This window comes from Pantoea sp. paga, assembly GCF_007558755.1.
GTDB classification, from domain to species: domain Bacteria; phylum Pseudomonadota; class Gammaproteobacteria; order Enterobacterales; family Enterobacteriaceae; genus Pantoea; species Pantoea agglomerans.
Genome location: NZ_VLTF01000006.1, coordinates 1 through 115,343 on the forward strand (window position 1 = coordinate 1; position 115,343 = coordinate 115,343).

Below are 115,343 nucleotides of genomic sequence, written 5' to 3' on the forward strand. Positions count from 1 at the left end.
TTTTCCGTTTCCGGTTTGCCGTGTCAGTGGAGGCGCATTATAGGGAACGGCTCAGATAGCGCAAGTGCAAATTAAGACTTTTTTTCTGTTCGTCTGAAATTTGCACAAAAGCGCCGTTTTTACCCCTTTTTAATGCGCGCCGGAAGCTCTGCCAGGCTATTAATCACCCAATCTGCTGCTGCTTCACCTTCAGCGGTGACCGGTTTGCCGCTGCGCACCAGTACTTTCATGCCGACACCGGCAGCCTGCCCTGCCAGCATATCTTCCAGCTTGTCACCCACCATATAAGAAGCGGCCATATCAATATTCAGTTCTTCCTGTGCCGTCAGCAGCATACCCGGCTGAGGCTTACGGCAGTCACAGGCCTGACGGAACTCTGCTACTGTTGCTTCAGGATGGTGAGGACAGAAATAGATGCCATCCAGATCAACATCACGATCGGCCAGCGACCAGTCCATCCATTCTGTCAGCCGCATAAAGGTATCTTCAGTAAACATACCGCGCGCGATGCCAGACTGATTGGTCACGACCACCAGCGCAAAACCCATTGCCTTTAGTTGTTGCAGCGCTTCAATCGTGCCGTCAATAAACTGGAAGTCATCGATCTCATGGACATAGCCATTGTCGACATTAAGGGTGCCATCACGATCAAGAAAAATAGCGGGGACTTTATTCGCCACGTAGAAACTCCTGCTGTAAAAATTGCCGATCAGTATCGCATGATTGCTATAAAAGGGAGAATGTCAGATTGAATCACTTCCATTGATTTAGACGTCTGGATGCCTTAACATCCATCCAGCTTTTATACCGAATAAAAGCGACGAGGCTTCCCACACCACGGACAACGCAACACGATAATAAATAACATAATGATTAAACTAGAAAATATCACGAAGGTGTTTCAGCAAGGCACGCGGTCTATCCCGGCGTTAACGGATGTCAGCCTGCACGTGCCTGCCGGACAGATTTATGGCGTTATCGGCGCTTCCGGTGCCGGTAAAAGTACGTTGATTCGTTGCGTTAACCTGCTGGAGCGCCCTACTTCGGGCCGCGTACTGGTAGACGGCGCTGATTTAACCGCACTCAACGAACGTCAGTTAACCCAGGCGCGCCGCCAGATCGGCATGATCTTCCAGCACTTTAATCTGATGAACTCCCGTACCGTCGCGGGCAACGTTTCTCTTCCACTGGAACTCGGTAATCTCTCCCGCGCTCAGATCAATGCTCGCGTAACTGAGCTGCTGGAACTGGTGGGATTATCAGACAAGCATGATGCGTGGCCCGCGAATCTGTCGGGCGGACAGAAGCAGCGTGTCGCGATTGCCCGCGCCCTGGCCAGCAATCCCAAAGTTCTGCTGTGTGATGAAGCCACCAGCGCACTGGATCCCGCGACGACCCGCTCTATTCTGGAATTGCTTAAAGACATTAACCGCCGGCTTGGGCTGACGATTCTGCTGATCACCCATGAAATGGATGTAGTAAAACGCATCTGCGATCAGGTTGCGGTCATCAGTCACGGTGAGCTGATTGAGAAAGATAGCGTCAGTGAGGTCTTCTCTCATCCTAAGACACCTCTGGCGCAGCAGTTTATTCAGTCTACGCTGCATCTGGATATTCCGGATGATTACCAGCAGCGTCTTTCTGCCACCGCCGCTGAAGGCACCGTGCCCCTGCTGCGACTGGAATTCACCGGTAAATCAGTTGATGCGCCGCTGCTGTCTGAAGCCGCGCGCCGTTACAACGTGAATAACAACATTATCAGTGCCCAGATGGATTACGCCGGTGGCGTGAAGTTCGGCATTATGCTGGCCGAAATGCACGGCACAGAAAGCGATACCCGCGAGGCGATTGCCTGGCTGAAGGAGAATCATGTGAAAGTAGAGGTGTTAGGTTATGTCTGAAGCGATGATGTGGTTGCTGGGACGGGGCGTGTGGGAAACGCTGATGATGACCTTCGTCTCTGGATTTTTCGGTTTTGTGCTGGGTCTGCCGGTCGGCGTTTTACTCTATGTCACCCGTCCGGGCCAGATTCTGCAGAATCAGGGACTTTATCGCGTGCTCTCCGCGCTGGTGAATATCTTCCGCTCCATTCCTTTCATTATCTTACTGGTCTGGATGATTCCTTTTACTCGCGTAATCGTCGGCACCTCAATCGGACTGCAGGCGGCCATCGTGCCGTTGACCGTAGGCGCGGCACCGTTTATCGCGCGTATGGTTGAAAATGCCTTGCTGGAACTGCCAACCGGACTGATTGAAGCGTCACGTGCCATGGGCGCTACGCCAATGCAGATCATCCGTAAGGTTCTGCTGCCGGAAGCGATGCCTGGCCTGGTGAATGCTGCGACCATCACCCTGATTACCCTGGTTGGTTACTCCGCCATGGGTGGCGCTGTGGGTGCCGGTGGTCTGGGCCAGATCGGTTATCAGTATGGTTATATCGGATATAACGCCACTGTGATGAATACGGTATTGGTGTTGTTAGTGGTTTTGGTGTATCTCATTCAATTCTGTGGCGACCGCATCGTGCGTGCGGTGTCCCATAAATAAGCCAGCAATATCACATTATTAAGAAGGAAAGGATATGTCTTTCAGATTCAAGAAAATTGCCGCTGTGGGTGCACTGATTGGCGCGATTGCGCTGGCAGGATGCGATCAAAAAGAGAAAGACCCTAACCACATCAAAGTGGGCGTGATTGTCGGTGCTGAGCAGCAGGTTGCTGAAGCAGCGCAGAAAGTTGCCAAAGAGAAATATGGTCTGGACGTTGAGCTGGTCACCTTTAACGATTACGTACTGCCGAATGAAGCGCTGAGCAAAGGCGATATCGACGTCAACGCCTTCCAGCACAAACCGTATCTGGATCAGCAGATCAAAGATCGTGGCTACAAGCTGGTTTCAGTGGGTAACTCCTTCGTCTACCCAATTGCGGGCTATTCGAAAAAGATTAAGTCACTGGATGAGCTGCAGGATGGCGCTCAGGTTGCCATTCCAAACGACCCGACCAACCTGGGCCGTACGCTGCTGCTGCTGCAGAAAGTAGGTCTGATCAAACTGAAAGATGGCGTGGGCCTGCTGCCAACCTCACTGGATATCACTGAAAACCCTAAGCATCTGAAAATTGTTGAGCTGGAAGCGCCGCAGCTGCCTCGCTCACTGGACGATCAGCAGATCGCGCTGGCGGTTATCAACACCACTTACGCCAGCCAGATTGGCCTGACACCAGCCAAAGATGGCATTTTCGTTGAAGATAAAGACTCACCGTACGTGAACCTGATTGTCGCGCGCGAAGATAATAAAGATGCGGAAAACGTGAAGAAATTCGTCAAGGCTTACCAGTCTGACGAAGTCTACGATGCCGCTAACAAAGTCTTTAACGGCGGCGCGGTTAAAGGCTGGTAATTCAGCTGTTCATCTCCTTAAGGGCGGCGCTATGCCGCCCTTTCTGTTATTGGGTGCCCTGCCCGACTTGTTATTTATTCTTGTCCTTGTTTCAATAACGCCACTTTTTGAAACCTGAGGATGTTGCCATGCGTTTTTTACCGCTCTGCTTGTTAGCATTGATGCTGACAGGGTGTGTTCATGAGTATCACCCGATAAGCAGCGCACCGTCCCGGCCGCAGCAATCCAGTGAACCCACCCGCAAGCCTGTGTCACGGCCGGCACCGGTTAAACTCTATACCGATGCCGCCGATCTGGTCAGCAAGCCGTTCCGCGATCTGGGTGAAGTCTCCGCTGAAGATTGCCAGATCAGTAATCAGAACTCCCCGGCCAACATCGCTACTGCACGTAAACGTCTGCAGATCAAAGCGTCACAGATGAAAGCTAATGCGGTGCTGCTGCATCAGTGTGAAATCGTCACCGGCACGCCAGGCTGCTATCGTCAGGCGGTGTGTCAGGGTTCGGCACTGAAAGTCAGCAATCAATGAGTGAATTCGCCTTTGCGCAAATTGGGGTAATCCGCTCACCGTGGAAGGAGAAGTTTGCCGTGCCGCGCCAGCCAGGGCTGGTGCAGGATGGCGGCGGCGAACTGCACCTGCAGCCACCTTACAATCAGCCGGAAGCGGTGCGTGGACTGGAAGCGTTCAGCCACCTCTGGCTGCTGTTTGTCTTCCATCAGACGATGGAGGGCGGCTGGCGTCCCACGGTTCGTCCTCCCCGGCTGGGCGGCAATGCGCGCATGGGTGTATTTGCGACACGTTCAACGTTCCGTCCGAATCCCATTGGCATGTCGCTGGTTGAGCTAAAAGGTATCAGGATTGAAAAACAGCAGGTGATCCTGCAGCTTGGCAGTCTGGATCTGGTCGATGGCACCCCGGTGGTGGATATCAAACCTTATCTGCCCTTTGCCGAAGCATTGCCCCATGCCCAGGCGGGTTTTGCTCAGGCGGCACCTGCGGCTGATATGCCGGTTCGCTTCTCCGAGCTGGCACAACAGCAGCTCCACCAGCAGTCGTGCTACCCCAATCTGGCTCGCTTTATCAGTGAAGTGCTGGCACAGGATCCCCGTCCCGCTTACCGTCAGGGCGAGACACAGACGCGGGAATATGCGGCCTGGCTGATGGATTTTAATGTACGCTGGCGCATTGACGATGCCGGTACTGAAGTGATCGCCATCGACCCACGTTAAAACCCGCTTTTGAGCCGGTGATCTCACTGGTACACTAGCCGCCAGCAAAATTCTGTCTGTGACTTTCCGATCAACTGGAACCGTAATCAATGCGTACTACTCAATATCTGCTCTCTACTCAGAAAGAGACGCCTTCCGACGCTGAAGTGATCAGCCACCAGCTGATGCTGCGCGCCGGTATGATCCGCAAACTGGCTTCTGGCTTGTACACCTGGTTACCGACCGGGGTTCGCGTGCTGAAAAAAGTCGAAAACATCGTGCGCGAAGAGATGAACAACGCGGGCGCGGTTGAGATTTTAATGCCAGTTGTGCAGCCCGCCGACCTGTGGCAGGAGAGCGGTCGCTGGGAGGAGTATGGCCCGGAACTGTTACGTATTGCAGATCGCCACGAGCGTCCGTTCGTGCTGGGTCCGACGCATGAAGAGGTGGTCACTGACCTGATCCGCAATGAGCTGAGCTCTTATAAGCAACTGCCGCTCAACCTCTATCAGATCCAGACCAAATTCCGTGATGAAGTCCGTCCGCGCTTTGGCGTGATGCGTTCACGTGAATTCATCATGAAAGATGCTTACTCGTTCCACGTTTCGCAGGAGTCGCTGCAGGAAACGTATGACGCGATGTACCGCGCCTATAGCCAGATCTTCAGCCGTATGGGTCTGGATTTCCGCGCCGTGCAGGCCGACACCGGCTCGATTGGCGGCAGCGCCTCCCATGAGTTCCAGGTTCTGGCGCAGAGCGGTGAAGATGATGTGATCTTCTCTACCGATTCTGATTACGCGGCCAACATTGAGCTGGCCGAAGCCGTCGCACCCGCTGGTGAGCGCGCAGCGCCGTCGCAGGAGATGCAACTGGTCGAGACGCCAGACGCAAAAACTATCGCGGAACTGGTTGAGCAATTCAGTGTGCCTGTTGAAAAAACAGTGAAAACGCTGATTGTTAAAGGTGCCGAAGAGAGCGGCCACGCGCTGGTTGCCCTGCTGGTACGCGGCGATCATCAGCTTAATGAGATCAAAGCGGAGAAGTCAGAGATCGTTGCGTCACCGCTGGTGTTCGCGACCGAAGAAGAGATTCGCGCTGCAGTGGGTGCCGGACCGGGTTCAATCGGCCCGGTTGGTCTGCAGATGCCTGTTATTGCTGATCGTACCGTGGCGAAGATGAGCGACTTCAGCGCCGGTGCCAACGTCGATGGTAAGCACTACTTCGGCATTAACTGGGAGCGCGATCTGCCGCTGGCCAGCGTTGCGGATATCCGTAACGTGGTCGAAGGTGATTTAAGCCCGGATGGTAAAGGCACGCTGCAGATTAAGCGCGGCATCGAAGTCGGTCATATTTTCCAGCTCGGCACCAAGTATTCTGACGCGCTGAAAGCGTCTGTTCAGGGCGAAGATGGCCGCAATCAGGTGATGAGCATGGGCTGCTACGGCATCGGCATCACCCGCGTTGTTGCAGCAGCCATTGAGCAGAACCATGACGATCGCGGCATCATCTGGCCCGCCGCACTGGCACCTTTCGAAGTTGCGATTCTGCCAATGAATATGCAGAAATCGTTCCGGGTTAAAGAGCTGGCGGAAGAGCTGTATGCCACCCTGCGTGCTAAAGGCGTTGAGGTTATTCTGGATGACCGTAAAGAGCGTCCGGGCGTGATGTTCGCTGATATGGAACTGATTGGTGTGCCACACACCATCGTCATTGGTGATCGCAATCTCGATAATCAGGAGATTGAGTACAAATCACGTCGTGCCGGTGAGAAGCAGATGATTAAGCAGGATGAAATTGTTGAATTCCTGCTGAAGGCTCTGAATAAGTAAGTTCTTAGCGTTAATCATAGCGGGCTGAATCTGGCCGCAGCAGATGAGCTCAACGCGAAGGGAACCGGGTCAGGAGAGGAAAGCGTCCCGCGCCAGGGACGGTGCGGGCCGAGCGGCCATGGATGGCTTTAGCGACTTTCCGATCTGACCCCGTTCCCTGAGCAGGCTCGATCTCTTCGCCGCTCGCCCCTGACGTTGTAAGTACTCAAACGCCCCGCCTGCGGGGCGTTTTTTATTGCACCTTGCCGCGCATCGATTTAGTTGAACTGCGGCGGGCTTTTCCTTCCAGACGGCGCTCTTTTGAGGCGCGGGTCGGCCGCGTGGCGCGCCGGGCTTTTTCCACGGTACTCAGCTCCTGGATCAGATTAACCAGACGTTGCAGCGCCGCTTCACGATTCATCTCCTGACTGCGATACTCCTGCGCCTTGATCACCACAACGCCATCACCGGTAATCAAATGATGAGTGGCGGTGAGCAGCCGCTCTTTATAAAACGCGGGCAGTGAAGAGGCAGCAATATCGAAGCGCAGATGAATGGCGGTGCTGGCTTTATTGACATGTTGTCCGCCTGCGCCCTGAGCACGAATCGCCGTCAGCTCAATCTCACTCTCCGGAATCTCAACCGAACGGGATAGCATAATCATAAGCTCGCTCCCCACACCTTAACCACGTTGACCTCCGATAACCTGTTCATCAAATTAACCTTTTGTGCTCTGATTCAGACCGCCTCAGACAGCGGAATCTGTCACTTTAGCAGTGATTCGCACACTGTTCCTGCTTTACGCAGGCTGATTTCCTCTAAATGGCTATGATATAGTCGCCAGTTAACCAGAGTATTTACGCTCTGCCGAGGAGGGCCACGTGCAAAATTATTGTGAGTTAGTTCGCCGGAAGTATGCCGAAATCGGCAGCGGGGATTTAGGTTACATACCGGATGCGATTGGCTGCGCATTGAAGGCACTTAATGATGTTGCCGCAAATACTGAGCTAAACTCTTCTGTCAGGGAACAGGCGGCCTACGCCGCTGCTAACTTATTGGTGAGCGACTATGTTGATAAATGAAGCGTACCAACCTATCAATTGCGATGATTACGATAATCTGGAACTCGCCTGCCAGAACAACTGGATGCTGTCGCTGGAAATGAAAGATGGCGAGCAGCTTAAGGCAAAAGCCAAAGAGATCTTTTCACGTAAGAACGTTGAATATCTGGCTATCGATCTTTCCGGTGAACATCGCGAATTACGTCTCGACCATATCGCCAGCTTCACCCATCCCGAGTTGGGTACGGTGGTTGTCAGCGCAGAGTAACCTACGCATTCAGGGCGGGACCTTTCCGCCCTGTTAAACTTCAGGGCTGTAACGAACCGTAGTACGCCGCTAAATCCGCCATATCGCTGTCACTCAATCCCGCCACAAACGCCTTCATCACTTCAGCCTGACCGCCACTGCGTTCGCCCTTTTTATAGGCCTGCAGGGCATGTTCCAGATAAGGTGCGTGCTGCCCGGCCAGGTCAGGATAGAGCGGCACCGCCGCTTTTCCCGCTGCGCCATGACAGGCCATGCAACTGCCCGCTTTCTGTGCGCCGCGTTGCGCATCACCCGCTGCCCATGCCGGTAACACGGTGAACGCTAAACAGGCGATAAGCCACTGTTTCATTATTGTTGTTCTCCTGCGCCGGATACCCCGTCCCAGACTATCTGCCAGCCCTGCTGATCAGTGGCCGCGCCATCACGAGTGATAAAGATAGTCGGAACGCAGACCAGCGTCTGGTTATAAAAAATTAACGGCAACCGTTCACGCTGCCACGGCGGTATCTGTAACTCCTGCCACAGTTTTTTCATTTCCCTTCCGCCACGACGGCCCATCAGATGGACATGACCCTGTGCGTGAAACCGCACGCTGACCTGCTCATCCGGCTCAGGATAGCGCAACAGGCCCTCTGACTGGCTGGCACGCAGCGTGCCAAGGTTCTGCGGTAACGCCAGCGGCTGGCAGAGATCGGGCCATGCCAGCACGGTATCGCGCAGCGAACTGAACAACGGCAGCCAGTAGAGCTGCTGACGATAACGACGGAGTTCAGCCTGACCGAATCGCAGCCGGGGCTGCGCATCCTCCCGGCTCGCCATCACTTCGTCGTGGATGCGTTTCAGCGCTTCACGGGACGGCATCGCCCCCCCCTGTCCGGCGATCCAGCGCCGCAATAAGGCATTAGCACGCTGCTCACTCATGGCCATTAAGGGTGGAAAGTGCAGGCTGCCATCAGGCTGGATAAGCTGTGCCAGTTGTCCGGCGAGCAGTTCATCCAGCAACTGCTCCTGCTCACTGCACAACGCCGCACTTCGGGCCGTTGCCTCGGCAAAATGGGGCCAGCGCTGGTAAAGCTCAGGCAGCAGCCGCTGCCGCAGAAAATTGCGGTCGTAGCGAAGATCCTGATTGCTCTCATCTTCAATCCATACCAGCTGATGCGCGTCGGCATAGGCTTCAAGCGACTGTCGCGTCTGATTCAGCAACGGACGCACCAGCTGATGAGAGCCCAGCGTGCGTGTAGCGGGCATCGCTGCCAGCCCGGCGGGGCCACTGCCGCGCTTCAGCGCCAGCAGGAATGTTTCGCACTGATCGTCGAGGTGCTGCGCAGTAAGTAACACTTCGCCCGGCTGCAGTGCCGCACTCAGCGCCTGATAACGGGCGGTGCGGGCAGCCGCTTCAATGCCGTTTTCCCTGCCATCAACGTTAACGCGGAGCACTTCACAGGGCAGCTGCCACTGCGCGCAAATCGTCTGGCAATGTGTTGCCCAGCGATCGGCATTCGGGCTAAGCCCATGGTGAACATGCAGTGCCCGCAGGCGCAACTGAGGATGCTGCTGCTGCCAGCCGCGAAGCTGATGCAGCAGCACGGTTGAATCCAGTCCACCGCTGAATGCGACCACCAGGGCGGCATCAGGTTGCAACAGGGTGTCAAAAGCGGGCAAAGACATGGCAGAATCCAGAAAGTCGGGCCACTGAATGTCGCCCGCTGAGCACGCTATTTTACGCCTGATAAAGCTCCAGCGGCAAACCATCCGGATCGGCAAAGAAAGTGCATTGTTTACCGGTCAGGTCATCAATGCGAATCGGCTCGCAGATAACGCCTTTATCGGCCAGCGTCGCGACGGCAGCGGCAACATCCGGCACGGTAAAGGCCAGATGACGCAGGCCACACGCTTCAGGATGACTGACCCGCGCCGGCGGCTCAGGGAAAGAGAACAGCTCAATGGTATAGCGATCCTGTAGGGCAAGGTCGCCTTTCCAGGAATCCCGCGCTTCGCGGTAATATTCGCCCATCAGACGGAAACCCAGTACGTCACAATAGAATGCTTTGCTGCGCTGATAGTCAGAGGCGATGATGGCGATGTGGTGAATAGCGGTTAACTGCAACATGTTCAATTCCCTGATTCGGGCAGGCTGTCCACAGACACCCTGCCGCTGATAGTTGTTTAAAGGTTTATGCGAGGTCGTTTTTCAGCACGCGGACGCGATACTCGCCCTCTTCGGTCAGGCTGGCGCCGTGAATATCCGTTTCGAAGCCCGGATAATGCCGTCCAATGCTGCACAGCATCAGCAGAAAATCGAGCACCGCGCGGCTCTTCTCAGTAATCATCTCGCCAGGCATCACCAGTGGAACGCCTGGCGGATAAGGCAGAATCATATTGGCCGACACCCGCCCGACCAGTTCGCTGAGATCCACCGTTTCGATGTTGCCCTTCACCTGCTGCTGAAACGCCTGGTGCGGCGTCATCTTCATTTCGGGCAGGACATCAAATGCCTGCAGCATCAGACGCGGCAGATCGTGATGGCGGATCAGCTGATGGATCCCCTGCGCCAGTGTCTGAATGCGCATATTGCGATAGAAGTCAGGATCTTCGGCATAGAGATCCGGCAGCATGTTTTTCACCCGCAGATTGAGATCGTAGGCGCGTTTGAACTCGGTCAGCCCGCGCAGCACGCTCATCGCTTTGGTTTTGTCGATGCCGATGCTGAACAGGAACAGCAGGTTATAGGGACCGGTTTTCTCCACCACGATGCCGCGCTCATCAAGAAATTTCGCCACCAGCGCCGCCGGGATCCCCTCTTCCGCCATCTTCCCCAGTTCGCTCATACCCGGCGTCAGAATGGTGACCTTGATCGGATCGAGGTACATGTGATCGCGATCGGCCTGAGTAAATCCGTGCCACTCTTCGTCGCCGGGCTGAATCGGCCAGCATTGCGCTTCGTCAACCTCTTCCGGCTGCCAGATATCAAAGAACCAGCTGTCAGACTCTTCGCGCAGGCGCTGGATCTCCCGGCGGAAGTGCAGCGCGCGCTCCACCGAGCGATTGATCAGTCGTTTACCGGGATTGCCACGCAGCATGGCAGCAGCAGTTTCAATAGAGGAGACGATGGCGTAATTGGGCGAGGTGGTGGTGTGCATCATGTAGGCTTCGTTAAACGTCTGTTCGTCGTAGTCGCCCTTAATGTGAATCATTGATGCCTGCGAAAACGCCGCCAGCAGTTTGTGGGTCGATTGCGTTTCATACACCACTTTTCCCGGGATGCGGTCGCCACTCATACCACTTTTACCGGCATAGATCGGATGGAAATTAGTGTAAGGCACCCAGGCTGAATCGAAATGAATCGACGGTACATCCAGAGTCTCTTTGATGTACTGGGTATTGTAGAGCAGCCCATCATAGGTGGAGTTGGTGATCACCGCATGAACCGGCCAGGTGGCACGGTCGGTGGCAGCCACCTTGAGCGAAATGCTCTCGCGGGTGAACTCCTGCTTCGGGATACCGCCGAGAATACCCAACGCATTGCGGGTCGGCTTCAGCCAGATGGGGATAAGATCGCTCATCATCAGCAGATGGGTCAGTGACTTGTGGCAGTTGCGATCGATCAGCACGGTACTGCCCGCCGGTGCGGCATACATGCCGACAATTTTGTTCGACGTTGAGGTACCGTTGGTCACCATGTAACTCTGCTCGGCGCCAAAAGTGCGTGCGATGTACTCCTCCGCTTCAAGGTGCGGACCGGTGTGATCAAGCAGCGAACCCAGTTCGGTAACGGAAATTGAGATGTCCGATTTCAGGGTATTGGCCCCGAAGAAATCGTAAAACAGGCAGCCCACCGGGCTCTTCTGAAACGCGGTGCCCGCCATATGGCCCGGCGTGCAGAAGGTGTACTTGCCCTCTTTCACATAGGTGAACAGCGCTTTAGTCAGTGGTGGCGTAATGTGGTCGAGATAGTCATCGGTATATTGCCGGATGTGCAGCGCGATATCGTCGGCGGCATTCAGCGCGTACTCAAAAAAGTGCAGCGGCATGCGCATCTCATTGACGCTGATGTCCATCTGCGAGTGGGTATTGATAAAGGCGTACAGCGGCAGGTATTCGTTGAGCTGATTAATCTCACCGCAGAGTTCCGGACTGTTGTGCGCGTCCCAGTCGAAGATGACGCCGCTGATACGCGGATTATGCTCGATCAGTTTCAGCAGATCGTCACTGTTTTTCGGGTAAAGCAGCCTGAAGCCTTGCAGATTTAACGCCGCGTCGAGTTCGCGTAACGGTTCATCTTTATAAAACACGCCGTGCGCGCCCATGATCGCCAGAATATTCAATGCCCATCTCCCTGATTATTGTGGAACCGGACAAGCATAACCGCTAACCCGCGGAAGGTGTAGCGAGGCGGCTATCGGATGGCGCTGAAAGAGAGGGGAATAGCGTGCGGAGATAAACCGGCGGCATAAAAAAAGCGGACCGGAGTCCGCTTTTATGGATGGGGCTAAATCAGGCGTAGCCGTAGCTCATCAGGCGCTGATAACGACGATCCAGCAGCTCTTCAGTGCTAAATCCATCGAGATCGGCCAGATCGGCCAGTAGCTGCTGCTTCAGTGACTGCGCCATATCAACCGGACGGCGATGCGCGCCACCCAGTGGCTCAGGGATCACGGAGTCAATCAGCTTCAACTCTTTCAGACGGTGAGCGGTAATGCCCATCGCTTCAGCGGCCAGCGGCGCTTTGTCAGCGCTTTTCCACAGAATGGATGCACAGCCTTCCGGCGAGATCACTGAATAGGTGCTGTACTGCAGCATATTCACTTTGTCGCCCACGCCAATCGCCAGCGCACCACCTGAACCACCCTCACCGATGACCGTACAGATCACCGGCACTTTCAGGCCAGACATTTCACGCAGGTTGCGGGCAATCGCTTCAGACTGCCCACGCTCTTCCGCGCCCACACCCGGATAGGCACCCGGTGTGTCGATGAAGGTGATGATTGGCATTTTGAAACGCTCAGCCATCTCCATCAGGCGCAGCGCTTTGCGATAGCCTTCCGGTGCTGGCATGCCGAAGTTACGGCGAATTTTCTCTTTGGTTTCACGGCCTTTCTGGTGCCCGATGATCATCACCGGACGTCCATCAAGACGTGCAATCCCGCCCACAATCGCTTTGTCATCGGCATAAGCACGGTCGCCCGCCAGCTCATCGAAATCGTCGAAGGCGTTGCGCACATAGTCAAAGGTATAAGGACGCAAAGGATGACGCGCCAGCTGAGCGATTTGCCATGCGCCCAAATCGGCGAAGATTTTACGGGTCAGCTCAACGCTTTTCTCACGCAGACGCTGAACTTCTTCATCCAGATTAACGTGTTTATCATCCTGACGACCAATTGAGGTCAGCGAATCGATCTTCGCCTCCAGTTCTGCAATTGGCTGTTCAAAATCCAGGTAATTAAGACTCATAATGTTCCTGTTCTAGTCAAACTCCAGTTCCACCTGCTCCGATCCAATCAACGAGCGCAGATCGTTAAGTAAACGATCGCTGGGCGAAATTCGCCACGCTGCACCAAAGCGCAGCTTCGCTCGCGCGTCGGCTCTCTGATAGTAGAGATGCACCGGAATAGTCCCTGATCGATGAGGTTCCAGAGACTGACGGAGTCGGTTTAATAGCTGGTCATCAATTTGCCTGTCCGTCAGCGAGATAGCAAGTCCGCGCGCGTATTTTTCGCGAGCTTCGTCGATGTCCATGACTTCACGAGCGGTCATTTTAAGGCCACCACTGAAGTCATCAAAGCTGACCTGTCCGCTGACGATCAGAATTCGGTCTTTCTCCAGCAACTGCTGGTATTTATCTAACGCATCGGTAAATAACATCACCTCAAGACGACCGGAGCGATCGTCCAGAGTACAGATACCAATTCGGTTGCCGCGTTTGGTGACCATTACCCGTGCAGCGATCACCAGACCGGCCGCCACGGTAATTTTACCCCGATCGGTAGGATGCATATCTTTCAGCCGCACCCCGCCAACGTAACGCTCAATTTCTTTCAGGTACTGATTAATCGGGTGGCCGGTAAGGTAAAGCCCCAGCGTTTCCCGTTCGCCATCCAGCTGCACCTGCTCAGGCCACGGCGTGACGCTGGCATACGATTTCTCAACCTGTTCCGGCTCTTCCGCCAGTACGCCAAACATATCAGCCTGGCCAATCGCTTCCGCCTTCGCGTGCTGATCGGCCGCTTTTAACGCGTCACTGAGTGAACTCATCAGCGCAGCACGATGCGGTCCAAGGCGATCAAAGGCCCCGGACATGATCAATTTTTCCATTACCCGACGGTTGATCTTTTTGGTGTCGGTACGGGCGCAGAGATCAAACAACTCGCGGAAATAACCGCCTTCGTTACGGGCGTCGATGATCGCTTCGATCGGGCCTTCACCGACACCTTTGATCGCGCCGATACCGTAAACGATCTCGCCCGCGTCATTAACATGGAACTGATAAAGACCGGAGTTGATATCAGGCGGCAGGACTTTCAGTCCCATCCGCCAGCACTCATCGACCAGGCCAACCACTTTCTCGGTGTTATCCATATCGGCGGTCATAACCGCAGCCATAAACTCAGCCGGATAGTGCGCCTTCAGCCACAGCGTCTGGTAGGAGACGAGTGCGTAGGCCGCAGAGTGTGACTTGTTAAAGCCATAACCTGCAAATTTTTCTACCAGATCGAAGATCTTCATCGACAGTTCCCCGTCGATACCCATGCTTTCGGCACCGTCGCGGAATACAGAACGCTGTTTGGCCATCTCCTCGGGTTTCTTTTTACCCATGGCGCGACGCAGCATATCTGCACCGCCCAGCGTGTAACCGGAGAGAACCTGGGCGATCTGCATCACCTGTTCCTGATAGAGAATGATGCCGTAGGTCGGTTCCAGCACCGGTTTCAGGCTTTCGTGCTGCCACTGAATGTCGGGATAGGAGATCGCTTCACGGCCATGCTTACGGTCAATGAAGTTATCCACCATGCCGGACTGCAGTGGGCCAGGACGGAACAGCGCCACCAGTGCGATCATATCTTCGAAGCAGTCGGGCTTCAGACGCTTAATCAGATCTTTCATGCCGCGCGATTCAAGCTGGAACACCGCGGTGGTTTCCGAGCGCTGCAGCATATCGAAGCTTTTCTTATCATCCAGCGGGATAGAGGCGATATCGATCGGCTCCAGCCCCTGCTTTTCCCGGCGCGGGTTGATCATCTTCAGCGCCCAGTCGATGATGGTCAGCGTACGCAGACCCAGGAAGTCGAACTTCACCAGGCCGGCATATTCCACATCATTTTTATCGAACTGAGTTACCGGGAACTGCCCATGCTCATCGCAATAGAGCGGCGCAAAATCGGTAATCTTCGTTGGCGCAATGACCACGCCGCCCGCATGTTTACCGGCGTTACGCGTGACCCCTTCCAGCTTGCGCGCCATGTCGATCAGCGCTTTAACCTCTTCGTCCGCGTCATACATGGCGGGAAGCTGCGGTTCAGCAATAAAGGCTTTTTCCAGCGTCATGCCGGGATCGGGCGGGATCAGTTTTGAAATGCGGTCAACGAAGCCGTAAGGATGTCCCAGCACGCGGCCCACATCGCGAATGACCGCTTTCGCCGCCATGGTGCCGAAGGTAATAATCTGGGAAACCGCTTCACGTCCGTACATATCTGCAACGTGTTCGATCACCTGATCGCGCTTCTCCATGCAGAAGTCGACGTCGAAGTCGGGCATTGAGACACGTTCCGGGTTCAGGAAGCGTTCAAACAGCAGGTCAAATTCCAGCGGATCGATATCGGTGATTTTCAGCGCATAGGCCACCAGCGAACCGGCACCGGAGCCACGACCCGGCCCGACCGGCACGCCGTTGTCCTTGGACCACTGGATGAACTCCATTACGATCAGGAAGTAGCCGGGGAAGCCCATCTGGTTAATAACGGTGAGTTCAATCTCCAGACGCTCATCATATTCCGGACGTTTTTCCAGACGTTCGGCTTCGTCCGGGAACAGAAACTCGAGACGCTCTTCCAGACCCTCACGGGATTTCACCACCAGATAATCTTCGGTGGTCATGTCACCGGTCGGGAACTGCGGCAGGAAGTACTCGCCCAGCCGGACCGTGACGTTACAACGCTTAGCAATCTCTACGCTGTTTTCCAGCGCTTCCGGGATGTCCGAGAAGAGCTCGCACATCTCCTCTTCGCTGCGCATATATTGCTGAGGACTGTAGTTGCGTGGACGCTTGGGATCATCCAGCGTATAGCCGTCGTGAATGGCGACGCGAATTTCGTGCGCATCGAAATCTTCTGCATTAATAAAGCAGACTTCATTGGTGGCAACCACCGGTATTCCCTCTGCAATCGCCAGTTCAACTGCCGCATGCAGATAGCTCTCTTCGTCCTGACGGCCGGTACGAATCAGCTCCAGGTAGTAGCGATCGGGGAAATGTTGCTGATAAAAGGACAGGCATTGCGAAACCAGGGCATTGTTGCCGCGCAACAGGCTGCGACCCACATCGCCGCGCCGTCCGCCCGACAGCAGGATTAATCCTTCCTGCAATTCAATCAGCCAGTCGCGATCGATAATTGGTCCGTCCACGCCATAACCACGCTGATAGGCGCGGGAGATCAGCAGCGTCAGGTTCTGGTATCCGGTATTACTGGACGCCAGCACGGTAAGCTGAGTCAGTTCATCCCCCATCAGCTCACTGGCAACGTTGAAATCAGCACCAATGACCGGCTTTATCCCTGCGCTGTGTGCGCCACCGTAGAATTTCACCAGACCACAGAGGTTAGTAAAGTCGGTAATCGCGATAGCCGGCATGCCAAGGGCAGCCGCCTTCTTGATTAACGGCCCGGTTTTCGCCAGGCCATCAATCATCGAATAGTCACTGTGGACACGCAGATGTATAAAACGGGGTTCAGCCATATCAGTTTCCGGTTAAAACAGCGTCAGGCTATTAAAGCGTAAGGGTCTGGCGTGCAGCCAGTACTTCAGCATCGAGCAGCGCATTGCGTACGGGCGCAAAACTGCGACGGTGGTGCGGCGTGACGCCATACTGCGTCAGTTTTTCCATATGCAGCGCCGTCGGATAACCTTTGTGCTGCGCAAAACCATACTGCGGGAACAGCAGATCGAGTTCGGTCATCTCCTGGTCACGCGACACTTTGGCGATGATCGATGCCGCACTGATTTCGGCAACCAGGCTATCCCCTTTGACCACCGCCTGTGAAGGCATTGGCAGTGCCGGGCAACGATTGCCATCAATCAGCACATAATCGGGCTGAATGCCGAGGCCAGCTACGGCGCGTTGCATTGCCAGCATAGTGGCATGCAGAATGTTGAGCTGATCGATCTCTTCAGGCTCTGCGCGTCCCAGGCTCCATGCCAGCGCCTTCTCTTTGATTTCGTCATACAACGCCAGGCGGCGCTTTTCAGACAGTTTCTTCGAGTCGGCCAGGCCGGTAATCGGGTTTGCCGGATCGAGGATCACCGCGGCAGTAACGACCGCGCCAACCAGCGGGCCGCGCCCCACTTCGTCCACACCGGCAATCAGTCTGGCGACAGGATAGATAAAATCAGGCATTCACCAGCTCCAGTACCGCATCCGCTGCCTGCTCATCGGCGTTCCAGCGGATCTGTTGATGTAATTCATGGAACGTCTGCAGGAGGGTTTCACGCTCAGGTCCGGCATGCAGCAGCGGATCTAACGCTGCGGCCAGGGCTTCAGGCTGACACTCATCCTGCAATAACTCTTTGACCAGCTCACGTCCTGCCAGCAGGTTTGGCAGCGAGACGTAAGGGGTCTTGACCAGCCGTTTCGCCAGCCAGAAGGTAGCCGGCTTCATGCGATAACCGACGACCATTGGGCATTTTGCCAGCATGCACTCCAGTGCGGCAGTGCCTGACGCCAGGAGTGCGGCATCGCTCGCAATCATCGCCTCACGTCCCTGACCATCAAGCAGATGCATCGGCAGTTCGGGGGCGGTTTCGGCTTTAATCTTCTCAAACTGTTCGCGGCGACGGGCGTTGACCAGCGGCACCACGATTTCCAGCGCCGGATAGTGACGACGCAACAACTGAGCGGTTTTCAGAAAATCGGCGCTGAGCATTTCCACTTCCGCACCCCGGCTGCCGGGCAGCAAGGCCAGACAGAGCGCATCATCGGCAATGCCCAGATGACGGCGTGCAGCCAGCTTATCGGGTTGCAGCGGCATGGCATCCGCCATAGTGTGACCGATAAAACGACAGGGAACGTTATAGCGATCGTAGAAAGCTTTTTCAAACGGCAGGAACGCCAGCACCAGATCGGTGTTACGACCAATCTTAAAGACACGCTTTTGCCGCCATGCCCACACAGAGGGGCTGACATAGTGGATAGTGCGAATGCCAGCGCGTTTAAGATTGCCTTCCAGCGTGATATTGAAATCGGGCGCATCAATCCCGACAAAGACATCGGGTCGGAGTTCGGTAAAACGCCGGGTGAGATCGCGACGGATTGTCAGCAGGCGTCGCAGGCGACCGAGCACCTCGACAATGCCCATCACCGCCAGCTCTTCCATTTCATACCAGGCTTCACATCCTTCTGCCTGCATCAGGGGACCCGCTACGCCGACAAAGCGTGCATCCGGATGACGGGCTTTCAGGGCACGGATCAGACCTGCACCAAGAATATCGCCGGAGGTTTCTCCGGCGACCAGGGCAATCGTTAAGGGACGCGCTGACATGGATTAACGAATTAATCCACGGGTTGAACGGGTGAAGAAATCGTAGAAAGGCTGCACTTCGCTGTGCTGCTGTGCGATGGCTTCAATCTCCGGCTTCACTTCCTCCAGCGTTCTGCCGCTGCGATAGAGCAACTTATAGGCGTTGCGGATAGCGTGCAACGACTCTTTGCTGAAGCCACGACGCTTGAGACCTTCGATATTGATCCCGAACGGCGTAGCGTGGTTGCCCTGCGCAATAACGTAAGGCGGCACATCCTGCGCCACGCCGGAACAGCCGCCAACCATCACGTGAGCACCGATGATGCACCACTGATGTACCGCTGTCATGCCGCCAATAATGGCGAAATCATCGACCGTCACGTGACCACCCAGGGTGGCGTTGTTGGCGAAGATACAGCGGTTGCCAATCACGCAGTCATGCGCGATGTGAGCATTCACCATCAGCAGATTATCGCTGCCCACTGTGGTGACCTGGCCACCCTGCGTGGTGCCGCGATGAATCGTCACGCTTTCACGGATGCGGTTACGATCACCGATCTCAACCCGTGTTGGCTCACCGGCATATTTCAGATCCTGATTCACTTCGCCAATTGAGGCGAACTGATAAATCTGATTATCTTTACCGATGCGCGTGTGGCCGTTCACCACAACATGTGACTTCAGTACCGTTCCTTCACCGATCTCAACATTCGCACCAACAAAGCAAAACGGGCCAATGTGAACGCGGGCGCCAATAATAGCGCCCTCTTCAATGACTGAACTGGGATGGATAGTGGCTGTTGGATCAATCACGAATTATGCCTCCCGGCTGCGGGCACACATCATGGTCGCTTCACAAACGATTTTACCGTCGACAGTCGCCACGCCTTTAAAGCGGGTCAGACCACGGCGGGTTTTCTCGAAAGTGACTTCCATGATCATTTGGTCGCCAGGTACCACAGGGCGCTTGAAACGGGCACTGTCGATACCGGCAAAGTAGTAGAGTTCGCCTGGCTCCAGTTTACCTACGCTTTTAAACGCCAGAATACCGGTAGCCTGCGCCATCGCTTCCAGGATCAGAACGCCAGGAAAAATCGGTTTACCAGGGAAATGCCCCTGGAAAAACGGTTCATTAACAGAAACGTTCTTCACTGCACGCAGGTATTTGTGCTCTTCAAATTCCAGCACGCGGTCTACCAGCAGAAACGGATAGCGGTGCGGCAGCAGCTCTAAAATCTCTTCAATTTTCAGAGTATGAGTTTCAGTAGTCAAAATACTCTTCCTGTCCTAAAAATCTGATGACATCAATAACACGGCCTGCACAGATCAAAATGATCTTCCGCAGGCCGCAAATAGGTTCTGTGGCGCCGGGCTTCCCTGCTTAACATTTTTATTATGAAAGCCGGTCAGTTTTGGGATGGCGGTTAGTCGTCTTTACCGACCTTGCGCTCGATGGCTTTTAAGCGTTTGCTCATGTCATCGATGTTCATCACCAGCGCTGCAGTTTTGCGCCAGGTTTTGTTGGGTTGCAGCGGAATGCCTGATGAATAGACACCAGGCTCTGTGATAGGACGCATGACCATACCCATACCGGTCACCGTTACTTTGTCACAGATTTCCATATGGCCGTTAATGACGCTGGCACCGCCAATCATACAGTAACGCCCAATTTTCAAACTACCCGCCATGATCACACCGCCTGCAACCGCAGTATTGTCGCCAATAACTACGTTGTGAGCGATCTGGCACTGGTTGTCTATGATAACACCATTGCCGATCAGAGTGTTATCCAGCGCACCGCGATCGATAGTGGTGCAGGCACCTATTTCTACGCGATCGCCGATTATCACCGCGCCTAACTGCGGGATTTTCACCCAGTTACCGCGATCGTTGGCATAACCGAAACCATCAGAACCGATGACAGTACCTGACTGAATCAGGCAATCCTGACCGATTTCAATTTCGTGATAAACAGAGACGTTGGCCCAGAGACGGGTACCGCTGCCGATACGGGTTTTTTTGCCAACAAAACATCCTGCACCAATGACCACGTTATCGCCCAGCTCAACATCCGCTTCGATCACCGCATTGGCGCCAATAGCGACGTTGCTACCGAGTCGGGCTGAGGGATCGATCACTGCACTGGGAGCGATATTTTGCGCTGGCTGTGGCGTGGTATCGAGTATTTGTGCCATACGCGCATAGGTCAGGTAGGGATCTTTCACCACCAGCGCTGCGGTATTGCACCACTCCAGATCCGCTTCCGTCAGCACCACGGCTGAGGCCTTAATCAGGGCGAGTTGCTCGCGGTAACGGCTGTTTGCAAGAAAAGTGATTTGGCCAGTTGTGGCGGATTGCATAGAAGCAATGCCGGAGATGACGATATCGCCATCTCCGTGCAATTCTGCATCCAACTGCTGGGCTAAATCAGCCAGTCGAATAGATGACATGAATTATTTAACCTGTTTCAGCACGTCAGCAGTGATGTCTTTTGCGTTTGACGCATAAGCCACCGCGTTAGCGTCGATCACGACGTCGTAACCATCGCTGTCAGCGACTTTCTTCACGGCATCCTGAATACGGCTCAGCAGCTTGTTACGCTCTTCCATCTGACGACGGCGATTATCCTGCTCAAAAGACTGAGCTTTTGTAGAGAAAGCTTCACGCTGAGACATGACATCTTTTTCCATACGGCTGCGTTCGCTCGCCTTCATGGTAGAACCGTCACGCTGCAGACGCTGCATTTTGGTTTGCAGATCGCGCTCCTGACTCTGCAACTCAGTTGCACGGCCTTTGAACTCGTTTTCCAGCTGTTTAGCAACAGTCGCACGTTGCGGTAACTGTTGGAAAATGCTGGACACGTTTACCACTGCAATTTTGTCGGCAGCCTGAACACCAGCGGAAACCGCTAAAGCAAGACCCAGACCTGCGGCACACAACAACTTTTTCACTATAAACTCCTTACCATCAACGTTTGTGTCAGCGACACAGTGTTTGCCCCGAACAGCAACAGGTGCTGTCCGGCAGCAATACTTCAGCTATGCATCCATGCTCAGAACATTACCAGGTTTTACCAATGTTAAACTGGAACTGCTCTGACTTGTCTCCATCGACTTTCTTCATCGGCTGGGCGTAAGAGAACACCAGCGGGCCGAGCGGTGACATCCACTGCAGCGCAACACCGCTGGATACACGGATATTGTTTGGATCGCTGTAGTCAGGAATGCCGGCCGCACGCGTTTCCGCGGTATTTTCCCAATGGGTATCCCACGCTGTACCGGCATCGACAAACACCGAGGTACGAACCGAGTTAGCATACTTCTCGCTCAGGAACGGCGTTGGCGTAATCAGCTCAAGGCTGGCAATCGCCATGGCGTTACCGCCCACCGCATCGTCAGACTTACATACGCCATTTGGATCGGCGATTCGGCAGTTCGACGAGTTGTTATTAAAGTAGGCTGCTTTCGGTCCAATGGTGTTGGACTGGAAGCCGCGCACGGTGCTTGAACCACCGGCGTAGAAGTTCTCATAGAACGGCATCTCTTTGCCGTCGAGACCATCGCCATAACCTACGCGACCACGGCCTAACAGCACCCAGGTACGATCCTGGTTAATCGGCACATACTGCTGGGTATCCAGCGTGGCCTTATAGAAGCTGTTATCCGAGCCTGGAATCGTCACCTTACCGTTCAGGTTGGTACGGTTACCGGACGTCGGGAAGAAACCGCGGTCCAGAGTGTTATAAGTCCAGCCGTAGTTAAAGGTGAAGTCATCTGCTGAGAAATCACCTTCATCATTGAGCTGCTGCGGCTTGCCGACTGAGTCAAGATAACGCCACATCGCCACCTGCGGCTGCATGTTTGACAGGTCATTGTGGACATAGCCCAGACCGACACGCAGGGTGTTGTTTTCGTTAATCGGGAAGCCAAGCGTGCCATCCAGACCATAACTTTTGTTGGTATAGTCAGAAAGGTCCGCGTTATCTGCTTTAAAGTCGTTGTAGAACAGACGACCACCCAGACTGACACCATCAACGGTAAAGTAAGGGTCAGTCAGCGAGAATTCAGCATAGGTCTGGTAATCGTTCTTGGTCCCGCTGATGCCCACGGTATTACCGGTGCCCAGCCAGTTATCCTGCGTGACGCCGACCTGGAAACTCACACCACTTTCGGTGCCGTAGCCGACGCCGAAGTTAAAGGTACCGGTGTTACGCTCTTTAACCTTGTAGACCACGTCAACCTGGTCCGGCGAACCTGGCACACGCTGAGTATCCACATCAACGGTTTCAAAGTAACCGGTACGGTTCAGACGCTCTTTACCCTGTTCAACCAGATCGCTGCCCAGCCACGCGCCTTCCATCTGACGCATTTCGCGACGTAACACGGAGTCTTTCGACGTGTCATTGCCTTCGAAACGGACGTTACGGACATAATAACGGTTACCCGCATCCACATTGATATGCAGTTTTACGGTTTTATCGGCGTCGTTGATTTCTGGCTGTGTTGCCACGCGCGGATAGGCATAGCCGTAGCGGCCCAGCAGTTTCTTGATGTCATCTTCCATTTTCGTGACTTTGGCGCCGTTATAAAGCTCGCCTGCCGGAATCTTGGTCAGATGTTCAATTTCTGCTGAATGGCCCGCCATGCTGCCATTAACGATCACGCCTGCGATTTTGTACTGGTCACCTTCGGTGATGTTCACCGTGATGTAGATGCCTTTTTTATCAGGCGTCAGGCTGACCTGCGTCGAATCGATGTTAAAGCGTGCATAGCCACGATCCAGATAGAAGCTGCGCAGGGTCTCGAGGTCACCCGCCAGTTTCTGTTTCTGGTATTTACGATCGCCGACCACGTTCCACCATGGCACTTCATCGCGCAGCTGGAAGCGGGAAATCAGCTCATCGGAGCTGAAGGCTTTATTACCGACGATGTTGATCTGCTGAATTTTTGCAGAGACACCTTCAGTAAAGACCAGCTTCAGATCTACACGGTTACGCGGCAGTGGCGTGACCACGGCTTTTACGTTGGCGGTATATTTACCTACGCTGTAGTAGAAATCCTCAAGTCCCTTCTCGATAGAGGAGATGGTGGTACGGTCCAGCGCTTCGCCGACACGGACACCTGAGGCTTCCAGATTTTGTTTGAGCTGATCCTCTTTCACCGCTTTGTTACCGGTGAAGGTAATGCTGGCAATGGTAGGACGTTCTTTGACCTGGACAATCAGCGTTGTACCGTCTCGCAGGACCTGAACATCCTCAAAGTTGCCAGTAGCGAACAGCGAGCGAATGGTATTTCTGACATCATCGTCATTCACCGTATCGCCAACCCGTACTGGCATGCTCAGCAGAGCCGCGCCGACGGCGACTCGCTGCAGCCCTTCGAAATGAATATCCTTCACTACGAAATCGTCTGCACCGTAAACGGTGGCGCTGCTAAACAGCAGCGACGCTATGAGCAACTTTTTCATCGCCATCGTTGTTATGCGTTTTCCTAACACATCCCTCGAATGTTCGCGTTCCAGCGGTTACAAACGTGAGAAATCATTGAAAAGTGCAAGCCCCATTAACAGCACCAGTAAAATTGAACCGATGCGATAACTAAAGTCCTGAACTCGCTCGGACACCGGTCCACCCTTGATCTTTTCGATCGCCAGGAAGAGCAAGTGCCCACCATCTAAAACCGGCAGAGGGAACAGGTTGATGATGCCCAGGTTGACGCTAATCAACGCCAGGAACATCAGGTAGTAAATCAACCCATACTCTGCTGACAACCCTGCACCCTGCGCAATGGAAATTGGCCCGCTCAGGTTGTTCAGCTTCACATCACCGGTTATTAACTTGCCCAGCATGGAGACGGTGAGCTTCATCAGTTGCCAGGTTTTTACACTAGCCTCACCGATAGCCGCAAACGCGCCATACTGTCTTACCGTCTTGTACTCTTCTGGCAGAGGAACAATGCGCGGAATGACACCCGCAAATCCCGCTTTACTGCCAGATTTCGCTTCTGGCGTCATCGTCAGCGCAATAGACTCACCGCCGCGATCCACTTCAAGCGCCATGCTTTTGCCGGGGTTATCCCGGACCTGCGTGACAAAAGTCTGCCACTGCGATAATGGCTGACCATCGACTTTAACGATCCTGTCGCCTGCTTGCAAACCGGCTTCACTGGCTGGCGAGTTCGCCTGCACTTCTGCCAGCGTGGTCTCAATCTGCGGACCACGTGGCTGAATCCCTAACGCGACGACCGGATCCTGCTTATCAGGCTCAAACTGCCAGTTACGCAAATCCAGCTGTTTCTGCTGGGTCGCGTCCTCGCCAAATCGAGCCACCGTTAAGGTGGTGCTGCTGTCGCCGATTTTACCCACCAGCGCCATACGCACAGCATCCCAATCAGGCGTTTCGATACCGTCAACAGCCTTAAGTTCCATGCCGGGCGTAATTTGAGCTTCCGCAGCCACCGAACCGTTTAAAATTTCACCGATTACCGGGCGCACACCGGGCACGCCGTGAATAAACACAACCCAGTATGCAAAGATGGCAAAGATGAAATTAGCGACAGGACCTGCCGCAATGATGGAGGCGCGTTGCCAGACGGCTTTGTTGTTAAAAGCCTGATGACGAAATTCGGCTGGCACGCTTTCAACACGCTCGTCGAGCATTTTAACGTAGCCGCCGAGGGGAATCAGCGCGATGACAAATTCGGTGCCGTGGCGATCGCGGCGCTGCCAGAGCGACTTACCAAAACCAATGGAAAAGCGCTCAACTTTGACGCCACAGCGACGAGCGACCCAGAAATGGCCAAACTCATGAACGGTAATTAATACGCCCAGCGCAACGATAAAGGCGACGAAACTCCAGAGTATGCTCAACATCTTTGCCTGTCCTTAAAGGGTGCGAAACACCAGCAGCAATAAACAGGCAAACACCGGCACCGCCGCAGTCAGACTATCAATACGATCAAGAATGCCGCCGTGACCAGGAATCAGATTACCACTGTCTTTGATGCCCGCTTCACGTTTAAACATGCTCTCAGTGAGGTCGCCCAGTACGGAGGCCAGCGTCGCGATAATCGCGCAAATCACCAGCGTACCGGTGGAAACCGTCAGTGGCGCCAGCGTCGCAAACAGCACGGCAATCAGCGCCGAGGTGACCAGACCGCCCAGGAAGCCTTCCCAGGTTTTGCCTGGTGAGACCTTTGGCGCCAGCTTGTGCTTGCCAAACATTTTGCCAAACATATAAGCACCTGAATCCGCTCCCCATACCAGCAGCAACACAAACAGCAGCCACCAGGCACCGGCGAAGTGGTCGGTGTCATAGTGATACTGGCGCAGCGCCACCATGCCCCAGAAAAAAGGGACAAGCGTTAATACGCCAAACAGTAAGCGAAGTGGACGCGAATGGCGCCAGAAGGCCGCAGAAGCGGGATAGGAGAGCACCAGCAGCAGTGCAACGACCCACCACACCAGCGACGCCCAAAGCGATGTCGCGATCTGTGGCAGATGCACTGTGTGTTGATAAGGTGGCAGCGTAAACTGCATCAGCGCCAGCAGCAGACCACAAAGTACAGCCAGCCAGACGCGCTGTTGCCGTGATGCCATCCCTGCAAACTGACCCCATTCCCAGGCTGCCAGCATGCAGATAACGATAGTTGTCAGGGCGAAGCCAACAGGCGGTAACCAGAACAGTGCAGCTATTACCAGCGGAATTAATATCAACGCGGTAATCAGACGAGACTTCAGCAAAGGTTACCCCCAGATTGCTCAGGCGCCGCCTGGTGCAGCGCCGCCAAAACGACGCTCCCGCAGAGAGAATGCATTCAGTGCACCTTCAAAAACGTGTTCATCGAAATCCGGCCAGAGCACATCGGTAAAATAGAATTCAGCATAGGCAATCTGCCACAGCAGGAAGTTGCTAATCCGATGCTCTCCCCCGGTCCTTATCACTAAATCCACTGGCGCCAGCTCCTGCATACAGAGCTGCGACGTCAGGCTCTCTTCGGTAATCTGGTCAGGTCGCAGTAATCCTTCCTGAACCTGTTCAGCCAGTTTTTTCACGCCTTCGATAATATCCCAACGGCCGCCATAGTTGGCAGCAATGTTGAGCGTCAGGCCACTATTATTTGCGGTCAGCGTCTCAGAACGGCGAATACGTTCCTGAATACGCGGGCTGAAACGGCTGGTATCGCCAATGACGCGTAAGCGAACATTGTGTTTGTGCAGGCTCTTCACTTCACTATCAAGCGCCCAGACAAAGAGTTCCATTAATGCGGTGACTTCCTGCGGTGGACGACTCCAGTTTTCACTGCTGAAGGCGTAAAGCGTCAGGGCTTCAAGATTGTTACTGACCGCAAAGCTGACGGCACGGCGTACCGATTTAACGCCAGCTTTATGGCCTGAAATACGCAATTTACCCTGATTTTTGGCCCAGCGGCCATTGCCATCCATGATGATAGCGACGTGGCGCGGACCGTTTCCCTGCTGGTCATCAGTGTTGTTGTGATTGTTAGACGACATAACGCTTAACCAATTCCTTTCATCAGAAATGCTGTGGTTTCTGAATACATTGCGCCCGATTCAAATCCCGACACACTCTCAGTGCCGGGCCACACCGAATTCGGTGACAGACCGTGAAACGCGAGCCAGCGACTATATCATTTTCACCTGAAGCGAACAAATGGCCTCATAACGATCGGCATCACGACGTGAAACGCGGCAACATTTCTGTCGCCAGCGCGCGTGCAGTGCGATCGATTTCAAGGACAGCGTCCACCGAATCCGGCTCCGGACACACTTGTGCCGCCATCACCTCACTATTAAGCGCGGCAATGTCGGTGAAGCGGATCTGGTGATTCAGGAAAGCCGCGACGGCAACCTCGTTGGCTGCATTCAGCGTGGTGGTCGCCGCCTGCCCCGCATCACAGGCATCAATGGCCAGTTTCAGACAGGGATAGCGACTAAAATCAGGTTCTGCAAAGGAGAGCGCCGACATGCGGGTAAAATCCAGCGGCGTCACGCCTGCATTGATGCGCGAAGGCCAGGCCATGCTGTGGGCAATTGGCGTACGCATATCAGGAGAACCTAATTGAGCCAGCACGCTGCCATCGCAGTATCGCACCATGGAGTGAATCACCGACTGTGGGTGGAGTATCACTTCCATCTGCGCTGCGCTGGCATTAAACAGCCAACGGGCTTCAATGTACTCAAGACCTTTATTCATCATGGTGGCCGAATCGACAGAGATTTTTCTCCCCATCGACCAGTTCGGATGTGCACAGGCCTGATCTGGCGACATGGCGCTGAGATCCGCTAAATCTGTGTCACGAAAAGGACCACCCGATCCCGTAAGGATAATCGACTCAATGCCATTATCCCGCAGGTCAGCGTAACCTAACTGATGCTGGATGGTAGCCGGTAAACTCTGAAAAATGGCGTTATGCTCGCTGTCGACCGGTAGTAACTGTGCGTTATGATGAAGCACGGCCTCCATAAACAAACGGCCGCAGGTGACAAGCGATTCTTTGTTGGCCAGCAGCACCGTTTTGCCGGCGCGAATGGCCGCCAGCGTCGGCAGCAAACCCGATGCGCCGACGATCGCCGCCATCACCTGATCCACCTCATCCAGCGCGGCCAGCTCACAGGCTGCCTGAACGCCGGAGAGCACTTCAGTATTGACCCTGATTGCTCTCAGTCGCTCACGCAACGCAGCGGCGGATGCCTCGTCTGCCATGCAGGCGTAGCGCGGTGTAAAGGCCGCACACTGCTCGGCCATCAGCGCCACGTTATGGCCGGCAACCAGCGCCGTAATCTGATAAAGCGCCGGGTTGGCGCGCACCACCGCCAGCGTACTGGTGCCGATTGAGCCGGTGGATCCCAGCATAGTTAATCGCTTCATGAAGCTATCCGTGTGAAGTCAGCGTGCCCACAGGCACAATGTAAAACGCCGCCAGATGTCGCATTCATACGAATACCTCTCTGTACGGCGTTTTGTCCGGCAGTGATGGGATTAGAAATCCATCAGCTCCGTCTCTTTTTCTGACAGTGCAGCATCAACTTTCTTGATGTACGCATCGGTCATTTTTTGCACTTCATCCTGCGCACGACGTTCGTCGTCTTCGCTGATCTCTTTATCTTTCAGCAGCGCTTTGATTTTATCGTTGGCATCGCGACGGACGTTACGTACCGACACACGGCCCTGCTCGGCTTCGCCGCGCACGATTTTAATCAGATCTTTACGACGCTCTTCTGTCAGCGCAGGCAGCGGAACACGGATGTCGGTACCGGCTGAACTTGGGTTCAGACCGAGATCGGACTTCATGATCGCTTTTTCGACTGCCGGACTCAGTGAACGATCAAACACGTTGATTTTCAGCGTGCGTGAATCTTCCACAGTGACAGAAGCCAGCTGACGCAGTGGCGTCGGCGTGCCGTAATATTCGACGACGATGCCGTCGAGCAGCGAAGGTGAAGCACGACCGGTGCGCACTTTGCTGATGGTGGTTTTGAATGCTTCAACGCATTTTTCCATGCGCGTGTCAGCATCTTTTTTGATGTCGTTAATCACGTTGAAACCCTTGGATTCGGTTTGACCTGGCCAGTTCCGGCGTAACCGGAAGCGGGATCGATAATCATCGATAATCCTGACTGGTGCGCGATGCATTCTCATCGCGCTGACAGAATATACCTTATTTTATCTCGCCTCGGGTATTAATGCGTAATCAGGGTGCCTTCTTTTTCACCCATCACTACGCGACGCAGTGCGCCAGGCTTATTCATGTTGAAAACACGGATAGGTAATTTGTGGTCACGCGCCAGGGTAAAGGCCGCAAGATCCATCACTTTCAGCTCCTGATCCAGCACTTCAGCATAGGTCAGTTGCTCATACAGCGTTGCGTCCGGGCTTTTCACCGGATCCGCAGAGTAAACGCCGTCCACTTTGGTCGCTTTCAGCACGACGTCCGCTTCAATCTCAATGCCGCGCAGGCACGCTGCAGAGTCAGTGGTGAAGAACGGGTTACCGGTACCGGCGGAGAAGATCACCACGCGGTTGTTACGCAGCAGGCTGATCGCTTCTGCCCAGCTGTAGTTGTCACAGACGCCATTCAGTGGAATCGCTGACATCAGGCGTGCATTCACATAGGCGCGGTGCAGTGCATCACGCATCGCCAGGCCATTCATTACGGTTGCCAGCATACCCATGTGGTCACCCACAACGCGGTTCATGCCAGCCTGCTGCAGGCTCGCTCCACGGAACAGGTTCCCTCCGCCAATCACCACGCCAACCTGGATGCCCAGTTCAACCAGCTCTTTTACCTCTTGTGCCATGCGGTCAAGCACACTCGCGTCGATACCAAAACCTTCAGCGCCTTGCAGGGCTTCGCCGCTGAGTTTAAGCAGGATACGTTGATAAACAGGTTTTGCGTTGGTCGCCATGGTCAGTTCTTCCTGGAAGATAGGGTGTAAAGGAGAAGTAAATTCTGATCGATCATCCGCTTACCGCAATGAAATTGCTATTGGGATGAAACTGAAAATGTATCTGTTGCGATTCACAGACAAAAAAGAACCGCCATCTGGCGGTTCTTTCAGAGCATTAAGACTGTTTGGACATTGCTGCAACTTCTGCAGCGAAGTCAGACTCAACTTTCTCGATGCCTTCACCGACTTCGAAGCGGATGAAGTTGATAACGTCAGCGCCCTGCTCTTTCAGAGCCTGGCCAACGGTTTTGCTTGGGTCGATAACGAAAGCCTGACCAGTCAGAGAGACTTCGCCGGTGAATTTCTTCATACGGCCTTCAACCATCTTCTCTGCGATCTCTTTTGGCTTGCCAGACTGCATCGCGATGTCCAGCTGAACCTGGTACTCTTTATCAACCACGTCAGCAGAAACATCTTCTGGCTTAACGAATTCAGGCTTGCTTGCCGCAACGTGCATCGCGACCTGTTTGATCAGATCTTCGTTAGCGCCTTTGGTTGAAACCAGAACGCCGATACGTGCGCCGTGCAGGTAGCTGCCCAGCTCTGCGCCTTCCAGGATAGCAACGCGACGGATGTTGATGTTCTCACCGATTTTAGCAACCAGTGCAACGCGCTCTTCTTCGAACTGCGCTTTCAGAACTTCAACGTCGGTAACGCGATCAGCTGCAGCCGCATCCAGAACTTTGTCTGCGAACGCCTGGAAACCGCCATCTTTTGCAACGAAGTCAGTCTGGCAGTTTACTTCCAGAATTACGCCGTAGTCGCCAACGATCTTGGTTTTGATTACGCCATCAGCAGCAACGTTGCCTGCTTTTTTCGCTGCTTTGATTGCGCCAGACTTACGCATGTTCTCAATCGCCAGCTCAATGTCGCCGTTCGCTTCAGTCAGCGCTTTTTTGCAATCCATCATGCCAGCGCCAGTACGCTCACGCAGTTCTTTTACCAATGCAGCGGTAATGTCAGCCATTCCAGAATCCTCGGTTCGTGCCTGTGTACGTTTGCACCAGCAGACACTTATTTGCGGAAAATTTACTCTGTCCCGCCGTCCGGTTGGGGGCGTGACAGACTTAGATAAAATAAAGGGGCCAGTATAGGCCCCTTACAGATCACATCTGAATGCTAAGGGCTCTTATGCAGAGCAAACCTTATTAAGCGTTTTCTAAAGACGCTTCTTCAGCTTGCTCAGCCAGGTCCTGAGAGCGGCCTTCGCGAACGGTGGTCGCAACGGCAGTCAGGTACAGGTTTACAGCACGGATTGCATCGTCGTTACCTGGGATAACGAAATCAACGCCATCTGGATCTGAGTTGGTATCAACGATAGCAAATACCGGGATACCCAGGTTGTTTGCTTCTTTGATTGCGATGTGTTCGTGGTCAGCATCGACAACAAACAGCGCGTCTGGCAGACCGCCCATATCTTTGATACCGCCCAGGCTGTTTTCCAGCTTGGCCAGCTCACGCGCACGCATCAGCGCTTCTTTTTTGGTCAGTTTGTCGAAAGTACCATCCTGAGACTGAATCTCCAGATCTTTCAGACGCTTGATTGACTGACGCACGGTTTTCCAGTTAGTCAGCATGCCACCCAACCAGCGGTGGTTTACGAAGAACTGGTCGCAGCTCAGTGCAGACTCTTTTACCGCCTGAGCAGCTGCACGCTTAGTACCTACGATCAGGATCTTACCTTTACGGGAAGAGATCTTGTTCAGTTCAGCCAGAGCTTCGTTGAACATAGGTACAGTTTTTTCCAGGTTGATGATGTGAACCTTGTTACGAGCACCAAAGATGAATGGCTTCATTTTTGGGTTCCAGTAACGGGTCTGGTGACCGAAGTGAACACCAGCCTGGAGCATGTCGCGCATGGAAACAGTTGCCATGATAAAACCTCTAAAGTTTGATTGGGGTTGGGCCTCCATGTATCCCATACGACCGACCTCTTTCAAGGCACCCCGGCGTATGTGTCGATACATGTGTGTTTTATTACACATAATGAGAGTTATGCGTTTCCTGCTGACCGAAACGGCCATACAGAGAATCGTCGGCGCGCTTTATACCACAACCAGCCCAGGGACGCCAATAAATGATCGCTGACGGAGGTCAGCGCGTTCTCTATTTGGCAGCCCATTTGCTGGCTGCTAACATGACAGCACAGAACTTATTATTGTCGAAAATTTCGACAACTGCGGATTAATTTAATGGCAATTTCAATTAAAACCCCTGAAGAAATCGAAAAAATGCGCGTCGCGGGCCGACTGGCCGCCGAAGTGCTGGAGATGATCGAGCCTTACGTAAAACCGGGTGTGACCACCGGTGAACTGGACCGCATCTGCCACGATCACATTACTCAAAAGCAACAGGCTGTCTCCGCCTGCCTCGGCTATCACGGCTTTCCGAAGTCGGTCTGCATCTCGGTGAATGAAGTGGTGTGCCACGGAATCCCCAGCGATGATCGTCCGTTAAAAGATGGCGATGTGGTGAACATCGATGTCACCGTAATTAAAGATGAATACCACGGCGATACCTCAAAGATGTTTATCGTTGGTAAGCCGACTATTCAGGGCGAACGCCTGTGCCGTGTCACGCAGGAGAGCCTCTACCTCTCACTGCGTCTGATCAAGCCCGGCATCCGCCTGCGCGAACTGGGCCGCGCCATCCAGAAATATGTCGAAGCCAACGACTTCTCTGTGGTGCGCGAATATTGTGGCCACGGTATCGGCAAGGGTTTCCATGAAGAGCCTCAGGTGCTGCATTACGATGCCGATGATGGCGGCGTGGTACTCCAGGCAGGCATGACCTTTACGGTAGAACCGATGGTCAATGCTGGGGATTACCGCATCCGCACCATGAAAGATGGCTGGACGGTAAAAACCAAAGATCGCAGCTTGTCCGCGCAGTATGAGCATACTATTGTGGTGACGGAGAACGGCTGTGAGATTTTAACCCTGCGCAAAGACGACACGCTGCCCGCTGTGCTCGTCGCCGAAGGGTAATTCCCCCATTACAGATCAAGCCGGCGCTGAGCCGGCTTTTTTTTGGCTAAAAAAGAGAAGAGCTGCATGAGCGTGAGTCTGTCAGAAGATGTGAAAAACGGTCTGGTCGATTCGCCAGCCGAATGGGGTGACGACCAGCTGACGCGCGACATTCTGAAGCCGCGGCTGGAACTGTTTCAGCAACATCTGGCCGCCGCTTTTGATGCCGGTGAACCCGTTGAGCCGCTGATTGATGCCCGCACGCTGTTTATCGATCGGCTGCTGCGTCGCCTGTGGCGCTTCTTTGGTTTTGATGAGATGCCGGCTATCGCGCTGGTCGCCGTTGGCGGCTATGGCCGTGCCGAACTGCATCCGCTCTCTGATATAGATGTCCTGATCCTGAGCCGCCAGCCGCTGGATGAACAGGCTGCGCAGCGCACCAGCGACCTGTTAACGCTGATGTGGGACCTTAAGCTGGAAGTGGGCCACAGCGTGCGCACGCTGGAAGAGTGTCTGCTGGAGGGATTATCTGACCTGACCGTTGCCACCAATCTGATTGAGTCACGCATGCTGACCGGTGATGTGGCGCTGTTTCTGGAATTACAGAAAAACATCTTCAGCGACGGTTTCTGGCCCTCATCCTGCTTTTTCGCCGCCAAAATTGAAGAGCAGCAGGAGCGCCACAAGCGTTACCACGGCACCAGCTATAACCTTGAACCGGACATTAAAAGCAGCCCTGGTGGCCTGCGGGATATTCATACGCTGCAGTGGGTCGCCCGACGCCATTTTGGCGCCACCACGCTGGATGAGATGGTGGGCTTTGGTTTCCTCACCGACGCGGAGCGCAGCGAACTCAACGAATGTCAGGCATTTCTCTGGCGCATCCGCTTTGCCCTGCACCTCTCCCTGCCCCGCTACGATAACCGCCTGCTGTTTGATCGCCAGCTCAGCGTGGCACAACGCCTGAATTACCAGGGCGAGGGCAATGAGCCGGTCGAGCGGATGATGAAAGATTTCTATCGGGTCACGCGGCGTATCGGCGAACTGAATCAGATGCTGCTGCAGCTGTTTGATGAGGCGATTCTGGCGCTCTCCACCAGCGAAAAGCCCAGGCCTATTGATGACGATTTCCAGCTGCGTGGCGATTTGATCGACCTGCGCGACGAAACGCTGTTCCGACGAGAGCCGCAGGCGATTCTGCGCATGTTCTACGTCATGGTGCGTAACGACAGCATCAAAGGGATCTACTCCACCACCCTGCGTCACCTGCGCCATGCGCGTCGTCATCTTAAACAGCCGCTGTGTCAGATCCCGGAAGCGCGCCGCACCTTTATGTCGATTCTGCGCCATCCCGGCGCGGTAAGCCGGGCGCTGGTGCCGATGCATCGCTACAGCGTGTTGTGGGCTTATACGCCGCTGTGGGGCCATATCGTCGGACAGATGCAGTTCGATCTGTTTCACGCCTACACCGTGGATGAGCACACCATTCGGGTGCTGCAGAAGCTGGAAAGTTTTGCCAATGAAAGTACCCGTCCGCAGCATCCACTGTGCGTCGAGCTATGGCCGCGTCTGCCGCAGCAGGAGCTGTTGCTGATGGCCGCGCTGCTGCATGATATTGCCAAAGGGCGCGGCGGCGATCACTCCATTCTCGGCGCGCAGGATGCGCTCGATTTTGCTGAAATGCATGGTCTCAACTCACGTGAGACCCAGCTGGTGGCCTGGCTGGTGCGTCATCATCTGCTGATGTCGGTGACAGCACAGCGGCGCGATATTCAGGACCCGACGGTGATACAGCAGTTCGCCGAGGTGATGCAGAATGAGAACCGGCTGCGCTATCTGGTTTGCCTGACCGTAGCCGATATCTGCGCCACCAATGAAAGTCTGTGGAACAGCTGGAAGCAGAGCCTGTTACGTGAGCTCTTTTTCGCCACCGAGAAGCAGTTGCGACGCGGCATGGAAAACAGTCCGGATCTGCGTGAGCGGGTGCGTCATCATCGCCTGCAGGCGCTGGCGCTGCTGCGGATGGACAACATCAATGAAGAGCGTCTGCACCAGATCTGGAATCGCTGCCGCGCTGACTACTTCCTGCGCCATACGCCGAATCAGATCGCCTGGCATGCCCGCCACTTACTGGTTCACGACCTGAAAAAACCGCTGGTGCTGGTCAGTCCGCAGGCCACGCGCGGCGGGACCGAAATCTTTATCTGGAGTCCCGATCGCCCGCACCTGTTTGCCGCCGTAGCGGGTGAACTCGATCGCCGTAATCTCAGCGTGCACGATGCGCAAATCTTTACCAGCCGCGACGGCATGGCGATGGATACCTTTATTGTGCTGGAGCCGGATGGCAGCCCGCTCTCTCCGGATCGCCATCCAATGATCATTCAGGCGCTGGATCAGGCGATAACCCAGTCAGAGTGGGCGCCGCCGCGTACCCGCCGTCCGTCGGCCAAACTCAGGCATTTCAGCGTCGATACCGAGGTCAATTTCCTGCCGACGCATACCGATCGTCGCAGCTATCTGGAACTGGTGGCGCTGGATCAGCCAGGCCTGCTGGCGCGGGTCGGTGAAGTCTTTGCCGATCTCGGGGTCTCACTGCATGGCGCACGCATCAGCACCATCGGCGAGCGGGTCGAAGATTTGTTTATTCTGGCCAACAGTGAACGTCAGGCGCTGGACGAAGAAATGCGAAAAGCGTTGCGACAACGGTTGACAGAGGCCCTTAATCCAAACGATAAAGTGTGACCAGACTCGATTTGTAAACATTAATCTCTTTACTTGTGTCGGGATATTGCCCGGCATCGCACATGACAGATCAGGAAAAAAATATGCAACAGTTACAGAGCGTTATTGAATCCGCCTTCGAACGTCGCGCTGACATCACACCCGCCAGCGTCGACAGCGAAACCCGTGATGCCATCAACCAGGTAATCGCCCTGCTGGACAGCGGTGCACTGCGCGTTTCTGAGAAGATCGACGGCGAGTGGGTAACGCATCAGTGGCTGAAGAAAGCCGTACTGCTCTCTTTCCGCATCAATGACAATCAGGTAATGGAAGGTGCAGAAACCCGCTTCTACGACAAAGTGCCGATGAAGTTTGCAGGCTGGGATGAAGCGCGTTTCAAAGAAGCCGGTTTCCGCGTCGTGCCGCCTGCGGCTGTGCGTCAGGGTGCCTATATCGCCCGCAACACAGTGCTGATGCCTTCTTACGTCAACATTGGCGCCTTTGTGGATGAAGGCACCATGGTGGACACCTGGGCGACCGTTGGCTCCTGTGCGCAGATTGGTAAAAACGTTCACCTCTCTGGCGGCGTGGGTATCGGTGGCGTGCTGGAGCCGCTGCAGGCGAACCCGACCATCATCGAAGATAACTGCTTCATTGGCGCGCGCTCTGAAATCGTTGAAGGCGTGATTGTTGAAGAAGGTTCAGTGATCTCAATGGGCGTTTACATCGGCCAGAGCACCAAAATCTATGACCGCGAGACCGGTGAAGTGCATTACGGCCGTGTTCCTGCGGGGTCCGTAGTGGTTTCAGGTAACCTGCCCTCTAAAGATGGCAGCTACAGCCTCTACTGTGCCGTGATCGTGAAGAAAGTGGATGCGAAAACGCTGGGCAAAACAGGCATCAACGAACTGCTGCGCACCATCGACTGATTTAAGTGACGGGCTGGTTTCCAGCCCGTCATCTTTTCTTTACAGTGATTCCCAAATAACATGCTTCGCGTCGCGAATTAACTGGTGCGTTTAGTTTTTATCCAGGTCATAATCCGCGCCAGTTAAATCCTGTCGCGCAATGTTCATCCCGCTTATTTATGTCTACAGTTGACGGACGTCATGAACAAATCTGCGCGCTTCTCACTTTTGATGGAAACAACGCTATGTATGACAATCTGAAAAGCTTAGGTATCAGTAACCCGGACGACATTGACCGCTATAGCCTGCGTCAGGAAGCCAATAACGACATTCTGAAAATCTACTTCCGCAAAGATAAAGGTGAGTTTTTCGCGAAGAGCGTCAAATTCAAATATCCGCGCCAGCGCAAAACGGTTGTTGCCGATCACGCGACCCAGGGCTACAAAGAAGTTCAGGAAATCAGCCCGAATCTGCGTTATGTCATCGATGAGCTGGACCAGATTTGCCAGCGCGATCAGGTTGAAGTGGATCTGAAACGCAAAATTCTGGATGACCTGCGTCACCTGGAAAGCGTGGTTTCCCACAAGATCACTGAAATTGAATCGGATCTGGAAAAATTAACCCGTAACGGGCGTTAATTTCCTGCCCGACCAGAGAGGCCAGCATTGCTGGCCTTTTTTATGCCGCAAATCTGCACTTCAGCCCTGCTCATCCAGTTGCAAAGCGACATAGAGCAACAGCCTGTCATCAAAATGGCCAAGATTCAGTCCGGTCAGTTCAGAAATCCGGTTCAGCCGGTATTCCAGCGTATTACGATGAATGAACAGCGCACGCGCGGTGGCGCTCGGCTGAACGTTGTGGGTGAACCAGGCGATCAGCGTGCGGCGCAGCAAGCCGTTATTATCCATGCTCTTGAGCTTCGCCAGTGGCCGGGCGAGCTCATTGGCCTGCCAGCCACCCCGCAGGCTGTCGAGCAGCACGGGCAGCACCAGATCCTGATAAAAATAGCTGCGTACCTCGGGCATACGTTGTTTACCCACCATCATGGTGGTGCGCGCTGTCCGGTAAGAGCGTGCGATGCTGCCGGGTCCGGTAAAGAAGTTGCCCAGCGCGATACGCATCCGAAGATGACCGCTCTCTTTCATCCGCTGTAGTAACTGCTCTACGCGGCGGCGATGATCTTCCTGATCGTAACGCCCATGCCCATTCAGAGCCGGTTTCAGCACCACCATTTCGGTCAGTGACACAATCGCGATCAGATTGTCCCGCTCCGGCGTGGTCAGCAGCGTTTGCAGCTGTTGTAACTCTGACATCGCGCTGTCGACGCCGAGCTGACCACTATCCACTTCCACCACGGCGACCACACGCGGCTGATTGAGATCGATCCCGAGCCGCTGCGCCCATTCGGTCAGCTGTGGCGACAGGGTATCGCTGCGGATCAGGTTCAGCACCAGCTCTTCACGCAGACGGCTGTCCTGCGCCAGCATATGCAGCAGCCGGGCCTGCTCCAGCATCATCTCCGCGGTCATGCAGACCAGCTCGCCATAATGCCGCAACGCCAGCGGCTCGCCGGTCAGACCGATTACCCCGACGATGTCACCATCAATGCGCAGCGGCAGGTTAATGCCAGGCCGCACGCCATGAAGATGTTTAGCCACGGCCTCATCGATGTCGACAACGCGCCCCTGAGAGAGCACCAGCAGTGCACCTTCGTGCAACTCCCCAATACGTTCCCGGTCACCGCTGCCGATAATCCGGCCCCGCGCATCCATCACATTGACATTGCTGTCAATAATTTTCATGGTGCGCGCCACGATATCCTGTGCCAGCCGGGCATCAAGGTGATAGGTAGCCATCCATTACTCCTGAAAAAGAGGGGGAGAAACAGAATACGCATGCACAGCACGCAGAACATTGTGCAATTGCACAGAGCCAGGCCGTCATTTGCCGAATTTGCGGCGAGCATCACACTCTGATGAGGCAGAAAGTGGACATAAAAAAGGCGGACCGCAGTCCGCCTCTTCATCCGTTGCTGTTCTGTTACTGCATCAGCAGATAGATACTGCTGTCGCCGCGCTTTATATTCAGCGCCAGAACGGACGGCTTGCTGTCGAGAACTTTGCGCAGCTCACCCAGGTTGGTCACTACCTGCTGGTTAACGCCCTGGATCACATCGCCCTTTTTCAGGCCGATACGCGCCGCGGCACTGCCCGGTTTCACGTTATCAACCCGGACACCTTTGGTACCCGCTTCGATATTGCTGAGATCGGCGCCTTCAATGCCAGTGTAGATGGTCGCGGACTGCACTTTTGACTGGCTGCTCTGCTGCAACTTAACAGAGACATCGACCGGTTTGCCATCACGCAGCAGCCCCAGTTTCAGGGTGGTGCCAACCGGCAATGAGCCCACTTCCGCACGCAGCGAAGCAAAGCTGCTCAGCGGTTTACCGTTCATCGAGACAATGACGTCACCCGCCTTAATACCGGCTTTGGCGGCAGCTGAGTCTGGCAGCACCTGGCTGACAAAGGCACCACGCTGCGCATCGACCTTCATCGCTTTTGCCAGCTCAGAGTTCAGCTCAGTCCCCTGCACGCCCAGCTCGCCGCGTTTCACCTGACCAAACTCGACCATCTGTGCCGTCAGGTTTTTCACCATGTTGCTGGGGATAGCAAAGCCGATACCGATGTTACCGCCATCGGGCGCCAGAATGGCGGTGTTAATCCCGATGAGTTCACCGTTGAGGTTAACCAGCGCACCACCAGAGTTGCCCCGGTTAATGGCCGCATCCGTCTGGATAAAGTTTTCGTAGTTTTCCACGTTCAGGCCACTGCGTCCCAGCGCGGAGACGATACCTGAGGTGACCGTTTCACCCAGACCATAAGGGTTGCCGATCGCCACGGTATAATCGCCGACGCGCAGGTTGTCAGAGTCAGCGATTTTGACTGCGGTAAGATTTTTGGCTTCCTGCAGCTGAATCAGGGCAATGTCAGAGCTGGGATCTTTACCGATGACTTTTGCGTCATAGCGGCGACCGTCGCTGAGCTGTACCTGAATTTTGGTGGCATTATTCACTACGTGGTTATTGGTCACCACATAGCCTTTGTCAGCGTTAATGATGACGCCCGATCCCAGAGCACGGAATTTTTCCTGCTGGGTATCAGGCACTGGCGCGCCGCCGTTACTGCCTGCACCGTCGCCGTTCTGGCACATCGGTGAACCCTGGAACGGGGAACCATCCTGGCAGAATGGCGAATTGTCGCCAAAGAATTGCTGAAACTGCTGCGGCATACGCGGGGTTTTCACCGTGGTGGTTCCCTCGACGCTGATACTGACCACAGACGGCATCACCTTCTCCAGCATCGGTGCCAGACTTGGCTGTTGCAGGCTATCGGAAGAGGCCGTTTGCGCAGCAGAAACAGTAACAGGGGCGAGCGCCATGCTCAGGCTCAACGCCAGCGCACTTAACATTAAGGTCTTTTTTTTCATTTTTCGTTTCTCAATAAGATTACTGTTCAGACCATTGCTGTGGTCGAAAGGTGAGATAAATGTTTTAGCGCGAAGTTCCTTTAAAAGTTTAAGGCAAAAGTAAAAATTTATTCGCGCTCTTTACAATTGGCGGCTTATTCTACCGCCATCAGTCGCCGGTACTCATCCCAAGCATAGAGATCGGTCATACCACTGATATAATCCTGAATGAGCCGGAAGCGATAATAACGCTCCCACAACAGACGCTGATATTTATGTTCGACAACCAGATTACGCATCTTATGCAAATAGGCTTTACGGTGTTTACCCGAGAGCTTATGAAAAAGCCGGGTTTCAATCGGATGCTGACGCAGGAAATCTTCATTTATCAGCGTGGTAAAGGCTTCGTAATTGAGGCGCATCAGCGGCTGATAGATCTCCAGCAGCCCTTTAATCACCCGGTAACCCTGTAACTCCAGCTGCTCGACTTCAGAATGATTAAAGACCTGCTGGCGCGCAACGGTTTTAAACAATTGCAGCAAGCGGCCCTCTTCACCCTCATCTTCCAGTAGCGCATGGTTAAAACTTCCATCGAATATTGCAGGAAGATTATCCACAAAACGTTTCACAGCATAGCTTACCAGCACGCTCTGAACATTTACGCGAAGTGACATAAAAAATTGATCGCTGCGGCTTCGGCGTTTTTTACTGCAGGCTTCACGCCAGGCTTCACCAATAGTCCGGCTGAAAGCGTCATTATTTTTAACCGGCCCCCAGGCTTTATTGAGAAATTCATACAAACTCTCAACATTAAAGATATCTTTTTCTACAGCGTCGTCCAAATCGGCAATACAATAGGAGATATCATCCGCAGCTTCCATTATATAAGTCAGCGGAAAACGGTGGTGCTCTTCCATATTGGTGGCAGCACGCAGGTCGGCAATATAATCCTGCTCAGAGAGATAAAAACCAGGCTTCTTCATGAGTACGCTAAATTCGGCGGGCTTTTCCCCCTGCCACCAGGCCGGCGCCGTATATTTCAGGATGCAGGCGACCTGAGAATAACTGAGATTCAGTTGCAGCAGCGTATGCACCATCCGGATCGCCTGCGCGTTGCCTTCAAAGTGACAGAGATCCTGGCGGATCATGGCGTTGAGTTGATCAAAGGCTTTACGCTGTGCTTCTCCTTCCACGCCGGCCACCAGCGGATCCACCAGCTCGGCTGAGAGGTTCTCTTCAAACCAGTCATTAATCGCCGCCTCGCCAAAATGGCCAAAAGGCGGATTACCGACATCATGCATCAGACAGGCCATCTCAATCAGACTTTCAAACGCGCCTTCCAGTTCATCAAGACCATACTGCGCCAGCCCGCCCTGCATCTTCAGGGTTTGCAGGATCTCTTTGGTGATGTAACGCCCGGTCTGCTGCACCTCCAGCGAGTGCGTCAGGCGGGAACGAACGGCAGCGTTGCGCTCCAGCGGAAACACCTGCGTTTTTTGCTGCAAACGCCGGATGGCGGCGGAGTTTATAATCCGTCCGCGATCGCTCTCAAAATGGCGCGTAATGTAATATTCGCCTTCCGGTTCCTTGCGGCTGTTATAAGGGCGCGAGAAGCTGATCTTCTTCCTGAAATTGATCGCTGACATGGATTACCCCTTATTTTTTCGTGAATTAATCCCCTGAATGCCATGGTAGACTATGCCCTAAATTTTGATTCTTTACATTAGCGGAACTCACTATGAAAGCAGGCATTATTGGCGCGATGGAGCAGGAAGTCACACTGCTGCGCGACAAAATTGAAAACCGTCAAACGCTGTCGCTGGCGGGTTGTGAAATTTATACCGGCACCCTGCAGGGCGTTGAGGTGGCTCTGCTGAAATCGGGCATTGGTAAAACCTCTGCCGCGCTGGGTACCACACTGCTGCTGCAGCTCTGCAAGCCGGATGTGGTGATCAACACCGGTTCGGCTGGCGGTTTAGCGCCCTCGCTCAGCGTCGGCGATATCGTGGTGTCAGAAGAAGTGCGTTATCACGATGCTGACGTCACCGCTTTTGGTTATGAGCCGGGTCAGATGGCAGGTTGTCCGGCCGCGTTTGTGGCAGACAGCAAGCTTATCGCCGCTGCAGAAGCCTGTATTCAGCAGCTGGATCTGAATGCCGTACGCGGTCTGGTGGTCAGCGGTGATGCCTTTATCAATGGTGCCGAACCGCTGGCACGCATTCGTAATCTGTTCCCGCAGGCGATTGCCGTTGAGATGGAAGCCACCGCTATCGGCCATGTCTGTCATCAGTTCCAGGTGCCTTTTGTGGTGGTCCGCGCCATTTCCGACGTGGCCGATAAGCAATCTCACCTCAGCTTTGATGAGTTCTTAAGCGTTGCGGCGAAGCAATCTTCGCTGATGGTAGAGAACCTGCTGGCGCAACTGGCGCGTGGCTAAAACGCTACTCCTCTGCTGGCTGCTGCTGTTAAGCGGCAGCCTGCTGGCTTCCCCGCCACGCGTGATTACCCTCTCCCCTCACCTTACCGAACTCGCCTTTGCTGCCGGGATTACCCCGATTGCGGTCAGCGCCTGGTCCGACTATCCGCCGCAGGCCAAACAGATTGAGCAGGTCGCAAACTGGCAGGGCATCAAGGCTGAACGTATTCTGCAGCTTAAGCCGGATCTGGTATTAGCCTGGCGAGGCGGTAATCCGCAGCGGCAGATTGACCAGCTACAGGAGCTCGGCGTGCCGGTTAAATGGATTGATCCGCTGACGCTGGATGAGATGTTCACGGCGCTGGCCGATCTGGGCCACTGGAGTCCCAGACCGGAACAGGCAACTCGCGCTGCCCGCCAGTTACGTCAGCAGGAAGCCGCGCTGCGTCAGCGCTATGCTCATCTGACTGCGGTTCCGCTTTTTTTGCAGTTTGGTCAGCAGCCCCTGTTTACCGCCGCCAGAGCCACGCTGCAGAATGAAATTATTACGTTATGTGGCGGCAGGAACATCTTTGCTGACAGCCGCGTCAGCTGGCCGCAGGTCAGCCGTGAGCAGGTGCTGATGCGCCATCCTCAGGCCGTTGTGACGGGTGGCAGTGCGCAGCAGGTGGAAAACATCCGGGTGTTCTGGCGACCGCAGCTGGATGTACCGGTGATTGCCATCAACGAGGACTGGCTTAGCCGGCCAGGCCCGCGACTGCTGCTGGCCGCGCAGCAACTCTGTACGGCCCTGCATCCCGATGAATAAATCGGCGAATTGATTAAAGTCGCTGCGATTTTTGCCGTTGATCAATACCAGAGACGAACGCGCCACGTATGCTCGCCGTCCTTTTAGCGCCCCGGCGCTTTTTTAAAACACCAGGAACCTTATATGACCAGAGCACTGCTGCTGGCCATAGGGCTGTCGATCGCCGGTTCTGCCTTTGCAGGATCGATAAATGGCTCTATTGGCGCCAGGCTTGTCATCTATTCACGCTGTGAAATCAACACGGCTAACGGTCAGCCCGCACCGCAGATCAACTGCGGCAGACAGGCAAGCGCGCAGCCGCGCGTAACAAACGGCCAGATTCAATCGCAGGGAAGTGTGAAGCAAAGTAACCGGCTGGTCACAATAGAATGGTAAACGAGGCCGTCTGTATGACGGCCTGCATTATCAGATACTGAAGGAAGAGCCACAGCCACAGGTGGTTTTGGCATTCGGGTTGGTCACGATAAAGCGTGAGCCTTCCAGACCTTCCGTGTAATCCACTGAACCGCCCACCAGATATTGCAGGCTCATCGGATCAACCACCAGTGAGACGCCCTGCTTTTCAATGGTCATGTCGCCATCATTCATCTGATCGTCAAAGGTGAAGCCGTACTGGAAACCACTGCAACCGCCACCGGTGATATAGACGCGAAGTTTCAGCGCCGGGTTTTCTTCGTCGGCAATCAGGTTCTTCACCTTGGTGGCTGCGGCGTCGGTAAACTGCAACGGCAGTGCTACTACTTCATCACTCATGTTTTACTCCGGTAAACGCCCAGGTCAGAAAACGACCTTAATTACGCTATTATCAGCCAGCACCTCAGCGCAATCAAGCTCTGCCCTTCGCACTCTGTGCCGCATTCACTCCTGTTAAGGGCACAGGGGGCGAATCCACCTTTCGTCTGCTGCCCCTCTTCCGTAGAATGGCGCAATATTTTTCTGAACCGCTGGAGCCGAAAATGAGTAAGTCCGAACAACTGTTTGCCGAGGCACAACGCCTGATCCCGGGTGGGGTAAACTCGCCAGTACGCGCATTTACCGGTGTGGGCGGCGTTCCGCTGTTTATTGAACACGCTGATGGCGCCTATCTCTATGACGCTGACGGCAAAGCCTATATCGATTATGTCGGCTCATGGGGTCCGATGGTGCTGGGTCATAACAACGCGGCGATCCGTAACGCCGTGATTGAAGCGGCACAGCGCGGCTTAAGTTTTGGCGCACCGACCGAAATGGAAGTGACCATGGCCCAGCTGGTGTGTGAGCTGGTGCCGAGCATGGAGATGGTGCGGATGGTCAACTCCGGCACCGAAGCGACTATGAGCGCTATCCGTCTGGCGCGTGGCTTTACCGGCCGCGATAAAATCATCAAATTTGAAGGCTGCTACCACGGCCACGCCGATCATCTGCTGGTGAAAGCTGGCTCAGGTGCGTTAACACTGGGTCAGCCAAACTCGCCGGGCGTACCGGCCGATTTCGCTAAACATACCCTGACCTGCACCTTTAACGATCTCGATTCAGTGCGCAGCGCTTTTGAGCAATATCCTGAGTCGATTGCTGCCATCATCGTTGAGCCGGTCGCTGGCAACATGAACTGCATCCCACCGCTGCCGGAGTTCCTGCCGGGTCTGCGTTCACTGTGTGATGAGTTCGGCGCACTGCTGATTATCGATGAAGTGATGACCGGTTTTCGTGTCGCGCTGGGTGGCGCGCAGGCTCATTACAATGTGCGCCCTGATTTGACCTGTCTTGGGAAAATCATTGGTGGCGGCATGCCGGTCGGTGCGTTCGGTGGCCGTCGCGAAGTGATGGCGGCGCTGGCTCCGACCGGTCCGGTTTATCAGGCAGGTACACTCTCCGGCAACCCGATCGCCATGGCGGCGGGTTTCGCCTGCCTGACGCAGATCGCGCAGCCGGGCACCCATGAGAAGCTGGATGCCCTGACCCGCAAGCTGGCAGAGGGTCTGCGCGAAGCAGCACAACAGCAAAATATCCCGCTGGTGATTAACCATGTTGGCGGGATGTTCGGCCTCTTCTTCACCGATGCTGACAGTGTAACCTGTTACGCCGATGTGACCCGCTGCGATGTGGAGCGCTTTAAAACCTTCTTCCACCTGATGCTTGAGGAGGGCGTTTACTTTGCGCCTTCAGCCTATGAAGCGGGCTTTATGTCGCTGGCGCACAGCGAAGAGGATATTCAGCGCACTGTGGACGCCGCGCGTCGTTGTTTCGCGAAGCTGTAATTGCGGCAGCGTTAAAGATGAAGACCGGCAGCAGCACCCGGTCCGGGATCTCACAGCAACATAAAACTCAACGCGCAGGGAACACGGGCAGAGGAGGAAAGCGTCCCGCGCCAGGGACGGCGCGGGCCGAGCGTGTCAGGGATGACGGCTTTTGCGTCTTTCCGATCTGACCGTGTTCCCTTCGCAGGCTCAGTCTCACAGCCAATCGGGCCAGACTTTGTTAATAATCTCAGATCGGTTTGCGCCGGTCTTTTTTTAACCTGAACGCCGCAGCAGCCAGATAAAGTAAGGCGCGCCTAAAAAGGTCGCCATCAGCCCGGCTGGGATCTGATCCGGGAATGCCAGCATCCGTCCGCACCAGTCAGCCAGCACCATCAATCCCGCCCCCAGTAATCCTGACAGCAGCAGTTGCGGCAACGCTCGCCGGAATCCCAGCATACGCGCCATATGGGGCGCCATTAGTCCGACAAAACTCAGCGGACCAATAGTCAGTGTCGCACTGGCGGTCAGCGCGGCCGCCAGCAGCAGCAGACTCAGCCGCGCAGGGGTCAACGCCATACCGGCCGAGCGTGCGGTAGCACTTCCCAGCGGCAGCAGCGTCAGCCAGCGACTGGCCAGCGGTGCCAGCGACACCAGCACCAGCGCGCAGACTGCGCTCTGAACCGCCTGAGTGCCGCTGATGTTATAGGTCGAGCCGGAAATCCAGCTCAGCAGCCCGCCCATACGCGGATCGCCACTCGCCAGCAGTAGCATCAACAGGGTGACAAAGGCGCTGTTCAGCGCCATGCCCGCCAGCAGCATTCGTTCCGGCGAAAAGCCGCCCCGACTGGCTACTGCCATGATCACCAGCAGCGTCAGCGCCGCGCCCAGCGCACCGGCGGGCAGCAGCCAGGCCAGCGCATCGCCCGGCACAAAGAACATCATCATCACCACGCCAAAAGCGGCACCCGAACTGATGCCCAGCACTTCCGGGCTGGCCATGGGATTGCCGGTCAGCCGCTGAATCAGACTCCCCGCCACGCCCAGCATCAGGCCGGTTACCAGCGCGGCCAGCACGCGCGGTGCGCGCCACGGCAGCAGCGATTGCAGCATCTCACCCGCAGACCAGACCCAGCCCTGCGCATCACGGCCAAACGCCAGACCACCCCACCCCAGCAGCGCCAGGATGACAAGTCCGGTCAGCGCCCAGCGCAGCAGGTTCTGTCGCTCGGCGGGCACCTTATCACCCTGATTCAGCGCGGGCGGCACCGAACCGGTGCGCAGTCGCGGCAGCAGCCACAGCAGAATCGGTACGCCGAGCAGCGCCGTGGCGGTGCCGGTCGGGATATCGCGCCAGTGGGTGCTGAGCCACAACACGCAACTGTCCGCCAGCCATAGCAGCAGCGCGCCAGTCAGCGGAGCCAGCAGCATCCGGGTGATGAGCCGTCGTCCACCCAGCATCTTCGCCAGCAGCGGCGCAAACAGCCCGATAAAGCCGATGATACCGGCGACATTGACCAGCTGTGCGCTGAGCAGGATCGCCAGTCCAAGGCCACCGACACGCGCCACAGAGAGCGCAAGGCCAAGGTTTTTCGCAACCCCATCATCCAGCCCCATCAGCGTCAGCGGACGCAGCAGCGCCAGCGCCAGCACAAACGCCAGCAGCAGGCGCGGCCAGAGCTGCTGCACATTTTCCCAGCTCATCTGATTCAGCGCACCGGTGCTCCACAGAAACATGTTCTGCAGCTGATCGTGATTGAAGATAGCGAAGATTTGATTCACCGCGCCGCTGTAAAGGCTCAGCACCAGCCCGGCCAGAATCAGCGTCACCGGCGACAGACGTTTGCCCCAGGCTACACCAAACACCAGCGCCCCCACCAGCAGCGCGCCACTGAGCGCGGCAAACTGCTGTGTCAGCGCCCCGCCCGGCAGATGCCACAGCGTTGCCACGGTAATGCCCAGCTGTGCGCCGGAAGAGACACCGAGCGTGGTTGGCTCCGCCAGAGGATTACGCAATATCTGCTGAAACAGCAGACCGGCTAAGCCCAGCCCGGCACCCACCAGCAGCGCCAGTACCGTGCGCGGCAGCAGGCTGTAGTGAAATACCATCTGCGACAGGCTATCGACCGCCGGTGACCAGAGTGCCTGCCACCATTCAGCCTGTGGCAACGCCTGATGCAGATTAACCAGCGTCAGGCTGAGCGCCAGCAGAAACAGCAGGCTGAGGAGGCCTGCGGGAAACAAAGCATGGCGCATCAGTGCGTCTCCAGCGCGCGTTCCAGCACGCGAACAAAGTGCAGCGCCGAGAGCGTCGCACCGTAATACCAGACGGCCGGGACGCGCTGAAAGCGTCCGGTGCGAACAAACGGCAGCGACTGCCACAGCGGGCTGCGCATCAGTTGCTGCATCTCCGCATCGTTGTCATGATCAAAGCAGATGACATCCACATCCCCGACCTGCGCCAGCTTTTCAATGCCGATCACCGCGCTGCCCCAAAAATTCGTTTCGCCCTGCCAGCCATTTTTCAGGCCCAGCAGAGTCATCACTTCCAGAAACAGACTGTTTTTGCCGAAGGTAATGGCGTGACGACTGTCGAGCAGCGACATCAGCAGGATAGTGCGTCCGGCATAGGGCGCCAGCCGCTGGCGCGCCGCCGCCAGCTGATCATCGACCTCGCGCAGATGCTGTTCCGCTCGCGCGCTTAATCCAATGCGCGCCGCCAGCTGACGCAGCGATGCGCGCGCGGCAGTGAGGGGTTTCCCGTCGCCGCTGTGGAGGTCGAAGCCCATAATGGGCGCAATGCGCGTCAGTTTCTCTTTAGGCGGGCCGTAGCCGTTGGAGCAGAGGATCAGTGACGGCTGCATTTGCGCCATCAGCTCAAGATTGGGTTCGGTGCGCAGACCTACATCGATCACACCCTGAGGAAGCGGCGGCTCCCCTACCCAGATGTTGTAGTTGTGCAGATCGGCCACGCCCCAGGGCGTGACGCCTAGTGCTATCAGCAGTTCGGTGGGTAACCACTCCAGTGCAATAATCCGACCCGGATTTGGCGTGGCGGCACGCAGGGGAAGCGCACAAAACAGCGGAGAGACTGCCAGCGCCAGCATCAGTCGGCGGCGATTAAGATCGGGCATCATCCTCTCCTTAACAGACAAAACTGACCGGCGCGCCGCCCTGCGGGTGCGGTAAAATGCCCATCGGAATGCCATAAATCGCACCGAGCACCTCAGCCTGCATAATCGCCTCTGCGTCACCTTCGGCAATCATCGCGCCCTGACGCAGCGCCACCAGATGATCGCAGTAGCGTGCTGCCATATTGATATCGTGCAGCACCGCAATCACGGTTAAGCCGCGCTGCTGGCTCAGTGCTTTTATCAGCGCCAGCACCTCAACCTGATGGGCAATATCCAGCGCCGACGTCGGTTCATCCAGCAGCAGACAGCGGCTGTTCTGCGCCACCATCATCGCCAGCCAGGCGCGCTGACGCTCGCCGCCCGACAGGCTATCTACCAGCCGTCCGGCAAAGGCATTAAGCCCGACCTGGGCAATCGCATCCTCTACCCGGTCGCGATCTTCCTGACCAAAGCGCCCCAGCGCGCCGTGCCAGGGATAGCGGCCAATCGCCACCAGTTCACGCACCGTCATCCCTTCGGCTGCCGGTAACTGCTGCGGCAGATAGGCCACCTGACGGGCAAAGGCTTTGCTGTTCCAGCGCCCGACGGGTTGCTGATTCAACAGCACCTCTCCGCAGCTGGCCGCGTGGTGACGACCCAGCATTTTTAACAGTGTTGATTTGCCCGAGCCGTTGTGACCGATTAGCCCGGTCACTTTTCCCGGCGGAAAGGTCAGCGACAGTGGCTGAAGGAGAGTCCGGCCCGGCACTTCAAAACTGGCGTTTTTCAGCGTAAAGGTCGCCTCTTCTGCGTGCGGATGCGGCATGGTTATCCCTGTGAACGGGCGCCGAAGCGCCCGGTTAAATCAGAATCTGAAGGTCGCGGTGCCGACAATCTGGCGCTCCGCACCCCAGTAGCAGGCGTATTCACGGTAGCAGCTGGCGACGTAGTCGCGGTCAAACAGATTGTTAACGTTGACGCCCACAGTTGAACCTGGCAAACCGAAACGACCCAGATCATATTTCAGCGCCGCATCCACCGTGGTGTAACCGGCAACTTTAAAGTTCTGGTTCTGCTCAGTGCCAGTGCTGTAAAGGCCCTGGCTCTCACCGACATAACGCACACCCGCGCCCAGCGTTACGCCCGAAAGGGCTGTCTCGTGGAAGGTGTAGTCGCTCCACAGTGAAGCCATATGCTTCGGCACCTGCACCGGCGTTTTGCCTTTGAGCTGGGTGTCTTCGGTATATTCCGCATCGGTGTAGGTGTAGGACGCCGTCAGGTTAACGTTGGCATTCAGCGCCGCTTTAGCTTCCAGCTCTACGCCGCGCGAGCGGATTTCACCGCTTTGCACGCTGGAGTTTGGGTGATTCTTCGTATCGGGATCGGCAGTCAGGTTCTTGGTTTTGGTCAGCTGATAAAGCGCGGCGGTGAGCACCACCGGACGATCTTTCGGCACATACTTCACGCCCGCTTCATACTGCTTAGCGCGTGACGGATCAAATGCCTGACCCTCATAGGTCGAACCTGCATTCGGAATAAAGGCTTCGCTGTAGCTGAAGTAAGGCGCGATGCCATTATCAAACACATAGTTCAGGCCGCCGCGCCACGTAAAGGCCTGATCGTTCTGCCGATCAACGCTATCCGCTACCCGATCGTAAACCGAGTTCATGGCATAGTCGTAGCGGCCACCCAGCGTCAGCACCCAGCGGTTCCACTCCATCTGGTCCTGAGCATAGAGGCCGGTCTGACGTTGCTTGTTGAGATGCTGATAGGGATCGGCAAATGGCGTTACGCTGTTATCACCATATTGCGGATTAACCGCGTTCAGGCTGGAGGCAGTGCCAAACTGTGCGTCGATATCATTGCGGGTACGCTGGAAGTCCACGCCCAGCAGCAGCGTATGATCAACCTGGCCGGTGGCGAATTTCGCCTGCGCCTGGGTATCGACCGCCAGTTGGTTGAGTTTCTCTTCTGAAACCGCCGAACCGCGCGTGATTTCCTGAGTCGCCGGCAGGAAACCATTGCCGTAAATACTGCGGTAATCGGTGCGCAGGTCGGCATAACGCAGGTTCTGGCGCAGCGTCCAGGTGTCGTTAAAGCTGTGTTCGGCATTATAACCGACCATTTTGGTGTTGCGTGAAATCTTGTTGCTCTGCTCGCCTTCATCGAAGTTGGTCGGCAGTTTGTACTGGCTGCCATCGGCGCGGGTGATCGGCACCACCGTGCCCTGACGCGGCAGCCAGCCGTAATAACCGGTTTCTGGCTCGTTCTGGAAATAGGTGAGCAGGTCAATGCGGGTGCGATCGTCGGGACGCCAGCTGAAAGCCGGTGCGATGGTGTAGCGCTTCTCTTTGTTCATCGCCTGCTGCGCATCCTGACTGCGCGCCTGGCCGGTCAGGCGATAGCTGTAGACGCCGTCGTCGTCCAGCGCGCCGCCAAAGTCAAAGCCGGTCGAGAAGAGGTTGTCGTTGCCCATCTGGAACTGCACTTCGCGCAGGGTTTCCTGGGTCGGACGCTTACTCACCAGCGAGACCACGCCGCCGGGATTGCTCTTACCGTAGAGCACCGAAACCGGGCCGCGCAGCAGTTCAGCGCGTTCCAGGAAGTAAGGATCGATGGCAAACTCAGAGTAGTTATCACCCTGCAGTTTCAGACCATCCAGATACTGATTGGTGTTGGTTTCGCTGAAACCGCGAATCGACAGCGCATCAATCACGTCTGAGCTGCCCCGGTTACCGGTCAGCACGCCAGGCGTGTAGTTAAACGCCCCTTTCACGCTGGTTACGTTACGCATCTCCATCTCTTCACGGGTGACCACGGAGATGGACTGCGGATTTTTTTCAATGGGGGTATCAGTTTTGGTCCCGGTGGCGCTGCGTTTCGCTGCCACGGTGGGTGCCGGTCCCCAGGCGCTTTCCGCCTCGACGCCGCTGCCGCCATCAGCCGAGACGACCATCGTCTCCGCCTGCGCGGCGTAAAGAGAGGAGCTCAGGCTCAGTGAGATCATGATGCCCAGAAGCGGTCGGGAAAATGTTTTTTTGGTGTTGTCAGAAAAAGTCGTTCGCGCATTCATAAAAGTGTCTCTTAACAATAGGCTCAGGCAGGCGAATCGAAACGATAATGATTATTATAACGCTTAGATAATATGCGAAATTCAGCAGGCACTGCAAGAAGAAATCCCAGTAGTGACGCCGTTTGCAGGCCGATTGACGCGTATTGATCAGGAACAAAAAAAGGGCGCCGAAGCGCCCTTTTTAACCTGTCTGACTGATTTATTTGCCAAACATATCTTTTATCCACCCTGCTACGCCGTCGCTATCTTTCTGCTCCTGCTGTTGCTGGGTAGGTTGTTGCGGCTGCTGCTGCTGTTGTTGTTGCTGCTGCTGATCGAAGAGCTGTTGTTGCTGCTGAACCTGCTGCTGCTGTTGCTGACACAGTGCATTCGGATCCAGCGCCCACACCGGCAGAGAACGCCATGTGCTGCTGCCCGTGCCGCAGACAAAGTTACCGGCAGAATCCACATTCATCAGCGACACATCTTCCGGCGGCGTCAGCTGCAACGGCATCGGGGCCTGAATATCCAGGTAGCGACGGTAGAGCTGCATCGCGCCGCTGGCACCATAGAGTTTGGTCGGCTGATTGTTATCGCGTCCCACCCAGGTGATCGCCACTTCTTTGCCATCAATACCGGCAAACCAGCTGTCCACCAGATCGTTGGTGGTACCGGTTTTGCCCGCCAGATGCGCATTCGGAAAACGCGCGCCCAGCGCACGGGCGGTACCGTGGTCAGCTACCTGTTGCATGGTGTAGAGCGTCAGATAAGCGGCCTGCGCTGGTTCAACACGCTGCGCCTGCGGATAGCTCTGATAGAGCACGCTGCCATCTTCCGCAATCACCGAACGCACTGCTGACAGCGACGCGCGGTTGCCGCCGCTGGCGATCGACTGGAACGCCTGAGCCACTTCAACCGGCGTCAGGTTTAAGGCGCCCAGCAGCATCGATGGCACCGGATGCAGCTGCTCTTTCGGCACGCCCAGCTTGTTCCAGGTATCCACCACCGCATCCAGCCCCAGCGTCATGCCGAGGTTTACGGTCGGCACGTTCATTGAGTTGGTCAGCGCATCCACCAGCATCACTTTGCCGCTGAAGCGACGATCGTCGTTCATCGGTTTCCAGATGCTGCCGTTTGGCTGCTTCAGCGCAATCGGCTCATCGGCGATCCAGCTGTTCAGCCGGTAGCTGTTTGGCTGACTCAGCGCGGTCAGGTAAGTCGCCGGTTTCGCCAGGGAGCCGATTGAGCGGCGTGCCTGCAGCGCACGGTTGTAACCCGCATACTGTGGATCGGCACCGCCGACCATAGCGCGGACTTCGCCGCTGAAACGGTCAACCACCACCATCGCGGTTTCCAGATCTTTCAGGCCACGCTGTTTTTTCAGCGTCGGAATGCCATCGATCACCGCCTTTTCGGCCGCATCCTGCGACACCGGATCCAGCGTGGTGAAGATTTTCACCCCGGAGAGATCTTTCACCTTGTCGCCCAGTTTTGCCTGAAGCTCGTTACGCACCATCTGCATAAAGGCCGGCTGCGGCGTAATCACGCCGCCTTTCGGTTGCACGCCCAGCGGACGGGCCGACAGCATGTCATACAGCTCCTGGTCAATCACTTTCTGCTGCTGCAACAGGCGCAGTACGAGGTTGCGTCGTTCCAGCGCCAGTTTCGGGTTACGCCACGGATTATAGAGCGACGCACCTTTCACCATGCCGACCAGCATCGCCTGCTGATCCAGACTCAGTTCATCAACCGGACGGCCAAAGTAGTAGAGGCTGGCCAGCGGGAAACCGCGGATCTGATCGCTGCCAGCCTGACCGAGATAGACCTCGTTCAGGTAGAGCTCCAGGATGCGATCTTTGCTGTAGCGCGCATCCATGATCACCGCCATATAGGCTTCACGCGCTTTACGCCACAGCGAACGCTCGTTGGTGAGGAACAGGTTCTTCACCAGCTGCTGCGTCAGCGTACTGCCGCCCTGCACCGCTTTACCGGCCGTGATGTTCGCCAGGAAGGCGCGGCCGATGGAATAAGGGCTGATGCCATCATGCTCATAGAAATGGCGATCTTCGGTGGCGATCAGCGTATCGACCAGCAGATCCGGGAAACCGGCGCGCGGTACGAAGAGTCGCTGTTCACCATTCGGCGACTGCAGCATGGTGATCAGGCGCGGATCGAGGCGGAAAAAGCCAAAATCACGGCCGGTTTCGAGGTTTTTAATCTCGCTCAGCTCATCTTTACTGAAGCTCATGCGCGCGTGGATCTGCCCCTCTTTACTGTCGGGGAAATCAAACGGGCGACGCAGCAGATCGATGGTGTTGCCCTTCACCGAAAACTCGCCAGGGCGGGTAATACGGGAGACTTCGCGATACTGAGTGCCTTCCAGCAGCGCTACCATTTCACTTTTGTTGTAGGCCATGCCGGGTTCCAGGCTGACCATGCGGCCATAGACGGTGGCGGGCAGTTGCCACACTTTACCGTCAATCCGGCTGCGAATTTCCGAGTCGAGGTAGATGCCCCACGCGGCCATGACCACCACAAACACCAGGAACAGTTTGATTACCCATCCCAGCCAACGGCGTTTGCCGCGCGGCGGTTTTCCACCTTTACCTTTACGTGGCACCGGCGCTTCCTCCTCGTCATCATTAAAATCGTCCTGATCGATATCCTGTTCGATATCCCTGCGTCGTCCCCGGCCCGCACTGCTGCGCGGCGGCAACGGTTTACCTTTGCGCCCTATTGGTTCGCGATCGTTCCCAGACATTACTTTTCTTCTCCAGGCAGTGCTTACGGCAGCGCCGCTACTCTAACTGCTTTCTCGCGTGCCGCATGGCAGAACCCTCTGAATTCGAACCAGCGGACTCAACCCTGCGGGGACATTTTTTTGGTTCGCCTTGTTGGCAAAGCAGTGGCCGGATCCTCGGGCCAGGGATGTTTAGGATAACGTCCCTTCATCTCTTTCCTGACCTCCGGCCAGGCACCGCGCCAGAACGCCGCCAGATCGCGGGTGATCTGCAACGGCCGCTGGGCGGGCGATAACAGCTCCAGCACCAGCGGAATACGTCCTTCCGCTACGGTGGGATTCTGCGCCTCGCCAAACATCTCCTGAATCCTGACCGCCAGCGCGGGCGGCTTCTCCGCATCGTAGCGGATTGGCAGCCGGCTTCCGGTGGGCACAGTGTAATGAGTTGGCAGCACAGTATCCAGCCGCTGACGCTGTGACCATGTGAGTAAATGTAAGAGCGCCGTGGTCAGGTTCACTGCCTGCAGGCTGCGGAGATCGCGCACCGCTGACATCTGCGGCAACAGCCACTGCGACAGGCTCTCAAGCAGCGTTTCATCATCGGTCGCGGGCCAGCTCTCTTCCGGCAGCCACCGGGCCGCACACTGGATGCGCAGACGCAGCTGTTCGGCGTCCGGCGTCCAGCCCAGTACCGACAGACCTTTTTCGGCGATCCAGCGCAGCATGGCCGCGTGCAGCACCTCCGGTTCCGGGCGCGCCATCGGCTGAGTTTTCAGTATCAGCGCGCCAATCTGCTCACGTCTGAACGCACGCAGCGTGCCTTTCTCTTCGTCCCATTCCACTTCGGTCCGTCGCTCAATCAGCGCAGGCTGCTGCTGGCACAGCGTTTCAATATTCACCGGCAGTGCCAGCAACATCCGGGCATCTGGTGTGGCACTGCCCTGCAACAGAGCAGGCGCAATCAGCCATTCATTGCGCGTCAGGCCATCCTGCTCATCGAGTCTGGCGCCCAGCCCGTTGGCCAGCTGATAGCGACCACTCTGATCGCGTCGCCGCGCCAGCCGATCGCCAAAGCCCACCGCCAGCAATCCGGCGAAACGATCTTCATCGATGCGCCCGCCACGGATCTTAAGCCGCTGCTGCCACTGCTGCGCCCGCCGCTGCCATTGCGCCTGCGGCCGATGCAGCGCATCACGCAGGTCGGCGCTGCCGCTGCGGGGAGGATCTTCCAGAATCGCCACCAGCAGCGCGGCGCTGGCGACCGCATCCGGCTCATCGCCTGCGGCACACAGTATGGCGGCGAGTCGGGGATCGCATCCCAGCTGCGCCATGCGCCGTCCCAGCGTGTTGAGCAGGCCGTTGTTGTCCAGTGCTCCCAGTCGGGTCAGCTGCTTCTGCGCCGCATCCAGATTTCTGGCGGGCGGCTGATCCAGCCACTGCAGCTGTTGCGGCTGGGTACAGCCCCACTGCAGCAGATCCAGCCACAGTGACGAGAGATCGCTGTTAACGATTTCTGGTTCACTCTGCGCCGCCGCTCGTGATGCCTGCTCCTGCGGCACCAGATGCAGGCAGAGCCCCGGCATCAGTCGCCCGGCGCGACCCGCTCGCTGGATCATCGATGCCTGGCTGACTCGCTGGGTCTGCAGACGCGTCACGCCGCTGCGGGCGTCAAACAGTGCGCTGCGTTCCAGCGCACTGTCGACCACCAGCCGAATCCCCTCAATGGTCAGGCTGGTTTCGGCGATATTGGTGGCAAGCACCACTTTGCGGCGGCCGGCGGCGGCAGGCAGAATTGCCCGGCGCTGCGCCGCCAGCGGCAGTGCGCCATAGAGCGGCGTCAGATCAACGTCGTCACTGATGCGTGATTCCAGCTCGCGCTTCACCCGTTCGATCTCCGCCACACCCGGCAGAAACAGCAGCAGCGAACCGCTCTCATCCCGCAGCAGCTGGGCAACTTCACGCGCGACCGCCTCTTCAAAACGCACATTCTGATTCAGTGACTCGTAACGCCGCTCAACCGGATAGCTGCGCCCCTCTGAGACGATCAGTGGCGCATCCGGCAGCAGCGCCGCCAGCCGGGCATTGTCCAGCGTGGCGGACATCAGCATGATTTTAAGGTCGTCGCGCAGCCCCTGCTGTACATCAAGCAGCAGCGCCAGCGCCAGATCGGCATGCAGGCTGCGCTCGTGAAATTCATCAAGGATCACCAGCGACACGCCCTCCAGCATCGGGTCGTGCTGAAGCATGCGCGTGAGCATCCCTTCGGTCACCACCTCCAGCCGGGTCTGTGGCCCGACGCAGCTTTCGCCACGCATCCGGAATCCCACCGTGCCACCCGGCTGCTCGCCGAGTTGCTCCGCCAGCCGCTGCGCCACATTACGCGCCGCCAGCCGACGTGGCTCCAGCATGATGATCCGTCCCGGCAGCGCCGCCTGCTGTAACAACTGCAGCGGCAGCCAGGTCGATTTGCCCGCCCCCGTGGGTGCGGCCAGCAGGATTTGAGAGGCGTCACTCAGCGCCGCCAGAATGTCAGGCAGCACCGCGCTGACCGGTAAATCGCTCACAGCAAACTCCGCTTCTGCCTGTGCTAAGATGGCGCGCATTGTAGCATCCATCCGTGATATTTGCCGGAGAGCGCCATGGCGACACAACGCTTATTTTTTGCCATCAGCCTGCCTGACGAGATGCAGCAAGAGCTGGTGCGCTGGCGGGCCGATACCTTTCCTGCGGAGGCGGGCCAGCCGGTGGTCGCGGCGAATCTGCACCTGACGCTGGCGTTTCTGGGTGAAGTTGCGCCGGAAATCTCACAGCGCCTGCAGACGCTGGCCTCGCGTATTGTACAGCCCGGTTTTGATCTCGACCTTGATGATGCCGGACACTGGCCGCGCCCCGGCGTGGTCTGGCTCGGCTGCCAGCGCGCGCCACGCGGTCTGTTGCAGCTCGCCAGCCTGCTGCGGGCCCAGGCCGCCCGGCATGGCTGTTACCAGAGCCCCCAGCCGTTTCATCCGCACATCACGCTGTTACGCCACGCCACGCAGCCGGTGACGTTACCGCCGCGCGGCTTTCACTGGCGTTTTCGCGTCTCTACCTTTTCTCTGTTCGCCTCTGAATATGCCCGGGGCCGCACCCGCTATCGCGCCCTGGCAAGCTGGCCATTACATTCTCAGGATCCACATGCACTTCTCTCCGCCCCTTAAACCCGCCCGTCTGATCGCCCGATACAAACGTTTTTTGGCCGATGTGGTGACGCCAGAGGGCGACGTTCTGACGATTCACTGCGCCAATACCGGCGCCATGACCGGCTGCGCCACGCCGGGCGATCGGGTCTGGTATTCGACGTCCGACAGCCTGACGCGCAAATACCCCCACAGCTGGGAGCTGACCGAAACCCAACAGGGCCACTGGATCTGCGTGAATACGCTGCGCGCCAACCAACTGGTGGCTGAGGCGCTGGAGCACGATCGGCTGCCGGCGCTGGCTGGTTATACGCATCGTCAGGCGGAAGTGAGATATGGCACTGAAAAAAGCAGAATTGATTTCCTGCTCAAAGCAGAGGCCCGGCGCAACTGCTATATTGAGGTGAAATCCGTAACCCTTCTACATGAAGGAAAAGGTTATTTTCCGGATGCGGTGACGATTCGAGGACAGAAACACCTGCGTGAACTGGCGACAGTTGCGGCAGAGGGTCATCGGGCCGTTTTGTTGTTTGCCGTTTTGCACTCGGGGATTGAGGACGTTTCCCCGGCACGGCACATTGATGTGGCGTATGCAGAACAACTGGCTCAGGCGCAGCAGGAGGGCGTAGAGGTTTTAGCGTATCAGGCAGACTTATCGGCGGAGGGAATGTTTCTTAAATCGCCGATCAACGTAACCTTGTAATATCTTTTGCAATTTTATGTGTTAAGAATGTTCTGAGCTAAGGGCCAATTACGCTGTTCCTCACAGGCTTGTCAAGGTGTGTTCATGAAGAATTGCCAACCCTGACTGCTTCTGTTATTTATAGCGGCCTGTTTTTTTCCCCAATGGGGGATCGATGTACCCCGCAGACGTCAAATGCAGGCTGGCAGCAAGGCCCCTGCGAGACGAAATTCGAAGGGTATAGTGCGTGTTATCCAGGAGAAGCAACATGCAAGAAGGTCAAAACCGTAAAACATCGTCCCTGAGTATTCTCTCTATTGCTGGCGTTGAACCTTATCAGGTGAAGCCTGGCGAAGAGTATATGAATGATGCGCAGCTGACCCATTTTCGCAAGATTCTGGAAGCCTGGCGTAATCAATTACGGGACGAAGTCGATCGTACCGTTTCTCATATGCAGGATGAAGCCGCTAACTTCCCGGACCCGGTTGACCGTGCCGCGCAGGAAGAGGAGTTCAGCCTGGAGCTACGTAACCGCGATCGCGAACGTAAACTGATCAAAAAGATCGAGAAGACGCTGAAGAAAGTTGAAGATGACGACTTCGGCTATTGCGATTCCTGTGGCGTTGAGATTGGTATCCGCCGTCTCGAAGCCCGTCCTACTGCCGATCTCTGCATCGACTGTAAGACGTTAGCAGAAATTCGTGAGAAGCAAATGGCCGGCTGATGCCGCGTCCAGCCTGTTACCACGCAGTGGAACAACTGCTGTTTTGTCCGCTGCGTGGTCACTTCTGAAACCTATGTCATCCTCCTGTATCGGTCGCTTCGCCCCTTCTCCCTCTGGTGAACTCCACTTCGGATCGCTGATTGCTGCCCTGGGCAGTTACCTGAGCGCTCGTGCGCAAAACGGCGTCTGGCGGGTGAGGATTGAAGATATCGATCCGCCACGGGAAGTGCCGGGTGCCGCCAGCCGTATCCTGCATCAGCTGGAGCACTACGGTTTAAAGTGGGATGGCGAGGTGCTGTGGCAGTCACAACGTCATAAGGCCTACCGTGACGCGCTGGCCTGGCTGCAGCAGCATCGTCAGAGCTATTACTGCACCTGCCCCCGGCGTCGCATTCAGCAGATTGGCGGTTTCTATGATGGTTACTGCCGTGAACGGCAACGCGGACCGGAGAATGCCGCGCTGCGTTTACGCCAGCATGCGCCGGTCTTTGCGTTTGACGATCGGCTGCGTGGCCGTGTGGAGGCGGACAGACGTCTGGCACAGGAAGATTTTATTATTCACCGCCGTGATGGCCTGTTTGCCTATAACCTGGCGGTCGTCGTCGATGATCATTTTCAGGGCATTACCGAAGTGGTTCGCGGCGCAGATTTGATTGAGCCGACGGTGCGACAGATTGCGCTTTACCAGCAATTTGGCTGGCCGGTGCCTGACTGGCTGCATCTGCCGCTGGCGCTTAACCACGATGGCCATAAGTTGTCGAAGCAGAATCATGCTCCTGCGCTGCCGGATGGCGATGCCAGACCCCTGTTGGTAGCGGCGTTACGCTTCCTCGGACAGCCGGTTTCAGGCGGCTGGCAGGACTTAACGCAGGACAAACTGCTGTCTGATGCGGTGTCGCAGTGGAATATCGCTTTGATGCCGCAAGAGAACGCCCTGAAACCGGATGCATAGACAACAGCATTCTCAAACGGTTCTCAACAGGCTATGATTAGCCGCTGATTTTACCTACACCCTAATTGCCACTGTCGAGGTGTCCCATTTTTACCCGAGTAGCTAATTTTTGCCGGAAAGTCCTGAAGCGTGATGAAGAGGAAGCCCCAGCAGAGGTTGAACCAGAGCGTCTGATGACCATCATTCCTCGTGAAAGCCATACCATCTCACGTAAAGACATCAGCGAAAATGCCCTCAAAGTGCTCTATCGCCTGAACAAAGCCGGTTATGAAGCCTATCTGGTAGGCGGTGGCGTGCGCGATTTGCTACTGGGGCAAAAACCCAAAGATTTCGACGTGACCACCAATGCCACGCCTGAGCAGATGCGTAAGCTGTTCCGCAACTGTCGCCTGGTTGGCCGTCGTTTCCGTCTGGCGCACGTGATGTTTGGCCCGGAAGTGATCGAAGTCGCCACCTTCCGTGGACATCATCAGGCGGAAGAGCCGGAAGAGGATCGCAACAGCTCGCAGCGCGCCCAGAGCGGCATGCTGCTGCGCGACAACATCTTCGGCTCTATCGAAGATGATGCCCAGCGACGCGATCTCACCATTAACAGCCTCTACTACAGCGTGGCTGATTTCAGCGTGCGTGACTATGTCGGCGGCATCAGCGATCTCGAACAGGGCATCATTCGCCTGATTGGCGATCCGGAAACCCGCTACCGCGAAGATCCGGTCCGCATGCTGCGCGTCGCACGTTTTGCCGCCAAACTCAATATGAGCATTGCGCCGGAAACCGCCGAGCCGATTCCACGTCTGGCCTCGCTGTTGCGTGATATTCCGCCTGCTCGCCTGTTTGAAGAGTCGCTGAAGATGTTGCAGGCTGGCTACGGCTACAGCACATATCTCAAGCTGTGTGAATATCAGCTGTTCCAGCCCCTGTTCCCGACGCTGGCGCGCAACTTCACAGAAAACAGCGACAGTCACATGGAGCGGATGCTGGCGCAGGTGCTGAAAAACACCGATAACCGCATTCACAACGACATGCGCGTTAACCCGGCGTTCCTGTTTGCCGCAATGTTCTGGTATCCGCAACTTGAAACGGCAGAACGCATTGCGCAGGAGAGTGGCCTGACCTACTTCGAAGCTTTTGCGATGGCGATGAACGATACGCTGGACGAAGCCTGCCGTGCGCTGGCGATTCCGAAACGTATTACGTCGCTAATTCGCGATATCTGGCTGCTGCAGTTACGCATGTCCCGCCGTCACGGTAAACGCGCCTGGAAACTGATGGAGCATCCGAAATTCCGCGCCGCTTACGATCTGCTGGCGCTGCGGGCGGAAGTGGAAAATAACCCGGAACTGCTGCGCCTGAGCCAGTGGTGGGGTGAATTCCAGGTGGCTGCGCCGCCGCATCAGAAAAACATGCTCAATAACCTGGGTGACGATCCGGTGCCGCGTAATAAATCGCGTCGTCCGCGCCGCCGCCCTTCCGCGCCGCGTCGTGACAACCAGAACGTCTCATGACACGGGTTTACCTCGCGTTAGGCAGTAACCTGGCCGATCCGCTGCATCAGGTTGATGCAGCGCTGACCGCACTGGATGCGTTGCCGCAGACGCAACGCATCGCTACCTCGCCGTTCTACCGCACGCCGCCATATGGCCCGCCCGATCAGCCCGATTTTCTCAATGCCGCCGTGGCGCTGGAGACCGATCTCAGTGCAGAAGCGCTGCTCGACCATACCCAGCGGATCGAGCGGGAGCATGGCCGGGTGCGCAAGGCAGAACGCTGGGGTCCGCGCACGCTGGATATCGATTTGATGCTGTTTGGCGAGACGCAAATCAACACGGAGCGGCTGATTGTGCCGCACTATGATCTGCTGAATCGCGCGTTTATGCTGGTGCCCCTGCTGGCGATTGCGCCAGACGCCCGCCTGCCCGACGGCCGCGCACTCAGTACAATCCTGGCAACCCTCGACAGCAGCAGCATCGTGCTGTGGCACGGCTGAGCAGACAAACGCACATCTCTGATTCCGCTCTTTCACGCTATCCAGTAAACTGCGCCCATCAGAATTCCTGAGTTGAGAGCGCCATGAAACCCACCACGATTTCACATCTGCGTCAGGCGAAAGCCAGCGGTAAAAAATTCGCGACCCTGACCGCCTACGATTTCAGTTTTGCCCGCTTGTTTGCCGATGAAGGTATTCAGGTGCTGCTGGTTGGTGATTCTTTAGGGATGACGGTGCAGGGGCATGATTCCACCCTGCCAGTCACGGTCAGCGACATCGCCTATCACACCGCCGCCGTGCGCCGTGGCGCACCTCAGGCACTGCTGCTCGCCGACCTGCCGTTTATGAGTTATGCCACGCCACAGCAGACCTTTGACAACGCCGCGCAGCTGATGCGTGCCGGTGCTAACATGGTGAAACTGGAAGGCGGGAGCTGGCTGGCTGAGACCGTGCAGATGCTGACCGAGCGGGCCGTTCCGGTGTGTGGTCATCTGGGCCTGACACCGCAGTCGGTCAATATCTTTGGCGGCTATAAAGTGCAGGGCCGGGATGAAGCCGGTGCAGAGCAGCTGCTGGCCGATGCGCTGGCGCTGGAAGCCGCTGGCGCGCAGCTGATGGTGCTGGAGTGCGTGCCGGTGTCGGTAGCGCAGCGGATTACCGACGCGCTCACCATCCCGGTGATCGGCATCGGTGCCGGCAATGTCACCGATGGTCAGATTCTGGTGATGCATGACGCGCTGGGCGTGACCGGCGGCCACATTCCCAAATTTGCCAAAAATTTCCTGGCGGAGACCGGCGATGTTCGCGCGGCGATTCGCCACTATATCGCCGAAGTCGAGGCCGGAACCTATCCGGCGGCAGAGCACAGTTTCCAGTAATCCAGGAGAGTCACCGTGTTGATCATTGAAACGCTGCTGATGCTGCGCCAGGAAGTCCGTCGCTGGCGTCTGCAGGGTAAACGCATTGCGCTGGTGCCGACCATGGGCAACCTGCATGAAGGCCATCTGACGCTGGTAGATGAAGCACGGGCGCGCGGCGACATCGTGATTGTCTCGATCTTTGTCAATCCGATGCAGTTCGATCGCGCCGATGATTTAGCGCGCTACCCGCGCACGCTGCAGGAAGATTGTGAAAAGCTGAATCGCCACCAGGTTGATGTCGTCTTCGCCCCCTCACCTGCTGAAGTCTATCCGCAGGGCGCGCAGAATCAGACCTTTGTTGAGGTGCCGGTGCTCTCTTCCCTGCTGGAAGGGGCCACCCGTCCAGGCCATTTTCGCGGTGTAGCCACTATCGTCAGCAAACTGTTTAATCTGGTACAGCCCGATATTGCCTGTTTCGGTGAAAAGGATTTTCAGCAGCTGGCTATCATTCGTAAGATGGTGGCCGATATGGGCTTCGACATTGAGATTGTTGGTGTGCCTACGGTGCGCGCTGAAGATGGTTTGGCGCTGAGTTCGCGCAACGGCTACCTGACGGCAGATGAGCGTAAGCTGGCACCGGCCCTGAGCCAGGTGATGCATCAGATGGCAACGCAGCTGGAGAATGGCGAGCGTCATATTGACGAGATCATTGAGGCAGCCGGTGAGGCACTGCTGGCGCAGGGATTGCGTCCTGATGGCCTGGCGATCTGTGATGCGGAAACGCTGCAACCGCTGACGGTGGACAGCCAGCGCGCGGTGGTATTGATGGCCGCCTGGCTGGGCAAGGCCCGCCTGATTGATAATCAAACCGTTGACCTGACGCAGTAATTCATCCCGCTGCAGGTTATTTTATTTCTCTGACAAGGTTTCTGGCTATGATTCGCACAGTTCTGCAAGGCAAATTGCACCGCGTGAAGGTGACGCAGGCGGACCTCAATTATGAAGGTTCCTGCGCTATCGATCAGGATTTCCTGGATGCTTCCGGCATTCTGCAATATGAAGCGATCGATATTTATAACGTCACCAACGGTCAGCGCTTTTCCACTTACGCTATCGCGGCTGAGCGTGGCTCGAAAATTATCTCGGTCAACGGTGCGGCCGCCCGCTGCGCCTGCGAAGGCGATATTTTAATTATCTGCTCCTATGTGCAGGTAGACGATGCCGAAGCGCGTCAGTGGCAGCCTAAGGTCGCCTATTTTGAAGGTGACAACCAGATGAAGCGTCTGGCGAAAGCGCTGCCGGTGCAGATCGCCTGATTAAAACCTGATTAAAAAAGGGCCGCCGGTAAAACGGGCGGCCCTTTTCATTTCTGCTGCAGTAATTAAACCGGTTTGGTTGTCATCGGCTTCGATGACTTTTTCATCGTAAAGAGGAAATTAAACCAGCCGCGTTTTCTCATCAGACATAATGTCCACGGTAACGCCAGCGCCACCAGAAACGCCGAAATAAACTTCAGGTCATTTACCCAGGCTGACGGGCTTTCAAACTTCACAATCTTACTGAAGAACTGAATCGCCAGATAATGCGACAGGTAGAAGACGATAGAATTGACGCCTATGTAGTAGACCAGTTCAGACTTCAGTTTCAGCGCAATCCAGACAAAGAACGGAACCGATAATAGTGCCAGCGGTGACAATAACGCCTGGGAATGACGATCCAGTACAAAGATATTCAGGCAGGAGAGCAGCACAAAACTAATTACTGAGATAAACAGCGTCGGGCCATGCTGCACTTTCTCCGCGATATCCACCTGCTTCCTCACGACGTAATCGCCGAGATAGAAGAATACAAACAGATAAAGCGATTTATTGATGTGGGTATTGTCGAAGCTGGCAAACACGCCATCCGCCTCAATCGCCGGCAGCGCCCAACTCAGCGTCATACAGATGGCAAACACCAGCAGGAACGGCAAGTGACGGGCAAAGATAATCACAATAAAGAAGATAAACAGCGAATGCAGGAACCAGGTCATATCACCGCCACCGGTCAGGTGGGAGAGAATAATATTCATCGGTGATTGCGGCGTATTAGCCATCGAGCTGAACAGGATTTTCAACCCGCCGTAGACGGCAACCCAGACCACAAATGGATAGAGAATACTGCGCACCTTGTTATTAAAAAAAGGACCCAGGCCTTTTCTTAACCCGGCATCGACAAATAAACCTGAAACAAAGAACATCAGCCCCAGCCTTACCGGTGCCAGCATCTCATTTAACAGGCCGCTGAAGGCGGTAAAATGTCCGGCGTTATTATGTACGGCAATAGTGCTGTGCAAAAAAATGATTGCGAGAATACTCAATCCCCGCAGATTATCGATCCACGTTATACGATTCATCTTTTCCTGCCTTTGATTAAAAACTGGCCCTGATTCGGTTGCCATTTTTCTTATTAAGAAGACTCTTAGCCTACTCATTCGTCCCTGAGCAGAGGAATAACCTTATTCCGGCGCTATTCTGATAATTCATAATCAAATAAACAACAGCCAGACTTTAAGGCTATTCTTAAAAAATATTTAATAGTTAAGAATCATTCAGATAGCGAAAGATGTCAGAGTATTATCAGATAATACTTAGGGTTATTTTTTGTGAGTAAGGATGTAAGCGAGGCGTCGGGCGGCTTCAGAGGCAAAATATAACGAATGAGGCGGGTTTTAAGGTGATTTTTAAGGCCAGGCAGAACCGTAGTCAGCGTGATTTGCACTCCACCCAAAAAAAAGCCACGCCCTTATCGCAGCGTGGCCCTTACCATTCAGCTTAACGTCAGGTGCGTAATCCGCGTCCGCGCTGTATCAGCGCATAGACCAGCCAGTAGAACACCAGAATAAAGGCCACGAGCACCGAGAGGGTAAACACCAGCGGCACATCATTAATGCCGAGGAAGCCATAACGGAATCCGCTAATCATATAAACGATTGGATTGAGTTTAGAAACAGCCTGCCAGATCGGCGGCAACAGACTCAGCGAATAGAATACGCCGCCCAGATAAGTCAGTGGCGTCAGCACAAAGGTCGGTATCAGGCTGATATCGTCAAACGTGCGCGCGAAGACAGCGTTCAGCAGACCTGCCAGTGAAAACAGAATCGCGGTCAGCAGCAGCGTGACCGCCACCATTGTCCAGGAATGCACGTGGAACGGCACAAAGAACAGCGAAATGGCCGTCACCAGAATACCCACGCAGACACCACGCGCCACGCCGCCGCCAACATAGCCGGCAATAATGATGTGGGTCGGCACCGGCGCGACCAGCAGCTCTTCAATGTTGCGCTGGAACTTGGCGCTGAAGAACGACGACGCCACGTTGGCATAGGCGTTAGTGATGACCGCCATCATGATCAATCCCGGCACGATGAACTGCATATAGCTGAAGCCGTGCATCTCACCGATGCGCGACCCGATCAGGTTGCCAAAAATGATGAAATAGAGCGTCATGGTGATGACCGGCGGTACCAGCGTCTGGATCCAGATGCGGGCGAAACGGTTAACCTCTTTGGCCCAGATGCTCTTCAGCGCCACCCAGTAGAGATGTGTCATGCTTTTGCTCCTGTTTTTCCCTGCGTCGTCAGACCCACAAACAGCTCTTCAAGACGGTTGGCTTTATTGCGCATACTCAGCACCTGCACACCCTGCGCGCTAAGCTGGCTGAAGACGCTGTTGAGCCCCTGCTCACGCAGCACTTCCACTTCGAGCGTTGAGGTATCGGTCAGCCGGTACTGGAACCCTTCCAGCGTGGGCAGCGGACTGCGTGGTGCCAGATCCAGGATAAAGGTTTCTGATTTGAGCTTGGAGAGCAGCCCTTTCATCGAGGTGTTCTCCACCAGCTCACCGCTCTGGATGATGCCGATGTTGCGGCACAGCATCTCCGCCTCTTCCAGATAGTGGGTAGTGAGAATAATTGTCGTGCCTTTGGCATTGAGATCTTTCAGGAACACCCACATCGAGCGTCGCAGTTCGATATCCACGCCAGCAGTGGGCTCATCCAGAATCAGCAGCTTAGGCTCATGCATCAGCGCACGGGCGATCATCAGGCGACGCTTCATCCCGCCGGAAAGCATGCGCGCACGTTCAGCGCGTTTTCCCCACAGATCGAGCTGCTTCAGATACTTTTCTGCCCGCTCATTGGCTTCACGACGCTCAACGCCGTAGTAACCCGCCTGATTAACGACGATTTGCATCACCGTCTCAAACGGGTTGAAGTTAAACTCCTGCGGCACCAGGCCGAGCTGGCGCTTGGCATTCACCACATCTTTTTCGAGATCGTAGCCAAACACCCGCACGCTGCCCTCGGATTTGTTAACCAGCGAACTGATAATTCCGATGGTGGTCGATTTACCGGCACCGTTTGGCCCCAGCAGCGCATAAAAGTCACCCGCTTCAACGTTAAGATCGATGCCCTTCAGCGCCTGCACGCCGCCGGGATAGGTCTTGGTCAGCCGGGAAAGTTCCAGTGCATAAGTCATTCTGCATCCATACCCTGTTTTGATGGCATTGCAATGCCGTTTAAATTTATCAGGCCCTGTCATATAGTACGCGCGCGCACTCTGCGCAGTAACCGGTCGCTCAACACCATGACAGACATCAACACCCTGATCAGAAACAACCGCGAATGGTCAAAATTACTGGTTGAAGAAGATCCCAGCTTTTTTGAGCGGCTCGCCCAGGCACAAAAACCGCGCTTCCTGTGGATTGGCTGTTCTGACAGCCGTGTTCCTGCCGAACGTCTGACCGGACTGGAACCCGGCGAACTCTTTGTTCACCGCAACGTGGCCAATCTGGTTATCCACACCGACCTGAACTGTCTGTCCGTGGTGCAGTACGCTATCGAAGTGCTGGAAGTGGAACACGTTATCGTCTGCGGCCATTACGGCTGCGGCGGCGTGCAGGCGGCGATGGATAACCCGGAGCTGGGATTAATCGACAACTGGCTGCTGCACATCCGCGACCTCTGGTACAAGCATAGCGTGTTGCTGGGGGAACTCCCGCCGGATAAGCGCCTGGACAAACTGTGCGAAATCAACGTTATTGAACAAGTCTACAACCTGGGGCACTCGACCGTACTGCAATCTGCCTGGAAACGCGGTAAGGATGTCTCCCTGCACGGCTGGGTATACGGCATTCAGGACGGCTGTCTGCGTAACCTTGATGTGACAGCAAACAGCCGGGAGATCCTCGAACAGCGCTACCGCCACGGCATTGCTAATCTGCGGAAGAACGGCGAGGCCTGAGCCTGTCGCAGCGTAAAGCGCGGCATAGCCTACACCAGGCAACCGGTGCAGGCCTTGGAAGAATGTGCGGTAGAGCGGTATCAGGATTCCAGCGGCACCACTTTGCCGATATAAGGCAGATGGCGATAGTGCTGAGCATAGTCGATACCAAAGCCCACCACGAACTCATCCGGAATCGCAAAGCCGACATATTCGACGTTCACTTCGACTTCACGGCGCTCTGGCTTATCGAGCAGGGTACAGATCGCCAGGGATTTTGGCTGACGCAGCTGCAGAATCTCACGCACTTTGCTCAGGGTGTTACCGGAGTCGATGATATCTTCGACAATCAGCACATCCTTGCCACGGATGTCTTCATCCAGATCTTTCAGGATTTTCACATCACGCGTGCTGGACATACCGCTGCCGTAACTGGAAGCCGTCATAAAGTCGACTTCATGCGGCACATCGATGGCGCGACAGAGATCAGCCATAAACATAAAGGAGCCGCGCAGCAGCCCCACCAGCACCATATCGCTGCCGCTGTCGCGGTAGTGGTCGTTAATCTCTTTGCCCAGTTCAGCGATGCGCGTGGCGATTGCCTGTTCAGGGATCATCACTTCAACAGTGTGTTTCATTGCGTTCAGCCCGGTTACGTCAGAAAAGCCCCGGAGTCTATCACAGACGCAGCAGCGACGGCTGTGCGGCACCATAAGCAAACGATTACGTCGCGAAAATTATTACCCGCCGCCTGCGGCTCGCTGAAATGCGCATTACCTTAGAACATTCTGGCATTTACCAGCATGATTCGCTACATGGTAGCCTTTATCCAACAGATCGTTACCCTACTCGCGCCGCTGGCCGGAGATCACAATGACTTCATCTTCAAGCAAAAAAACGCATATCGGCGACAGGCCGCTGCACCCTGAAACCCAGATGCTGAACTATGGCTATGATCCCCGCCTCTCTGAGGGTGCGGTGAAGCCGCCGGTCTTTCTGACATCAACCTTTGTCTTTGACAGCGCCGAAGAGGGACGGGATTTCTTTGATTACGTCTCTGGCCGACGTGAGCCGCCGGAAGGCAAATCGGGTGGGCTGGTCTATTCCCGCTTTAACCACCCTAACAGCGAAATTGTGGAAGATCGGCTGGCGGTCTATGAGCAGGCGGAGAGCTGTTCGCTCTTCTCTTCCGGCATGGCCGCCATCTCCACTGCCCTGCTGACGTTTGCCCGTCCGGGTGAGGTGATCCTGCATTCCCAGCCGCTGTATGGCGGCACCGAAACCCTGCTTAGCAAGACGCTGCACAATCTGGACATCAAAGCGGTGGGTTTCAGCGACGGCAATGATGAAGTCAGAGTGCGTGAAGCCGCTCAGCAGGCGATGGCCCAGGGCAGGGTAGCGGTGATCCTGATTGAAACGCCAGCGAATCCTACCAACAGCCTGGTTAATATCCGTCTGATGGCGCGTATCGCTGATGAGATTGACCAGCAGCAGGGGTCACGACCGATTATCGCCTGTGACAACACGCTGCTCGGCCCGCTGTTCCAGCAGCCGCTGACGCTGGGCGCTGACCTGTCGCTCTACTCGCTGACCAAGTATGTTGGCGGTCACTCTGACCTGATTGCAGGCGCGGCGATGGGCAGTAAAGCGCTGATGGCGAAAGTGCGCGCCCTGCGCAGCGCAATCGGCACGCAGCTGGATCCGCACTCAAGCTGGATGCTCAGCCGCTCGCTGGAAACGCTGTCGCTACGCATGGAGAAAGCCTGGCAGAATGCGGAAGCGGTCGCGGCGTTTCTGCGCGATCACCCGAAAGTGGCGAAGCTGCACTGGCTGCCCTATCTGGATGCGGAGAGCGCCGAAGGGAAAACTTATCGCGAGCAGTGCAGCGGTGCCGGTTCGACCTTCTCATTTGATATCGTCGGCGATCAGCCCGCTGCGTTCCGTTTTCTTAATGCGCTGTCGCTGTTTAAGCAGGCGGTAAGCCTGGGCGGAACCGAGTCGCTGGCCAGCCATCCTGGCAGCACCACCCACTCCGGCGTGCCGCAGGCGGTGCGTCAGCGTATTGGGATCACTGACGCCACGGTGCGGCTGTCGATTGGCATCGAAAACGCCGGCGACCTGATCGAAGATGTGAAGCTGGCGCTGGATCAGGCGTAATCAGCTGACGGTAAAGCCCAGCATCATGCCGGTGTCTTCATGCTCCAGCAGATGGCAGTGGGCCATGTAAGCGTGTTCTGCGGCGGCGACATAGTTGAAGCGTACCAGCACTTCGCTGCGCCAGCCGTCGACATTCACCATATCTTTCCAGCCCTGCCGGTGCGGGGCTGGCGGTTTGCCGTTTTCTGAAAGAATACGGAACTGGGTACCGTGAATGTGGAACGGGTGCAGCATCGCGTCACCCTCACCTGAAATCGTCCACTTCTCGTAATCACCCAGCTTCACCGCAAACGACGGCTTCGTCATATCAAAGGCCTGGCCATTAATCTTATTGCCGTTGCGGAAATCGTAACCGGCGGGCGGCGTATTGCCGTGCATACTGTGATCCATATTTTCCATTGGTGGCATCGGCTCGGCAGCCGTTTTTTCCGGCATCGTGTGATGACCGCCCTTGCCCATCGCTTTCTCGCCGTAGCGCTGCATCAGCGCCTGCATGCCCTGCTGGTCCAGCTGCGGGTCCATCATCAGCTGCAGCCAGCGTGTCGTCAGGCCGTCGGTTGAGGGCAGCGCTGGCAGCGTCGCCAGCTGATCCGGCAGCGTGGCGCTGGCCATCACCCGCAGCGGCAGGATCTGCACCAGGGGCAGCGGCTGGTCAAACGGCGGCAGCGTCATGCCCATCTGCTCTGTCGGCAGCGTCACCAGATCGAAGCTGTTACCGTCAGAAGTATCGATCATCACCTCAAAACGCTCGCCCGGCAGGATTGGCAGCGAGTCGAGCTTTACCGGCTCGGCCAGCAGGCCACCATCGCTGGCGATCACGTAGAGAGGACGTTTATCACTGGCGGCAACATGCAGCGAACGGGCATTGCAGCCGTTGAGCAGACGCAGACGCAGCCAGCCGCGCGGCACCGCATGCTGCGGATAGTGCACGCCGTTGGTCAGCATCATGTCGCCAAACCAGCCCACCGCGGCGCGCATCACGTCGAGCTGATAATCAATGCGGCTGCCATCTTTGGTCAGTTGCTTATCCTGAAAAATCAGCGGCACATCATCCACACCCCACTGCGAGGGCAATCGCAGCGTTCCGCTCTCTTTATCTTCCAGCAGGATCAGTCCCGCCAACCCCTGAGCCACCTGATGCCCGGTCTTGCCATGCAGATGCGGGTGATACCAGCAGGTCGCGGCGGGTTGATCGGGCGTAAAAGAGACCTGACGCGAGCCGCCAGGCGCAATCACCGCCTGCGGGCCGCCATCCACTGCACCAGGGATTTCCAGCCCGTGCCAGTGCAGGGTGGTCGCTTCGCTGAGCCGGTTATGAATGTTCACCGTCACCGGTTTGCCACTCTGCATTTTCAGCACCGGCCCCAGCAGGCTGCCGTTATAGCCCCAGGTCGGCACCGCTTTGCCGTTCCACTGGGTGGTACCCTGCATCGCGGTGAGGCTGTAGCTGCCCCTGGCATCGGGTTCCAGCAGAGACGGAATCGGCAGCAGCGGACGGGTGGCTGCCATCAGCGAACGGCTCCAGAGCGGCAATGCTCCGGCTGCACTCAGTGCGGCAGTAAGTTTCAGGAAATGGCGACGTTGCATGGTGATCATCCTTGTGGCATCAGAGCGCACAGCCTAAACCCTGACCTTATGGGAAGGTCAAGTCCTGACCGTGCGAATCTGACGAAAAAAAGGCGGTGCAGTAGCCCACAGCGGCAAATTAATCGAAAACCTGAGAGCAACTGTGCTAACGTCATTAACAATATCCATTGAAGAGAACGACTATGAAGCAAAGTATCAGGATCCTGCTGCTGACGGGACTCCTTGGCTTCTCCTCCACCAGTTTTGCCCTGAGCGAATCCGAAGCGGAAGATCTGGCCGATCTCACGGCGGTTTTCGTCTATCTGAAAAATGATTGTGGCTATCAGGATTTACCGGACGCGCAGATTCGCAAAGCGCTGGTCTTTTTTGCTCAGCAGAACCGCTGGGATTTAAGCAACTACAGCAACTACAACATGAAAGCGCTGGGTGAAGATAGCTATCGCGATCTCAGCGGCATCGCCATCACCAACGACAAAAAGTGCAAGTCACTGGCCCGCGATTCGCTGAGCCTGCTGGCCTACGTCAGGTAACGATTCTTTCCTCTGCAGCCGGACATTGACCGTGCAACCACGGTCAGTGTTAGCTATCATATGCCGCCCATCTTCATGGCGATGTCATCAGAGGAGAGCACCATGGCCCACAATGAAACGTGGTATGAAACCCTTCATGCCGGTTTTGGCCAGTATTTCACGGTTGATAAAGAGCTGTACCGTGAGAAGACTGCGCATCAGGATTTAATCATTTTCGAAAATGCCGCGATGGGCCGCGTAATGGCGCTGGACGGCGTCGTTCAGACCACCGAACGCGACGAATTTATCTACCATGAAATGATGACCCACGTTCCGCTGCTGGCGCACGGCGCGGCGAAGAGCGTTCTGATCATTGGCGGCGGTGACGGCGCCATGCTGCGTGAAGTGTCACGTCATCCCGGGATCGAAAAGATTACCATGGTGGAGATCGATGCGGGCGTGGTGACCTTTTGCCGCCAGTATCTGCCGAACCACAGCGCGGGTGCCTATGACGATCCGCGCTTTACGCTGGTAATTGATGACGGGGTGAACTTCGTTAATCAGACGCAGGAAAAGTTTGATGTCATTATCTCCGACTGCACCGATCCGATTGGTCCGGGCGAGAGTCTGTTTACCTCGGAATTTTATGCCGGATGCAAAGCGGCCCTTAATGAAAATGGCATCTTTGTGGCGCAAAATGGCGTCTGTTTCCTGCAGCAGGAGGAGGCCGTTAACAGCCATCGCAAACTGGGACATTACTTTGCGGACGTCAGTTTCTATCAGGCGGCGATTCCGACCTACTACGGCGGCATTATGACCTTTGCCTGGGCGAGTGATAATCCGGCGCTGCGCCAGCTCGACACCGCGACCTTAAAGGCGCGTTTCGAGGCCGCTGGCCTGACCTGCCGTTATTACACGCCAGCAATCCATACCGGCAGCTTTGCCCTGCCGCAATATCTGTTGAATGCGTTATCTGCCGCGTGCTGATAGTGCATTTCTAAGGGGGTGAACGAAATTGCAAAAGCTAAAACTACATGGCTTCAACAACCTGACGAAAAGCCTGAGTTTTTGTATTTACGATATTTGCTATGCGAATACTGAAGCTGAACGCGATGGTTACATCGCCTACATTGACGAACAATATAACGCTAACCGTCTGACGGAAATCCTGACCGAGACCTGCTCCATTATCGGGGCTAACGTGCTCAACATTGCGCGCCAGGATTATGAGCCGCAGGGGGCCAGCGTCACGATTCTGGTCAGCGAAGAGCCGATCGATCCGAAAGATATCGATAACTCAGAGCACCCCGGTCCGCTGCCCAACTCGGTGGTGGCTCATCTCGATAAAAGTCATATCTGCGTGCACACCTATCCGGAGAGCCATCCGGCAGGCGGTCTGTGCACCTTCCGTGCAGACATTGAAGTCTCAACCTGTGGCGTCATTTCGCCCCTGAAAGCGCTGAACTATCTGATCCACCAGCTGGAGTCCGATATTGTCACCGTCGATTACCGGGTGCGCGGTTTTACCCGTGACGTGAAAGGGATGAAGCACTTCATCGATCACGAGATCAATTCGATTCAGAACTTCATGTCTGAAGATATGAAAGCGATGTATGACATGGTGGATGTGAATGTCTATCAGGAAAACATCTTCCATACCAAGATGTTGCTGAAAGAGTTCGACCTTAAACACTACCTGTTTAACACCCGCCCGGAAGATCTCACTCCGCAGGAGCACAAGCGCATTACCGATCTGCTCTGGAAAGAGATGCGTGAGATCTACTACGGCAGAAATATCCCCTCAGTGGGCCTGAAGACCCTCTGATTATCAGGCGCGCAGCGTTATAGCCCATAACCTGCGCGTCTCCTTCCCTCTTGTTCCCCCTGCTTTTTCATCACGGCAACCGCCGGACTGAGGTTTGAGCGGGTTTCGATGGACGCCCCCGCGATTACGTGCGAAGAGAATGATACCTACGCGCGAAAAGGGCACGCGTTAACGGCGAGAGTTAAAGATAAACGCGCGGTGCTGTTCTCGTCCTGCTGATCAGGTCAGAGCAACACGGCGCGTTCTGTTCAGGCGGAGGTCAGTGCCAGCGTAATCCCGCGCTCGCGCAGCGTGCGGCAGACAGCCTCATCTAACCGGCTGTCGGTCACCACATCGGTCAGGTCGTCCACCGGAGAAGCGCAGAATAGCGACCAGGAGCCATATTTACTGCTGTCCGCCAGCAAGACCCGACGAGCCGCATTGGCCAGAAGATCGTGTTTCAGCCCCGCTTTCTCCTCCGTCGGCGTGGTAATGCCGCGCTCAAGGCTCCAGGAGTTACAGCTGACAAAGGCGATATCGGGATTGATGCTGCGCAGCAGCCGCCGTCCATGTTCGCCCACACAGGACTGACTGGAGTCGTCGATACGTCCGCCGATAATCGTCACTTCGATCTGCTTAAACTCAGACAAAAACAGTGCAATGTGCAGATCGGCAGTGATGACCCGCAGCGGCAGATGCGTGAGCTGCCGCGCCAGCTCCAGCATGGTAGTGCCCGCATCCAGCACGACCGCATCACCCGCCCGGACAAAGCTGGCGGCACATTCTGCAATCGCCTGCTTCTCGGCCAGGTTACGCTGCATCTTCTCCAGCGTGGTCGGCTGGGCAGGAATAAAACGATTCAGGGTAACGCCGCCATGACTGCGGCTGATCACGCCCTCTTTATCCAGCTTAATCAAATCACGGCGAATCGTGGCGGGTGAGGCGGAAATCGCACTAACCAGTTGCTCAACAGTCACCAGATTATGGCTTTTCAGGTAATCCATAATCTGGTCAAGACGGCTCTGTCCCTTCATATATCCCTATGCGAGCTGCATCGCGAGTTTAATAGAGATCGCCATGCTGTCAGACTTCGCTTTACCTGTCCAGGCGATATCAAATGCGGTGCCATGGTCAGCAGAGGTGCGGATAAACGGCAGGCCTGCGGTGATGTTGACGCCATCATAAAAGCCCAGCAGTTTAAGCGGAATATGCCCCTGATCGTGGTACATCGCGACCACCATGTCATACCGTCCATCCTGGCACTGCAGGAACACCGTGTCCGGCGGACAAGGCCCGTAGACATCAATCCCCTGCGCTTTCATCGCCTCAATAGCGGGTGCCACGGTGGTGATCTCCTCATCGCCAAACAGGCCGTTCTCACCAGCGTGCGGATTAACGCCCGCCACGGCGATACGCGGGGCGCTATAACCGACACGACGCAGGAAAGTGTCCGCCATACCAATCACGGTTTTGATGCGCGTCTGGTTCAGCGTATCGAGGAACTTACGCAGCGCAATGTGGGTCGTGACATGAATCACTTTCAGCTTATCGGTGTAGAGGACCATGGCGTAATCTTTGGTCCCGGTAAGATGCGCCAGCAGTTCAGTGTGACCAGGATAGAGATGGCCCGCCGCATGCAGCGCCTCTTTGTTCAGCGGCGCGGTGGCAATGGCATGCACGTCGCCCGCCAGTGCCAGCTCTGTAGCACGCTTCACGCAACGCCATGCCAGATCTCCCGCCTCTTTCTGCACCACGCCAGGTTTCAGCGCGTCGGGATCGGCCAGGGGCTCATCGATTACGTTGATGATGCCGGGTGCAAACCGCGCATCCTGCACCCGGTCCAGCACCCGCAGCTCGGCCTGTGGCGTAATGTTCATCGCCATAATGCGGCGCAGCGTACTGGCACAGCCTATCACCACCGCAGGAATGCCATTCAGCTCACCTTCAGAGAGTGACTTAATGATGATTTCCGGGCTGATGCCCGCCGGATCGCCCATGGTGATCGCAATAATTTTACTCACTCGACTTCTCCTCAATAAAACCAATGGCTGCTACCAGGGTATTTTCATCACCAAAGCCACCCGCTTTGGTCATTACCGGCAGAGTAAATTCACTGTTAAGCAGAACCCCGTGCGGCACACAGCCCGCCACCAGACCCTGAATTTTAAAGCCGCTGGCCCCCAGTGCCTGGGCAACGGCAATCGCCACGTCGCCTCCCGACAGATAGAGCGCATGCGGCAGCTGTGTCCGGCACAGGCTGTGGGTTATTTCGCCCAGCAACTGACTGATCGCTTCACCCAGCTGCTGGCGGGTCACGCTGTGCTGCTGGCTGAGATGCCCGATGTCGTGACGCTGGGATTCATGCTGGCAGGTGCGGATCACCGTATGGCGACCGGCACGCAGTGCGGTTTCAGCCTGTTGGATCCAGCGATCCCGGTCGGGCCAGGCGGGCTGCTGAAACAGCTGACGGATATCGACATCCACTATCTCAACTGCCCGCTGTTTAAGCAGCGTGGCGATCTGCTGCTGCGCGCTGCTGCTCATCGATCCCACTACTGCCAGCACGGGCCGCGACGGGCGAACAGAGAGCGCTGCGCCCAGCGCATCGCTTAATCCGGCGGCTCCCACCAGCAGCGGCTTCTCTGCCAGCCGCGCCGCAGCGGTTATCAGTCGCGCCAGATCGGCTTCATTTTCGGCATCCACCACCACGACGCCGTGCGCCGCCGCTAACACCGCATCAAGCCGATCGCTGCGCAGCGTCGGGAGATCGATCTCCGTGCCGTCGATCTGCATCTGATCGAGTACGCGGGGGCTGAGGATCGGGGTTTTCGGATCGCTGGCAAATTCGGTGTCTGTCAGTAAGCGCTGATTGACCCACACTTTACCCTCGCGTGTGGTGCGGCCCAGTCGTGGCACGGCTGGCGCAACCAGCGCCAGCCTTTTGCCGCTGGCGTGCAGCGCAGCCGCGGTTTCAGCACCGACGTTGCCGCGCAGCGTGGAGTCGATCTTTTTAAACAGCCAGCCCTGCTGAAGCTGTGCGGCGAAGTGCTGCACCACCTGAGCGACGCGCTCTGCGGCCTGGCTGGCGCTGACTGCCCGACTGTCGGTGCTGATGACCAGCACATCCGCAGCGTCCTCTGGCAACGGTGCCTTAGTGCCAAACAGCACATGTACGCGGGCGCCAGCCTGTGCCAGTCCGCTACCCGCATCGTTGGCACCGGTAAAGTCATCGGCGATGACCAGCACCGGGGTTTTCCATAATGATGAGCCCATCCTCACTCCTGTCAGGCGATTGCCGCTGCATTTGATTATATTCAATCATGATTGATTATATGTGAGCAAGTTCAAATTAATCGAAATCGATATGCCTTATAAAATTAGCCACAGAGAGTGACTGACTTCGCATTGCACTGAGCAAGATTAATCATCTGCTCAGACAGGACAGAAATAAGGGTATGAAATGAACATTAACAGCACGGTGATTAGCGGTTATCAGGCGTTAAACGACATGCGCTATCTGCTGAAGGGGATATCGACAGCAGTCGTGGTCACTGACCGGAACATTGAGGCGATTCCGGCAGTGCAGGCGCTGATGGGTCAACTTCGGGATCAGGTTCCGGGTATCAGCGTGGTCAACAGCGTCCCGCCTGAACCAAGCCAGCATGATGTGGCAGCGATTATCGCGACGCTCTCCCGGCCCCAGGTCGATATAGTGATTGGCATCGGCGGCGGCAGCGTGCTGGATGTGGCGAAGCTGCTCTCAGTGCTGTGCATCGACGCCGCGCCTTCGCTGGACGCCCTGCTGGCAGGCGAAAAACCGCAGCGTCGTACCCGTTCAATACTGATCCCTACCACCGCAGGCACGGGTTCTGAAGCGACGCCCAATGCGATCCTGGCGATCCCGGAGAAAGAGACCAAAGTCGGCATTATTTCACCGGTGATGCTACCCGATGTGGTGGCCCTGGTGCCGGAACTGACCACCAGCATGCCGGCTCACATCGCCTCTTCAACCGGTATTGATGCCCTCTGCCATCTGATTGAGTGCTTTACCGCCAATGTCGCCAACCCGGTCAGCGACAACTATGCGCTGACTGGGATGAAGAAACTGTTCGCTAATCTCGAAACCACCCTGCGCGAGCCAGAAAATTTGCAGGCACGCCTGGAGATGCTCTGGGCCTCTTATTATGGCGGTGCATCGATTGCCCATGCCGGGACACATCTGGTGCATGCCCTCTCTTACCCGCTCGGCGGCAGATATCATCTGCCACACGGCGTCGCCAACGCCATCCTGCTGGCTCCCTGCATGCGCTTTGTCCGTCCGGCGGCGGTGAGCAAATTCGCTCAGGCCTATGATCTGCTGCCCGACGCCGACGTCCGTTTAAGCGATGAAGAGAAATCACACGCGCTGGTCGACTACTTCACCGCGCTGGTAGCGCGGCTGCAGCTGCCTGCCAGCCTGGAAGCCCTGGGCATCAGCCCGGATCACCTGCCCTGGTTAGTGGAAGCCGCGCTCGACGTCCAGCGTCTGATGAACAACGTGCCGATGGCGGTCACCGCCGACGATGTGCGCGCCGTCTACCTGACGCTTTTCCCTTCCTGCCAGGCGTAATGAGGATTGTCATGAATAAGAAAATAAACGGTGTACTGACCGCCATCGTCACCACTTTTGACCGGGAAGGTGCCTTTGATCCGGAGAGGCAACGCGAACAGGTCAGACGCCAGATCAACGCCGGTAACGGCATCTTCTGCGGCGGTACCAACGGCGAATTCTTTGTGCTGAACGAGCAGGAGAAGATCGCGGTTACCACCACCTGCGTCGATGAAGTTAACGGCCGGATGCCGGTGGTGGCGCACATCGGAGAGATTTCGACCCGTGAAACTATCCGGCTCGGCAAACAGATTGCCAATCTTGGCGTAGATGCTGTCTCCGCGATCACGCCGTGGTTTGTTCCGCTTAAACAGCAGGAGCTGATCGACCACTATCAGCGCGTGGCTGACGCGCTTACGGTGCCGCTATTCCTCTATAACATCCCGGCGCGTACTGGCAATACCTTGCAGCCAGAGACCGTTCGTACGCTGGCCGCGCACCCGAACATCATCGGCATTAAAGATTCAGCAGGCAGCTATGAAAGTCTGAGCGGCTTTCTGCAGGCCACCGCCGACTGTCAGGACTTTGATGTGCTGAACGGCCCGGACTCGCTGATCCACCAGGGTTTCGTGGATGGCTGCTCCGCCTCAATTTCCGGGCTGGCAAACGTGGCGCCAGAGGCGATTAACGCCATCTGGGCGCGCTTCCATGCGGGCGATATTACCGGTTCGCATCAGGCACAGGAGAACGTCACCGGCCTGCGCACCGCGCTTTACAGCATCGGTTTCTCACCGGCCGCCGTGAAAAAAGCGGTCAGCCTGCAGGGCTTTGAGGTGGGTGAAAGCCGCTATGCGGTGCAGTTCAGCGCCGAAGAGCAGCAGCAGATCCGTCAAATCGTGAACCACTACCTGCAATAACGTCCATCACCTTTGCACCCTACCGGTCAGATGAGAACGAACCTGATGGTCGCCATCTGCCAGAACAATCGAGGTCATGATGAAAGCATTTTCAACTGAGAGCACCTTACTGATCGTCGGCATGGTGGTCGCCTATATCCTGTTCACCACCTGGCTCACCTGGCGGCTGCGCAGTAAAACCAGCGGCGACTTTATGGAAGGCTCGCGCGCCATGCCTGCTTTTATCGTCGGCATTATGCTGATGTCTGAATATATCGGGGCAAAATCCACCATCGGCACCGCGCAGGCGGCGTTTGAAGATGGCTTCGCCGCCTCATGGTCGGTGATTGGTGCAGCTATTGGTTTCCCGCTGTTTGGCCTGATTCTGGTTAAGCGCATCTACAACACCGGAAAGATCACTATCTCCGGTGCTATCGCCGAGAAATATGGCAGCTCGACCAAGAATATTATCTCGCTGATCATGATCTATGCGCTGTTGCTGGTGAACGTCGGTAACTACATCAGCGGCGCGGCGGCAATCTCCACCGTGCTGAAGATCGACCTGACCCAGGCTGCCTTTATCACTGCGGTGGTCAGCACCTTCTACTTTGCGTTTGGCGGCATGAAAGGCGTGGCCTGGGTCACGCTGCTGCACAGCGCCATCAAGTATATGGGGATCCTGATTATCCTCTATGTGGCGCTGAAGATGACCGGGGGCGTCGCCCCAATGATGGAGAAAATGCCGGCGTTCTACTGGACATGGGATGGTCACGTCGGTGCCAGTACGATTGTGGCCTGGCTGATCGGGACTGTAGGTTCGATCTTCTGTACCCAGTTTGTGATCCAGGCGATCTCCTCCACCAAAGATGTGAAGTCAGCGAAGCGCGCTACCTGGGTCGCCTTCTTCTTCTGCCTGCCGATTGGTCTGGCGATGGCGCTGATTGGCGTGGCAGCGAAGTTTGCTCACCCGGATATCAAGAGCCTCTATGCGCTGCCGGTATTTCTGCAGGATATGTCACCGTGGCTGGCGGGCATTGTCACCACCTCGCTGGTGGCCTCGATTTTCGTCAGCGTCGGTACCGTGGCGCTGGCCATCGCCTCGCTGGTGGTGAAAGACTTTTACGTGCCTTATCGTAATCCTACGCCAGAGCGCGAATTTAAAATGACGCGCTGGATCTCGATTGGCATCGGCTTCTTCCCGCTGCTGTTTGTTCTGTTCTTCCCGGAAGTGCTGAAGCTCTCGTTCTTTACCCGTGCGATTCGCCTGTCCATTACCGTTGTGGCGATCATGGCGTTCTACCTGCCGTGGTTTAAGAGCACACGCGGCGCCAATGCCGGTCTGATTGGCGCCTGCGTTGTCACCTCCGTCTGGTTCCTGATGGGTAACCCGTTTGGTATCGACAATATGTACGTGGCGCTGATCACCCCGGCAATTATTATGGTGATTGACCGCTGTATCCCGTCACGCCAGTCTCAGCCTCAATCGCAACACAATGCACAAAACAGTGGAGCCTAATATGACTCAGGAAACCGTCACCGCAGAACGCACCGGCCTGCTTGCGCCTCACCCGCAGGATAGCGCGCAGCAGGTTGCGATGCTGCCCTCCTCCTGCCCGCAAAACCACGCAGCTAACCTGCTGCCGCTGCCCGATGGCGATCTGCTTTGCGTCTGGTTTGGCGGCACGCAGGAAGGGATTGCCGATATCTCTGTCTGGTGTTCACGGCTGCGAAAAGGCAGCGATCGCTGGAGTGAAGCACAAAAACTCTCTGACGATCCGGGCCGTTCAGAACAGAATCCGGTGCTGTTTCTCGATCCCGACCAGGTGCTGTGGCTGCTGTGGACGGCGCAGAAATCGGGCAATCAGGACACCGCGATAGTTCGCTATCGCCAGTCTCACGATCTGGGCCAGAGCTGGGGGGAGATCAAAACGCTGCTGGATAAGCCCGGCACCTTTATTCGCCAGCCGATTGTGGTGCTGCCCAACGGTAACTGGTTGCTGCCGGTGTTTTACTGCCTGACGCAGCCCGGCGAAAAGTGGGTCGGCAGCTATGACGTGAGCGCGGTAAAAATCTCAGAAGATAAAGGCCAGAGCTGGCGCGACGTAAGCGTGCCTGACAGCACCGGCTGCGTTCATATGAACGTTACCCTGCTGGATGATGGCTCGCTGCTGGCGCTCTACCGCAGCCGCTGGGCCGACCACATCTATCAGAGCCGCTCGTTTGATCAGGGTGAAAGCTGGAGCGCGCCACAGCCGTTGTCGCTGCCCAACAATAACTCCTCAATTCAGGTCACAACGCTGCGCAATGGTCATCTGGCGCTGGTGTTCAATGCCATGAGCGCCGAAGGTGCCAGCGAACGCCGGTTGTCGCTGTATGACGAAATTGAAGATGATGAAGAGGAAAGTGATGTTGCCGTCGCCGCTGAGCCGGTGGTGCACAGCGGCCGCACCGCTTTCTGGGGTGCGCCTCGTGCGCCGATGACGCTGGCTATCTCAACGGATGGCGGTAAAAGCTGGCCGCTGCAGCGCAATCTGGATGAGGGCGATGGCTACTGCATGACCAATAACTCCCAGCAGAAATTAAACCGTGAGTTCTCCTATCCCAGCATTAAACAGGGCCTGGATGGCGAACTGCATATCGCCTACACCTGGTATCGTCAGGCGATTAAATATGTACGGGTTGAGGAGTCATGGGTGCAGGGAGGTGATGCGTGATTGAACGGATGGCGCTGGTGACCGGGGCCAGCTCCGGCATCGGTCAGGCGGTTGTGGATCGCCTGCTAAATGAAGGCTGGCATGTGACCGGCCTGAGCCGCTCGGCGATAAGCCGGGCAGAAGCGGGCTGGCAGAGCCATCAGATCGATATCAGCGACAGCGCGGCACTGAAGGCTTTGCTGGACGCGCTGCCGGTGCCGCAGGCGGTGATCCATGCAGCCGGTATAATGCAGGCGGCACCGCTTGGAGAGCTGGATCTGAGCGCCAGCGCACGTCTGTGGCAACTGCATGTTGCCGCCGCAGAACAGCTGGCGAATCATTTTGCACCGCGGATGCGTGCGGGTGGCAGAATTGTGCTGCTGGGCAGTCGTACGTCAGGCGGCGCGGCAGGCCGCAGTCAGTATGTCGCCACCAAATCGGCGATGATCGGTATGGTGCGCAGCTGGGCAGCGGAACTCGCTCCGCGCGGCATTACTGCCAATATTGTGGCGCCAGGCGCCACCGAAACACCGATGCTGCAACAGCCGGGCCGGGCCAGTTCACCGCCCCGTCTGCCACCCATTGGCCGCTATATTCAGCCGCAGGAAGTGGCCGGACTGGTCGATTTCCTGCTCTCCCCTGCGGCGGCGGCGATCACCGGCCAGCAGCTGGTCATGTGCGGTGGTGCATCGCTGAGTTAGTTAACAGGCCGGGCTGCTGAGTTCGCCCGGCCTTATAACCGTAAGGGATTGCCTTACTGTCTTACCGTACGGGTTTGCCGTACTGGTTCATAAACTGGCGATACGCGGCGATCACCAGCTGAAAATCTTCAATGCCGCAGAATGAGAGGCTCTCTTCGTCGTAGTAGTTCATCCCCTCTTCCATACCGTCATCTTCCAGAGCCAGCAGGTTGGCGCGGATCATCACTTCCTCTTCATCCAGCAGAATAGTGTACTCGCTGCCGATCCGTTGCCACTGACGTACGCTGCCTTTGACATCTTCAATGGCGGCCTCAACTTCATCCAGCAATCCCGGATCGTTTTTGACCTCTTCGTTGAACCAGTGGCCGACCGCTTCATGATCCATCGACATGCGAACCTTAATCTGTCCGGTCACATCGCGTAAAAATTCATATTCCATCGCCCGTTCCTCTCAACGTCGTCGCCTCACCTGATAAGTGTCCGTGCTGCTCTCGCTGCAAAGTGTGACACGTCGCGCATTATTACAGGCTGTCTGCCGAAAGCCAGCTTTTGATCGTCTCTCTCCCCCATGCTGAGACGAAAAAAAGGGGCGAATCATCGCCCCTTATTCATGCCTGCAAGGTGAAGAATCAGACCGCGGTCTGGAAAATCACGCCATCAGCTTTGTCGGTGTACTGCGTCAGCTGGTCGAAGTTGAGATAGCGATACGTGTCGCTGGCCGTTTTATCGACCTGCGCCATGAATTGCTGATACTCATCCGGCGTTGGCAGTTTGCCAAGCAGAGACGCGACTGCAGCCAGCTCCGCTGACGCCAGGTAGACGTTAGCGCCGTTACCCAGACGGTTCGGGAAGTTACGGGTCGAGGTAGAGACCACCGTCGAACCATCTGCAACACGTGCCTGGTTACCCATGCAGAGTGAACAGCCTGGGATCTCAATACGCGCCCCGCTCTTACCGAATACGCTGTAGTAGCCTTCTTCGGTCAGCTGCGCCGCATCCATCTTGGTTGGCGGTGCCACCCACAGACGGGTTGGCAGCTGGCCTTTGTGGCTATCCAGCAGTTTACCGGCTGCACGGAAGTGACCAATGTTGGTCATGCATGAGCCGATAAACACTTCGTCGATCTTCTCACCCTGAACGTCAGAGAGCAGACGTGCATCGTCCGGATCGTTTGGCGCACAGAGGATTGGCTCTTTGATTTCAGCCAGATCGATTTCGATCACCGCGGCATATTCAGCATCGGCATCCGGCTCAAGCAACTGAGGATCGGCCAGCCATTTCTCCATACCTTCAATGCGACGCTCCAGCGTACGACGATCGCCGTAGCCTTCTGCGATCATCCACTTCAGCAGCACAATGTTGGAGCTGAGGTATTCGATAATCGGCGCTTTATCCAGCTTGATGGTACAGCCCGCAGCGGAACGTTCTGCTGACGCATCGGACAGCTCAAACGCCTGCTCGACTTTCAGATCCGGCAGACCTTCAATCTCCAGGATGCGACCAGAGAAGATGTTTTTCTTACCTTTCTTCTCAACGGTCAGCAGCCCCTGTTTGATGGCATACAGCGGAATGGCGTGAACCAGATCGCGCAGGGTAATGCCCGGCTCCATCTTACCTTTGAAGCGCACCAGAACCGATTCCGGCATGTCGAGCGGCATAACGCCGGTCGCGGCGGCAAACGCCACCAGGCCTGAACCCGCCGGGAAAGAGATGCCGATAGGGAAACGGGTGTGCGAGTCACCACCGGTACCAACGGTATCCGGCAGCAGCATACGGTTCAGCCAGCTGTGGATGATGCCGTCACCCGGACGCAGTGACACACCACCGCGGTTCATGATGAAGTCTGGCAGCGTATGGTGCGTGCTCACATCCACCGGCTTAGGATACGCGGCGGTGTGACAGAACGACTGCATCACCAGATCGGTAGAGAAGCCCAGGCAAGCCAGATCTTTCAGCTCGTCACGGGTCATCGGGCCGGTGGTATCCTGCGAGCCAACCGAGGTCATCTTAGGTTCGCAATAGGCACCCGGACGAACGCCGGTAACGCCACAGGCGCGGCCAACCATTTTCTGCGCCAGTGAGAAACCACGGGTGCTCTCCGCGACATCTTTCGCCTGACGGAATACGGTGCTGTGCGGCAGACCCAGCGACTCGCGCGCTTTAGTAGTCAGACCGCGACCGATGATCAGCGGAATACGGCCACCGGCGCGCACTTCGTCAATCACTACTTCGGTTTTAAGCTCGAAGCTGGCCAGCAGCTCATTGGTTTCATGGTTGCGGACTTCGCCTTTGAATGGATAGATGTCGATCACATCGCCCATGTTCAGGTTGTTTACGTCCACTTCAATGGGCAGTGCGCCCGCATCTTCCATGGTGTTAAAGAAGATGGGTGCAATTTTGCTGCCCAGCACCACGCCGCCGCCTTTTTTATTTGGCACGTTCGGGATGTCGTCGCCCATAAACCACAGCACCGAGTTGGTGGCGGATTTACGTGAAGAACCGGTTCCGACAACATCACCGACATACGCCAGCGGGAAGCCTTTGGTCTTCAGAGCTTCGATCTGTTTGATCGGGCCGATATTACCCGCTTCATCAGGCTCAATGCCTTCACGGGCATTTTTCAGCATCGCCAGGGCGTGCAGAGGAATGTCTGGACGTGACCAGGCATCCTGGGCCGGAGAGAGATCGTCGGTGTTGGTTTCGCCAGTGACTTTAAACACGGTAACCGTGATCTTCTCTGCCAGTTCAGGCCGTGACAGATACCATTCTGCATCTGCCCAGGATTGCATCACCTGCTTCGCGTATTCATTACCCGCTTTCGCTTTCTCTTCGACATCATAGAAGTTGTCGAACATCAGCAGCGTGTGTGAAAGGGCTTTAGCGGCAATAGGAGCCAGTTTGCTATCGTCCAGTGCCTCAATCAGCGGATGAATATTGTAACCGCCCTGCATGGTGCCAAGCAGTTCAACCGCTTTTTCAGAAGATATCAGAGGAGAGGTTGCTTCGCCTTTAGCGACAGCCGCCAGGAAACCAGCTTTGACATACGCCGCTTCATCGACGCCAGGTGGGACGCGGTTGACCAATAAATCGATCAAAAATTCTTCTTCACCCGCAGGTGGATTTTTTAGCAGTTCAACCAGCGCGGCCATTTGGGAAGCCTCTAAAGGCTTAGGTACAATTCCCTGGGCAGCACGCTCGGCAACGTGCTTACGGTATTCTTCTAGCACGACGTTATCCTCGCTCTCATTATGTAGGGCTTTCCGACCACCTTGCTCACTTATGGAGAACAATCTTCCCTTTCTCGTCCAGGTTGAGGTGCCCGGTTTCGCGGAGGGCAGAATAGCAGTATTTCGTCTGTTTGTTAATCTGTTTACAAAAATACAACATAATCCACTACGGCCATTCTGCCCGCTTAACTCCCCGCATCAGCCAGCTGAGTCGGCTGAATGGGTCTCTCTGCAGCGTACCGCATTCCGCACAAATGGCTGCAGGTTTACGTCAGCTTTGCCGTGACTTTAGCGAAGTGATTCAGTGAAATAGATAACTGACAGGAATAGAAGCCGGCGCGCATCGGGTTTATAGCGGAGGTGAGCTCAGGAGGATAACAACACCAGGCCGGAAATCAGCCTGGTCTGTTTTGCGCTTAAGAGGATTACAGCGTCGTTTTCATTTCCCGCAGGGATTCCGGCCAGTCACCCGGCCAGACGTAGTGATCTTTCAGAATCCGGGCGCTGTAGTCGAGACAGATTTTCACTGGCAGGTTGGGATAAATTCGCTCCATCTCCTGCACCAGCTCTTCGCTGTTATTGACCTTATGCAGCGTCTTAATGAAATCTTTGATATAGGTGCGGGTAAAGCCAATTGCCGACGGGCTAAGGCTTGGCGTGGTTCGCGAGTGCCCGGGAATCAGCACTTTCGGCTCCAGCGCTTCGAGCGTATCCAGACTTTCCATCCATTTCGCCATACGCTCCGGCGTACGCATATCGGCAATCCAGACGTGTGCGTCAGCGAAGACCACATCTGAGGCAATCAGCGTTTTGGTCGAGGGGATCCAGAGCGGTGTGACCCGGATACAATCGCCGCTGAGATCGCTCAGAATTTTAATCTGCTGCCCTTCCAGCCAGATTGTATCCTCTTCCAGTTCAGTAATCGGAAAGGTGGTGCGGGCACCATTCTCTTTTAATACCTGCTTACCCCAGTAATCAATTTTAAAGTCGAAGGCATCATTAACGTCTTCGGCGACCTGCTTATAAGAGAAAATTTCGGCATCCGGAAAGACGGATTTAATCACTTCAAGACCCAGAAAATGATCGGGGTGCAGATGCGTAATAAAAATGCGTTTCAGGTCGAGACCAGTTTCGATAATTTCAGCGACTAACCGATGCGCATTCGCCAGCGTAAACTGGGCATCAACTAACATCGCCTCTTTCTCGCCCATGATGAGGGTGGAACTGACACCGAAACCGTCGTGCTGGTCACTACTGATAAAAACCTTCGTCGATAAATCCATTTTTCGTCCTCGCAAGTTACACGTCAGAAGCTACAAGACAGAAACTGCTATTCAGAAGAGGTCGTCATGACCTCTTCTGTGCATGCTTAATTTTTCAGATTGTCCGGAAAATTGGCGGGCAGCTGGTCTGGCGGACAGTCGATCACGCTTTCGTTATTTTCACCCACATCGCGGATTACGGTCAGCGTCGCGAACTCATCAATCACTTCGGTTGGATAAGCCGGGCCCGCTTCGCGGAATTTTGCCATCTCTTCCAGATGATCATTCTGGAAGCAGACGGTTTTCTCCGGATTATTCATTACCCAGCGCGGGAAGAAGATGGTGCCGTGGAAAATTTTATCAGCCAGATTAACGGCCAGGCTGACATCGGTACCGGTTGGTTCAGTCCAGGAAACTTTATAGACATCCTGCGCCAGACGAACGACATAGACATGCTGATTTTTAACCCAGCGATTACCGACCATACCGCTGTGAATGCGATAGTCGATGGTGCTGGCGTTTTTAATGTAGAGCTCGTAATTCCAGCCGTTGTCATAGGTGTAAACCAGATGTTTGCCGACGATGCCAGACAGGTCATGTTTATCGAAAGTGCTCATAGTTAATTCCTCATTTGTTTTCCTTGAGAAGATTATTGCGCGTTACAAAACCGATTAATAACGCTATTTTTAGCACTAAATCATTTAATTTTTAGATGAGTTATCATGTACAAGACAACACTCGAACAGTGGTATCTGCTTGATGCCGTAGTGAATGAAGGGAGTTTTGCGCTGGCAGCGGAGAAGAACAATCGCAGCCAGTCATCACTGAGTTATCAGCTGAGCCTGTTACAACAGCGACTGGGTTTGACACTGTTACAGCAGGAGGGCCGCCGCGCTGTTCTGAGTGCAGAGGGACATCAGTTGCTCGCGCAGGTGCGTCCGCTGCTGGAGGGATTCGGCGCGCTTGAGGCGCAGGCCAGTGCACTGCAACGCGGCGAACGGTCGCGCATCGATCTGATGGTCGATGCGACGCTGCCCAAACCCTTGCTGTTTGATGTGCTTCAGACCTTTCAGCAACGCTATCCGCATGTCCGCATCTGGTTTAGCGAAATCGTCCGAAGCGAAACGCCTGACAGACTGGCGGAAAATCAGGCTGATCTCTGGCTGGTGGCACAATATGGCGACACGCCGTTAGCAGGCGAAAGCCTGATGAGTGTCGATTTCGTCGCCGTCGCCCATCGCGACCACCCGCTGCATCGTGAATCCGCCCCGCTTAGTGCTGCTACGCTGGCACGCTGGCCCTGCATTACCATTCTGGATCGTCAGCAACAGCAGCAGTCAGAGGTCAATGGCGATCAGGCGGAAAACTGGTCCTTCACGACGCTGTCGGCAGCCATTGAAGCGGTCCAGCATCAGTTAGGTTATGGCTGGCTGCCGGAACAGAATATCGCCGCACTGTTAGAGAGCGGTGAGCTCCGTCCACTGCCGCTGTTACAGGGCCGCCGACGCAGTAGTTCGCTGGTGATGCATATGAACGAAGAGAGACTGCCCGGCAACAGCGCCATTGCTGCACTGGCACAGATGTTTATTGAACGGGTGGCTGCATGGGAGATGCGTGGTTAGATGAAGGTTTAGTCGTGATTTGTGAAGGATAGACTGGGCATTGAAAAATAATATCGGCGGGGAACTGCCGGTGTATTCCCCTCTGGCGTGGGGAATACCAACATGTCACAGCAGAACGCCAACACCACGGCGGTTTATCCCCGCTGGCGCGGGGAACACACAGATTACGACGCTGCCGAACAATTGAGACTCGGTTTATCCCCGCTGGCGCGGGGAACACACAGATTACGACGCTGCCGAACAATTGAGACTCGGTTTATCCCCGCTGGCGCGGGGAACACACATGGAATCCCTCCAGTGCATCAGTAATGGCCGGTTTATCCCCGCTAGCGCGGGGAACACGCAGTTTCAGCAGCATCGGCTGCTGCTGCCAGGCGGTTTACCCCCGCTAGCGCGGGGAACACTCTTAACATATATAGCTGTAAAATATGATGATTTTACCCTCATAAAAAATCACCACTAAATTCACGTATTTAAAGATCAGTAACTCACTGATTTATAAGAGTCAGGAAGAGAATCAGCCGCAGTCCATCCAGATTCACCGGAATATGCATTCTTACACCGGTTTTATCAATCAGGATAAAGCATCATTAGAGACATTAACCTGACCATACGTGAGAAAGATCATGGCAGCGGCTGAAGGGGTAAAAACTCATAAACTGTGCCTTTTGATTCTTCTGCCACCAATAAATTTAGCTATCGCGCAGACTTACTTTTGAGGCCTGTTAATCGGAGCAGTAATACGCTCAAGCGCTATCTGAGCCAGAAAGCCCGAGCGACTTTTGTATTCCGGGTGTGAAGCCACACAACGATCAATCCGATCAATTAGCGACCTGGGTAAAGTGACATTGATTTTTTCAGAGCCGCCCAGCAAGCGAATGACATCAACATCAACCAATGCCCAGATATAACCCTGATAGTCAGGATTCGTGGCCAGAGCCTCAATGGTGGACACGGCAGGGATCTCATGACCGAGCTCTACACATAATTCGATATGCCCCGTGATAGCCTCTTTGGCGTTTTTGATGGCTTCATCAAGAGTATCTGCGGCAGAGAAACACCCTGGTAAATCGGGAACGATTACGCCGTATGCGTGTTCGTGATCACCCGCTTCAATCGCGATTGGATAAAACATATTCATACCTCTACGGGCAAGCGGGATTAAATTCTCGCTTGTTTCCTGATGCTCTTTACCGTACCGACCGGTAAGTCTTTTTTAGGATGGGGTACTGTAACCAGCCCCGGTTTTGTCGGATGTGTGAAATGGTGAAGGCTACCGTTTATCCTTGTCAGAACCCAGCCATCAGCCTTCATTTCGGAAATTAACGTGCTGCTATCCATCCCTGTGTCCTGTCGCGTCCCGATGAAAGTACGATAACTCTAATAACTCTCACAGGCAACGTTTTCAGGGTTATTGGGGTTACCTTTAATGTTAACCCAAATCGATTCTTGCCATACAGCACCAAACTCCAGGCGAAAAAAAAGCCCCCAAAACGGGAGCTTTTTTCTTTAGTAGCAGAAACTTATTTCTTCTTCGCTTTCGCGTTAGGCAGATCGGTGATGCTGCCTTCGAAGATTTCTGCTGCCAGACCAACTGACTCATGCAGGGTCGGGTGAGCGTGGATAGTCAGCGCAATATCTTCCGCATCACAACCCATCTCAATCGCCAGACCGATTTCGCCTAACAGCTCGCCGCCGTTAGTACCGACAATCGCGCCACCAATAATCCGGTGCGTCTCTTTGTCGAAAATCAGTTTGGTCATACCGTCTGCACAATCAGAAGCGATAGCACGGCCTGAGGCTGCCCACGGGAAGGTGGAGGTCTCGTAGCTGATGCCCTTCTCTTTCGCTTCTTTCTCGGTCAGACCGACCCAGGCAACTTCTGGCTCAGTATAGGCAATTGAAGGGATCACTTTCGGATCGAAGTAGTGCTTCAGACCGGAGATCACTTCTGCCGCCACGTGGCCTTCATGCACGCCTTTGTGCGCCAGCATTGGCTGACCGACGATGTCGCCGATAGCATAGATGTGTGGCACGTTGGTACGCATCTGCTTGTCGACGCGAATGAAGCCGCGATCGTCCACTTCCACGCCCGCTTTACCGGCATCCAGACCTTTACCGTTCGGCACACGGCCGATCGCCACCAGCACCGCGTCGTAACGCTGCGCTTCGCCTGGTGCTTTTTTACCTTCCATTGAAACGTAAATGCCATCGTCTTTTGCTTCAACGGCGGTCACTTTGGTTTCCAGCATCAGGTTAAATTTCTTGCTGATTTTCTTGGTAAAGACTTTCACCACGTCTTTATCCGCAGCCGGGATAACCTGGTCGAACATCTCAACCACATCGATCTCTGAACCCAGCGCATGATAAACCGTCGCCATTTCCAGACCGATGATGCCGCCGCCCATGACCAGCAAGCGCTTCGGCACTTCTTTCAGTTCCAGCGCATCGGTAGAGTCCCAGACGCGTGGATCTTCATGTGGAATGAATGGCAGTTCGATTGGACGTGAACCCGCAGCGATAATGGCATTATCGAAGTTGATGGTGGTCGCGCCGCCTTCTCCTTCAACCACCAGGGTGTTAGCACCGGTGAATTTGCCAAGGCCGTTAACCACGGTCACTTTACGACCTTTTGCCATTCCTGACAGGCCGCCAGTCAACTGGTTGATAACCTTTTCTTTCCAGCTGCGAATCTTGTTGATATCAGTAGATGGCTGGCCAAACACAATGCCGTGCTCTTCAAGGGCTTTCGCCTCTTCAATCACTTTAGCAACGTGCAGCAGCGCTTTAGATGGGATACAACCGACGTTCAGACAAACACCACCCAGGGTGCTGTAACGCTCTACCAGTACGGTTTCCAGACCTAAATCCGCACAACGGAAGGCTGCAGAGTAACCTGCAGGACCTGCCCCAAGTACTACGACCTGGGTTTTAATCTCTGTACTCATCATGACCTCTTAATTGATATCCGGCGGGTCAGACTTTCTTATAATGCCCTTGTTCCACCGGGACTTTCACCGCAAGAGTTTACAGAATTGTTAACAAACTGCCAACCGCGGCGCGACGAATCGTTACAGGAAGGCCGGCTTCCGCCGGCCTTCTTTACATTTACATAACTAAACGACGAATGTCAGACAACATATTGCCGATGATGGTGATGAATCGCGCACCATCAGCACCGTCGATTACGCGGTGGTCGAAGGAGAGAGAAATCGGCATCATCAGACGCGGAGTAAACTCTTTACCGTTCCACACCGGCTCCATCGCCGATTTAGAAACACCCAGGATAGCCACTTCCGGCGCGTTCACGATTGGCGCAAAGTGCGTGGTGCCCAGGCCGCCCAGGCTGGATATGGTGAAGCATCCGCCCTGCATGTCGCCCGCTGTCAGCTTACCGTCACGCGCTTTCTTCGAAATCGCCATCAGTTCACGAGACAGCTCGGTGATGCCTTTCTTGTTCACGTCTTTAAAGACCGGAACCACCAGGCCATTTGGCGTATCAACCGCCACACCGATGTTGATATATTTTTTCAGCGTCAGTTTCTGCGCATCTTCAGACAGCGAGCTGTTGAAGCGTGGCATCTGCTCAAGCGCCGCCGCGACCGCTTTCATGATGAACACCACCGGGGTGTACTTCACATCCAGCTTACGCTTCTCTGCTTCAGCATTCTGCTGCTTACGGAAAGCTTCCAGATCGGTGATATCGGTTTTGTCGAAATGCGTAACGTGCGGGATCATCACCCAGTTACGGCTCAGGTTCGCGCCAGAAATTTTCTGGATACGACCCAGTTCGACTTCTTCGATTTCGCCAAACTTACTGAAATCAACTTTCGGCCATGGCAGCATGCCAGGCAGACCGCCGCCGCTGGCTGCAGCTGGTGCCGCTTCAGCGCGTTTCACGGCCTCTTTCACGTAAGTCTGCACGTCTTCTTTCAGAATGCGACCTTTACGGCCGGTGCCTTTGACTTTCGCCAGGTTAACACCGAACTCGCGCGCCAGGCGACGGATCACCGGGGTAGCGTGAACGTAAGCGTCGTTCTCTGCGAACTCACCTTTGCTATCCGCTTTAGCTGGAGCGGGTGCCGCGGCTTTAGCTTCAGATTTGGCAGCAGGAGCCGGTGCGGCTTCCTGTTTCGCGGCCGCAGGGGCAGCCGGAGCAGCACCTTCGACTTCGAACACCATGATCAGTGAGCCGGTGCTGACTTTATCGCCGGTCGCCACTTTCAGCTCTTTGACGGTACCTGCAAACGGCGCAGGCACTTCCATAGAGGCTTTGTCGCCTTCAACCACAATCAGTGACTGCTCAGCTTCAACTTTGTCGCCGACTTTGACCAGGATCTCGGTAACTTCAACTTCATCACCGCCGATATCCGGAACGTTAACGTCTTTTGCGCCTGCAGCCGCGGCAGGTGCCGATGCTGCTTCTTCTTTCACTTCTGGCTTCGCGTCAGAGACCGGTGCTGCGCCTTCTGCTTCAAAGACCATGATGGCTGAACCGGTGCTGACTTTGTCGCCGGTGGAAATAGTGATCTCTTTGACCACACCCGCGAACGGAGCCGGAACTTCCATCGACGCTTTATCGCCTTCCACCACAATCAGTGACTGCTCGGCTTCGACTTTGTCGCCAACCTTCACCAGAATCTCAGTGACTTCAACTTCGTCACCGCCGATATCCGGCACAGCCACTTCTTTGCTGGCAGTGGCCGCAGCAGCAGCTGGCGCTGGGGCCGCGTCCGCTTTTTTCTCTTCGGCCGCCGCAGGTGCTGCTTCCGCAGCGCCTTCAGCATCAAACACCATGATCAGTGAGCCGGTCTCAACTTTGTCACCGGTAGAGATTTTGATCTCTTTCACTACGCCAGCCTGCGGCGACGGCACTTCCATTGAGGCTTTGTCGCCTTCCACGGTGATCAGCGACTGCTCGGCTTCCACCTTGTCGCCAACTTTCACCAGAATCTCGGTGACTTCAACTTCGTCAGACCCGATATCCGGTACCTTAATTTCGATAGCCATTACTCTATTACCTCTTAAGCCAGACGCGGGTTAACTTTATCGGCATCGATATTGAATCGGGTGATCGCGTCGGCCACCACTTTCTTCTCGATCTCGCCGCGTTTAGCCAGCTCACCCAGCGCGGCAACCACCACATAAGATGCATCAACTTCAAAGTGATGACGCAGGTTCTCACGGCTGTCAGAGCGACCAAAGCCATCGGTACCCAGTACGCGATAATCGCTGGCCGGGACATAGCTACGAACCTGCTCAGCGAACAGTTTCATGTAGTCGGTTGAGGCGACAGCAGGTGCGTCGTTCATCACCTGAGCGATATAAGGTACGCGCGCTTCTTCTGTCGGATGCAGCATGTTCCAGCGCTCACAATCCTGGCCATCACGTGCCAGTTCAGTAAACGAGGTGACGCTGTAGACATCAGAGCCGATACCGTAATCTTTCGCCAGGATCTGCGCAGCTTCACGCACATGACGCAGGATAGAACCTGAGCCCAGCAGCTGCACTTTGCCTTTGCTGCCGTCTACCGTTTCCAGTTTGTAGATACCCTTACGGATACCCTCTTCTGCACCAGCGGGCATTGCTGGCATATGGTAGTTTTCGTTCAGCGTGGTGATGTAGTAGTAAACGTTCTCCTGCGCTTCGCCATACATACGCACCAGACCGTCATGCATGATGACAGCCACTTCATAGGCGTAAGAAGGATCGTAGGAGATACAGTTCGGGATAGTCAGCGACTGAATGTGGCTGTGACCATCTTCATGCTGCAAACCTTCGCCGTTCAGGGTAGTACGACCTGAGGTGCCGCCGACCAGGAAGCCGCGCGCCTGTTGGTCGCCCGCCAGCCACATCAGATCGCCGATACGCTGGAAGCCGAACATCGAGTAATAGATGTAGAACGGGATCATCGGCAGGTTGTTGGTGCTGTAAGAGGTCGCCGCAGCCAGCCAGGATGAACCTGCGCCCAGCTCGTTGATCCCTTCCTGCAGAATCTGGCCTTTCTCATCTTCTTTATAGTAAGCAACCTGCTCGCGGTCCTGCGGGGTGTACTGCTGACCGTTCGGGCTGTAGATACCAATCTGACGGAACAGACCTTCCATACCAAAGGTACGCGCTTCATCTGCGAGGATCGGAACAAGACGATCTTTGATCGACTTGTTCTTCAGCATCACGTTCAGGGCACGCACAAAGGCGATGGTGGTTGAGATCTCTTTGTTCTGCTCATCCAGCAGCGCACTGAACTCTTCGAGTGCTGGCATTTCCAGCTTTTCAGTGAACTTCGGCTGACGCGTTGGCAGGTAGCCGCCTAACTTCTCACGCTGACCGTGCAGATACGTGTGCTCTTCAGAGCCCTTTTCAAAGGTCACGTACGGCAGTGATTCAATTTTGTCATCTGCGACTGGCACGTTGAAGCGATCACGGATATAGCGCACGCCATCCATGTTCATCTTCTTCACCTGGTGGGCAATGTTTTTGCCTTCCGCAGTGTCGCCCATACCATAACCTTTAATGGTATGCGCCAGGATCAGTACTGGCTTGCCTTTGGTGTCCTGCGCTTTTTTCAGTGCCGCGTAGATTTTCTTCGGATCGTGACCGCCACGGTTCAATGCCCAGATTTCATCATCGGACAGATCTTTAACCAGCGCGGCAGTTTCCGGATATTTACCAAAGAAGTGCTCACGCACATAGGCACCATCACGGGATTTGAAGGTCTGGTAGTCGCCGTCAACGGTTTCGTTCATCAGCTGAATCAGCTTGCCGCTGGTATCTTTGCGCAGCAGCTCATCCCACCGACCGCCCCAGATGACCTTGATCACTTCCCAGCCAGCGCCGGCAAAGATGCCTTCCAGCTCGTTGATGATCTTGCCATTACCGGTAACCGGGCCATCCAGACGCTGCAGGTTGCAGTTGATGATGAAGACCAGGTTATCCAGTTTTTCACGGGTCGCGATGGTGATCGCGCCTTTAGATTCTGGCTCATCCATCTCACCGTCACCCAGGAAGGCGTAAACGGTCTGAGCAGAGGTATCTTTCAGGCCACGGTGTTCCAGATACTTCAGGAACTTCGCCTGGTAGATAGCCGACAGCGGACCCAGACCCATTGATACGGTCGGGAACTGCCAGAATTCCGGCATTAATTTCGGGTGCGGATAAGAAGAGAGGCCTTTACCGTCAACTTCCTGACGGAAGTTATTCATCTGGTCTTCGGTCAGACGACCTTCAAGGAACGCACGGGCATAGATGCCGGGAGAGATGTGGCCCTGGAAATAGACCAGATCGCCGCCATCCTTCTCACTGCGCGCGCGGAAGAAGTGGTTGAAGCACACTTCATAAATCGTCGCAGAAGACTGGAAGGAGGACATGTGGCCGCCGAGTTCCAGATCTTTCTTCGATGCGCGCAGCACCGACATGATGGCGTTCCAGCGAATTGCGGAACGGATACGACGTTCAAGAGAGGTATTGCCCGGATAGTCGGGTTCATCTTCAACGGCAATAGAGTTGATGTAGTTGCTGATTGCAGAAGATCCTGCAGCCACGTTTACGCCGCCTTTGCGGGCTGCACCCAGTACCTGATCAATCAGATACTGTGCACGTTCAACACCTTCTTCACGGATGACCGATTCGATCGCCTGTAGCCAGTCACGAGTTTCAATCGGATCCACGTCATTGTGTAAACGTTCTGACATGGGTGTGTTCCTTATCTGTGTCTAATACGTTGAATAATCGGGAGCCTGTTAAAGCAGATGCAGGCAGGCTCGTCGCACATGTCCGTACGATCTTTGTCGCACGTTATTCCTTACGTTGCTGTAAACGACGCAGGGAGCGTTCTCGACGGCTCTGCTCCCGACTTCTGTCCAGCAAGATTTCCTCTATGAACGCCAGGTGACGGTGTGAAGCCTCGCGCGCTTTTTCTGGCTCACGAGCCACAATCGCCTCAAAGATTCTGGCGCGGTGACCGCTCACTTTTGCCAGCATTTCCCGGCGCGAGTAGAGCAATTCGAAATTCTGGCGAACGTTTTGTTCCAGCATAGGGCCCATTGAGCGTAGCAAATGTAAAAGCACAACATTATGGGCCGCTTCTGTGACAGCGATCTGATACTGCATCACTGCGTCCGCTTCGGCGTCTAAATCGCCGCTGTCCTGCGCCTGCTGGATATTCACATGGCAGTCGCGAATGCGCAGCAGGTCTTCCTCTGTGCCGCGCAGTGCCGCGTAATAGGCGGCGATGCCTTCTAAGGCATGGCGCGTTTCCAGCAGATCAAACTGTGATTCCGGATGGTCGGCGAGAAGCTCAACGAGTGGATCGCTTAAGCTTTGCCAGAGATTCTCCTGCACGAACGTTCCGCCACCCTGTCGGCGCAGCAATAATCCTTTGGCTTCTAAGCGCTGGATCGCTTCGCGGAGAGACGGACGTGAGACATCGAATTGTTTGGCGAGTTCGCGCTCAGGCAGCAGCTTCTCTCCCGGACGCAGGGTCCCTTCCATAATCAGCGATTCGAGCTGTTGCTCGATAGCGTCGGAGAGCTTAGGTTGGCGAATCTTACTGTAAGCCATCATCCCTTCTTATTAAGCCAATCGTCCGGAGTAAATTGGTAATACCAATTGCAAAGAGGTGCCGGTAAAGTAACAAAGTATTCACCTTGTGTCTATATGGTGTCTTCGACATTCACCTGCCCCCAAAGCCTGTGCTGGCGCTAACTTGCGGTTAAAAAAATGAAAAATTCGCGTTACCGAAAATGTTAAATAATTTCACTTTTACCAAACCTTACACCCGCTTAGCGCGTTAGCGCAGCGGCAGGCATAAGTGAAACCTATTCGTCATTAACGGAATTTCATGGCAGAAGTTGCTATGGGCAGACGTGACCAGGACGGCGTTTTTTCAGTCAACTCTCAGCACGAAAGGCGAAAGCAGGTGCAAAGCGATTCGCTTATCACTATTCTTGTCGCCAGGGTAGCAGATGGCACTATTCAGCACGCCAGATACCGTAAAATAATCAATACGTTATTGTAACTACTTCATTACAGCGTCCTGCGCTGCGAACGAAGAATAAAAACATCACGAGGTTTGTATGGAACAACAGCAAGGCGAAGCGCTGAAACGTGGTCTCAAGAACCGCCATATTCAGCTCATCGCGCTGGGTGGTGCAGTGGGAACCGGCCTGTTTCTGGGCAGTGCATCGGTCATTGAATCCGCCGGACCGGCCGTTATTCTGGGCTATGCGATTGCCGGTTTTATTGCCTTTTTAATCATGCGCCAGTTAGGCGAAATGGTCGTGGAAGAGCCGGTCGCCGGCAGCTTCAGCCACTTCGCGTATAAATACTGGGGCAACTTTGCAGGCTTCGCCTCGGGCTGGAACTACTGGGTGCTCTATGTGCTGGTCGCCATGGCGGAACTCACCGCCGTTGGCAAATATGTCCAGTTCTGGTGGCCAGACTTTCCGACCTGGGCTTCGGCTGCCATCTTCTTCGTAATGATTAACGCTATCAACCTGACCAATGTGAAAGTGTTTGGTGAGATGGAGTTCTGGTTCGCCATCGTTAAAGTGGTTGCGGTGATTGGCATGATCCTGTTCGGTGGCTGGTTGCTGTTCAGCGGTCACGCGGGTCCGCAGGCTACCGTGCGCAACCTGTGGGAACAGGGCGGATTTTTCCCGCATGGCATCGGCGGTCTGGTGATGGTCATGGCGATTATCATGTTCTCGTTTGGTGGGCTGGAGCTGGTAGGTATCACCGCCGCTGAAGCGGATAACCCGGAAGTGAGCATTCCAAAAGCGACCAACCAGGTGCTGTGGCGTATTCTTATTTTCTACATTGGTTCGCTGGCGGTGCTGCTGTCACTGATGCCGTGGACGCGTGTTACGTCAGAAGTCAGCCCGTTTGTCTTTATCTTCCACGAACTGGGCGATGCCATGGTAGCGAATGCGCTCAACGTGGTGATCCTGACGGCGGCGCTGTCGGTCTATAACAGCTGCGTTTACTGCAACAGCCGTATGCTGTTTGGTCTGGCACAGCAGGGTAATGCGCCGAAAGCGCTGCTGAAGGTCGATCGTCGCGGTGTGCCGGTATTAACGATTCTGGTCTCTGCTGTCGCCACTGCGCTCTGTGTGCTGATCAACTATCTGATGCCGGGTGAAGCGTTTGGCCTGCTGATGTCGCTGGTCGTCTCTGCGCTGGTAATCAACTGGGCGATGATCAGCCTGGCGCACCTTAAGTTCCGTCGTAAGAAAGATAAGCAGGGCGTAACCACCCGCTTTAAAGCGCTGCTCTATCCGGCGGGTAACTGGATTTGCCTGATTTTCCTGGCGGCGATTCTGGTACTGATGGCGACCACGCCGGGCATGGCGATCTCTGTCTGGCTGATTCCGGTCTGGCTGGTGATTCTGGGCGTGGGTTACTTTATCAAGAACCAGACACAGAAAGCCTGATGCTTTACCACGTGCTGCGACCTCCTGCGGGGTTGCAGCACGTTACTCACGCCCTCCTGCCCGTCTCAACTGCCCCGATCCAGTTCACACTTCTCTGCCTGCAACTGTTTTGTCCATCTTCATAACAAATTACTCCCGTTCATCTCGCTGATTTCCTGACAATAATTCCTGTTCACACTGGATGCGCAGGAGAAAACCATGAAAGGTACAGCCCTCCCGTTTCGGGAAAAACTGGGATATGGCATGGGCGATGCCGGATGCAACATGATTGGCGGTGCCATCATGCTGTTCCTGAACTACTTCTATACCGACGTTTTCGGCCTTGCCCCGGCGCTGGTGGGGACCCTGCTGCTCTCGGTCAGAGTGCTCGATGCGGTAACCGATCCGATTATGGGCGCGATCGCCGATCGCACCCAGAGCCGCTGGGGCCGTTTTCGTCCCTGGCTGCTGTGGGTTTCCGTGCCTTATGTCGTCTTCAGCGTAATGATGTTCACCACGCCAGACTGGACCTACCACAACAAGGTGATCTGGGCCTTCGTCACCTACTTCCTGATGTCGCTGACCTACACGGCGATTAACATTCCTTACTGCTCTCTGGGCGGCGTGATTACCAACGATCCCGGTGAGCGCGTCTCCTGCCAGTCTTATCGCTTTGTCATGGTCGGCATCGCCACGCTGATACTCTCTCTGTCCCTGCTGCCGATGGCAGAGTGGTTTGGTGGCGAAGACAAAGCACGCGGCTACCAGATGGCGATGGCGGTACTGGCAACCATTGGCCTGGCGATGTTTCTGTTCTGCTTTGCCACGGTACGTGAACGTATCCGCCCTGCCGTGCCGAGCAATGATGACCTGAAAAAAGATCTGCGTGACGTCTGGAAGAATGACCAGTGGGTACGCATTCTCCTGCTGACCTTCTGTAACGTCTGTCCCGGCTTCATCCGCATGGCGGCCACCATGTATTACGTGACCTGGGTCATGGGCCAGTCAACGCACTTCGCCACGCTGTTTATCAGCCTGGGTGTGATTGGCATGATGGTCGGCAGCACGCTGGCGAAACTGCTCACCGATCGCTGGTGCAAACTCAAAGTCTTCTTCTGGACCAATATCGCGCTGGCACTCTTCTCCAGCGGGTTCTACTGGATCGATCCCCATGCCACCGTGATGGTCGTGGTCGCCTACTTTGTGCTGAATATCCTGCATCAGATCCCCTCTCCGCTGCACTGGTCACTGATGGCCGATGTGGATGACTACGGCGAATGGAAAACCGGCAAACGCATCACCGGCATCAGCTTCTCCGGCAACCTGTTCTTCCTCAAGGTGGGACTGGCGGTTGCCGGTGCGATGGTCGGCTTTCTGCTGTCGATCTATGGCTACAATGCGGGCGCTAAACAACAGTCCCCTGAGACAATTAACGGCATCATGCTGCTGTTCACCATTATTCCGGGTGTCGGCTATCTGATTACCGCCGGTGTGGTACGACTGATGAAGGTCGACCGCAAGATGATGATTACCATCCAGCAGGATCTCGCGCTGCGCCGCGAAAACTTCCATGAGTTACACACCGTTCGTCTGCGCGACGGTGTTGTCACGCCAACCGGAGATGTTAAATGACCGCAATCTTGCCGAATCCTTTTATCGAGCAGCGCGCCGACCCCTTTATCCTGCGCCATGAACAGTACTATTACTTTGTAGCATCGGTGCCAGAGTATGACCGGCTGGAGATCCGTCGCGCCACGACGCTGGCCGGCCTGCGCAGCGCCGAGCCGGTGGTCGTCTGGCGCAAGCCCGAGAGCGGCCCCTTTAGCGAGTTAATCTGGGCACCTGAGCTGCACTACATTGACGGACAGTGGGTCATCTATTTCGCCGCAGCACCGACGCGTGAAATCAAAGAGGGACTGTTTCAGCACCGGATGTATGCGCTGGTGTGTGAGGCGGAAGATCCGCTGCAGGGGGAATGGCAGCCCTGCCGCCGGGTCTTCAGCCAGTTCGACAGCTTCTCACTGGATGCCACCCACTTCGTGCATCAGGGTAAAAACTGGTATCTCTGGGCGCAGAAAGATCCATTGATTCCCGGCAACTCTAACCTCTATCTGGCTGAGCTGCTTAATCCCTGGACGCTGAAAGGCACGCCGGTGATGCTGAGCCGGCCAGAATATGAGTGGGAGTGCGCAGGCTTTAGTGTTAATGAAGGACCGGCGGTTATCCGTCACGGGGATCGGCTGTTTGTGACCTACTCTGCCAGCGCCACCGATGAGAATTACTGTCTGGGAATACTGTCGATTGCTGCTGATGCCGATCCGCTTGATGTCGCCGCATGGCAAAAGTCTGCACGGCCGGTATTTGTCTCCAGCTGGGACAACCATCAGTATGGGCCGGGTCACAACAGTTTTACCCAGGATGAGGCGGGTCGCGACGTGCTGGTGTACCACGCACGTAACTACACTGAAATTGAAGGCGATCCGTTATGGGATCCGAACCGCCATACACGACTGAAATATTTCAGCTGGCGGGAAGATGGCACGCCTGATTTCGGCGTGCCACCTGCTGATTACACCAGCGTGCCGTAAATCGTCAGCAACGCGACAGCGACCACCAGTACCAGTGAGGTACGTTTCGCTAACGCCACGGCAACCCGTGGCGTTTCGACTTTATCGGTGTGCGGATCGCGTGACAGTGAGAACTGCGCCAGGATCGTCAGCACCTGATACTGAGAACGATGCCGATCGGTTAGCAAAGCAAACCAGGCGGGCAGCGCTTTTTCGCCATGACCCAGCAGGGCGTAAGCCACACCCGCCAGCCGCACCGGGATCCAGTCGAGAAGATGCAGAATGGCATCCACGCCAGATTGTGAACGCGCCATCGGTGTTCCGTGCTTTGCCAGCCAGCCTTGCCAGGCCCGCAGAAAAGCGTAACCCACCAGCAGCACCGGCCCCCACGGACCGCCCACCACCAGCCAGAACATTGGCGCAAGGTAGAAACGGAAGTTTATCCAGATCAGGGCATTCTGCAGTTCACGCAGGAACTCGCGCTCGCTGCATTCCACCGGCACGCCATGGATCAGCGTCAGTTCAGCCGCCATCGCCTGATGCGCAGCGTCGTCGTCATGACTGGCCGCTTTCAGATAGCTGTGGTAGTGCTGCCGCACCGACCCGGCACCGATACAGAGCAGTCCGGCAACAATCCAGAAGAGCAGTTGCAGCACGCCAAACAGCAGCCCTTTCAGACTCCAGATCACCAGTGCGGTCAGCGCCATCGCCAGCACGGTCATCAGCAGGGTGCGCATCATTGAGAAATGGTGGCGCTGGCGAAAGATCGGCTCCAGCCGGTGTTCGAGCTGCCAGTGCTCGCCCAGTTTAAACAGGCGCTCCCAGCCTAAAACCAACAACAAGGTAAACAACGTCATACTGACTCCGCAAAAATCAGGATTTTTACTGCGTTAACAGCTGTTTGTAGTAGTCCCAGTCAAAAGCAGGTCCGGGATCGGTTTTGCGTACCGGTGCGATGTCACTGTGCCCCGTGATACGTGCAGGCGTTAACGGGTAGTGTTGCAGCAGTAATTGCGTCACTTGCTGCAAGGCCCGATATTGCGCCTCGCTATAAGGCTCACTGTCTGTCCCTTCCAGTTCGATGCCTATGGAGAAGTCGTTGCAGTTTTCACGTCCTTCGAACTGCGAAATGCCTGCATGCCAGGCGCGTTTATCAAAGGGGACATACTGCACGATCTCCCCGTCACGGCGAATCAGGCAGTGTGCCGCCACTTTCAGCGCGGCGATATCCGCAAAATAGGGATGGGCATCGGGCGGTAAGGTGCCGGTGAACAGTTTATCGATCCATGGCCCGCCAAATTCACCGGGTGGCAGGCTGATATTGTGGATCACCAGCAGTGAAGGTGCCTCATTATCAGGGCGTTCGTTGCAATGCGGCGACGGCACATGACGCACGCGGGTCAGCCAGCCCTGTTTGATTTTCATAGCGGTTTTCCTTATTTCACCCGGCTGAGAATAGCATGAATAATAAAGGATTCTTGCTTCTTAGTGTGCCGGTCTGATGACATTCACGCACTGCGTGTTAAGGATACTAAACGAAATGCGACCAGTTGCTGGAACCGAATGGCGGTTCAGGCTATTGTGACCGCCTCTGTCATTTCCCTTTCTGGAGTAAAACGCCTATGTCATCCCGTGGTTATGATCCCGACAGCCGTCGTCAGGCGCTGATTAAACGCATTGAAAGTGACATTCCGGATAGCGTTGCGCTGGCGTTAAAAGAGGATCTCGGAGGCGAGATCGACGCTGACCGCGATATCACCGCGCAGCTGTTACCCGCCGATACCCAGGCCGATGCGCAGGTCATCACCCGCGAAGCCGGTGTTTTCTGTGGTAAACGCTGGGTTGAAGAGGTGTTCATTCAGCTCGGTTCGCATGCAACCCTGATCTGGCATGTCGAAGATGGTGATCAGATCGAGGCTGACCAGCTGCTGTTTGAAATCGAGGGGCCTGCCCGGCTGCTGCTGACCGCCGAGCGAACGGCGCTTAATTTTGTGCAGACGCTCTCAGGCGTTGCCACCGAAGTCAGCCGCTATGCCGCGCTGCTGGCGGGAAGCCAGACGCAACTGCTGGACACGCGTAAAACCCTGCCCGGACTGCGGACTGCGCTGAAATATGCCGTGTTGTGCGGCGGTGGCAGTAATCATCGGCTGGGCCTCTCTGACGCTTACCTCATCAAAGAGAACCATATTATTGCCAGCGGCTCGATTCGGCAGGCAGTGGAAAGAGCGCAATGGATGCAGCCCGATGTGCCGGTTGAAGTTGAGGTGGAATCGCTGGAGGAGTTACGTCAGGCGCTGGAAGCGGAAGCCGATATCGTGATGCTGGATAACTTCAGCCTGGAAGCGATGCGTGCCGCTGTCGAACTTAATCAGGGTCGGGCGTTGCTGGAGGTCTCCGGTAACGTCACCGAAACCACCCTGCCACAGATCGCCCTGACCGGCGTGGACTATGTTTCGGTTGGCGCGCTGACCAAGCATGTGCGGGCGCTGGATCTCTCGATGCGCTTTAAACAAAAATAGCCTGCCTCGCCGTCACTCAACACGGCGATTTTGCGACCCTGCTTCCGGCGCAGTTTCGACTGCGCTGTAAGTCTGAAATCTGTTCACATCATACTTTCCAGTTTGCCCATCTCTGCCTGTCTTTCACTGCTCCCGATTTTTAACCTGTCGCCTTCTTAATACGGAGACGATGTGATGAATTATCAACGTGGATTTACGCTGGTTGAACTGATGATTGTGGTGGGTATTGTGGCAATCTTAAGTGCCATCGGCCTGCCCGCTTATCAAAATTATCTGCAGCGTGCTGCCCTTACTGACATGCTGCAAACCATGGTGCCCTATAAAACCGCTGTTGAGCTTTGCGCCATGGAGCGCGGCGGCCCGACGCAGTGCCAGGCCGGAGAAGCGGGTATTCCTGCCGCCAGGGGATCGCGCTATGTCTCGGCACTGAGCGTGACCAACGGGGTCATTACGCTGACCGGCCAGGAGAGCCTGAATGGGCTGAGCGTTGAAATGCTGCCGCTCTGGGACAGCACCGAGGGCGGCATCAGCTGGCAACGCAGCTGCACCAGCAGCAACAATAGCCTGCGCGACAATTGCCTGCAGCAGTTCCGCTTTGCGGATAAAGGAGCCAGCGATGAGCAAGCCTGATGAGGCGATCGCGGCATTATGTCAGCGCTATCGTGCCCTGGTTTTGCACCATGATGCCAGCCAGCTGCGTGTTGCCGTCGCGGAGAGCGTGCCGCCAGGGCTGGCTGAAGCCCTCCATTTTGCCAGCCAGTGTCAGATTGAAATCGAGTGCTGGCCGCAGGCCCGGCTCGACCAGCTTCAGCACGCTGACACACCGCTTGTAGCGCGCGAAGAGGCGCCCACAGAATCAGCGATCGAAGCGACACAGCTGATCCTGCGTCAGGCGCTGGAGCGTCGCGCCTCTGATGTACATATCGAACCCGGCCGTGATGGCCTGCGTGTGCGTCTGCGTATCGATGGTGTATTGCACCCTCTATCTTCCCTGCCCGCCACCCAGCCTGCTGCGCTGCTGGCGCGACTAAAGATCCTCGGCGGACTGGATATCGCCGAACGCCGGTTACCGCAGGATGGTCAGTTCAGTCTGGAGATCGCCGGTAAACCCGCCTCTTTTCGCCTGGCGACCTTACCCATCTACGGTGGTGAGAAAGCGGTGGTCCGGCTGTTGCAGAGTGAAAGCGCGGCGCTGTCGCTGGATAAGCTCGGCTTACCCGCCGCGCAGTTGCGCCTGTTCTGCGCCGCGCTGGCGCAGCCGCAAGGGCTGATTCTGGTCACCGGGCCTACCGGCAGCGGCAAGACGTTTACGCTCTATAGCGGACTCAGTGCCCTGAATACGCCGGAAAAAAATCTGTGCAGCGTTGAAGATCCGATTGAGATCCCCCTGCCCGGCATTAACCAGACGCAGATCCATGCTAAAAACGGCCTCGATTTTAACCGCGTGCTGCGGGCGCTGCTGAGACAGGATCCGGATGTGATCATGGTCGGGGAGATCCGCGATGCTGAAACGGCGGAGATTGCGGTTAAAGCGGCACAGACCGGACATCTGGTGCTTTCGACTCTGCATACCAACTCCACCGCCGAGACCCTGACCCGGCTACGACAGATGGGCATTCCCGGTTATCTTCTGGGCTCGGCACTGAAACTGATTGTTGCTCAGCGTCTGGTTCGACGCCTTTGCCCCCATTGCCGTCAGCCCGCTCAGGCGGTGGCGCACTATCCTGCGGAACTCTGGCCCGGTACCTTGCAAACCTGGCGAGCTCCCGGCTGCGACCACTGTTTTTCCGGCTATTTTGGCCGTCAGGCACTGTTTGAACTGCTGCCGATCAATGCCAGGCTGCAAAATGCGATCGCCGCCGAAATGCCGCTGGAGAATCTGCTCAGCCTGGCGAAACAGCAGGGATTACGCACTCTGCTGGTGTCTGGCCTGGAAGCAGTAAGCCGGGGCGATACCTCGCTGGAAGAGATGCAACGAGTGATTGGGCTGGACGATGGCTGATGCGTCTTTATTTCGCTGGCAGGCGGTCGATAGCCAGGGCCAGTTAGTCAGTGGCCAGCTACTGGCTATCGACAGTGATAACCTGCTGCTGATGCTGGCGCAGCGCGACCTTCTGCCGGTGAGCTGGAAACGAGAAAAAGTGTGGCGTCAGAGGGAGTGGAAGTGGCAGCACAAAACCGATCTGATTCGTCAGTTGGCAACCCTGCTCAAAGCGGGACTGCCGCTGGCAGAGAGTCTGGCTTTGCTGGCTGAGGGCCATCCGCATGCAGGCTGGCGGGCTCTGATGCTTGTCCTGCATCATCGGGTACTCAGCGGCGCCCCTTTTTCTCAGGCTTTACGTGAATGGCCGCAGATTTTTCCGGCGCTCTATCCGGCCCTGATGGAGGTGGGCGAACTGACCGGTCAGCTGGATACCTGTTGCAGTGAGCTGGCCCGGCAGCAGATCCGGCAGCAGCAGTTATGGCATCAGGTGGCGAAGGCGCTGCGTTATCCTCTGTTCATTCTGCTGGTAGCGATTGCGGTCACCTGCGGCATGCTGCTGTTCGTTCTGCCAGAGTTCGTTGCCGTCTATGACTCCTTTGATGCCCCCCTGCCCGCCTTTACGGCAGCGGTAATGCAGTTATCTGCCGCGCTTCAGGAGTGGGGAGCGGTGTTAGCCATCGGCGTATCGCTGATGCTGGCAGCCTGGCATCAGTTACGACGACGCTCTGCGGGCTGGCAACGCCGTGAGCAGGCGATTTTCCTGCGCATCCCGCTGCTTTCCGGGTTATGGCGTGGCACGCAGCTGACGCAGATCTACACCATTCTGAATCTGACACAGCGCGCCGGGTTAACTCTGCTACAGGGACTGGCAGCCGTTGAAGTCACGCTCTCATCATTGCTATGGCGGGAAGCAATGGCCGGACTGCAGCAGCACATTGCTCAGGGGAATCCTCTGCATCAGGCGCTGATGCATCATCCGCTGTTCACACCATTATGCGGTCAGCTGGTTCGCGTCGGCGAAGAGGCGGGCGCGCTGGATTTAATGCTGGCTCGTCTGGCGGAATGGCATGAGGCAGAAACCCGTGAGCGCGCTGACACACTGGCTGCTTCGCTGGAACCGATGATGATGGTGGTGATTGGCGGCATTGTCGGCACGCTGGTGATTGCGATGTATCTGCCGGTGTTCGGGCTGGGTGATGCGATGCATTAAGGGGCGCAGGCTGCGCCCCGGATAACTATCGGTTGAAAACGCGGTTTTCCTGCTCATTAACCCGGATAAAGGTGGTGCGCTTGGTCAGCTCTTTCAGCCGCTCCGCACCCACGTAAGTGCAGGCGGAACGCAGTCCACCCAGGATATCGCGCGCGGTGTCAGCAACCGGGCCACGCAATGGCAGCTTCACCGTTTTACCTTCTGCTGCGCGATATTGCGCCACACCGCCAACGTGACGCTTCATCGCCGATTCGGAACTCATGCCGTAAAACAGCATAAAGCTTTCGCCATTCTCTTCAACCACCTGCCCTTCACACTCATCATGTGCCGCCAGCATGCCACCCAGCATCACGAAGTCGGCACCGCCGCCAAACGCTTTCGCAATATCGCCAGGCACTGAGCAGCCGCCATCACTGACAATCTGTCCGCTTAAGCCATGCGCCGCATCGGCACATTCAATGACAGCGGAAAGCTGCGGATAACCCACGCCGGTTTTCACCCGGGTTGTACAGACCGAACCCGGACCAATGCCGACTTTGACGATATCCGCGCCAGAGAGAATCAGCTCCTCCACCATTTCGCCCGTTACCACGTTACCGGCACAGATGGTTTTAGCCGGGAAGGTTTCACGGGCGCGCTGCAGAAAATCAACAAAATGCTGAGAGTAGCCGTTGGCCACGTCGATGCAGATAAACTGCAGATTGTCTGACAGCGCCATAATCGCGACCAGTTTATTGAGATCGGCCTCCGAGGTGCCGGTTGAAACCATCACATGTTGCAATACCGTCGCGGGGACGCGCTGAATAAACGCGCGCCACTCATCTACGCTGTAATGCTTATGGACTGCTGTAAGGATATTGAAGCTGGCCAGCGCCTCAGCCATTGAAAATGTGCCAACGGTATCCATGTTGGCGGCGATAATCGGTACGCCGCTCCAGCTCAGGCCCGAATGTCTGAAGGTAAAGCTGCGTTCCAGCTCAACCTGTGAGCGACTTTGCAGCGTGGAGCGTTTGGGGCGGATTAAGACATCTTTAAAGCCCAGTTTTAAATCTTCTTCAATACGCATAAACAGTGTCCTGGTAAGTGGCAATGAATCGTCGTTCACGAAGTAAGCACAGCTCCAGTGACGTTATGATACGCGCCTCTCGCTGCGCGACAAGACTGCGAATTTCACTTTATTTACGCTACAATCCGTTAAATTTAATTGTGCTTTATCGGTGTGATCTGACGCGCATTTTTGCGTTTTTTATTCAGATCATTACCCTGAAGCCCTGTCGAACAGAGAAGTCAGGTGAGAAACATGCCCTATATCGTCGCGCTTACAGGGGGGATCGGCAGTGGTAAAAGTACGATTGCCCAGGCATTCGCAGCGTCTGGTGTGGAAATTATTGATGCTGACCTGATAGCACGTGAAGTTGTCGAACCCGGCACACCCGCTTTGCAGGCCATTCAGGCGCGTTATGGCGCGTCGATAGTGACTGATGAGGGGAAGCTTGACCGTAGCCGACTTCGCGACATTATTTTTCAGCAGCCGGAAGAGAAAAGCTGGTTAAACGCGCTGCTGCATCCACTTATTAATGCCCGGACGCATCAATTGATCGCCGAAGCCACCACACCTTATGTGCTCTGGGTGGTGCCGCTACTGGTGGAAAATCAGTTACAGCACCAGGCTGATCGGGTACTGGTGGTGGATGTTGATGAGGCAACGCAGTTAGCGCGCACCCGGCAGCGTGATCATCTTTCCGTCGCCCAGGCAAAACGCATTCTTGCCGCACAGGCGACGCGCCAGCAGCGCCTCGCCTGTGCCGATGACATTATTGATAACAGTGGCGAGCCCGACGACGCCTTGCCGCAGGTTGCCGAACTCCATCAGCGCTATCTCAGGCTGGCGGCAACGAAACAGGATTAATACCATGAGCACACCCGTTCTGTTTGAACACCCACTGAATGAAAAAATGCGAACCTGGTTACGGGTTGAGTTTTTGATCAATCAGTTAGATGAAATTGTCCCACTGGATAAAACCGTTAATGCGCTAACCTTTTTTCGCCTGATTAGCGAGTTGCTCGATATTTTTGAGCGGGGCGATATGCGTACTGAATTGTTAAAAGAGCTGGAGCGTCAGCAGCAAAAGTTACGTGCATGGGCTGATGTGCCAGGTGTTGATATGACGCTGGTTAATGCCCTGCGCGATAAACTCAAAATTCAGTCGACGCAGTTAATGAATGCCCCACGTATGGGCCAGCAACTCCGCGAGGACCGTCTGATTGCCCTGGTGCGGCAGCGCCTGAGCATCCCTGGTGGATGCTGCAGCTTTGATTTGCCGGGCCTGCACATCTGGCTCCATCTGCCGCAGGAAGCACGCGATGCGCAGGTCGAAGCCTGGATGCAGACGCTGGAGCCGCTGCATCATGCGCTGGCGATGATACTGGACCTGATCCGCCAGTCCGGCGCGTTTCATGTGCAGACCAGCCTTAATGGTTTTTATCAGGATAATGCCGAAGGCGCCGATCTGCTGCGACTGCAGTTGTCGCTGGAGGATGCGCTCTATCCACAGGTGTCCGGACATAAAAGCCGCTACGCCATTCGTTTTATGCCGCTTGATAGTGAGCGCGGTGAAGTTCCGGCTCGCCTTAATTTTCAACTGGCCTGTTGTTAGAGGTAAAAAATGCAGCAAGAAGTGATGACCGTTGCCTGTCCGCAGTGCGGCAAAGATGTGATCTGGGATGAGCTCAGCCCGTGGCGCCCCTTTTGCAGTAAGCGCTGCCAGCTCATCGATTTAGGTGAGTGGGCCGCAGAAGAGAAACGTATTCCCAGCCGCGACGATATGAACGACAGTGACAACTGGAGTGAAGAGGATCGCTGATAGCCGAACCGGATGGGGCGCGCAGCCCCATCCGATCAGAGTTCGCCAGCAATCAGACGCGCAATCAGCTGATGATTCGCGGGCGGAAACTCCTCCGCGACCAGCGCATGCTGATCCACCCAACGCTGCGGCTGCCCCTCTTTGCCCCACGGCTCTCCTTTCCACCCTTCAACCAGAAAGAAATGCAGCGTCACCCGCAGATCGTCATAGCTATGGTCTGCATGACCGATCGGGCGTGCCTGGGTGACTTCAATCCCGGTCTCTTCCTGAAGTTCCCTTATCAATCCCTGTTCGGCGCTTTCGCCCGCTTCAATTTTACCGCCAGGAAACTCCCACTTGTTCGCCATGTAAGAGGTCGCCGCGCGCTGGGCAAGGAAAATTTGTTTACTGGCATTGCGAATGATGCCAACTGCAACCTGCAGGTGCTTCATGGAGACTATCCGGTAGTAATGGGTGAATGAAGCCTGATTTTAGAGCATGCCGTAGCGGATGTTAACCGCTTTAGATCAGCGGAGTCGCAGTTGCCTGGGTGGCAGAGACCATAAAAAAAGGAGCCAGCGGCTCCTTTTTTATTAGCATTCAGTCTCAGGCGATGCGGCCATGACACTGCTTGTACTTTTTACCGGAACCACATGGGCAGGGATCGTTGCGGCCGACTTTGCGTTCGCCACTCTGCTCCGCCACAGGCTCTGCTGCTGCCAGCAGATCCTCTTCAACATGGCTCAGCTGCTGTTGCTGTGCCAGACGTTCAGCTTCTTCGCGACGTTGTTGCTCCATCGCTTCAACTTCTTCTGGCATGCGCACCTGGACTTTGCTCAGCGTACTGATCACTTCATATTTCAGTGATTCAAGCATCGCGGCAAACATGGCGAAGGATTCACGCTTGTACTCCTGCTTCGGATCTTTCTGCGCATAGCCGCGCAGATGGATGCCCTGACGCAGATAGTCCATCGCGGCCAGATGCTCTTTCCACAGCGAATCCAGCGTCTGAAGCATCACGCCTTTTTCGAAGTTGCGCATCATCTCTGCGCCAACGATCTCTTCTTTCTCAGCGTAGCTTTCCATGGCATGGGTCATGATGCGCTCACGCAGCACTTCTTCATGCAGGTCAGGCTCTTTATCCAGCCACTCTGCAATCGGCAGGTTCAGATCGAAGTCAGTACGCAGACGCTCTTCCAGGCCTGGCACATCCCACATCTCCTCCAGCGACTGCGGCGGAATGTAAGTATCGATGGTAACTTTGTAGACGTCGTGGCGAATACTGTTGATGGTTTCGCTAACGTCAGACACATCCAGCAGTTCATTACGCTGACTGTAGATGGCGCGACGCTGGTCATTAGCCACATCATCATATTCCAGCAACTGCTTACGAATATCGAAGTTACGGCTTTCAACTTTGCGCTGGGCATTGGCAATCGCTTTGGTGACCCACGGATGCTCAATCGCTTCGCCTGGCTTCATGCCCAGTTTACGCATCATATTCGAGACGCGGTCTGAGGCAAAAATACGCATCAGCGCATCTTCCATTGAGAGGTAGAAGCGAGAAGAACCGGCGTCACCCTGACGGCCTGCACGACCACGCAGCTGATTGTCAATACGACGCGATTCGTGACGCTCAGTACCGACGATGTGTAAACCGCCTGACGCCAGTACAGCATCATGACGAATCTGCCATGCCGCTTTAATCTCTTCGATTTGCGCTTCAGTTGGCTCTTCCAGTTCGGCCACTTCAGCGTGCCAGCTGCCGCCCAGCATAATATCCGTACCACGTCCGGCCATGTTGGTGGCGATAGTGACCGCACCTGGCTGACCGGCCTGCGCCACGATATCCGCTTCGCGGGCGTGGAATTTGGCGTTCAGTACGTTATGTTTGATACCGGCGCGGGTCAGTTCGTTAGAGACCACTTCTGATTTCTCAATCGAGATGGTCCCCACCAGCACCGGCTGACCATTGGCGGTGCGCTCACGGATATCTTCGATAATGGCATCGATCTTCTCTTTCTCGGTCATGTAGACCAGGTCAGCCAGATCTTTACGCACCATCGGACGGTTGGTCGGCACGACAATGGTGTCGAGCTTATAAATGGAGCTGAATTCAAATGCTTCGGTATCAGCGGTACCGGTCATACCGGCCAGCTTCTCGTAAATACGGAAGTAGTTCTGGAAGGTGATAGAGGCCAGCGTCTGGTTCTCGTTCTGGATCTCAACGCCTTCTTTCGCTTCAATCGCCTGATGCAGACCATCAGACCAGCGACGACCCTGCATGGTTCGGCCGGTGTGTTCATCAACAATCACCACTTCGCCATCTTTCACGATGTAATCCACATCGCGGGTAAAGAGTGCGTGCGCACGCAGCGCCGCAGTGACGTGGTGCATCAGCATGATGTTGGTCGGAGAGTAGAGTGACTCGCCCGCTTCCATGATGCCCTGGCTGACCAGCAGCTCTTCCACTTTGACCAGACCGCGCTCAGACATGTGAGCCTGACGCGCTTTTTCATCGACCCAGAAGTCGCCTTCACCCTGATGGGTTTCGGTATCTTCTTTATCCTGGCGAACCAGATGAGGGATGATCTTGTTCACTTTGGTGTAAAGCTCAGAACTGTCTTCCGCCGGACCAGAGATGATCAGCGGGGTACGCGCTTCATCGATCAGGATGGAGTCGACCTCATCCACCAGCGCATAGTGCAGTTTACGCTGTACACGCTCTTCCGGGCTGAAAGCCATGTTGTCGCGCAGGTAGTCAAAGCCATATTCGTTGTTGGTGCCGTAGGTGATGTCTGCTGCGTAAGCTTCACGCTTTGCCACCGCCGGCAGGCCCGACATGTTGATACCAATGGTTAAACCCAGGAACTCAAACAGCGGACGGTTGTTTTCCGCATCACGCTGTGCCAGATAGTCGTTGACGGTAACCACGTGAACGCCTTTGCCGGACAGCGCATTCAGGTAGGCCGGCAGCGTTGCGGTCAGCGTTTTACCTTCACCGGTTCGCATCTCAGCAATGCAGCGATCGTTCAGCACCATGCCGCCGATCAGCTGCACGTCGAAGTGACGCATCCCGAATACGCGTTTACTCGCTTCACGCACGGTTGCGAACGCTTCCGGGATCAGGCTTTCCAGCGATTCACCTTTTTTCAGGCGTTCGCGGAACAGATCCGTTTTCGCTTTCAGTTCATCATCAGAGAGCTTCTCAAAATCGGGCTCCATCTTATTGATGACGTCCACCACTTTACGCATACGACGCAGAGTACGATCGTTACTGCTACCAAAAACCTTGGTTAATATTTTGCTTAACATAATAAATATATTCTCAATTCAGCCGGAGCATTCCGGACTGCGAAATCTAAACAGAGTGAATAAAACCAAAAATATTAGCAGAACAATCGGGCAGGTCCGGCGCGTATGCCATGCACGCTGGCATGCCATTCTACCCATGAGCGGGTAACGGCCATGAAAAGAGGCGGCGTAGTGATCTGCTGCGGTGCAGTGTGCAGCGCAGAATGTGATGTCAGTAAACTATGCAGTGAGTCGATCAGCGCCAGCTTTTGTGCCGCCAGCGGTAATGTCTGTTGCTCCGCCTGCGCCTGGGGCGCCAGCGTGAAAGAGAGATGACGAATAACGGTGCGGATGGCGTGCTGATGCCAGTAATCCACGCTGAAGCTCGGGCGTCGGGATGCTTCCTGCAGCCGGATCAGGTGATCAAAGCGTGTGGCATTGCCAAGAAAGAGACTGCTGGCCGGAGATTCAGACGACGCGTTGAGTTCGGAGCTTTGCGCACAGGCTGGCAGGCCAAAGCTGGCCGCTACCATCCCTAACAGGAGATGAGGCCAGAAATAGCGTCTACCTAATTGTCGCCAGCGCAGAAGAATCCCGATCACAACCTTTCCATCGCGCATGCTCTGTTGCGCTTTTGTTTTCTGGTACCCGCCGCGAGCCGCAACGGATTTCGGCCTGTAAAAGCGCCACAGATAGTATCATTAATGTGGGGCATCCACACCTGGGATTAAAGTGATGGCGAGAGAAAACGCGTGTGATTGTTCAGCAAATCAGCAGAACAGACAACGCTTTGCGAGCGAGGTCGCAGTCATCAGGCGTGTGATAAGAGGCAATAAAAAACGGCTGGCGCCGCTGACCGGAGAGGGTGTCAGCATAACCAGCCGTTTCACGTTCCGGGGTAATTAAGCCAGAACCAGATTCGGTGCTTTGAATGCCAGCGGCAGTTCAGCTTCGTCTTCGAAGGTTGCCCATTCCCAGGCTTCCTGCTTAGCCAGAACCGCTTGCAGCAGCTTGTTGTTCAGCGCGTGGCCCGATTTGAACGCAGTGAATGCGCCAATGATGTTGTGACCACACATAAACAAGTCGCCAATCGCGTCCAGCATTTTGTGACGGACAAACTCGTCCTCAAAACGCAGGCCTTCTTCATTCAGTACGCGGAAATCATCCAGACCTATCGCACAATCTAAGCTACCGCCCAGGCACAGGCCTTTAGACTGCAGATATTCGATTTCACGCATAAAGCCAAATGTACGCGCCCGGCTGATTTGGCGAACAAAGGCGTCAGCAGAGAAGTTCATCGCATAACGCTGTGAGCTGGAATCGATAGCCGGGTGTTTGAAGTCGATGGTGAAATCAAGCGAGAAGCCGTTAAACGGTTTGATCTCAGCCCATTTGTCACCCTCTTCCACACGCACGGTCTGCTTAACACGCACAAATTTCTTCGCGCTGTTGAGCTGCTCGATGCCCGCATCCATCAGCAGATAGATAAAC

Annotated in this window: 104 protein-coding genes (1 of these 104 running past the window's edge); 46 read left to right on the forward strand and 58 right to left on the reverse strand. The window is 55.6% G+C overall.

Annotated elements, in window-relative coordinates; genetic code table 11:
• Positions 1-119: 119 nt before the first annotated feature.
• Entirely contained in the window at positions 120-680 is a 561-nt protein-coding gene (gmhB, locus tag FOV68_RS16035; protein WP_031591190.1) for a D-glycero-beta-D-manno-heptose 1,7-bisphosphate 7-phosphatase, read from the reverse strand.
• A gap of 189 nt (positions 681-869) precedes the next feature.
• Here gmhB and metN point away from each other — a divergent pair, with 189 nt between their 5' ends.
• The 6 genes from metN to proS all read left to right on the forward strand — a co-directional run bounded on the left by metN (position 870) and on the right by proS (position 6,433).
• Positions 870-1,901 (forward strand): methionine ABC transporter ATP-binding protein MetN, encoded by a 1,032-nt coding sequence (gene metN / locus FOV68_RS16040; protein ID WP_031591192.1) that lies wholly within the window; start codon positions 870-872, stop codon positions 1,899-1,901.
• On the forward strand, positions 1,894-2,547 hold the full coding sequence (locus tag FOV68_RS16045; protein WP_031375299.1) for a methionine ABC transporter permease MetI: 654 nt from the start codon (positions 1,894-1,896) through the stop codon (positions 2,545-2,547). The genes metN and FOV68_RS16045 overlap by 8 nt, the downstream gene beginning before the upstream one ends.
• Positions 2,548-2,581: 34 nt before the next feature.
• Positions 2,582-3,397, forward strand: a complete 816-nt coding sequence (locus FOV68_RS16050; RefSeq protein ID WP_010254184.1) for a MetQ/NlpA family lipoprotein — start codon at positions 2,582-2,584, stop codon at positions 3,395-3,397.
• Positions 3,398-3,525: 128 nt separating this feature from the next.
• Positions 3,526-3,924 (forward strand): Rcs stress response system protein RcsF, encoded by a 399-nt coding sequence (rcsF, locus tag FOV68_RS16055; protein ID WP_031591195.1) that lies wholly within the window; start codon positions 3,526-3,528, stop codon positions 3,922-3,924.
• Complete coding sequence (tsaA, locus tag FOV68_RS16060; protein WP_143991209.1) at positions 3,921-4,625, forward strand: tRNA (N6-threonylcarbamoyladenosine(37)-N6)-methyltransferase TrmO; 705 nt, start codon at positions 3,921-3,923, stop codon at positions 4,623-4,625. The genes rcsF and tsaA overlap by 4 nt, the downstream gene beginning before the upstream one ends.
• 89 nt (positions 4,626-4,714) lie before the next feature.
• Complete coding sequence (gene proS, locus FOV68_RS16065; protein WP_010671869.1) at positions 4,715-6,433, forward strand: proline--tRNA ligase; 1,719 nt, start codon at positions 4,715-4,717, stop codon at positions 6,431-6,433.
• 232 nt (positions 6,434-6,665) lie between these two features.
• On the opposite strand, the gene arfB is transcribed toward proS, so the two are convergent.
• Positions 6,666-7,076, reverse strand: a complete 411-nt coding sequence (gene arfB, locus FOV68_RS16070) for an alternative ribosome rescue aminoacyl-tRNA hydrolase ArfB (RefSeq protein ID WP_010254175.1) — start codon at positions 7,074-7,076, stop codon at positions 6,666-6,668.
• A 217-nt stretch (positions 7,077-7,293) separates the two neighbouring features.
• On the opposite strand from arfB, the gene FOV68_RS16075 reads away from it, so the two are divergent.
• Together FOV68_RS16075 and rof are read left to right on the forward strand one after the other, a co-directional pair.
• On the forward strand, positions 7,294-7,494 hold the full coding sequence (locus FOV68_RS16075) for a YaeP family protein (RefSeq protein ID WP_010254172.1): 201 nt from the start codon (positions 7,294-7,296) through the stop codon (positions 7,492-7,494).
• Positions 7,481-7,741: a Rho-binding antiterminator gene (rof, locus tag FOV68_RS16080; protein ID WP_010254167.1), complete on the forward strand. Its 261-nt coding sequence runs from the start codon at positions 7,481-7,483 to the stop codon at positions 7,739-7,741. The genes FOV68_RS16075 and rof overlap by 14 nt, the downstream gene beginning before the upstream one ends.
• A 40-nt stretch (positions 7,742-7,781) precedes the next feature.
• Here the strand turns inward: rof and FOV68_RS16085 are convergent, their stop codons facing one another.
• From FOV68_RS16085 to rpsB, 21 genes are all read right to left on the reverse strand, one after another.
• Positions 7,782-8,090 carry a cytochrome c gene (locus FOV68_RS16085; RefSeq protein ID WP_143991210.1) on the reverse strand — a complete coding sequence of 103 codons (309 nt, stop codon included), beginning with the start codon at positions 8,088-8,090 and terminating at the stop codon, positions 7,782-7,784.
• Positions 8,090-9,409: a tRNA lysidine(34) synthetase TilS gene (tilS, locus tag FOV68_RS16090; protein WP_143991211.1), complete on the reverse strand. Its 1,320-nt coding sequence runs from the start codon at positions 9,407-9,409 to the stop codon at positions 8,090-8,092. Before tilS ends, FOV68_RS16085 begins: the two co-directional genes overlap by 1 nt.
• Before the next feature lie 52 nt (positions 9,410-9,461).
• Positions 9,462-9,851 carry a VOC family protein gene (locus FOV68_RS16095; protein ID WP_010671867.1) on the reverse strand — a complete coding sequence of 130 codons (390 nt, stop codon included), beginning with the start codon at positions 9,849-9,851 and terminating at the stop codon, positions 9,462-9,464.
• Positions 9,852-9,915: 64 nt separating this feature from the next.
• Positions 9,916-12,066 carry a lysine decarboxylase LdcC gene (locus FOV68_RS16100; RefSeq protein ID WP_033756642.1) on the reverse strand — a complete coding sequence of 717 codons (2,151 nt, stop codon included), beginning with the start codon at positions 12,064-12,066 and terminating at the stop codon, positions 9,916-9,918.
• A 169-nt stretch (positions 12,067-12,235) separates the two neighbouring features.
• The gene (gene accA, locus FOV68_RS16105) at positions 12,236-13,192 is read right to left on the reverse strand and encodes an acetyl-CoA carboxylase carboxyl transferase subunit alpha (protein WP_010254150.1); all 957 of its coding nucleotides are present in this window, start codon (positions 13,190-13,192) and stop codon (positions 12,236-12,238) included.
• Between the two features lie 12 nt (positions 13,193-13,204).
• The gene (gene dnaE, locus FOV68_RS16110) at positions 13,205-16,687 is read right to left on the reverse strand and encodes a DNA polymerase III subunit alpha (RefSeq protein WP_031591204.1); all 3,483 of its coding nucleotides are present in this window, start codon (positions 16,685-16,687) and stop codon (positions 13,205-13,207) included.
• A gap of 31 nt (positions 16,688-16,718) precedes the next feature.
• Positions 16,719-17,345, reverse strand: coding sequence for a ribonuclease HII (gene rnhB / locus FOV68_RS16115; RefSeq protein ID WP_022625455.1), 627 nt, complete (start codon positions 17,343-17,345; stop codon positions 16,719-16,721).
• Positions 17,338-18,486, reverse strand: a complete 1,149-nt coding sequence (gene lpxB / locus FOV68_RS16120; protein WP_031591207.1) for a lipid-A-disaccharide synthase — start codon at positions 18,484-18,486, stop codon at positions 17,338-17,340. Before lpxB ends, rnhB begins: the two co-directional genes overlap by 8 nt.
• A gap of 3 nt (positions 18,487-18,489) precedes the next feature.
• The gene (lpxA, locus tag FOV68_RS16125; RefSeq protein ID WP_031591209.1) at positions 18,490-19,278 is read right to left on the reverse strand and encodes an acyl-ACP--UDP-N-acetylglucosamine O-acyltransferase; all 789 of its coding nucleotides are present in this window, start codon (positions 19,276-19,278) and stop codon (positions 18,490-18,492) included.
• Between the two features lie 3 nt (positions 19,279-19,281).
• Positions 19,282-19,737 carry a 3-hydroxyacyl-ACP dehydratase FabZ gene (gene fabZ / locus FOV68_RS16130; RefSeq protein WP_003852639.1) on the reverse strand — a complete coding sequence of 152 codons (456 nt, stop codon included), beginning with the start codon at positions 19,735-19,737 and terminating at the stop codon, positions 19,282-19,284.
• Between the two features lie 152 nt (positions 19,738-19,889).
• Positions 19,890-20,915, reverse strand: coding sequence for a UDP-3-O-(3-hydroxymyristoyl)glucosamine N-acyltransferase (gene lpxD, locus FOV68_RS16135; RefSeq protein WP_010254128.1), 1,026 nt, complete (start codon positions 20,913-20,915; stop codon positions 19,890-19,892).
• A 3-nt stretch (positions 20,916-20,918) separates the two neighbouring features.
• Complete coding sequence (skp, locus tag FOV68_RS16140) at positions 20,919-21,416, reverse strand: molecular chaperone Skp (RefSeq protein WP_010254125.1); 498 nt, start codon at positions 21,414-21,416, stop codon at positions 20,919-20,921.
• A 109-nt stretch (positions 21,417-21,525) separates the two neighbouring features.
• Complete coding sequence (bamA, locus tag FOV68_RS16145; protein WP_069025844.1) at positions 21,526-23,937, reverse strand: outer membrane protein assembly factor BamA; 2,412 nt, start codon at positions 23,935-23,937, stop codon at positions 21,526-21,528.
• Positions 23,938-23,988: 51 nt separating this feature from the next.
• Positions 23,989-25,335, reverse strand: a complete 1,347-nt coding sequence (gene rseP / locus FOV68_RS16150) for a sigma E protease regulator RseP (RefSeq protein ID WP_010671861.1) — start codon at positions 25,333-25,335, stop codon at positions 23,989-23,991.
• Positions 25,336-25,347: 12 nt separating this feature from the next.
• The gene (gene cdsA / locus FOV68_RS16155; RefSeq protein ID WP_010254111.1) at positions 25,348-26,205 is read right to left on the reverse strand and encodes a phosphatidate cytidylyltransferase; all 858 of its coding nucleotides are present in this window, start codon (positions 26,203-26,205) and stop codon (positions 25,348-25,350) included.
• An 18-nt stretch (positions 26,206-26,223) separates the two neighbouring features.
• Positions 26,224-26,976, reverse strand: a complete 753-nt coding sequence (gene ispU / locus FOV68_RS16160) for a (2E,6E)-farnesyl-diphosphate-specific ditrans,polycis-undecaprenyl-diphosphate synthase (RefSeq protein ID WP_010254107.1) — start codon at positions 26,974-26,976, stop codon at positions 26,224-26,226.
• A gap of 181 nt (positions 26,977-27,157) precedes the next feature.
• Positions 27,158-28,354: a 1-deoxy-D-xylulose-5-phosphate reductoisomerase gene (ispC, locus tag FOV68_RS16165; protein WP_143991212.1), complete on the reverse strand. Its 1,197-nt coding sequence runs from the start codon at positions 28,352-28,354 to the stop codon at positions 27,158-27,160.
• Positions 28,355-28,465: 111 nt separating this feature from the next.
• Positions 28,466-29,023, reverse strand: a complete 558-nt coding sequence (frr, locus tag FOV68_RS16170; protein WP_010254103.1) for a ribosome recycling factor — start codon at positions 29,021-29,023, stop codon at positions 28,466-28,468.
• 143 nt (positions 29,024-29,166) lie between these two features.
• Complete coding sequence (gene pyrH / locus FOV68_RS16175) at positions 29,167-29,892, reverse strand: UMP kinase (protein ID WP_010254099.1); 726 nt, start codon at positions 29,890-29,892, stop codon at positions 29,167-29,169.
• Positions 29,893-30,049: 157 nt separating this feature from the next.
• Entirely contained in the window at positions 30,050-30,901 is an 852-nt protein-coding gene (gene tsf, locus FOV68_RS16180) for a translation elongation factor Ts (protein WP_031591214.1), read from the reverse strand.
• 181 nt (positions 30,902-31,082) lie between these two features.
• Entirely contained in the window at positions 31,083-31,808 is a 726-nt protein-coding gene (gene rpsB / locus FOV68_RS16185) for a 30S ribosomal protein S2 (protein WP_008925636.1), read from the reverse strand.
• Between the two features lie 318 nt (positions 31,809-32,126).
• On the opposite strand from rpsB, the gene map reads away from it, so the two are divergent.
• From map to FOV68_RS16205, 4 genes are all read left to right on the forward strand, one after another.
• Positions 32,127-32,921: a type I methionyl aminopeptidase gene (map, locus tag FOV68_RS16190; RefSeq protein WP_010254092.1), complete on the forward strand. Its 795-nt coding sequence runs from the start codon at positions 32,127-32,129 to the stop codon at positions 32,919-32,921.
• 66 nt (positions 32,922-32,987) lie between these two features.
• Positions 32,988-35,642: a bifunctional uridylyltransferase/uridylyl-removing protein GlnD gene (gene glnD / locus FOV68_RS16195; protein ID WP_134161632.1), complete on the forward strand. Its 2,655-nt coding sequence runs from the start codon at positions 32,988-32,990 to the stop codon at positions 35,640-35,642.
• An 83-nt stretch (positions 35,643-35,725) separates the two neighbouring features.
• Positions 35,726-36,550, forward strand: a complete 825-nt coding sequence (gene dapD, locus FOV68_RS16200; RefSeq protein ID WP_010671859.1) for a 2,3,4,5-tetrahydropyridine-2,6-dicarboxylate N-succinyltransferase — start codon at positions 35,726-35,728, stop codon at positions 36,548-36,550.
• Positions 36,551-36,774: 224 nt separating this feature from the next.
• Positions 36,775-37,167: a DUF3461 family protein gene (locus FOV68_RS16205; RefSeq protein ID WP_010254085.1), complete on the forward strand. Its 393-nt coding sequence runs from the start codon at positions 36,775-36,777 to the stop codon at positions 37,165-37,167.
• Between the two features lie 60 nt (positions 37,168-37,227).
• Here the strand turns inward: FOV68_RS16205 and FOV68_RS16210 are convergent, their stop codons facing one another.
• From FOV68_RS16210 to dgt, 3 genes are all read right to left on the reverse strand, one after another.
• Positions 37,228-38,385, reverse strand: a complete 1,158-nt coding sequence (locus FOV68_RS16210; protein ID WP_031591218.1) for a CdaR family transcriptional regulator — start codon at positions 38,383-38,385, stop codon at positions 37,228-37,230.
• Between the two features lie 184 nt (positions 38,386-38,569).
• Complete coding sequence (gene degP / locus FOV68_RS16215) at positions 38,570-40,015, reverse strand: serine endoprotease DegP (RefSeq protein WP_143991213.1); 1,446 nt, start codon at positions 40,013-40,015, stop codon at positions 38,570-38,572.
• 134 nt (positions 40,016-40,149) lie between these two features.
• Positions 40,150-41,640 carry a dGTPase gene (dgt, locus tag FOV68_RS16220; protein WP_010254077.1) on the reverse strand — a complete coding sequence of 497 codons (1,491 nt, stop codon included), beginning with the start codon at positions 41,638-41,640 and terminating at the stop codon, positions 40,150-40,152.
• 92 nt (positions 41,641-41,732) lie between these two features.
• On the opposite strand from dgt, the gene mtnN reads away from it, so the two are divergent.
• The 3 genes from mtnN (at position 41,733) to FOV68_RS16235 (ending at position 43,593) form a co-directional block, all read left to right on the forward strand.
• Positions 41,733-42,431 carry a 5'-methylthioadenosine/S-adenosylhomocysteine nucleosidase gene (gene mtnN, locus FOV68_RS16225; RefSeq protein WP_069025841.1) on the forward strand — a complete coding sequence of 233 codons (699 nt, stop codon included), beginning with the start codon at positions 41,733-41,735 and terminating at the stop codon, positions 42,429-42,431.
• Positions 42,424-43,218 (forward strand): vitamin B12 ABC transporter substrate-binding protein BtuF, encoded by a 795-nt coding sequence (btuF, locus tag FOV68_RS16230; RefSeq protein WP_143991214.1) that lies wholly within the window; start codon positions 42,424-42,426, stop codon positions 43,216-43,218. The genes mtnN and btuF overlap by 8 nt, the downstream gene beginning before the upstream one ends.
• 123 nt (positions 43,219-43,341) lie before the next feature.
• Entirely contained in the window at positions 43,342-43,593 is a 252-nt protein-coding gene (locus tag FOV68_RS16235) for a hypothetical protein (protein ID WP_010254068.1), read from the forward strand.
• A gap of 30 nt (positions 43,594-43,623) precedes the next feature.
• On the opposite strand, the gene erpA is transcribed toward FOV68_RS16235, so the two are convergent.
• Positions 43,624-43,971, reverse strand: a complete 348-nt coding sequence (erpA, locus tag FOV68_RS16240; protein WP_010254064.1) for an iron-sulfur cluster insertion protein ErpA — start codon at positions 43,969-43,971, stop codon at positions 43,624-43,626.
• 203 nt (positions 43,972-44,174) lie between these two features.
• Here erpA and hemL point away from each other — a divergent pair, with 203 nt between their 5' ends.
• Positions 44,175-45,455 (forward strand): glutamate-1-semialdehyde 2,1-aminomutase, encoded by a 1,281-nt coding sequence (hemL, locus tag FOV68_RS16245; RefSeq protein ID WP_039391370.1) that lies wholly within the window; start codon positions 44,175-44,177, stop codon positions 45,453-45,455.
• 255 nt (positions 45,456-45,710) lie between these two features.
• Here the strand turns inward: hemL and fhuB are convergent, their stop codons facing one another.
• The 6 genes from fhuB to hrpB form a co-directional block, all read right to left on the reverse strand.
• Entirely contained in the window at positions 45,711-47,690 is a 1,980-nt protein-coding gene (gene fhuB, locus FOV68_RS16250; protein WP_039391368.1) for a Fe(3+)-hydroxamate ABC transporter permease FhuB, read from the reverse strand.
• Positions 47,690-48,568 (reverse strand): Fe(3+)-hydroxamate ABC transporter substrate-binding protein FhuD, encoded by an 879-nt coding sequence (fhuD, locus tag FOV68_RS16255; RefSeq protein WP_039391365.1) that lies wholly within the window; start codon positions 48,566-48,568, stop codon positions 47,690-47,692. Before fhuD ends, fhuB begins: the two co-directional genes overlap by 1 nt.
• Positions 48,569-48,578: 10 nt before the next feature.
• Positions 48,579-49,373 (reverse strand): Fe3+-hydroxamate ABC transporter ATP-binding protein FhuC, encoded by a 795-nt coding sequence (gene fhuC, locus FOV68_RS16260; protein WP_115764097.1) that lies wholly within the window; start codon positions 49,371-49,373, stop codon positions 48,579-48,581.
• A gap of 39 nt (positions 49,374-49,412) precedes the next feature.
• Positions 49,413-51,620 carry a ferrichrome porin FhuA gene (gene fhuA, locus FOV68_RS16265; RefSeq protein WP_143991215.1) on the reverse strand — a complete coding sequence of 736 codons (2,208 nt, stop codon included), beginning with the start codon at positions 51,618-51,620 and terminating at the stop codon, positions 49,413-49,415.
• 199 nt (positions 51,621-51,819) lie between these two features.
• The gene (mrcB, locus tag FOV68_RS16270) at positions 51,820-54,360 is read right to left on the reverse strand and encodes a bifunctional glycosyl transferase/transpeptidase (RefSeq protein ID WP_031591230.1); all 2,541 of its coding nucleotides are present in this window, start codon (positions 54,358-54,360) and stop codon (positions 51,820-51,822) included.
• A 98-nt stretch (positions 54,361-54,458) separates the two neighbouring features.
• Positions 54,459-56,942 (reverse strand): ATP-dependent helicase HrpB, encoded by a 2,484-nt coding sequence (hrpB, locus tag FOV68_RS16275; RefSeq protein WP_143991216.1) that lies wholly within the window; start codon positions 56,940-56,942, stop codon positions 54,459-54,461.
• 36 nt (positions 56,943-56,978) lie between these two features.
• Here hrpB and thpR point away from each other — a divergent pair, with 36 nt between their 5' ends.
• The 9 genes from thpR to panD all read left to right on the forward strand — a co-directional run bounded on the left by thpR (position 56,979) and on the right by panD (position 64,036).
• Positions 56,979-57,536 (forward strand): RNA 2',3'-cyclic phosphodiesterase, encoded by a 558-nt coding sequence (thpR, locus tag FOV68_RS16280; protein WP_031591232.1) that lies wholly within the window; start codon positions 56,979-56,981, stop codon positions 57,534-57,536.
• Positions 57,514-58,218, forward strand: a complete 705-nt coding sequence (gene sfsA, locus FOV68_RS16285) for a DNA/RNA nuclease SfsA (RefSeq protein WP_143991217.1) — start codon at positions 57,514-57,516, stop codon at positions 58,216-58,218. Before thpR ends, sfsA begins: the two co-directional genes overlap by 23 nt.
• A 247-nt stretch (positions 58,219-58,465) precedes the next feature.
• On the forward strand, positions 58,466-58,921 hold the full coding sequence (dksA, locus tag FOV68_RS16290) for an RNA polymerase-binding protein DksA (protein ID WP_010254035.1): 456 nt from the start codon (positions 58,466-58,468) through the stop codon (positions 58,919-58,921).
• Between the two features lie 73 nt (positions 58,922-58,994).
• A complete protein-coding gene (gene gluQRS, locus FOV68_RS16295) occupies positions 58,995-59,873 on the forward strand; it encodes a tRNA glutamyl-Q(34) synthetase GluQRS (protein ID WP_143991218.1) in 879 nt (292 codons plus the stop codon).
• Between the two features lie 86 nt (positions 59,874-59,959).
• Complete coding sequence (pcnB, locus tag FOV68_RS16300) at positions 59,960-61,378, forward strand: polynucleotide adenylyltransferase PcnB (protein WP_203583884.1); 1,419 nt, start codon at positions 59,960-59,962, stop codon at positions 61,376-61,378.
• Positions 61,375-61,860 carry a 2-amino-4-hydroxy-6-hydroxymethyldihydropteridine diphosphokinase gene (folK, locus tag FOV68_RS16305; protein ID WP_031591236.1) on the forward strand — a complete coding sequence of 162 codons (486 nt, stop codon included), beginning with the start codon at positions 61,375-61,377 and terminating at the stop codon, positions 61,858-61,860. Before pcnB ends, folK begins: the two co-directional genes overlap by 4 nt.
• 83 nt (positions 61,861-61,943) lie before the next feature.
• Positions 61,944-62,738 carry a 3-methyl-2-oxobutanoate hydroxymethyltransferase gene (gene panB, locus FOV68_RS16310; RefSeq protein ID WP_010254026.1) on the forward strand — a complete coding sequence of 265 codons (795 nt, stop codon included), beginning with the start codon at positions 61,944-61,946 and terminating at the stop codon, positions 62,736-62,738.
• 15 nt (positions 62,739-62,753) lie between these two features.
• Positions 62,754-63,608: a pantoate--beta-alanine ligase gene (gene panC / locus FOV68_RS16315; RefSeq protein WP_143991219.1), complete on the forward strand. Its 855-nt coding sequence runs from the start codon at positions 62,754-62,756 to the stop codon at positions 63,606-63,608.
• Between the two features lie 47 nt (positions 63,609-63,655).
• The gene (gene panD / locus FOV68_RS16320) at positions 63,656-64,036 is read left to right on the forward strand and encodes an aspartate 1-decarboxylase (RefSeq protein WP_010254022.1); all 381 of its coding nucleotides are present in this window, start codon (positions 63,656-63,658) and stop codon (positions 64,034-64,036) included.
• A 65-nt stretch (positions 64,037-64,101) separates the two neighbouring features.
• Here panD and FOV68_RS16325 read toward each other — a convergent pair whose 3' ends face one another.
• From FOV68_RS16325 to FOV68_RS16335, 3 genes are all read right to left on the reverse strand, one after another.
• Positions 64,102-65,115, reverse strand: coding sequence for an acyltransferase family protein (locus FOV68_RS16325; RefSeq protein ID WP_061901746.1), 1,014 nt, complete (start codon positions 65,113-65,115; stop codon positions 64,102-64,104).
• 424 nt (positions 65,116-65,539) lie between these two features.
• On the reverse strand, positions 65,540-66,310 hold the full coding sequence (locus FOV68_RS16330) for an ABC transporter permease (RefSeq protein ID WP_010254018.1): 771 nt from the start codon (positions 66,308-66,310) through the stop codon (positions 65,540-65,542).
• Positions 66,307-67,236: an ABC transporter ATP-binding protein gene (locus FOV68_RS16335; protein WP_010254017.1), complete on the reverse strand. Its 930-nt coding sequence runs from the start codon at positions 67,234-67,236 to the stop codon at positions 66,307-66,309. Before FOV68_RS16335 ends, FOV68_RS16330 begins: the two co-directional genes overlap by 4 nt.
• Before the next feature lie 108 nt (positions 67,237-67,344).
• Between FOV68_RS16335 and can the strand changes: the two genes are divergently transcribed.
• Entirely contained in the window at positions 67,345-68,001 is a 657-nt protein-coding gene (can, locus tag FOV68_RS16340; protein WP_029519477.1) for a carbonate dehydratase, read from the forward strand.
• Positions 68,002-68,081: 80 nt separating this feature from the next.
• Here the strand turns inward: can and hpt are convergent, their stop codons facing one another.
• Positions 68,082-68,618: a hypoxanthine phosphoribosyltransferase gene (gene hpt, locus FOV68_RS16345; protein WP_010254010.1), complete on the reverse strand. Its 537-nt coding sequence runs from the start codon at positions 68,616-68,618 to the stop codon at positions 68,082-68,084.
• Between the two features lie 235 nt (positions 68,619-68,853).
• On the opposite strand from hpt, the gene FOV68_RS16350 reads away from it, so the two are divergent.
• Positions 68,854-70,137 carry a cystathionine gamma-synthase family protein gene (locus FOV68_RS16350; RefSeq protein ID WP_143991220.1) on the forward strand — a complete coding sequence of 428 codons (1,284 nt, stop codon included), beginning with the start codon at positions 68,854-68,856 and terminating at the stop codon, positions 70,135-70,137.
• Here the strand turns inward: FOV68_RS16350 and cueO are convergent, their stop codons facing one another.
• On the reverse strand, positions 70,138-71,724 hold the full coding sequence (cueO, locus tag FOV68_RS16355; RefSeq protein ID WP_143991221.1) for a multicopper oxidase CueO: 1,587 nt from the start codon (positions 71,722-71,724) through the stop codon (positions 70,138-70,140). It lies immediately after the preceding gene.
• A 182-nt stretch (positions 71,725-71,906) separates the two neighbouring features.
• Between cueO and FOV68_RS16360 the strand changes: the two genes are divergently transcribed.
• The 3 genes from FOV68_RS16360 (at position 71,907) to speD (ending at position 74,058) form a co-directional block, all read left to right on the forward strand.
• A complete protein-coding gene (locus FOV68_RS16360; protein ID WP_003854673.1) occupies positions 71,907-72,254 on the forward strand; it encodes a YacC family pilotin-like protein in 348 nt (115 codons plus the stop codon).
• 102 nt (positions 72,255-72,356) lie between these two features.
• Positions 72,357-73,220: a polyamine aminopropyltransferase gene (gene speE, locus FOV68_RS16365; RefSeq protein WP_083070542.1), complete on the forward strand. Its 864-nt coding sequence runs from the start codon at positions 72,357-72,359 to the stop codon at positions 73,218-73,220.
• A 28-nt stretch (positions 73,221-73,248) separates the two neighbouring features.
• The gene (gene speD, locus FOV68_RS16370) at positions 73,249-74,058 is read left to right on the forward strand and encodes an adenosylmethionine decarboxylase (RefSeq protein WP_010253978.1); all 810 of its coding nucleotides are present in this window, start codon (positions 73,249-73,251) and stop codon (positions 74,056-74,058) included.
• A 248-nt stretch (positions 74,059-74,306) separates the two neighbouring features.
• Here the strand turns inward: speD and FOV68_RS16375 are convergent, their stop codons facing one another.
• The 3 genes from FOV68_RS16375 to FOV68_RS16385 are packed head-to-tail and all read right to left on the reverse strand — an operon-like array spanning position 74,307 to position 77,310.
• Positions 74,307-75,071, reverse strand: a complete 765-nt coding sequence (locus FOV68_RS16375; protein ID WP_033756597.1) for a DeoR/GlpR family DNA-binding transcription regulator — start codon at positions 75,069-75,071, stop codon at positions 74,307-74,309.
• 6 nt (positions 75,072-75,077) lie between these two features.
• Positions 75,078-76,058 (reverse strand): D-threonate 4-phosphate dehydrogenase, encoded by a 981-nt coding sequence (locus FOV68_RS16380; RefSeq protein ID WP_022625433.1) that lies wholly within the window; start codon positions 76,056-76,058, stop codon positions 75,078-75,080.
• Positions 76,051-77,310 (reverse strand): four-carbon acid sugar kinase family protein, encoded by a 1,260-nt coding sequence (locus tag FOV68_RS16385; RefSeq protein WP_143991222.1) that lies wholly within the window; start codon positions 77,308-77,310, stop codon positions 76,051-76,053. Before FOV68_RS16385 ends, FOV68_RS16380 begins: the two co-directional genes overlap by 8 nt.
• A gap of 187 nt (positions 77,311-77,497) precedes the next feature.
• Between FOV68_RS16385 and FOV68_RS16390 the strand changes: the two genes are divergently transcribed.
• The 5 genes from FOV68_RS16390 to FOV68_RS16410 all read left to right on the forward strand — a co-directional run bounded on the left by FOV68_RS16390 (position 77,498) and on the right by FOV68_RS16410 (position 82,915).
• A complete protein-coding gene (locus FOV68_RS16390) occupies positions 77,498-78,646 on the forward strand; it encodes an iron-containing alcohol dehydrogenase (protein ID WP_115757992.1) in 1,149 nt (382 codons plus the stop codon).
• Positions 78,647-78,657: 11 nt separating this feature from the next.
• A complete protein-coding gene (locus FOV68_RS16395; RefSeq protein WP_109652359.1) occupies positions 78,658-79,542 on the forward strand; it encodes a dihydrodipicolinate synthase family protein in 885 nt (294 codons plus the stop codon).
• A 79-nt stretch (positions 79,543-79,621) separates the two neighbouring features.
• Complete coding sequence (locus FOV68_RS16400; RefSeq protein WP_031292876.1) at positions 79,622-81,037, forward strand: sodium:solute symporter family protein; 1,416 nt, start codon at positions 79,622-79,624, stop codon at positions 81,035-81,037.
• 1 nt (position 81,038) lies between these two features.
• On the forward strand, positions 81,039-82,235 hold the full coding sequence (locus FOV68_RS16405; protein ID WP_143991223.1) for an exo-alpha-sialidase: 1,197 nt from the start codon (positions 81,039-81,041) through the stop codon (positions 82,233-82,235).
• 8 nt (positions 82,236-82,243) lie between these two features.
• Complete coding sequence (locus tag FOV68_RS16410) at positions 82,244-82,915, forward strand: SDR family NAD(P)-dependent oxidoreductase (protein ID WP_186289761.1); 672 nt, start codon at positions 82,244-82,246, stop codon at positions 82,913-82,915.
• Positions 82,916-82,976: 61 nt separating this feature from the next.
• On the opposite strand, the gene yacL is transcribed toward FOV68_RS16410, so the two are convergent.
• From yacL to FOV68_RS16430, 4 genes are all read right to left on the reverse strand, one after another.
• Entirely contained in the window at positions 82,977-83,354 is a 378-nt protein-coding gene (yacL, locus tag FOV68_RS16415) for a protein YacL (protein WP_010253973.1), read from the reverse strand.
• Between the two features lie 190 nt (positions 83,355-83,544).
• Entirely contained in the window at positions 83,545-86,142 is a 2,598-nt protein-coding gene (gene acnB, locus FOV68_RS16420) for a bifunctional aconitate hydratase 2/2-methylisocitrate dehydratase (RefSeq protein WP_115064838.1), read from the reverse strand.
• Positions 86,143-86,567: 425 nt separating this feature from the next.
• Positions 86,568-87,425 (reverse strand): MBL fold metallo-hydrolase, encoded by an 858-nt coding sequence (locus FOV68_RS16425; protein ID WP_064703404.1) that lies wholly within the window; start codon positions 87,423-87,425, stop codon positions 86,568-86,570.
• Positions 87,426-87,511: 86 nt separating this feature from the next.
• Positions 87,512-88,021 carry a phenolic acid decarboxylase gene (locus tag FOV68_RS16430; protein WP_039391324.1) on the reverse strand — a complete coding sequence of 170 codons (510 nt, stop codon included), beginning with the start codon at positions 88,019-88,021 and terminating at the stop codon, positions 87,512-87,514.
• A 105-nt stretch (positions 88,022-88,126) separates the two neighbouring features.
• Here FOV68_RS16430 and FOV68_RS16435 point away from each other — a divergent pair, with 105 nt between their 5' ends.
• Positions 88,127-89,026 (forward strand): LysR family transcriptional regulator, encoded by a 900-nt coding sequence (locus FOV68_RS16435; RefSeq protein ID WP_031593562.1) that lies wholly within the window; start codon positions 88,127-88,129, stop codon positions 89,024-89,026.
• Positions 89,027-89,735: 709 nt separating this feature from the next.
• Here the strand turns inward: FOV68_RS16435 and FOV68_RS16445 are convergent.
• From FOV68_RS16445 to pdhR, 6 genes are all read right to left on the reverse strand, one after another.
• On the reverse strand, positions 89,736-90,161 hold the full coding sequence (locus FOV68_RS16445; protein ID WP_083070549.1) for a type II toxin-antitoxin system HicB family antitoxin: 426 nt from the start codon (positions 90,159-90,161) through the stop codon (positions 89,736-89,738).
• A gap of 26 nt (positions 90,162-90,187) precedes the next feature.
• Positions 90,188-90,367 carry a type II toxin-antitoxin system HicA family toxin gene (locus tag FOV68_RS16450; protein WP_143991225.1) on the reverse strand — a complete coding sequence of 60 codons (180 nt, stop codon included), beginning with the start codon at positions 90,365-90,367 and terminating at the stop codon, positions 90,188-90,190.
• 182 nt (positions 90,368-90,549) lie between these two features.
• Positions 90,550-91,974 carry a dihydrolipoyl dehydrogenase gene (gene lpdA, locus FOV68_RS16455; protein WP_010253950.1) on the reverse strand — a complete coding sequence of 475 codons (1,425 nt, stop codon included), beginning with the start codon at positions 91,972-91,974 and terminating at the stop codon, positions 90,550-90,552.
• A 160-nt stretch (positions 91,975-92,134) separates the two neighbouring features.
• Positions 92,135-94,036: a pyruvate dehydrogenase complex dihydrolipoyllysine-residue acetyltransferase gene (gene aceF, locus FOV68_RS16460; protein ID WP_143789952.1), complete on the reverse strand. Its 1,902-nt coding sequence runs from the start codon at positions 94,034-94,036 to the stop codon at positions 92,135-92,137.
• Positions 94,037-94,050: 14 nt separating this feature from the next.
• Positions 94,051-96,717 (reverse strand): pyruvate dehydrogenase (acetyl-transferring), homodimeric type, encoded by a 2,667-nt coding sequence (aceE, locus tag FOV68_RS16465; RefSeq protein ID WP_010253944.1) that lies wholly within the window; start codon positions 96,715-96,717, stop codon positions 94,051-94,053.
• Positions 96,718-96,820: 103 nt separating this feature from the next.
• Entirely contained in the window at positions 96,821-97,585 is a 765-nt protein-coding gene (gene pdhR / locus FOV68_RS16470; protein ID WP_010253942.1) for a pyruvate dehydrogenase complex transcriptional repressor PdhR, read from the reverse strand.
• Between the two features lie 515 nt (positions 97,586-98,100).
• On the opposite strand from pdhR, the gene aroP reads away from it, so the two are divergent.
• From aroP to FOV68_RS16485, 3 genes are all read left to right on the forward strand, one after another.
• Positions 98,101-99,456 (forward strand): aromatic amino acid transporter AroP, encoded by a 1,356-nt coding sequence (aroP, locus tag FOV68_RS16475; RefSeq protein ID WP_033756570.1) that lies wholly within the window; start codon positions 98,101-98,103, stop codon positions 99,454-99,456.
• 198 nt (positions 99,457-99,654) lie between these two features.
• A complete protein-coding gene (locus tag FOV68_RS16480) occupies positions 99,655-101,067 on the forward strand; it encodes a glycoside-pentoside-hexuronide (GPH):cation symporter (RefSeq protein ID WP_143991226.1) in 1,413 nt (470 codons plus the stop codon).
• Positions 101,064-102,023, forward strand: coding sequence for a family 43 glycosylhydrolase (locus FOV68_RS16485; RefSeq protein WP_039386521.1), 960 nt, complete (start codon positions 101,064-101,066; stop codon positions 102,021-102,023). The genes FOV68_RS16480 and FOV68_RS16485 overlap by 4 nt, the downstream gene beginning before the upstream one ends.
• On the opposite strand, the gene ampE is transcribed toward FOV68_RS16485, so the two are convergent.
• Together ampE and ampD are read right to left on the reverse strand one after the other, a co-directional pair.
• Complete coding sequence (gene ampE, locus FOV68_RS16490) at positions 102,005-102,859, reverse strand: beta-lactamase regulator AmpE (protein ID WP_143991227.1); 855 nt, start codon at positions 102,857-102,859, stop codon at positions 102,005-102,007. The two genes, FOV68_RS16485 and ampE, sit on opposite strands and share 19 nt — an antisense overlap.
• Before the next feature lie 25 nt (positions 102,860-102,884).
• Positions 102,885-103,427: a 1,6-anhydro-N-acetylmuramyl-L-alanine amidase AmpD gene (gene ampD / locus FOV68_RS16495; protein WP_143991228.1), complete on the reverse strand. Its 543-nt coding sequence runs from the start codon at positions 103,425-103,427 to the stop codon at positions 102,885-102,887.
• Positions 103,428-103,624: 197 nt separating this feature from the next.
• Between ampD and nadC the strand changes: the two genes are divergently transcribed.
• The 4 genes from nadC to hofC all read left to right on the forward strand — a co-directional run bounded on the left by nadC (position 103,625) and on the right by hofC (position 107,715).
• Positions 103,625-104,521 carry a carboxylating nicotinate-nucleotide diphosphorylase gene (gene nadC / locus FOV68_RS16500; protein ID WP_143991229.1) on the forward strand — a complete coding sequence of 299 codons (897 nt, stop codon included), beginning with the start codon at positions 103,625-103,627 and terminating at the stop codon, positions 104,519-104,521.
• 174 nt (positions 104,522-104,695) lie between these two features.
• On the forward strand, positions 104,696-105,151 hold the full coding sequence (ppdD, locus tag FOV68_RS16505) for a prepilin peptidase-dependent pilin (RefSeq protein WP_010253922.1): 456 nt from the start codon (positions 104,696-104,698) through the stop codon (positions 105,149-105,151).
• Positions 105,138-106,523 (forward strand): type II secretion system protein GspE, encoded by a 1,386-nt coding sequence (gene gspE, locus FOV68_RS16510; protein WP_143991230.1) that lies wholly within the window; start codon positions 105,138-105,140, stop codon positions 106,521-106,523. Before ppdD ends, gspE begins: the two co-directional genes overlap by 14 nt.
• Positions 106,516-107,715 (forward strand): protein transport protein HofC, encoded by a 1,200-nt coding sequence (hofC, locus tag FOV68_RS16515; RefSeq protein ID WP_143991231.1) that lies wholly within the window; start codon positions 106,516-106,518, stop codon positions 107,713-107,715. The genes gspE and hofC overlap by 8 nt, the downstream gene beginning before the upstream one ends.
• Positions 107,716-107,740: 25 nt before the next feature.
• Here hofC and FOV68_RS16520 read toward each other — a convergent pair whose 3' ends face one another.
• Entirely contained in the window at positions 107,741-108,781 is a 1,041-nt protein-coding gene (locus FOV68_RS16520; protein ID WP_109652381.1) for a GMP reductase, read from the reverse strand.
• A 234-nt stretch (positions 108,782-109,015) separates the two neighbouring features.
• Between FOV68_RS16520 and coaE the strand changes: the two genes are divergently transcribed.
• From coaE to yacG, 3 genes are read left to right on the forward strand one after another with little or no spacing between them, the layout of a single operon-like run.
• Positions 109,016-109,624: a dephospho-CoA kinase gene (coaE, locus tag FOV68_RS16525; protein WP_031594288.1), complete on the forward strand. Its 609-nt coding sequence runs from the start codon at positions 109,016-109,018 to the stop codon at positions 109,622-109,624.
• Between the two features lie 4 nt (positions 109,625-109,628).
• Complete coding sequence (zapD, locus tag FOV68_RS16530; protein ID WP_010671830.1) at positions 109,629-110,372, forward strand: cell division protein ZapD; 744 nt, start codon at positions 109,629-109,631, stop codon at positions 110,370-110,372.
• Between the two features lie 9 nt (positions 110,373-110,381).
• On the forward strand, positions 110,382-110,579 hold the full coding sequence (gene yacG, locus FOV68_RS16535; protein ID WP_010253903.1) for a DNA gyrase inhibitor YacG: 198 nt from the start codon (positions 110,382-110,384) through the stop codon (positions 110,577-110,579).
• A gap of 35 nt (positions 110,580-110,614) precedes the next feature.
• On the opposite strand, the gene mutT is transcribed toward yacG, so the two are convergent.
• From mutT to lpxC, 4 genes are all read right to left on the reverse strand, one after another.
• Complete coding sequence (gene mutT, locus FOV68_RS16540) at positions 110,615-111,010, reverse strand: 8-oxo-dGTP diphosphatase MutT (protein ID WP_031594287.1); 396 nt, start codon at positions 111,008-111,010, stop codon at positions 110,615-110,617.
• Positions 111,011-111,164: 154 nt separating this feature from the next.
• Entirely contained in the window at positions 111,165-113,873 is a 2,709-nt protein-coding gene (gene secA, locus FOV68_RS16545; RefSeq protein WP_022625411.1) for a preprotein translocase subunit SecA, read from the reverse strand.
• Between the two features lie 74 nt (positions 113,874-113,947).
• The gene (gene secM / locus FOV68_RS16550) at positions 113,948-114,454 is read right to left on the reverse strand and encodes a secA translation cis-regulator SecM (protein WP_329608306.1); all 507 of its coding nucleotides are present in this window, start codon (positions 114,452-114,454) and stop codon (positions 113,948-113,950) included.
• A gap of 300 nt (positions 114,455-114,754) precedes the next feature.
• Positions 114,755-115,343, reverse strand: the 3' portion of a protein-coding gene (gene lpxC, locus FOV68_RS16555; protein ID WP_010253894.1) for a UDP-3-O-acyl-N-acetylglucosamine deacetylase. It continues 329 nt past the right edge of the window; only the last 589 of its 918 coding nucleotides appear in the window; the start codon falls outside the window, past its right edge — the gene reads right to left on this strand; its stop codon occupies positions 114,755-114,757.

Coding starts and splice junctions, on each gene's coding strand:
- hrpB (WP_143991216.1), bottom strand. CDS start 56,942: ATGCGCGCCATCTTAGCACAGGCAGAAGCGGAGTTTGCTGTGAGCGAT.
- map (WP_010254092.1), top strand. CDS start 32,127: ATGGCAATTTCAATTAAAACCCCTGAAGAAATCGAAAAAATGCGCGTC.
- FOV68_RS16410 (WP_186289761.1), top strand. CDS start 82,244: ATGGCGCTGGTGACCGGGGCCAGCTCCGGCATCGGTCAGGCGGTTGTG.
- zapD (WP_010671830.1), top strand. CDS start 109,629: ATGAGCACACCCGTTCTGTTTGAACACCCACTGAATGAAAAAATGCGA.
- rcsF (WP_031591195.1), top strand. CDS start 3,526: ATGCGTTTTTTACCGCTCTGCTTGTTAGCATTGATGCTGACAGGGTGT.
- FOV68_RS16480 (WP_143991226.1), top strand. CDS start 99,655: ATGAAAGGTACAGCCCTCCCGTTTCGGGAAAAACTGGGATATGGCATG.
- pyrH (WP_010254099.1), bottom strand. CDS start 29,892: ATGGCGACCAACGCAAAACCTGTTTATCAACGTATCCTGCTTAAACTC.
- speE (WP_083070542.1), top strand. CDS start 72,357: ATGGCCCACAATGAAACGTGGTATGAAACCCTTCATGCCGGTTTTGGC.
- metN (WP_031591192.1), top strand. CDS start 870: ATGATTAAACTAGAAAATATCACGAAGGTGTTTCAGCAAGGCACGCGG.
- cueO (WP_143991221.1), bottom strand. CDS start 71,724: ATGCAACGTCGCCATTTCCTGAAACTTACTGCCGCACTGAGTGCAGCC.
- FOV68_RS16335 (WP_010254017.1), bottom strand. CDS start 67,236: ATGACTTATGCACTGGAACTTTCCCGGCTGACCAAGACCTATCCCGGC.
- FOV68_RS16325 (WP_061901746.1), bottom strand. CDS start 65,115: ATGAATCGTATAACGTGGATCGATAATCTGCGGGGATTGAGTATTCTC.
- gluQRS (WP_143991218.1), top strand. CDS start 58,995: ATGTCATCCTCCTGTATCGGTCGCTTCGCCCCTTCTCCCTCTGGTGAA.
- tsaA (WP_143991209.1), top strand. CDS start 3,921: ATGAGTGAATTCGCCTTTGCGCAAATTGGGGTAATCCGCTCACCGTGG.
- nadC (WP_143991229.1), top strand. CDS start 103,625: ATGTCATCCCGTGGTTATGATCCCGACAGCCGTCGTCAGGCGCTGATT.
- mtnN (WP_069025841.1), top strand. CDS start 41,733: ATGAAAGCAGGCATTATTGGCGCGATGGAGCAGGAAGTCACACTGCTG.
- tilS (WP_143991211.1), bottom strand. CDS start 9,409: ATGTCTTTGCCCGCTTTTGACACCCTGTTGCAACCTGATGCCGCCCTG.
- lpdA (WP_010253950.1), bottom strand. CDS start 91,974: ATGAGTACAGAGATTAAAACCCAGGTCGTAGTACTTGGGGCAGGTCCT.
- FOV68_RS16405 (WP_143991223.1), top strand. CDS start 81,039: ATGACTCAGGAAACCGTCACCGCAGAACGCACCGGCCTGCTTGCGCCT.
- rseP (WP_010671861.1), bottom strand. CDS start 25,335: ATGTTGAGCATACTCTGGAGTTTCGTCGCCTTTATCGTTGCGCTGGGC.
- thpR (WP_031591232.1), top strand. CDS start 56,979: ATGGCGACACAACGCTTATTTTTTGCCATCAGCCTGCCTGACGAGATG.
- FOV68_RS16360 (WP_003854673.1), top strand. CDS start 71,907: ATGAAGCAAAGTATCAGGATCCTGCTGCTGACGGGACTCCTTGGCTTC.
- bamA (WP_069025844.1), bottom strand. CDS start 23,937: ATGGCGATGAAAAAGTTGCTCATAGCGTCGCTGCTGTTTAGCAGCGCC.
- dksA (WP_010254035.1), top strand. CDS start 58,466: ATGCAAGAAGGTCAAAACCGTAAAACATCGTCCCTGAGTATTCTCTCT.
- arfB (WP_010254175.1), bottom strand. CDS start 7,076: ATGATTATGCTATCCCGTTCGGTTGAGATTCCGGAGAGTGAGATTGAG.
- FOV68_RS16400 (WP_031292876.1), top strand. CDS start 79,622: ATGAAAGCATTTTCAACTGAGAGCACCTTACTGATCGTCGGCATGGTG.
- accA (WP_010254150.1), bottom strand. CDS start 13,192: ATGAGTCTTAATTACCTGGATTTTGAACAGCCAATTGCAGAACTGGAG.
- FOV68_RS16045 (WP_031375299.1), top strand. CDS start 1,894: ATGTCTGAAGCGATGATGTGGTTGCTGGGACGGGGCGTGTGGGAAACG.
- ispC (WP_143991212.1), bottom strand. CDS start 28,354: ATGAAGCGATTAACTATGCTGGGATCCACCGGCTCAATCGGCACCAGT.
- yacG (WP_010253903.1), top strand. CDS start 110,382: ATGCAGCAAGAAGTGATGACCGTTGCCTGTCCGCAGTGCGGCAAAGAT.
- FOV68_RS16430 (WP_039391324.1), bottom strand. CDS start 88,021: ATGAGCACTTTCGATAAACATGACCTGTCTGGCATCGTCGGCAAACAT.
- coaE (WP_031594288.1), top strand. CDS start 109,016: ATGCCCTATATCGTCGCGCTTACAGGGGGGATCGGCAGTGGTAAAAGT.
- ampE (WP_143991227.1), bottom strand. CDS start 102,859: ATGACGTTGTTTACCTTGTTGTTGGTTTTAGGCTGGGAGCGCCTGTTT.
- fhuA (WP_143991215.1), bottom strand. CDS start 51,620: ATGAATGCGCGAACGACTTTTTCTGACAACACCAAAAAAACATTTTCC.
- FOV68_RS16445 (WP_083070549.1), bottom strand. CDS start 90,161: ATGTTTTATCCAATCGCGATTGAAGCGGGTGATCACGAACACGCATAC.
- FOV68_RS16435 (WP_031593562.1), top strand. CDS start 88,127: ATGTACAAGACAACACTCGAACAGTGGTATCTGCTTGATGCCGTAGTG.
- FOV68_RS16235 (WP_010254068.1), top strand. CDS start 43,342: ATGACCAGAGCACTGCTGCTGGCCATAGGGCTGTCGATCGCCGGTTCT.
- mutT (WP_031594287.1), bottom strand. CDS start 111,010: ATGAAGCACCTGCAGGTTGCAGTTGGCATCATTCGCAATGCCAGTAAA.
- rof (WP_010254167.1), top strand. CDS start 7,481: ATGTTGATAAATGAAGCGTACCAACCTATCAATTGCGATGATTACGAT.
- gspE (WP_143991230.1), top strand. CDS start 105,138: ATGAGCAAGCCTGATGAGGCGATCGCGGCATTATGTCAGCGCTATCGT.
- panD (WP_010254022.1), top strand. CDS start 63,656: ATGATTCGCACAGTTCTGCAAGGCAAATTGCACCGCGTGAAGGTGACG.
- FOV68_RS16330 (WP_010254018.1), bottom strand. CDS start 66,310: ATGACACATCTCTACTGGGTGGCGCTGAAGAGCATCTGGGCCAAAGAG.
- fhuD (WP_039391365.1), bottom strand. CDS start 48,568: ATGCCCGATCTTAATCGCCGCCGACTGATGCTGGCGCTGGCAGTCTCT.
- FOV68_RS16450 (WP_143991225.1), bottom strand. CDS start 90,367: ATGGATAGCAGCACGTTAATTTCCGAAATGAAGGCTGATGGCTGGGTT.
- FOV68_RS16390 (WP_115757992.1), top strand. CDS start 77,498: ATGAACATTAACAGCACGGTGATTAGCGGTTATCAGGCGTTAAACGAC.
- rnhB (WP_022625455.1), bottom strand. CDS start 17,345: ATGCCTGATTTTATCTATCCTGTCGCCAGACTGATTGCCGGTGTGGAC.
- FOV68_RS16385 (WP_143991222.1), bottom strand. CDS start 77,310: ATGGGCTCATCATTATGGAAAACCCCGGTGCTGGTCATCGCCGATGAC.
- panB (WP_010254026.1), top strand. CDS start 61,944: ATGAAACCCACCACGATTTCACATCTGCGTCAGGCGAAAGCCAGCGGT.
- FOV68_RS16205 (WP_010254085.1), top strand. CDS start 36,775: ATGTATGACAATCTGAAAAGCTTAGGTATCAGTAACCCGGACGACATT.
- hofC (WP_143991231.1), top strand. CDS start 106,516: ATGGCTGATGCGTCTTTATTTCGCTGGCAGGCGGTCGATAGCCAGGGC.
- dapD (WP_010671859.1), top strand. CDS start 35,726: ATGCAACAGTTACAGAGCGTTATTGAATCCGCCTTCGAACGTCGCGCT.
- tsf (WP_031591214.1), bottom strand. CDS start 30,901: ATGGCTGACATTACCGCTGCATTGGTAAAAGAACTGCGTGAGCGTACT.
- hpt (WP_010254010.1), bottom strand. CDS start 68,618: ATGAAACACACTGTTGAAGTGATGATCCCTGAACAGGCAATCGCCACG.
- FOV68_RS16095 (WP_010671867.1), bottom strand. CDS start 9,851: ATGTTGCAGTTAACCGCTATTCACCACATCGCCATCATCGCCTCTGAC.
- degP (WP_143991213.1), bottom strand. CDS start 40,015: ATGAAAAAAAAGACCTTAATGTTAAGTGCGCTGGCGTTGAGCCTGAGC.
- FOV68_RS16050 (WP_010254184.1), top strand. CDS start 2,582: ATGTCTTTCAGATTCAAGAAAATTGCCGCTGTGGGTGCACTGATTGGC.
- FOV68_RS16425 (WP_064703404.1), bottom strand. CDS start 87,425: ATGGATTTATCGACGAAGGTTTTTATCAGTAGTGACCAGCACGACGGT.
- fhuC (WP_115764097.1), bottom strand. CDS start 49,373: ATGCCGCATCCGCACGCAGAAGAGGCGACCTTTACGCTGAAAAACGCC.
- fhuB (WP_039391368.1), bottom strand. CDS start 47,690: ATGCGCCATGCTTTGTTTCCCGCAGGCCTCCTCAGCCTGCTGTTTCTG.
- lpxB (WP_031591207.1), bottom strand. CDS start 18,486: ATGTCAGCGCGTCCCTTAACGATTGCCCTGGTCGCCGGAGAAACCTCC.
- FOV68_RS16085 (WP_143991210.1), bottom strand. CDS start 8,090: ATGAAACAGTGGCTTATCGCCTGTTTAGCGTTCACCGTGTTACCGGCA.
- FOV68_RS16520 (WP_109652381.1), bottom strand. CDS start 108,781: ATGCGTATTGAAGAAGATTTAAAACTGGGCTTTAAAGATGTCTTAATC.
- proS (WP_010671869.1), top strand. CDS start 4,715: ATGCGTACTACTCAATATCTGCTCTCTACTCAGAAAGAGACGCCTTCC.
- secA (WP_022625411.1), bottom strand. CDS start 113,873: ATGTTAAGCAAAATATTAACCAAGGTTTTTGGTAGCAGTAACGATCGT.
- can (WP_029519477.1), top strand. CDS start 67,345: ATGACAGACATCAACACCCTGATCAGAAACAACCGCGAATGGTCAAAA.
- glnD (WP_134161632.1), top strand. CDS start 32,988: ATGAGCGTGAGTCTGTCAGAAGATGTGAAAAACGGTCTGGTCGATTCG.
- sfsA (WP_143991217.1), top strand. CDS start 57,514: ATGCACTTCTCTCCGCCCCTTAAACCCGCCCGTCTGATCGCCCGATAC.
- FOV68_RS16395 (WP_109652359.1), top strand. CDS start 78,658: ATGAATAAGAAAATAAACGGTGTACTGACCGCCATCGTCACCACTTTT.
- yacL (WP_010253973.1), bottom strand. CDS start 83,354: ATGGAATATGAATTTTTACGCGATGTGACCGGACAGATTAAGGTTCGC.
- FOV68_RS16485 (WP_039386521.1), top strand. CDS start 101,064: ATGACCGCAATCTTGCCGAATCCTTTTATCGAGCAGCGCGCCGACCCC.
- ppdD (WP_010253922.1), top strand. CDS start 104,696: ATGAATTATCAACGTGGATTTACGCTGGTTGAACTGATGATTGTGGTG.
- rpsB (WP_008925636.1), bottom strand. CDS start 31,808: ATGGCAACTGTTTCCATGCGCGACATGCTCCAGGCTGGTGTTCACTTC.
- erpA (WP_010254064.1), bottom strand. CDS start 43,971: ATGAGTGATGAAGTAGTAGCACTGCCGTTGCAGTTTACCGACGCCGCA.
- ampD (WP_143991228.1), bottom strand. CDS start 103,427: ATGAAAATCAAACAGGGCTGGCTGACCCGCGTGCGTCATGTGCCGTCG.
- dgt (WP_010254077.1), bottom strand. CDS start 41,640: ATGTCAGCGATCAATTTCAGGAAGAAGATCAGCTTCTCGCGCCCTTAT.
- pdhR (WP_010253942.1), bottom strand. CDS start 97,585: ATGGCTTACAGTAAGATTCGCCAACCTAAGCTCTCCGACGCTATCGAG.
- FOV68_RS16210 (WP_031591218.1), bottom strand. CDS start 38,385: ATGGCTACCTATCACCTTGATGCCCGGCTGGCACAGGATATCGTGGCG.
- mrcB (WP_031591230.1), bottom strand. CDS start 54,360: ATGTCTGGGAACGATCGCGAACCAATAGGGCGCAAAGGTAAACCGTTG.
- dnaE (WP_031591204.1), bottom strand. CDS start 16,687: ATGGCTGAACCCCGTTTTATACATCTGCGTGTCCACAGTGACTATTCG.
- folK (WP_031591236.1), top strand. CDS start 61,375: ATGACACGGGTTTACCTCGCGTTAGGCAGTAACCTGGCCGATCCGCTG.
- aceE (WP_010253944.1), bottom strand. CDS start 96,717: ATGTCAGAACGTTTACACAATGACGTGGATCCGATTGAAACTCGTGAC.
- aroP (WP_033756570.1), top strand. CDS start 98,101: ATGGAACAACAGCAAGGCGAAGCGCTGAAACGTGGTCTCAAGAACCGC.
- hemL (WP_039391370.1), top strand. CDS start 44,175: ATGAGTAAGTCCGAACAACTGTTTGCCGAGGCACAACGCCTGATCCCG.
- FOV68_RS16375 (WP_033756597.1), bottom strand. CDS start 75,071: ATGAAGGGACAGAGCCGTCTTGACCAGATTATGGATTACCTGAAAAGC.
- lpxD (WP_010254128.1), bottom strand. CDS start 20,915: ATGTCATCTATTCGACTGGCTGATTTAGCCCAGCAGTTGGATGCAGAA.
- FOV68_RS16350 (WP_143991220.1), top strand. CDS start 68,854: ATGACTTCATCTTCAAGCAAAAAAACGCATATCGGCGACAGGCCGCTG.
- aceF (WP_143789952.1), bottom strand. CDS start 94,036: ATGGCTATCGAAATTAAGGTACCGGATATCGGGTCTGACGAAGTTGAA.
- ispU (WP_010254107.1), bottom strand. CDS start 26,976: ATGTCGTCTAACAATCACAACAACACTGATGACCAGCAGGGAAACGGT.